We start from the raw sequence: 111439 nt of genomic DNA on the forward strand, positions 1-111439 counted from the left end.
CGGTGGCTCCTTTGAGGTCTGGGACGAGAATATGTCCGGCAAACTTGCCAGTTACGTGCCGGAGTTCAACCGGATGTGCATGTTCTCCACCTCCTCCGAGAGCTGGCATGGCAACCCCGAGCCGGTGAACCACCCCGATGGCGAGCCGCGCATGTCGATCGCGCTTTATTACTACACCGCCACTTGGGACAGCACCCGCAAGAGCCATACCACGCTGTTCAAACCGCGCCCCGGCTCAAAAGACCAGCGTGACCGTCAGGTGGCCCGCCGAGAACTACTGCAAGATCTGCTGCCTCCGGTGATCCACCGCAAATTGGCATGGCGTCTGGAAAAGCTGGGATTCTAAGTCGCCAGAACGACGACAGCCCAGCAAAGGCAACGCAGGGCGCGCGCCACAGCGCGCCATGCCGCCCTGAAACTATCCGCGTTTGAAATCCAGCACCCGGCTCTCGGTCACGATCATGTCGAGCGGCTGGTCGGTGGGCTCCAGCGGCAGGCCTTCGGCTTCTTGCGCATCAAAGGCAAAGCCGATCGCCAGCGTGGCGCGGCGGCTGCGCAAACGTTCCAGCGTGCGGTCGTAAAAACCGCCGCCATAGCCCAGACGATTGCCCGCCGCATCAAAGGCCACCAGCGGCACGATCAGGATTTCGGGGTCGAAATAATCGTCCACTTCCGGAACCTTGGCGCCAAAAGGTCCATCGCGCAGCGCGCCCTCGGGTTGCCAGCGGCTGAACTCCAGCGGCAGGCCCGCGCCCTGAATGACCGGCACGCCCACGGGGCCATGGGCTGCGGCCTCGGCCATGACGGCCACCGGGTCGATCTCGGTGCGGATCGCCATATATCCCGCCAGCGGCACGCCGCGATAGCCCGCAAGCACCTCGGCCAGATGGCCCGCCGCGCCGGGGCGTTGCGCCTCAAACGCGCCCTTGCGACGCACAAAAGCCGCCTTGCGCGCCGCGGCCTTGATCGCCGCCAACTCCTCTGCGTCGTGATCCGTCTCGCTCATGTCCTGCTCCTGCCGACCTGTTACAGCAGTATCGCACCCGCAAGGCCCAGGAAGGCGAAAAAGCCCACAACATCCGTCACCGTGGTCACAAATGCACCCGAGGCCAGCGCCGGGTCGACACCGATGCGGTCGAGAATAACCGGGATCACCGTGCCCGCGAGCCCCGCGACGACAAGGTTGATCACCATTGCGGCAGCGATCACCACCCCAAGCATGGGCGTGCCGAACCAGACCACCCCGATGATGCCCATCACCAGTGCAAAGATGGCGCCATTGATCAGCCCCACCAGCACCTCGCGCCGGATCACCCGCCAGACGTTTGATCCGGTCAGGTCGCGGGTTGCCAGCGCGCGCACGGCCACCGTCAGCGACTGGGTACCTGCGTTGCCGCCCATGGAGGCCACGATGGGCATGAGCACCGCCAGCGCCACAAACTGCGCGATCGTTGCCTCGAACTGCGCAATCACCAGTGAGGCAAAGATCGCGGTGACCAGATTGACCGCAAGCCAGGGAAAGCGTTGCTTGGTGGTCTCGGACACATTGTCCGAGAGGCTGCCCTCGCCAACACCGGCCAGACGCAGGATGTCTTCTTCGTGTTCCTCGTCCAGCACTGCCATCGCGTCGTCGATGGTGATGGCGCCGACTAGCCGCCCGTCCTCGTCCACCACCGGCGCGGAGATCAGGTGATACTGGTTAAAGGCATAGGCCACGTCTTCTTCGTCCTGCGCCGCCGGGATGACCTGAAAGGTCTCCTCCAGGATCTCGATCAGGGGCTTGGTGCGGCGCGAACTCATCAGCCGGCCCAGGGTCACCTGCCCGACCGGATGCATGCGCGGGTCCACGATCACCACGTGATAGAACTGCTCGGGCAGCTCTTCGGCCTCGCGCATATGGTCGATGGCCTGACCCACGGTCCAGTGTTCCGGCGCGGTCACCACCTCGCGCTGCATCAATCGCCCGGCGGAGTTTTCCGGATAGGCCAGCGATTGTTCGATCGCCACCCGGTCGCTGTCTTCGAGCGCGCCGAGGATGGCCACCTGCTGCGGCTCTTCCAGATCTTCGAGCAGGTCGACCACATCGTCACTGTCGAGGTCGCGCACCGCATCGGCCAGAACCTGCGGGTTCAGGGCGGCAATGACCTCCTCACGGATGGATTCATCCAGTTCCGACAGGATGTCGCCGTCGAACTCCTGGTCGTAGAGCCGGATCAGCCGGCCCCGGTCAAAGGCGTTGATCTGTTCCAGAAGGTCGGCGATGTCGGCCGGGTGCAGCGGCTCCATCAGCTCGACCAGCGCCTCCCGGTCATCCCGATCCAGGGCAAAGAGGATCTGCGCGACCCGCTTGCGATCCAGCTCGTAGGCGTCTTCGCCCGTGACCTCTGCGTCGGGGGTGTTCTCGCCAGTCGTCATCCGCAGCCCTCCGGTTTTTCCGACTTCCTGTCTAAAGGATGCCCGCGGGGGAAAACAACGGTGCGTCAGCAATTTACCCCTGCGCCACTGCGGCCTATCCTGTGTCTGCGTGATTTGACAACAGGTGTGATGCGGCGATGGAACAAGATCTGATAGTGCTGGGCCGGGTGCTCTCTTTTTCGGCGTCGCCCTTTGATGCGGCCGGGCCGGAGGCGGCGATCGACCAATACGAGGCGATCGGCCTGCGCGGCGGCAAGATCGTGGCGCTCGGAACCAAGGCGGCATTGGTCAAGGCGCTGCCGGAGGCGCAGATCATCGACCATGGCGACAAGCTGATCGTGCCGGGGTTTGTCGATGCCCATGTGCATTATCCGCAGACCGCGATCATCGCCAGTTGGGGCAAGCGGCTGATCGACTGGCTCAATACCTACACCTTCCCAGAGGAAATGCGGTTTGGCGATGCGGGCTATGCGGCAGAGATCGCGGCGCGCTATCTGGATCTGACCACCGCCTGCGGTACCACGACGGTGGCGAGCTACTGCACCATCCATCCCGAAAGCGTCGAGGCACTGTTTCAGGCGGCGCAGGCGCGCGGGCAACGCGTGGTTGCAGGCAAGACCTGCATGGACCGCAACGCCCCCGAGGGCCTGCGGGATACGCCGCAGAGCGCCCATGACGACAGCGCCGCGCTGATCCAGCGCTGGCACGGTGTCGACCGGATCACCTACGCCATCACGCCGCGGTTTTCACCCACCTCAACGCCAGAACAGCTCGACGCGCTCGGCGCGCTTTGGGCCGCGCACCCCACCTGCCTGATGCAAACCCATCTGAGCGAGCAACTCGACGAGATCGAATGGGTGCGCAGCCTGTACCCCGAGGCGCGCGACTATCTCGACACTTACGAACAATTTGGCCTTCTGGGCGAAGGCGCTCTCTTTGGCCACGCCATCCATCTGGAACCGCGCGAACGCGACCGGCTGCGCGAGGCGCGCGCAAGCCTCATTCATTGCCCCACCTCCAACACTTTCATCGGCTCCGGCCTTTTTGACATGCAGGGGCTGATACAAGAGGGGCAACGCATTGGCCTCGCGACCGACACCGGCGGCGGGTCGAGCTTTTCGATGCTGCGCACCATGGCCGCCGCCTATGAGGTCGCTCAACTGCGCGGCACGCCTTTGCATCCGGCGCAACTGCTGTGGCTGGCGACCCAGGGCTCTGCCACAGCGCTCGGACTTCAGGACATGGTGGGCAATCTCGCGGTGGGTATGGAGGCCGATCTGGTGGTGCTCGATCTTGCCTCAACCCCCGCCATTGCCCAGCGCGCCGATCGTGCGAATGACCTCTGGGAAGCGCTGTTCCCCACCCTGATGATGGGCGATGATCGCGCCATATCCGAGGTGCGCATCAACGGCCGCAAGGCGCACTGACAGCATCTCAAGGCAGCGCCTGCCAGCGCCGCCCCCCCTTCACGGGTTGCGACCGGATCGCCTAGTCGCCGTTCGCCAGAGCGCGGGTCATCGCGCCATGCCGTTGGATCACCGCCGACATGTCGAGCGTGGTAACCTGGCCCTGTGCTACCACCCGGCGCCCCTCGACGAACAGGTCGCGCACCTGGCGCGGCCCCGCCAGAACCAACGCTGCCGGATCCCAGCTGCCGCTGGAGGCAAGGCCGGAGACGTCCCAGACCGCCAGATCTGCGCGTTTGCCGACCGCAATACGCCCGCAATCCGGCCGCCCGAGCACATCCGCACCACCGCGGGTGGCGATCTCCAGTGCCTCATAGGCGGACATGGCATCCGCGCCATTGACGACCCGCTGCAGGAGCAACGCCTGACGTGCCTCATCCCAAAGGTTGGCCATGTCGTTGCTGGCAGAGCCATCGACCCCCAGCCCCACCTTGACGCCCGCATCCCGCATCTGGCGCACCGGCGCGATGCCGCTGCCAAGGCGGCAGTTGGAACACGGACAATGAGCCACGCCGGTGCGGGTTTTGGCAAAGAGATCAATCTCCTGCCCGTCCAGTTTCACGCAATGCGCGTGCCAGACATCATCGCCGGTCCAGCCCAGTTCCTCGGCGTATTGACCGGGGCGGCAGCCAAATTTCGCCTCGCTATAGGCGATGTCCTCGTCATTTTCCGCCAGATGGGTGTGCAGCATCACGCCCTTGTCGCGCGCCAGCACCGCCGCGTCGCGCATCAATTCCCGGCTGACCGAGAATGGCGAACAGGGTGCCAGCCCCACCCGGCACATGGAGCCTTCGCCGGGATCGTGGAACGCATCCACCACCCGGATCATATCCTCAAGGATGTCGGCTTCGCGCTCCACCAAGGCATCTGGCGGCAGGCCGCCGTCGCTTTCGCCAATGCTCATTGCGCCCCGGGTGGGATGAAACCGCAGACCCACCTCGGCGGCGGCATGGATGGTGTCGTCCAGCCGTCCACCGTTTGGAAACAGATAGAGATGATCCGAGGTCAGGCTGCATCCCGACAGCGCCAGCTCTGCCAGACCAAGCTGGGTGGAGATCTGCAAATGCTCCGGCCCCATGCGCGACCAGATCGGATAGAGGGTCTGCAACCACCCAAACAGCAGCGCATCCTGCCCACCCGGCACGGCGCGGGTGAGGTTCTGATAGAGGTGGTGATGGGTGTTGACGAGCCCCGGCGTCACCACGGTGCCACTGGCGTCCACGGTTGCCTCTGCGCCTTGCAGGTCGTGCCCGATCTCGGCGATCACGCCGTCCCGCACCCGGATGTCGGCGGATTTCAACACCCGCCGGTCATCATCCATGGTCAGCAGGGTTTCGGCGTTCTTGAGTAGAAAAGTTTCGGCGTTCTTGAGTAGAAAATCAGTCATGGCTTCACGCTCCAAAATCTGCCCGTTTCATAAGGTGGAGGTGAAGAGACGCCGACGGAATACGGGCAAAGGACTCGGCGCGGGTCCATTGCTAGCCCAGCGCCCGCATCCGGGGCAAGCCGGACAATCGGAAAAACTGTTTCTCCGCTTGCCATCAAGTGCCCAGGGCGGGCGCGGCTGTGATCAGGATTCCTGCAGGTGTGCCAGTGCCGCCGCGTGAATCTCCGGGTTTGCGGCGGCAAGCGCGCGGCCACCGTCATGGGCCGGGCCGCCCTCCCAATTGGTGACGATGCCGCCTGCGGCCTCGATCACGGCGATGGGGGCCTGGATGTCATAGGCGTTCAATCCGGCCTCGATCACCAGATCCACCGTCCCCGCCGCCAGCAGCGCATAGGCGTAGCAATCCATCCCGTAGCGGGTCAGCTTGACGTGGCGCGCGACGCGTTCGAACCCGGCGCGATCCGCAGCGGTGCCGACCTCCGGAAAGGTGGTGAACAGGATCGCATCCTCAAGCGCATTGGTCTTTCGGGTTTGCAACGGGAGCGTGCCATGGGGGCCGATCACCTGAGCATGCCCCCGGCAGCCCTCGAACCGCTCACCGATATAGGGCTGATCCATGACGCCCAGCATCGGACCGTTCGCATCCGACAGCGCAATCAGCACCCCCCAAGTGGGTGTACCGCTGATAAAGCCACGCGTGCCGTCGATCGGATCCAGCACCCAGGTCCGCCCGCTGGTCCCTGCGGTGGGCGCAAATTCTTCGCCCAGAATACTGTCCTCGGGGCGCAACTCGGCCAACACGGCGCGCATCGCCTCTTCGGCGGCGCGATCCGCCACCGTCACCGGATCAAAGCCTGCTTCGAGCTTGTTGTCCGCCGTGGTGGCCGTATTGCGGAAATGCGGCAGGATCGCCGCGCGTGCCGCATCGGCGAGGCGGCGCGCAACGTCCAGATCGGACAAGGTCGCGGAATTGGTCATGAAAACGGGCTCCGGTCATTGCAGGGCTGGTCCCCGTCGCGTGCCATGGCGCGTCAGGGCAATCAAGCCCAAAGCCGCAGACACGACATCGCCGCGCCCGGACCGCATGAAAAAAGGCCGCCCGAAGAGCGGCCTTTCAGATTACATCGACGTCAGCCTGGCTCTCAGGCGACGTCACTCAGCACGCGCGCCAGTTCGAACAGGCGGCGGCGCTGGTTCTCCGGAATGGCGTAGTAGGACCGCACCAGATCGAGGGCCTCCTTGTCGCCCATCAGATCCGCGGGTACGCGCGCCTTTTCGGCCACGGCCTTGTCCTCGTCCTGCAACCCTTCGAAGAAAAAGCTGACATTGACGTCGAGGGCATCGGAAATATCCCACAGCCGCGAAGCACTGACGCGGTTTGCACCGGTTTCGTACTTCTGGATCTGCTGAAACTTGATGCCAACCTTTTCCGCCAATTGCTGTTGCGTCATTCCGATCAACCAGCGGCGATGACGAATGCGTTTCCCCACATGTGTATCGACGGGATGTGCCATTTTGTTATTCTCCCAGTTACGGCATTCCAGAAGCCTGCCACGTTACATTACGACCATTTCCGGAACCACGTACCGATGGCGCATCAATTCGTCATCGGAGTTCATTTGTTTCGGGTCAGAAGTTCAGTATTGTGGAAAGTGTACGCCCTTCTTGGTTGAATTCAAGTAAAGCAGCACGCGCGCAACGGGCTCGCCCCTCAAACATATGATTTAATGCATCAAAAATTAGCGCGAAATACGGTAAGACGACGGCGAATGGCGTCTCCCCATAAATGGTGAGCCGTTTTTTGCCGGTTTACGAAGCAGCGTTTTGACCGAATCAATCAAGAGCGAATCAGTAAGGAAAAGAGGCATGCTATCCTTTCGTATAGGAAAACACGAGACCCCCGGTCAGCTGCAACAGGTCGAAATACCGGATCCTGAACAGGGGGAAATTCAGATTGAAATTCACGCCTGCGCCCTGAACTTTGCTGATCTCCTGATGACCGAGGGACGCTATCAGGACACGCCGCCGCTGCCCTTTACGCCGGGGCTGGAATGCGCCGGAATCATTACAAAACTCGGATCTGATATTTCGAATTTCGAAATTGGGGATCGCGTGGCGGTGTTTTGTAGCCAGGGCGGGCTGGCCGAATACGGGGTTTTTGACGCGGCCCGGGCGGTTCGCCTGCCGGATGCGGTCAGCTTTGACGATGCGGCCGCATCGCTGATCGCCTACGGCACCAGCCTGCTGGCGCTTCAGCACCAGGCGCGCCTGAAGGCCGGGGAAACCCTGCTGGTTACCGGGGCGGCTGGCGGCGTGGGGCTGACCGCGGTCGAGATCGGCAAGCGCCTTGGCGCGACCGTGATTGCGCAGGCCCGGGGCGCGTACAAACTGGCGGTGGCCAAGGCTGCCGGCGCAGATCACCTGATCGATGCCTCCGAGGACCTGCGGCAACGGGTCAAGGACCTGGGCGGGGCGGATGTGGTCTATGACGCGGTGGGCGGCGACACCTGGACGGCGGCGTTTCGGGCCACCAATCCGGGCGGGCGTCTGATCCCGATCGGGTTTGCCGGCGGCGAGGTGCCACAGATCCCGGCCAATCATCTGCTGGTCAAGAACCTGACCGTGATCGGCTTTTACCTCGGCGGATTGGTGAAGCTGCGCCCCGAGGTGGGGCAGGATACGTTCAGCACGCTGATGACCTGGCTGGCGGAGGGGCAGATCACCCCGCACATCAGCCACCGGCTGCCGTTGAGCGAAACCGCGCGGGGGCTGGAGTTGATCCGAACCCGCGCGGCCACCGGCAAGGTGGTCATACAACCCCGAGCTGCGCACCCGGGCTGACCATATCGGTGCCAACGGCACGCAGGCCCGGCTGCGACAGGCCGGAGAACCCCTGACGGATCAGACCGGCCAGGTGCTCGACATATTGGGCGCGCGCCCGGTCAGATCCATAGAGGTTGATGTGCTGGACCGGCAATGTGGGCAGGCTGCCGCCGTGGTCGATCACCTGCTGGTGCGCGGGCTGGGTGCCCTCCAGCAGCACGCCCACCGCCAGATCCGCACTGACGGTCGCCTCGACCGTGCGGTCGGACTCGCTGTCCACCGCCATTTCCCACGGGATGCCCGCATCATCGAGCGCCGCCGTCGCCAGGCTGCGGAAGATACAATTGCGGCAGAAGCCGATGCGCAGCGGTCGCTGACGCCAGGTCTGGCCGCTCAATGCCCCGATCCAGCGCAACGGCATCTGGTGGATGGTCTCCCCGCCCGCGCCCGCAGAACTCTCGGTGGTGACAATCAGGTCAAAGCGCCCCTGATCGAAGTCCATCTTCAGATCGCGCGTGTTGGAGGTGCAGAGATTCACCTTCACCCGCGGGAACTGCACATTAAAGCGCTGCATCACCATCGGGATCACCGGATGCACCACATCGTGCGGCACCCCCAGCGTCACCTCGCCCTCAAAGGCCTGATCGGTCAGGCGGGTGATGATCTCGTCATTGAGGCTCAGCATCTTGCGCGCAAATCCCAAGAGCTGCTCGCCGGCCGCGGTCAGGCCGATATTGCGCCCCGTGCGATCCAGCAGCTCCACGCCCAGCATCTCTTCGAGACGCTTGAGCTGCATCGACACTGCCGATTGCGTCAGATGCAGGAAAGATGCCGCGCGCGTGACACCGCCGGTGTCGGCGACCGCCACGAACGAGCGCAGCGTGGTGACGTCCAGATTTCTCATTATCACACTCCTTGATGGACACCTTCAAAATCATTCGTTTTGAGAATGACACATTCCTCCCATATAGATCAATACCAGTGATGTAACAACGACAACTCATCACAAAACAATCTATGGAGATCCGTCATGGCAAATAGTCTGTCCCAACACACCTGCCTGCCCCAGCGCCGGGCGTCCGTATTCTCAAGGCTGGGCGCGGCCCTGGCTCTGCGCCGGCAACGTCACAACCTGGCGCAACTCAGCGATGCGCAGCTCAAGGATATCGGCATTGATCGCACGCAGGCCGATACCGAAGCCCGGCGCAGCATGTGGGATGCCCCGGAACACTGGATGCGCTGAGCCCACCCACATGATCCGATACACACGTACAACAGCCGCCGGAACCGGCCCAACCGACACCCCCTGACCGGTTCCGGCAAAAAATCTATAATTGTGGCTTCGCTTTTGCCCTGATCCTGCCCGGAAACCCTTGAACCGGCGGGCACAAATGCCAATATTCAGGGCAACAGGCAGATCCGCGTCGCGGGTGTGCTCTGAGGGAGAATCTAGACGGAGACCATGATACATGGCACAGTTTGACAGCATTCGATCTGCTGCCGGTGCGCGCAGCGCCGAGATCGACGCCGGGCTTCGCGCCCATATGAACAAGGTCTACGGCACCATGTCCGTGGGCACACTCATCACATTCCTCGCCGCCTGGGCGATCGCGGGCCTCTCGGTCACCTCCGATCCGTCTGCGGCCGTCGCGCAGCTGAGCAGCGATACCTACCTGACCAACTTCGGCTACGCGATCTATGCGTCGCCGCTGAAGTGGGTGATCATGTTCGCCCCGCTGGCCTTTGTCTTCTTCGGCTTTGGCGCTGCGGTGAAGCGCCTCTCCGCCGCTGGCGTGCAGCTGGTGTTCTACGCATTTGCCGCGCTGATGGGCCTGTCGATCTCTTCGATCTTCGTGGCGTTCACCGGCGAGAGCATCGCGCAGGTGTTCCTGATCACCTCCATCGCCTTTGCGGGTCTGTCGCTGGTGGGCTACACCACCAAGAAAGACCTGTCCGGCATGGGTTCGTTCCTGATCATGGGCGTGATCGGCCTGATCGTGGCGTCGGTGGTGAACATCTTCCTGGCCTCCTCCGCGATGGCCTTTGCGATTTCCGTACTGGGCGTGCTGATCTTTGCCGGTCTGACCGCCTATGACACCCAGCGCATCAAGAACGACTACCTTGAGATGGTCCACGCCGGTGACCAGGATTGGCTGGCGAAATCGGCGATCATGGGCGCGTTGAGCCTCTATCTGGACTTCATCAACATGTTCATGTTCTTGCTCCAGCTGCTTGGGAACCGCGAATAACCGCACACTCCCAACTGACAGACAGCCGGGGCGGATCAGATCGATCCGCCCCTTTTCTTTTTCAGATCCGTGATTTGATTTCGACACGACCCAAGGATTGACCGATGAAGATTGAACCCATTGGCCCCGACCGGGCCGCATCTCTGGTGCCCCTGTTGCAGGATCTGCACGCGCTGCATGTCGCGCATCAGCCTGAACGCCACACCGCGCAGCCCTCAAGCGACCATCTGTGCAGCTGGCTTGAGGACTGGCTGGCACAGCCCGGCATACACGCCCTTGCGGCCGTCAGCCCGCAGGACGCCATCATGGGCTATCTGATCTATGAAGTGGAGGATCGTCCCGCCCTGCCCGTGCGCCCGGCAGAGCGGCGCGCAATGGTGCACCACATCACGGTCGCACCGGCCTTGCGCCGGATCGGTGTTGGCAAGGCGTTGATGACGCGCATGAAGCAGGACGCTCTTGAGAAAGGGGCCGATGTGATCGGTGTCACCTATGCGCCCTTCAACGCGGCCTCAGCGGCCCTGATGCGCCATTTCGGGCTGGAGCCGGTGATCACCATGGCCGAGTGGCGGGCGGAGCCCCACACCCGCGGCTGAGCCGGGCGGGCCTGCAGCTCCAAAGGTCGCCCCTAGTCACCCGGGCAGTGCCGGGGGGCGCCTCCCCCCCTTGGACGAGCAGGATCTCAGAGCGGCGCGACCGTGATCCGGGCTGGAGCTTCCAGATACATGACCGTATCCCGCTCTCCCGTGACCGCCGCCGCAGCAGGCAACAACACCACCAGTAGCGATAATCCAAACAGCTTGCGCATGACACTTACCCCTAAACGTCTCTCACACCACAGCCCCGGTTTGATGTTGAAATATGGCAAGACTGTGCACTGCGGGGGACCGCGTGACGCCATTCCCGGCGGATTTTAGAAAACTCCACGGGACCGCCAGCATCCGTCAGACAGCGCCTGATGCATCACCACCACCGGAAAACCGAGCCCCGGCGCCAGCTCCAGCTCGGTGCGGCCCTGTTCCACGAACCCAAGAGCCCGGTAGAATGGCACCGCCGGTAGGGTCGCATGACAGACCATATCCCGGACCGCAGCCGTGCGGGCAGAGGCAAGCGCGTGCGCCAGCACCGCCCGCCCCACGCCGCGACGCACGCTGTCATGGGCTGTCGCCACGTGACGGATATGGCCCTGACCTGCCCGGGACGGATCCGCAGTCCACCCACCGGCACCCAGGATACGGTTATCACGTTTGCAAATCGCCAGAAAATACGTCCCGCTTTGCAACAGTTCCGGCCTGGCCCGGATCAGCTTGGGCAGCGCAGCCGCCAGCACCGGCGACGGATAAGCCCCCTGCAGGAGCCTGGGGTAACTGTCCGCCAACAGGCGCTCCACCGCGGCGTGATCATCCGGTGTGGCCTCTCTGATCCGAAACATGGCATGCCCCTTTTCTGCGGAGGCGCGAAACCATTGGCCGATGGTGCGCGTGGCGGCCAGATAGCTGCCCCCGTCAAAGCAAAAGGGCCGCTGCAGATGCGCGACCCTTTTCAAATCAAGAGATCCTGATGAGATCCCGAAAGGCTTACTTGATTTTGCCTTCTTTGTACTCGACGTGCTTGCGCGCGACCGGGTCGTATTTACGAATGGTCATTTTCTCGGTCATGGTGCGCGCGTTTTTCTTGGTCACGTAGAAGTGGCCCGTGCCCGCGGTCGAGTTCAGGCGGATTTTGATGGTCGTCGGCTTCGCCATTGTGCTTCTCCTGCGTCCGAAAAGGCAGGGGGCCTCTCGGGTCTAATTCCTATATGAGCGTGCGCTTTTACCTTTGTGGTGGCGAGTGTCAATAGGATTCGCCCGGCTAAATTGCAGCTCTCGCTAAAATCGCGCCTCCGAAGGGACTTGCGATGATCCCGCCTGCCCGGCGAGGGTGTTTTGCGCAGAGAGCCTGTAAGCCGGATCTTGTTCCCCCTGCCCCGAAAGGCAGGGTTTGATGACCATTCTTCTGGGACGCCCGTTGCCGGACGCCTCTAGCTGCCAACCCGGCCTCTCTCGGGTGAAACATCCCTAGCGGCGGTCTCGGTTGCCCGACCCGACCCGCGCGGAGGCCCTATTTGGCATTGCTCCCGGTGGGGCTTGCCGTGCCACCCCTGTTGCCAGCGGTGCGGTGGGCTCTTACCCCACCGTTTCATCCTTACCCCGTCGCATCCTTTGGCGAACCTCCAGCGCGGCGAGGCGGTCTCATTTCTGTGGCGCTTTCCGTCAGGTTGCCCTGCCCGGGCGTTACCCGGCACCGTTGTTTCAGGGAGTCCGGACTTTCCTCGCGGGGGCTTGATGCCCCAACGCGGCCATCCGGCTCTCTGCGCGCGGCCTGCCTACGCCTGCGGGGGCGTTGCGTCAAGGTGGCACGGGTCTGAGGGGCGTTGCCCCTCTGCGCGGATGCGCATTCACCCCAGGATATTTGTGAGAAGGTGAAAATCAGTCCAGAAGCGGGATGAGATCGTCGCGGCACAGCGCCCCCTCCCCCCAGGGCCGATAGCGCAGACGCACGGCTTCCAGAAGCGTGGCATCGTCAACATCGGCGGTGAACCCGCAGGCCTGAGCCGCCTTGCGCAAGGTTTGCGGTGTGGCGGCGGTGGCGGCATGTGACCGGCTGGCGGGCCGCGCACATCCGCGGGTCGCAAGCCGCTGCCAGTCGAAGCGCGGCCCCGGATCCCATTTGCGCCCAGGCGCAAGGTCTGAATGGCCAATCACCCCTTCGGGCGCAATCTCCCAGCGCGTCATGATCTGCGGCAGCAGCGCCTCCAGCGTCCGCATTTGCGGTTCGGAAAACGGATGATCGCCGCGATTGTCCAGCTCAACTCCGATCGAGCGCGAATTGATGTCCTGCTGGCCCGCCCATTCGCCTGCGCCCGCGTGCCAGGCGCGCTGGTCTTCCGCGACCAGCTGCCAGAGCCTGCCATCGCCACCGATCAGATAATGGGCCGAGACCTCATATGCCGGATCACATAGTCGCGCGAGCGCCGCATCGGCGCTCTGCATGGCAGTGTAATGCAGCACGATCAGATGCGGCCGCAAACGATCACGCCGGGGCCCGAAATTCGGGCTCGGATGCCAGATTGGGGCCAGCGCAGCCATGTCGGGGGATCAGTTGCCCTGTGCACGCACAGCCGCGCGGAAGGGCGCCGGATCCCAGCCGCAGGCGTAGCCATCCCCATCCGGGTCCAGTGCCTTGCGGTCGCGCTTTGGCCCGCCCATCTCCAGGAAAGCTGCCTGTGCCAGATCGGCGGAGGCATATTGCGCGCAATTGCGCTGCGAGCGCGCCTGCATGTTGATGCCGGTGCGGCTGTAGATCCGCTGGCCGCGCGGGTTCGAGGTGGACAATGCGTAGCGCACGATATTTGGCGACAGATCGCGCGGACGCTCCGGCACCGCGGTGGGGGCCACCACCTCGTATTGGGCGCGCTGGCGGGCGATGCGCTCCGCATCGCTTTCGATGGTTTGCCGGGCCGCCACCGCCTCAAAACTGTTCTCGTCCGAAATCCCGGGATTGCCGACAAGCGACGGCGCCGGATTGGAGGGGCTCGCGTCCAGCGGTGCCTGGCCGGAGTTCTGCCCCGCAGCGGAAATCGCAGCCGCCGCCTCGCGGGCGATGTCATCGTTGGAGGCCGCCGCGCCCGATGGGCGCGGCTGTTGCCAATTGGCGTTATTGGCTGATGTTTCGTCAGACAGGCGTGCCGGTGGCACCAGCGGATCACCATTCAGCGTGCGCCCCGCCTCCACTTCGGGCGGCGCGTTAAAGGGGCTGGTCTCGTCCCCGACCCCGGCGGCGCTGTCGGGTACCTGCGGGCTACAGGCCGCGAGTGCAATCGCACTCACCGCCGCTAGGGTTGCCAGTACTCGCATGGGTGTCACCTGTCTGCTCTGTCTGTCGTTGCCGCCTGTCTTACCACCACTGCGCGGGCTTGGCCACAAAGCCGGCGGATTGCTCCAGCGCATAGGCGGTATTCAGAAGGTCCCCCTCTTCCCACGGCCGTCCGATCAGTTGCAGCCCCAGCGGCAGGCCCTGGGTGTCAACACCGGTTGGCACCGAAATCCCCGGCAGCCCGGCAAGGTTCACGGTGACGGTGAAGACGTCGTTGAGGTACATCTTAACCGGATCTTCGTCATTCATCTCGCCAAGGCCGAAGGCCGCGGAGGGCGTCGCCGGGGTCAGGATTGCGTCCACACCTGCGGCAAAGGCATCCTCGAAGTCCTTCTTGATCAGGGTGCGGACTTTGCGGGCGCGGTTGTAATAGGCATCGTAGAAGCCTGCCGACAGCACATAGGTGCCGACCATCACGCGGCGCTGCACTTCGGAGCCGAAGCCCTCGGCGCGGGTCTTCTCGTACATCTCAGTGATGCCGTCCCCCTGCGCGAGCGTCGCGCGGTGGCCGTAGCGCACGCCGTCGTAACGCGCGAGGTTCGAAGAGGCCTCAGCCGGGGCGATCACGTAATAGGCAGGCAGCGCGTATTTTGTGTGCGGCAGCGAGATATCAACAATCTCGGCGCCCGCAGCCTTGAGCATCGCCGCGCCCTCGTCCCAGAGCTTGGCAATCTCGGCGGGCATGCCGTCCATGCGGTATTCGCGCGGGATGCCGATTTTCTTGCCTTTGATGTCGCCGGTTAGCATCGCCTCGAAGTTCGGCACCGCGAGGTCCGCGGAGGTCGAATCCTTGGCGTCATGGCCGCACATGGCCTCGAGCATAATGGCCGCGTCGCGTACGTTCTTGGTCATCGGCCCGGCCTGATCCAGCGAGGAAGCAAAGGCCACGATGCCCCAGCGCGAGCAGCGCCCGTAGGTGGGCTTGATGCCGACGGTGCCGGTAAAGGCCGCAGGCTGGCGGATCGACCCACCGGTGTCGGTGCCGGTCGCCGCAAGGCACAGGTCTGCCGCCACGGCCGCAGCAGACCCACCAGAGGAGCCACCGGGCGTCAGCGGGGTTTCGTCCCCCCCGCGCCGCCATGGGCTGATGGCATTGCCATAGGCGGAGGTCTCGTTCGAGGAGCCCATGGCAAATTCGTCCATGTTCAGCTTGCCGAGCATGACCGCGCCTGCGTCCTGCAGTTTCTGCGAGACGGTGGATTCATATTCAGGCTTGAACCCCTTGAGGATGTTCGACGCCGCCTGGCTGTCGACGCCTTCGGTGCAGAAGAGGTCCTTCATGCCGATGGGCAGGCCACACATGGCGGGGGCATCGCCCTCGGCAAGACGCGCGTCCGCCGCCTTGGCACGTTCCAGCGCGATCTCGGGGGTCTTGTGCACAAACGCGTTGAGCGCATCTGCCCCGTCGATGGCCTTGAGGCAGGCCTCGGTTAGTTCCACAGAGGTGGTGTCACCCTTGCGCAGCAGATCGCGGGCCTCTGCAAGGCCCAGTTTGTTCAGGTCAGACATGTCTTACTCCACAACCTTGGGCACAGCAAAGAAGCCTTCGCGGGCATCCGGGGCATTGGCCAGCACCTTGTCCTGCTGGTTGCCGTCGGTGACCACATCCTCGCGGCGTTTCAGACGCTGCGGGGTGACGGAGGTCATCGGTTCGACGCCCTCGACATCCACTTCGTTCAGTTGCTCGATGAACCCGAGGATCGTGTTGAACTCCTCTGCCAGCGCAGGCAGAGCGTCCTCTTCGACCTTGATCCGGGCCAGTTTGGCCACTTTCGCGGCTGTGCTTTGGTCAATCGACATCAATAACCCTCATCTCGTCTTGTCCACGCGTTTACCGCTCGCGCCTGCGCGCCGCAAGCCTGCCTTGGGAATTCTCCGCCCGCGCGGTTCAAATCCCAGCTCCGACTGAGGTGTTTCGCATCGGGCTGTGCCCGATGCGACCCGCGCGCGGACAGCTATGCTGTCCGCGCGCGCTCGGCCCAACGGATCGCAAGGCCCCACAGGGGCATGAGAGCGGGCGGGAGCGCTGCCCCTGCGTCTGCGTTCAGGTCTGTCCGCGCTGGTGGCGGAGATAGACCTCGATCATCCAGCCGAGCATCGCCGCATTCAGCAGATGCCAGAGGAAATGTGTGCCGGACGGGAACGCGCCGCAGACCGGCAGATCCGTCGTTCGAAACACCAGGGACAGGATCAACAGTCCGGCTCCGACAAGGAACCCGCGTGATACAGCCGGCAAGCGCCGGCGCAACACGATGCCGTAAATCAGGATCAGCAGCGGCACCGGCGCGTAGCCTGCGGATCCTCCGATCCAGCTTACCTGCGCAAAGACGCTGCCCGCCAAGGCCGCATAGGGAAGAAACATCGCCGTCGCGCCGAACGCCCAGACAGGCCGCAAGCGCAGCACATCCCGGTGCACGGCAAACAGATAGGTCAGTATGAACAGGGCGATCGGCAGCACATCCGCAAGCGCGGCCCACGCCTGCGCAACGGTGTGAAACAGTCCGCTGCCGATCCCGATCGCCGCCATCAGCAAGCAGAGCACCCGCGCCATGACCCGCCCTTGTCCTGCACCTCCGGCGCGCTGCCACATGATCCCCGCAACGATCACAAAGGCCAGGTTGGTCACCGCATTCAGCGGCTCCGCCCAGAGGCCGGGGCCAAGGCGCTCACAATAGGCGTCAATCTCTTGCGTCAGATCCATGGATTTTTCCTGATCCCCTGATAGGGTCGCGATAAAGACACTCCAAACACCTCATATATAGACTGCGGGGAAACGCTCATGAAACTGATCTGGCTTGGTCATGGCGGCTTTCGTCTGGAAACGGGCGAGACCACCCTCCTCATCGACCCCTGGCTCACCGGCAATCCGATGCTGGAAGAAAGCCAGCACACCGCCGCCACCGAAGGGGCCACCCATATCCTGCTGACCCATGCGCATTTCGACCATGTGGCGGATGTACTCGGCCTTGCCAAGCATCTCTCGATTCCGATCATTGGCCAATATGACCTGATGGGCTTTTGGGGCGAAACCGAGGGCGTGGAAACCGTCGGCTTCAACAAGGGCGGCACGGTCGATGTGGGCGAGACCCGCGTGTCGATGGTGCCCGCGTCGCATTCCAACACGTTTTCCACCCGCGACGGGCTGCGCACTGCCGGCAGCGAAGTGGGCTATATGATCCGCGCCGAGGGACAGATGATCTATGTCTCGGGGGACACCGACATCATGGCCGACATGGACTGGATGGGCGACTACTACAGGCCCGATATCGGCATCCTGTCGGCTGGTGGTCATTTCACCATGGACATGAAGGCCGCCGCCTATGCCGCCAAGCGCTATTTTGCCTTCAAAACGGTCATTCCCTGCCACTATCGCACATTTCCATTGCTGGAACAGAGCGCACAGGACTTGATTGACGGGCTTCCCGGCGTCAACGTCATCGAGCCACAGGTAATGAAAGACATCGAGTTCTAATGCCCGCCAACGATTTTACCACCACCGAATACGCCCGCAGACTGGAAAAGACCCGCCGCGCCATGGCAGCAAAGGGCCTTAAAACACTGGTGATCTGCGATCCTTCCAACATGGCATGGCTCACCGGCTACGACGGCTGGAGCTTTTATGTCCCGCAAGCGGTGATTCTGCATGAGAACGGCATGCCGATGTGGTGGGGCCGCACCCAGGACAAGCCCGGCGCCGCGCTGACCACCTGGCTGGAGGCCGATCATCTCTTTGACTGGCCCGAAGAACACGTCCAGCATCCCGATCATCACCCGTTTGACTCGCTGGTGGATCTGCTGCGCGAATATGGCTGGACCGAGGCCATCGGCGTGGAAATGGACAACTACTATTACTCCGCCCGCAGCCATGAGATTCTGGAGACCGCCTTTGGCCGCGATGCCTTTGCGGATGCGACGGGCCTTGTGAACTGGCAACGCGCGGTCAAAAGCGAACAGGAACTGCAGCTGATGCAGGCAGCTGGCAAGCTCTCGGCGCATATGCACGGGGTGCTGCGGGCCGAGTTCAACGAAGGCATTGCCAAGAACGCGCTGGTTGCACGGGTGCAGGCCGCAGGCATTGAGGGTCTGCCGCTTCTGGCCGGGGATTATCCGGCGATCTCACCCATCGCGCCCTCGGGCATTGAGGCTTCCGCCTCGCATATCACCTGGAATGACCGCCCACTGGCCCCCGGCGAGGCGACCTATTTCGAGATCTCGGGCTGCGTGCGCCGCTATCATTGCCCGATCAGCCGCACGCTGTTCCTCGGCAGCCCGCCCGAGGACATCCGCCGCGGGGAAAAGGCAATCCTGCAAGCGATCGAAGATACATTCGCGGTCGCCAAGCCAGGTGTCACCTGCGAAGAGGTCGCCGCCTGCGTCTATGAGAGCTTTGGCCGCGCGGGATACATCAAGGGCAACCGCACCGGCTATCCGGTCGGCCTCAGCTACCCGCCGGATTGGGGCGAGCGCACGATGTCGCTGCGTCCAGGCGATACCACCAAGCTTGAAGAAAACATGACGTTCCACCTGATGCCGGGTCTGTGGACCCCGGACTGGGGCATGGCGATCACCGAGACATTTGTGGTGACCCCGAACGGCGGCGAAGCTCTGGTCGATGTGCCGCGCGAAATCGTGGTGAAGTAACCCGGCCCCTCAACCGGTCGGCTTCACTGGCAGGCGGGTGGCCTCCCGCCCGTCAGCACGGTTTATAAAAAACCACGCTTCCCGTTGGGCCAAGCGCCGCGCGCCCGAAGGGCGCGCGGCGCGGGTCGCTTTGGGCGAAGCCCAAAGCGAAATCCCTCGAACCCGACAGTCGTATAGTACCCCCTCATTTTTTGCGGGGGCTCAGTCGTAGATCCACGCGGCCATCTGCAGTTTCAGTCCAATGGTCACAGGCCAATCGTCAGAGGGGAACCAAAAACGCCCGGCGCGCCTCAGCCGCCAGCGGGCGACAGTAGCAGCCCTCGGCGTGATCGTTGACCAGCCCCATCGCCTGCATAAAGGCAAAACAGGTGGTTGGTCCGACGAATTTCCAGCCCCGTTTTTTCAACTCCTTCGACAGCGCGACTGACTCTGGGCAGGTGGAAACGGTCTGCGGCTCCGGGGGTGTTTTGACCTCGTAGCGCCAGAAGAATGCGGCCAGAGATCCCTCGCTGGCCTCCATCTCGACCGCGCGCGCGGCGTTGTTAATGACCGCCTCGATCTTGCCGCGATGACGAATGATGCCCGCGTCCTGCAACAATGCGGCGACTTTCTCCGGGCCATACCCCACCATCCTGTGATAGTCGAAGCCATCAAAAGCCGCGCGAAAGTTCTCGCGTTTTGACAGGATGGTGCGCCAACTGAGGCCGGACTGGAAACTCTCCAGACAGATCTTCTCAAACAGCCGCCGGTCGTCCCCCACCGGAAAGCCCCACTCCGCATCGTGGTAGGCATCAAACTCCGGTGCCGTGGCCGACCATGCACACCGCTGCCGGCCATCCGTGCTCGTGACAACACGGCTCATTCGGCCACCTTCAGGAACTCGAGCCGCGCATCGGTGCGCGCGGGCGTAAATCCGGTGATCTCAGCCGTGACAATGCCCTCCTGCACAAAAGGGTCTGCCGCCACCCGCGCCTCCAGGGCGTCGTGATCTTCGCCGAAAGCAAGGATCGCGCCCCCTGCTCCATCGTCCAAAGAACCCGCCGCAAGGAAAATCCCATCGGAAAACCCCTGCGCCAGCCATGCTTTATGCGCCTCCATAGCTTCTCCGGCACGGGTCTTCTCTTCGGTGAATTTTAAAAAGATCACAAACAAGGCGATCCTCCCTCGTGTTATGAATAATCTATGGGTTGCGCCGCGATTTGCTGTGCCACCCAATCCGTCATCTGCGCGACCTCCGCCTCGATCAGCGCCTCGTCGCCGAAGGCCTGCGCCAGCGCTGCGGCGCCCTGACTGCGGCCCATCAGATGCGTGGCAAGCGCCCTGGCGTCGCGCTCTACACCGGCGCTGCGAAATTGCACCGCGAGCCAGTCGATGAAGAGTGTGAACAGCTCCGCCGCGCGTGCTTGGGCGATGTGATCAAGCTTTGAAAGCTCGCTCACCAATGTGCCCACCGGGCAGCCCCATGACATGATCTTGGCGCGGTTGCGGATCAGGATGCGTATGAAACAGGTGATGCGTGCCAGCGGCGTGTCGCCCTCGGCCTCCCACGCGGTCAGCATCGCGGCTGTACGCGACAGGCGCAGGTCGATCACCGCATCAAGGATCTCGTCCTTTGTCTTGAAATGATAGTAGAAATTGCCGCGCGACAACCCCAGGGGTGCGGCAATATCGGCCAGCGAGGTGGCCTCATACCCGCGCTCATAAAACAGCACATCGGCCTGTTCGACGATCCGCTCTCTCGTGCTGGACATTGCCACTTCATCCTCGGCTAAGACTTAAATCAGGCGCGAATATGACCATTAGGTCACTTGTCCTAAAGCATCAGTAGGACAACTGACCTAATCCGGCAAGCCCTTTTCAGCCACCCTCAGCATTTGACGTAACAAGGCACGCTCTTTTGGGGCCTCCTGCCCGGACCAGAGCATTGAGAGCAACAGCTTGGCGATGGCCCATCTGAGCTGCTCCTGCGCGCCACATCTCGCCACACGCCCCCAAGTGATCGCGCGGTGCCGGATCACCTGCGCATCCGCTGCAAACGCGTGACACCCGCGCGGATGGCGAAACGCATTGGCCAGTTCATACGCCCGCGGCCCCGCCAATCCCTTGGCATCAAAAGCCCGCAGCCCGTGTGCCGTGTGAATGATGTTATCGTGATGGAGATCACCGTGCAGGGCGACACTCTCAACCGCGCCGCGCTGCATCTGATCCAGACAGGCCCACGCGATGCTTTGCGCCTCACGCGCCTCAGGGGCGGTAAAACAGGCATCCCGCAACGGCGCCATGATCGCGGCCACAGACAGCAGCCCGTCTGCGCAAACCTCTGCAGCAAACAACTGTGCTGCCACCTCGGTCAACCCGCGATCCGCAACCTCCGGGACCTGTGTACGCGCCAGTTCCCCAAGCGATGGCCCCTGAAGCCACTCCATCACCACCGCATCTGTTGACCGTGCAAACACCCGAACGGCCCCGGCGCCCTCGACTCGCTCCAGATAGGCCAGGCCGCTGGTTTCATTTCCCATGTGCCCGGCAGGATAGTATTTCAGCGCTGCCTGCGTGTCAGTTTTCTGCCGCACCCGCCAGACCTTGGCGCGCGCGGTTTCAGCGACCAGTTCCGGCGCACTCAGTCCAAAGCGGTGCAACAGGTTTGTGGGGGGCAGGCTCATCCGCGCCGTTTCGCAAAAAAGGCCCTCAACAACGCTTCTGACTGTGATGCAGAAAACCCGTCATAAACCTCAGGCACATGGTGCGCTTGCGGGTGGTCGAACACGCAGGCCCCGTGGGCCACGCCACCGGATTTCGGATCAGACGCGCCGTAGTACACCCGCGCGACGCGGGCGGCGGCAATGGCAGCGGCACACATGGCGCAGGGCTCCAGCGTCACATAGAGATCATGCCCCGTCAGCCGCTCACTGCCCAGTACCGCGCAGCCCGCGCGGATAACCAGCACCTCGGCATGGGCGGTGGGATCGTTGAGTTCACGCGTTCGGTTGCCTGCCCGCGCCACCACCTCGCCTGAGGGGCTGACCAGCACCGCACCCACCGGCACCTCACCGCGCGCAGCGGCGGCCTGCGCTTCCTCCAGCGCCTCCGCCATGAAGGATCGAAACTCCATGTGTGCCTTGCCCCTTTCTGTCGCCAAACCGCCCGCACTACCGGCCGCGCACCCCTGCAATGGATGCTTTCGCCGCTCTCGCGAATAGGCTATGGCAGCGCCATGAGCAAGAAAACCCCATCCTCCCCCTCCGCGCATCGCGCAGCCAAAGGCGCCCGGCCACAGGCGAAATCCTCAGCGACGCCGCGCGGTCCCAAAGCCCCGCAGGCAAGCGCAACAGGGGACGCGCGGCCCTCTGTGGAGGGCGACCGGATTGCCAAGGTGCTCTCGCGCGCCGGTGTGGCCTCGCGCCGTGAGGCGGAGCGGATGATTGCCGAGGGCCGCGTTGCGGTCAACGGCGCGGTGATCGACAGCCCGGCGCTTAATGTGATCGGCAGTGATCGCATCGTGGTGGATGGCAACCCCCTGCCCGAGGCCGAGGCCCCGCGCCTGTGGCTCTACTACAAACCCACAGGTCTGGTGACGACCAATTCGGACGAAAAAGGCCGCAGGACAATCTTTGACGAATTGCCCGAGGATCTGCCGCGGGTGATGACGGTCGGGCGTCTCGACCTCAATTCCGAAGGTCTGCTGCTGTTGACCAACGACGGCGGCGTCAAACGCCAGTTGGAGCTGCCCTCCACCGGCTGGCTGCGCCGCTACCGGGTGCGCATCAATGGCCGACCGCAGGACCATGAATTCGATGTGCTGCGCAAAGGCGTGGTGATCGACGGCGAACGTTTCCAGCCGATGACCGTCAGCCTTGATCGTCAGCAGGGTGCCAACGCATGGCTCACCATCGGGCTGCGCGAAGGCAAGAACCGCGAAATTCGCCGCGCCATGGAAGAGGTCGGATACCCGGTGAACCGGCTGCTGCGGATCTCTTACGGGCCTTTCCAGCTTGGCACGCTGAAGGAAGGCGAGGTCGAAGAGCTGCGCCCGCGCGTGGTGCGCGACCAGCTGGGTCTGGCCGCGCCCGAAGGCGACGGCGAAGCCAAGAAAAAACCCACCCGCCCCGGACGTGGCCCGCGCAATCCCGGCGGAACCCCCGGTGCACAACCGGCCGGCAAAGTGGCTGGCAAGGGCGCGGGCAAGGCATTTGCCGGCAAGACCTTCTCTGGCAAACCCGCCGGAGGCAAACCCGCAGGCGGCGCAGGCGCTAGCAAAGCCGGTGGCGCATCCGGCGGCAAATCAGCCCCCGGCCCGCGGCGATTTGGCAAAAAACCGCAGGGCTGAGCCCCCCGAAGCGGACTTCCCCCTAGCAGGCGCGCCTGCAATCCCCTAGGTTTCAACATGTTGGGGAAATCTTGGGGGCCAAAACGGTGCAAACCATCGCCTATGTCGCGTTGCTGATCCTGATGCTGGGCATCGGGACCGGTTGGATCGTCGGGGTCTGACGCATGGCACAGCGGTTTGGCGGCAAATTCAGCCCTTCAGCTCAGCACTCCACCCGCCCCGATGGGCGCCCCACAGGTAAGTCCCGCCTGATGGCTAGCGCACGGGTCAATCCCGTCGGCCTGCGTGCGAACCTGATGTTCGTGCCTGCGGCGATACTCATGCTGTTTTCACTGGGTGCTGGCGCATCCGGTCTGGTGATCGGCCTGATCGGGGCTGGCCTCTGGGCCGCAGCCGCTGTGATGCTGCGCGAAGGGCTTAAGGCGCAAGCCGCCTATGACGCGCGCAAGGTGGCGCGCCGCCCCGCCCTGCCCCGAAAGATCCTTGCCGGTCTGTTGTGCGGCCTCGGCGGCGCGGTGGGCGCATGGTCCAGCGAGCCGGGCGTGATCACCGCCGCACTTTATGGTGTGGCTTGCCTAGGGCTGCATCTGGCCGCCTTCGGCATTGATCCCCTCAGCGACAAGGGTGTCGAGGGCGTCGACGAATTTCAAAGCTCCCGCGTGGCGCGTGTGGTCGATGAGGCCGAAACCCATCTGGCGGCGATGAAAGACGCGGTGCTGCGCGCCAAGGATCGTCAGGTGGAGTTGCGCGTGGACCAGTTTCAGGCGGTGGCGCGCGATCTCTGCCGCACCGTCGAAGAAGACCCGCGCGATCTGACCGCCGCGCGCAAATATCTGACCGTCTATCTTCTTGGTGCACGCGACGCGACGGTCAAGTTTTCCGATATCTTTGCCCGCAGCGGCAATGTTGAGGCGCGCGCGGACTACCTCGCGCTGCTCGACGATCTGGAACAGAATTTCGCCGCCCGGAATGAAAAACTCCTGCTGGAGGACCGGGGCGATCTGAATATTGAAATTGATGTGTTGCGCGCCCGGCTGGAGCGCGAAGGCGTCCAGCTGGACCGCCCCTCTTAACCTGACAGAAAGGCCTGGCCCATGTCTGAGACCATTCAGAAAAAAGCAGTGGAAGCCGAAACGCTGGTGAAGGAGGTGACGGATGTCGCCCTGCCCGAGCCAAAAGGCGAGCTTGCCACGCTGGAAGCTGCAGACCCGGAGACCTCCACCGCGATCCGCAAGCGTATTGACGAGATCGACATGGGCGACACCAATTCGATCATCTCCTTCGGCTCTGCCGCGCAGGGCGAATTGCAGCAGATCAGCCAGGCGATGCTCACGGATGTGCGCAACAAGGATGTGGGCCCTGCCGGTGATTCCTTACGCGATATCGTCACCACCATCCGCGGCTTTTCGGTGTCGGAACTGGACGTGCGCCGCAAGCCGACCTTTTGGGAGCGCCTCTTGGGCCGCGCCGCGCCCTTTGCCAAGTTCACCGCCAAATACGAGAGCGTACAGGGCCAGATCGACAAGATCACCGACAGCCTCCTGGCGCATGAGCACACGCTGCTGAAAGACATCAAATCGCTTGATGTTCTCTATGAAAAGACGCTGGATTTCTACGACGAGCTTGCCCTCTATATCGCGGCCGGTGAAGCCAAGCTGGCCGAGTTGGACGCCACCGAGATCCCCGCGCTGGAGGCCGCAGTTCAGGCTGCTCCAGAGGATGATCAGGTCATCAAGGCGCAAGAGCTGCGCGATCTGCGCGCCGCCCGTGACGATCTGGAACGCCGCGTGCATGACCTGAAGCTCACCCGTCAGGTCACCATGCAGTCCCTGCCCTCCATTCGTCTGGTGCAGGAAAACGACAAATCGCTGGTCACCAAGATCAATTCGACGTTGGTGAACACCGTGCCGCTCTGGGAAACCCAGCTGGCGCAGGCGGTGACCATCCAACGTTCAGCCGAGGCAGCGCATGCGGTGCGCGATGCCAACAACCTCACCAATGAGCTGCTGACCGCCAATGCCGCCAACCTGCGCGAGAGCAACAAGGTCATCCGCGAGGAAATGGAGCGCGGCGTCTTTGATATCGAGGCGGTCAAACAGGCCAATGCCGACCTGATCGGGACCATCGAGGAAAGCCTGCAAATCGCCGACGAGGGCAAACGCAAGCGCGCCGAAGCCGAAACCGAGTTGAAAAAGATGGAAACCGAGCTGCGCGACACATTGGCGGCGGCCAAGTCCCGCAAGGACGGGGTCGGCGACAATGCTGGCACCGCCGTGCCCAAGTGAGCCTGACCGCGTGAACCTTCGCGACAATACCAGCACCGGAGCGCGGCCATTGGGCGCGCTCCTTGCCTTGAGCGCCGCTCTGGCACTTGGCGGCTGTCTGGCGCTTGCGCCCGGCCCCAAGGACACGCCGCGCCCGACCCCGCGCCCGGTTACGCCGGTCTATACCCCATCGGTGGAGGCGCAGACGCTCACCAAATACTATGCCGATCTGGAACAGGACCTGCTCACGCGCGGGCTCTTGCGTACGGATGGCGGCGGGCCGGAAACGCCCTACGATGCCGAAGATCTGGCGGAACGCTTTGAAACCCTTGCGTTTTACGATGAGTACGCCAGCGTATCTGACGGCGGCGCCGGGGGCATGGGACGCTGGGAACAGCCCGTGCAGCTGGTGCCGGTCTTTGGCCCCTCGGTGACCAAAGCGCAGGCCGAGAAAGACCGCGCCACCCTCACCGCCTATGCTGCGCGACTGGCCCGGATCACCGGTCATCCGGTCACGGTCGGCACCAGCGGCAACTTCACCGTGATCTTTGCCGGCATAGACGATGCCGATTTTGTCGAGGATAAGGTGCGCCGCCTGCTGCCCAACCTGTCCCCGGGTGACCTTGCGCTGTTTGCGACCCCGCCGCGCAAGTTCTATTGCCTCGTTTCTGCCGGGGGGCCACAGCGTGATCCGCTGAATTATGCCCGCGGCGTGGCGCTGATCCGGGCCGAACAGCCCGACCTGATGCGCGAGAGCTGTATCCACGAGGAAATCGCTCAGGGCCTTGGCCTGCGCAACGACAGCCCGAAGGCACGGCCCTCGATCTTTAACGACGACGATGAGTTTGCCCGCCTGACCAGCCATGACGAGAAACTGTTGCAGATGCTCTATGACCGCCGGTTGCGTGTCGGCATGAGCGCGGCGGAGGCCCGTCCCATCGTTCAGCGCATCGCACGAGAAGTCATGGGAGGCCCAGGGACCTGACATGGATCACGCTTTTGGCCACTTGCCCGCCGTGGCGACAACCGGCGTGCGCGCCTATATACTGAGGACGCAGCCGGGCCGGGGTATGAACACGCAGCCGGGCGTTCGGGACTGTTGTCGTTGCATGGGATCTGCCCCATCGCGTTTTGGAACACAGAGGAGCCACGCCATGGCGACATCATCGGGCATGCTGCGGAGAGACCGGCACCCGCCGCAAGCCCGTCACGCCGGCTGGGTCTCCGCTGCGCAACATCCCTCCGCCCTCTCAGCCATCCGCACACCAACCTCCGCAAACCAAAGAAGGTCAGCTCATGGGTATTTTTGACTTCCTCAAAGGCGAATTCATCGACGTCATCCATTGGACCGATGACACCCGCGACACCATGGTCATGCGGTTCGAGCGCGAAGGCCACGCGATCAAATACGGTGCCAAGCTGACGGTCCGCGAAGGTCAGGCGGCGGTGTTTGTGCATGAAGGCCAGCTGGCGGATGTGTTTACGCCCGGGCTTTATATGCTCGAAACCAACAACATGCCGGTGATGACAACGCTGCAGCACTGGGACCACGGTTTCCAGTCGCCGTTCAAATCCGAGATCTACTTTGTCGCGACGACGCGGTTCAATGACCTCAAATGGGGGACCAAGAACCCGATCATGTGCCGCGACCCGGAGTTCGGCCCGGTGCGCCTGCGCGCCTTTGGCACCTATTCGGTGCGGGTGGTGGACCCGGCGCGGTTCCTGACCGAGATTGTCGGCACCGATGGTGAGTTCACCATGGACGAGATCTCTTACCAGATCCGCAATATCATCGTGCAGGAGTTCTCTCGCGCGATTGCAAGCTCCGGCATTCCGGTGCTTGATATGGCCGCCAACACCGCCGATCTGGGCAAGCTGGTTGCGGCAGAGATCGGCCCCGTTGTGGCAGAATACGGCCTCGCGATCCCCGAGCTTTATGTTGAGAATATCTCACTGCCGCCAGCGGTGGAGCAGGCGATGGACAAGCGCACCCAGATGGGCATCATCGGCGATCTGGGCCGCTATACGCAGTTCAAGGCCGCCGAAGCGATGGAAGCCGCCGCCAAAACCCCCAACAGTGGCATGGGCGCCGGTCTCGGCATGGGGATGGGCATGGCGATGGCACAGCAGATGGGACAAACCTTGCACCAGGCGCAGTCCCCGGCGGCAGCGGGTCAGACCTCCGGTCCCTGGGGCGCACGGCCCGCACCCGCTGCCTCGCAAGCGCCTGCGCAGGCCGCACCGATGGCCCCGCCGCCACCGCCGGTGGAACATGTCTGGCACATTGCAGAAAACGGTCAGACCTCTGGTCCCTACTCCAAGGCGCGTATGGGACGCATGGCCCAAGAAGGCCAGCTGACCCGCGACACCCATGTCTGGACACCGGGTCAGGACGGCTGGATGCGCGCAGGCGACGTGACAGAGCTGGCACAGCTCTTCACCATCCTGCCCCCACCTCCGCCGCCGCCACCACCTGCGGGCAGCTAAACCTCGCGCTACAAGGCCCGAAGGTCGGGCGCGCGGGCGCCCGGCCTCTCTGATCTGCGCCCCACCCCGTGACCAAACCTGTGTTCAAAGAGCCCGCTTGACGTGACCCAGACACCGCCGCCCCCGCCCGCAATGGACGCAGCCCCGCAACAGGCAGAGGAAACCCATCGTTTTCCCTGCGAGCAATGCGGCGCGGACTACCGCTTTGCCCCCGCCGAGGGCGCGCTGATCTGCGATCACTGCGGTCACCAGAAAGACCTGGTTGAAAGCCCATGGGGCGGAAGCGCGCTGAAGGAACTCGATTTCCTCGAGGCCCTGCGCGAACAGCTTCCCGCTGCCGAGATGGAAGTGACGCGCGTCTCCTCCTGCCCCAATTGCGCCGCGCAGGTGGAGTTCGACCCCTCGGTGCATGCGCTGGAGTGCCCCTTCTGCGCGACCCCGGTGGTGGCGGACACCGGCGAGAATCGCCATATCAAACCCAAGGGCGTGCTGCCCTTTCAGTTTGACGAACGCGCCGCGCATCAGGCGATGGAGGACTGGCTCGGCGGGCTGTGGTTCGCGCCCAACGGCCTCAAGGACTATGCCCGCAAAGGGCGCAAGATGGATGGGATCTATGTCCCCTACTGGACCTATGACGCCCAGACCCGCAGCCAATACACCGGCCAGCGCGGCACGGAATATACCGTCAACCGCACCGTGATGGTCGATGGCAAACCGCAGGTGCGCACCGAAATCCGCGTGCGCTGGTCCAATGTGCGCGGGCGCGTGCAGCGGTTCTTTGACGACGTGTTGGTGCTGGCTTCCAAGAGCCTGCCGCGCAAATATACCGAAGGGCTGGAGCCCTGGGATCTGTCGCAGCTTGCCCCCTATCAGCCCAAGTATCTGGCCGGGTTCCGGGCCGAAGCCTATACAGTCGACCTTGAGGCAGGCTTTGCCGATGCGCGCCAGAAAATGGACCGGGTCATCGAACGCGACATCAAATTCGACATCGGCGGCGACCGCCAGCGGATCAGTTCGGTCGATACCGACGTCAGCGCGGTGACCTTCAAACATGTGCTGCTGCCGGTCTGGATGGCGGCCTACAAATACCGTGGCCAAAGCTATCGCTTTGTGGTCAATGGCCAGTCCGGCCGCGTGCAGGGCGAACGCCCCTATTCCGCGTGGAAGATCGCAGGCGCCGTGGTGCTCGGCCTGATCGTCGCGGCGGGTGTGGCCTATCTCGCATCGCAAAGCTGACCCCCAGACGACCCGGCCGGCACAGGGCCCACAACTGGACACATCCGCTCCGCACCTGTCTCGGGCGCGCGCCTCGTCATGTCCGCTGCGAATCCGACAGCATCCCCGAGGGTGAGTGCCGAGCTTCGGATCATGATCGGAATGCAGACATAAGTATCTGAATTAATTATATATTTTCGACACCACCGCTCTCAACCGACGCCGACATGGCTTATTTCCGACACCTGCTTGCGTTTTCACGACCTCGACGGCATGTTGCGCCAAACCCCGGGAGAGATCGGACATTGCCCAACAGCACCTTGAGCGCGCCAGATCGGACCGCCCCTTTACCCTGGCAGACGGTTCACAACCGCCGCCGTGAGGGCCATGGTAAAGACGGGGGGCGTGGGCGATGACCGCAGGCAATGCACGATCCGCGCGCCGACAGCCGCAGAAGGCGGTCCTATCGGCGCCACACCGGACGAGAATCGCGACGGCCACGCCAGCAGCGGCCTGTGTCGGGCGCGGTCATCGGACATCACGCCACGATGCGGGGACAGGCCCGCAGGAAGGAGCCCCATGCGCGCCCTCTTGCAACGTGTGAGCGCGGCCAGCGTCACCGTCGACTCGGCCATCACTGGCGAGATCGTATCCGGCCTTCTGGTGCTGGTCTGCGCGATGCAGGGCGACGGCGAGGCCGAGGCCGCACAGCTTGCGCATAAAATTTCACGCCTGCGGATCTTTCGTGATGAGGCAGGCAAGATGAACCGCTCGGTGGTCGATGTCGGCGGTGCGGTACTGGTGGTCAGCCAGTTCACCCTTGCCGCCGACACCCGCAGCGGCACACGACCCGGTTTTTCCAAAGCCGCGTCACCAACAGAAGGAGAACGGCTCTATCATTGTTTTTGCGAGAACATCCGGGCGTCAGGAGTGCCCGTGGAGACCGGCAAATTCGGAGCAGACATGAAAGTTTCACTTGTGAATGACGGTCCTGTTACAGTTTGGCTGGACACCGAGGATCGTCCCAGCAAGACGAAGTGACCGGGCCCCGGCCCGTCCACGCCGGATTTAGACGCGTTACCAGGTTCAAAGCTGGCCTGCGGCATGTGTGATCACAAAGCCTGCGCGAAATTTCTGGCAATATTTCTTGCCCCACTGCGCCAAATCGGCAAATCTTGATTCACCATTCAAGAAATCGGGGCTCACCCGAAACCTCGACAGGGAGACGACGAATGAACAATCATCTGAAACACCTCGCACGGGAAGCCGCGCTTGGCCGCATGGGCCGCCGTGAATTCCTCGGCCGCGCTGCCGCGCTGGGTGTCACCGCACTGGGGGCCAACACGCTGCTGGCCTCTGCCGTGAAGGCCGCCGGCCCGCAACAGGGCGGCACCATCAAGGTCGGTCTGCAAGGCGGCTCCACCACCGACAGCATGGATCCGGCGCTGGCGACCAACCAGGTTGCGCTGTCCGTGATCCGTCTGTGGGGGGAACCGCTGGTGGAACTGGGCGAAGACGGCGGTCTCGAAGGTATGGTCGCCGAGAGCTTCGAAGCCTCTGCCGACGCCAAGACCTGGACCTTCAAGATCCGCTCCGGCATCACCTTCTCCAACGGCCAGCCGGTCACCGCCGAAGACGTGGTGGCAACCATGGAGCGCCACTCCGGCGAGGACACCAAGTCCGGCGCGCTTGGCATCATGCGCTCCATCACCAATGTGAAGGCCGATGGCGACACGGTGGTGTTCGAACTGGACAACCCCAACGCCGACCTGCCCTATCTGCTGACCGACTACCACCTGGTGATCCAGCCCAAAGGTGGCATGGATGATCCCACGGCAGCGATCGGCACCGGCCCCTACGTGATGAAGTCCGTGGACATGGGCGTGCGCTTTGTGGCCGAAAAGAACCCGAACTACTGGGGCGATCTCGGCAATGCGGGCACCATCGAATATGTGGTCATCAACGACAACACCGCCCGCGTCGCAGCCTTGCAGGCCGGTCAGGTGGACATGATCGACCGGGTGCCGCCGCGCACCGCGAAACTGGTCGACCGTGCCCCCAATATCACCGTGCATTCCACCGCGGGTCCGGGTCACTACGTGTTCATCGCCCATTGCAACACCGACCCCTTTGCCAACAACGACGTCCGTCTGGCGCTGAAGTACGGCATCAACCGTCAGGAAATGGTCGACAAGATCCTGAACGGCTTTGGCTCGGTGGGCAACGACACCCCGATCAACGCCTCCTACCCGCTGTTCACCCAGCTGGAGCAGCGTGAGTACGATCCCGACAAGGCCAAGTTCCACATGGAAAAATCGGGCTATGACGGCTCGATCCTGCTGCGTACCTCGGACAACTCCTTCCCCGGGGCACCGGATGCGGCGGCGCTGTTCCAGCAATCGCTGGCGGCTGCGGGCATCACCCTCGACATCAAGCGCGAGCCCAACGACGGCTACTGGTCCGAGGTCTGGAACAAGCAGCCGTTCTGCACCTCCTACTGGGGCGGGCGTCCGACCCAGGACCAGATGTTCACCACCGCCTACCTCTCGACGGCGGACTGGAACGACACCCGGTTCAACAACGAGCAGTTCGACCAGATGCTGATCGCCGCCCGCGGCGAACTGGACGAGGCCAAGCGCACCCAGATGTATGCGGACATGTCCACCATGGTGCGCAATGAAGGCGGCCTGATCTGCCCGATGTTCAACGACTTTGTCGACGCGACATCCGACCGGATCGACGGCTGGAAAGACGGCGTCAAAGGCCATGCGCTGATGAACGCCTATGCCCCGCTGAAGATGTGGGTCAAAGCCTGATATGAATCCGGTTGTAAAACTTCTGGCTCAGCGCATTGCGCTGAGCCTCCTCCTGCTGTTGATGATCTCGGTGCTGATCTTTGCCGGTACCATGATCCTGCCGGGAGATGTGGCCCAATCCATCCTTGGACAATCCGCAACCCCCGAGGCGCTGGCCAATCTGCGCGCCGAGCTGGGACTGAATGATCCGCCTGTCACCCGCTACTTCCAATGGCTGTTCGGCGCCATTCAGGGTGATCTGGGCACGGCGCTGACCTCCGGGCAGGACATTACCTCTGCTATCAGCTCGCGCCTGTCGAACACGCTGTTTCTTGCCTTCTGGGCGGCGGTCATCGCCGTGCCGCTGGCGATTTTCCTCGGCCTTCTGGCGGTGCGCTACAAGGACCGCTGGCCCGACAAGCTGATCTCCGCCGTGACCTTGGCGTCGATCTCGATCCCCGAATTCCTGATCGGCTACGTCCTGATGTATCTGATCGCCGTAAAACTGCGCTGGTTCCCCTCTGTTGCGATGATCAACGACGGCATGAACCTGTGGCAGAAGCTCAATTCCATCGCCCTGCCTGTTGCGGTGCTGACGCTTGTGGTGCTTGCCCACATGATGCGGATGACCCGTGCAGCGATCCTCAACGTGATGCAGTCCGCCTATATCGAGACCGCTGAACTGAAAGGGCTTTCGACCTTCAAGGTGATCTGGCGCCATGCCTTTCCGAATTCGGTTGCCCCGATCGTGAACGTGGTGATGCTGAACCTTGCCTATCTGGTCGTCGGTGTCGTGGTGATCGAAGTGGTCTTCGTCTATCCCGGCATGGGGCAATATCTGGTGGATCACGTGTCCAAACGCGACGTTCCGGTGGTGCAGGCCTGCGGCCTGATCTTTGCCGCCGTCTATATCGGCCTCAACATGATTGCCGATATCGTCTCGATCCTGTCGAACCCGCGTCTGAGGCACCCGAAATGAAGAATATCCCCGTATCCGCTCTGATCGGGCTGTTTTTCACGGCCCTCTATTTCCTCGGCGCGATCTTTGCGCCGCTCCTGGCCCCCTATGGCATGGCCGAAGTGGTCGGCGACGTCTGGGAGCCTTCCAGCGCCGACTACCTGCTGGGCACCGACAATATCGGGCGTGATCTGTTGTCGCGCATGATCTACGGCGGTCGCACCACCATCTTTATCGCCACCGTGGCGACGATCATCTCCTTCACCACCGGCTCCGTCCTCGGCATCTTTGCCGCGGTGGCGGGCGGCTGGGTGGACCAGATGCTGTCGCGCTTTGTCGATCTCATCATGTCGATCCCGACGCTGATCTTTGCCCTTGTGGTGCTGTCGGTGACGCCCGTGACCGTACCGATGCTGATCCTGGTGATGGGGCTTTTGGATTCCACCCGCGTGTTCCGTCTGGCCCGCGCCGTTGCCGTCGATATCGAGGTGATGGACTATGTGGAGGCGGCCCGCTTGCGCGGCGAGAAAACCGCCTGGATCATCTTCCGCGAGATCCTGCCCAACGCGCTGTCGCCGCTGGTGGCAGAGATGGGTCTGCGCTTCATCTTCATGGTGCTCTTTGTCTCCACCCTGTCCTTCCTTGGTCTGGGCGTGCAGCCTCCTGAGGCAGACTGGGGCGGCATCGTGAAAGAAAACAAGGACGGTATCGTCTACGGCGTCCCCGCCGCCCTGATCCCCGCCTTCGCCATCGCAACGCTTGCGATCTCGGTGAACCTGGTGGCGGACTGGATCCTGAACCGTACCACATCGCTGAAAGGAGGCCGGGGATGAGCGAACCACTCCTGAAGGTCCGCGACCTGAAAATCGGCGCCACGGTTTATCCGCCGGGCGACAAACCCCATGACATCGAGATCGTGCATGGCGTCAGCTTTGATCTGATGCCGGGCAAGGTGCTGGGTCTGATCGGCGAATCCGGCGCGGGCAAATCCACCATTGGTCTGTCGTCCATGGCCTATGGCCGCGGCGGCGTGAAGATCACCGGCGGCGAGGTCTGGGTCAACGGACGCGATATCCTCAAGTCCAAACTGGGCGATATCCGCAAGCTGCGCGGCAGCGAGGTGACCTATGTGTCGCAATCGGCGGCCGCCTCCTTCAACCCGGCCAAGACCATCATGGAACAGGTGGTCGAGGCCTCGGTCGAGCAGGGAAAATTCTCCCGCAAGAATGCCGAGGCCCGTGCGCGGGCGCTGTTTGACAAGCTGGGCCTGCCCGATCCGGACAATATCGGCAGCCGCTATCCACACCAGGTCTCCGGCGGCCAGTTGCAGCGCTGCATGACGGCGCTGGCGCTGTGCCCGGAACCGGATCTGGTGGTCTTTGACGAGCCGACAACGGCGCTGGATGTGACCACGCAGATCGACGTTCTGATGGCGATCAAGGAAGCGATCCGCGACACCGGTGTGGCGGCGCTTTATATCACCCACGATCTCGCGGTGGTGGCGCAGGTGTCGGATGACATCATGGTGCTGCGCCATGGCGAAACCGTGGAATATGGCGACGTCAACCAGATCATCAACGAACCGCAGGAAGAGTACACCCAGGCGCTGGTGTCGGTGCGCTCCATCGACCACGAGGAAAAGGCCCCGACCGAAGAACCGGTGCTGTCGGTGCGCAATATCACCGCGCGCTACAAGGGCACCAAGTTCGATGTGCTGCACAACGTGAACGTCGATCTCTATCCCGGTCAGACACTTGCCGTGGTCGGCGAGTCCGGCTCGGGCAAATCGACGCTGGCGCGGGTCATCACCGGTCTGCTGCCACCGCGCGAAGGCGAGATCTACTTTGCCGGGCGCACGCTCACGCCGGACTTCAACCACCGCAGCCGCGAGGATCTGCGTGAGTTGCAGATGATCTACCAGATGGCGGATGTGGCGATGAACCCGCGCCAGACCGTGGGCACCATCATCGGCCGGCCGCTGGAGTTCTACTTCGGCCTCAAGGGGGCGGAGAAGAAAAAGCGGATCGTGGAGCTTCTGGACGAGATCGAACTCGGCGAGAAATTCATCGACCGCTACCCGGCAGAGCTGTCGGGCGGGCAGAAACAGCGTGTCTGCATCGCGCGGGCGCTGGCGGCCAAGCCCAAGATGATCATCTGCGACGAGGTCACCTCGGCGCTGGACCCCCTGGTCGCGGACGGCATCCTGAAACTGTTGCTGAACCTGCAAAAGATCGAGGATGTGGCCTATCTCTTCATCACCCACGATCTGGCGACGGTGCGCGCGATTTCGGACAACATCGCGGTGATGTATAAGGGGAAGGTGCAGCGCTACGGCGGCAAAACGCAGGTGCTGACCCCGCCCTTTGATGACTACACCGACCTCCTGCTCAGCTCCGTGCCGGAGATGAAGCTGGGCTGGCTGGAAGAGGTCATCGCCAACCGCAAGATGGAGAGCGCGGGCAACTGATGCCCGCCTCCTGCCAACCGGCAGCGTCCGCTCGATGCGGGCGCAAGACAACAGAAGCCCTGTTCGGCCGCAAGGCCGGACAGCGCCCGACCCTCCCCCCAGGGAGGGCGCTTCACGCCCACCCTAGGCTCGGGCGCTGTCCTGAGCACCAACAGACCACCCCCAGCCCAGCCCAGGACCTCTCCCATGGACCGCAAACTTCTGCTCATCATTCTTGATGGCGTGCCCTACCGCAATTTCCGTCGCCTGTTTGGCAACCTCGAAGGCTGGGTCGCCTCTGGCGAGGCCCGCGTCTGGAAACACCGCGCGGTGCTGCCCTCGATCTCGGCCAGTTGCTATGCCTCGATCCACACCGGGGTCAGCCCGCAGGAACACGGCTGCACCGGCAACGGCAATGTCTTTCGCCTGAAGGAGGACGACGTGTTTTCACAAGTGCGCAAAGGCGGCGGCACCACGGGTGCTGTGGCGCATAGCTTCTGGTCGGAGTTCTTCAACCGCTCCCCCTTCGATTATGTGCGCGACATCGAATATGACGAACCAGAAAGCGCCACCATCAACCATGGCCGTTTTCATTCGATGACGGGCTATGGTCATGACAACCAGATGACGCCCTCGGATGTGGATCTCTTTGCCACGCTCACCAACCTTTGTGGTCGCTTTGATCTCGATTACGGCATGCTGCACACCTGCACGCTGGACAGCATGGGGCACCGGTTCTTTCACGAAAGCGCCGAGATGGACAAAGCCTGCTTTGTCATGGACGAGATGCTCGCGCCCTTCATCCCGCGCTGGCGCGCCATGGGCTATGAGGTGATCGTGACCGCAGATCACGGCCAGGACGACCGCGGCCACCACGGCGGACGCCATCCGCTGCAACAGGAAACCGCGCTTTATTACTTTGGCGATGCCGAAGGCCCGGCTGAGGATGACGTGATCGACCAGCTGCAACTGGCCCCCAGCATTCTGTCCCGCCTCGGCGCGCCGGTCGCCGATACGATGAAGGCCACGCCCTTTCTGCGCTGACAGCCCTAGCGGCGCCTGCCCCCCCTCGTGGCCGCCACACGGATGGCCACGATCTCGGCCCAGCTGAGCGGCGTCGGCGAATGGGCAAAGAGCAGCAGATCAAACGCCATCGCCCAGACAAGCCCGGAATAATCCAGCGCGGCTGCCAAAGACCGCGATGCCCCGCAGAAAACCCGCTTGAGACGCCGCAGGAGAGGTCGCAGTCCTCGTCGCTGCGCTCAACCTACCGGTACCCGGTGGGCCTATTCGTCGTAGGGCCAGATTTCCTGCCCCAGCCCCTCGATCGCCAGAACGATCCGTTCGAAACTGTCCCGGGCTCGGCCCACGCTGTGACGGGCGCGCAGGTAGCCATGCACCAGCCCGGCCTCGTTGATCCACTCCGCCTGACCGCCCGCCTTGCGAATGGCATCGCGGTAGGCGCCACAATCGTCGCGCAGAGGATCGCAGTCCGCAGAGAACATCACCGTGGGCGGCAGGCCGGAAAAGTCGCGATCCTGGAGCGGCGCATAGGTCGGATCGCCCGCCGGTTCGGTGCCACCAGACCGCACACCCGCATAGAAATTGACATCTTCAAGCGTCAACATCGGCGCCTGCGCATGTTCGCGATAGGACGGCAGGCTGTGATCGCCGCCAAGGCCCGGATAGATCAGCACCTGTCCCAGCACCACATCGAGCCGACCACGCGCATGATGCGCCACGCAAGCGCTCAGCATGCCGCCGGCACTGTCGCCCGCCAGCACCACGCCGCCCTCGTCATAGGTTTCCGCAATCCATTCCAGCACCGTCCAGGCATCGTCGAACTGCGCCGGGTGCTGGTTTTCGGGGGCAAGCCGGTAGTCCACGGACACCACGCGATAGCCGGTCTGTTCACAGATTTCGGCACAGACATCATCGTGGCTGTTGAGATCGCCGACAACAAAGCCTCCGCCATGGCAGTACATGACGGTGCGGGTGGGGTCACCGGCCTGATAGATACGCACCGAGACCGTGCGGACCGTCCGCTCGGTGACTTCCACAACCTCCGCCCGGGGTTTGCGGAACGCCGCCGCCATCTTGTTGTAGACCTCGCGCTGTTCGTCGATGCCGAGGGCCACGGAATCCTCCGGATAGTGGCGGCCCGTCTCCCGGATGAAGGTCCAGGTTTCCTCGTCAATCAGCTTTTCGTAGTCCATGTCCTCACCGTGGCTGGTGTCGCGTCCCAGAAAGCCTAGGACCGCAGCCCCAGGATGAAAATGGCAAAATGAAAAAAGCACGCCGGACGCGGCGTGCTTTTCTCTGTCACAGCGCCATGCGGCGCGCAGGCGGCACCCTATGCCTCGGCCTGCTCCCACGGGCGGGTGAAGGCGCCCAGCACATTGCCGACATCCTCCGACGCGCATCCGTTCAAGCTGACCTGTGCGACCAGACCGCGTTTCTTGTCGTCGAGGACCGAACTGACCCGGGCAGGCAGGCCTGCGGCCTCCAACGCGCCATCGTAGATGCGAATGATCGCATGCCGCCGCAAGTCCGGCTTGAACACTTTGCCCACCGCGGTTTTTGGCAATTCCGGCAGGATTGTCAGGTGCTTGGGGATCGCGGCCCGTTCATGGATGTGACGCTTGCAATAGGCCAGCAACTCGTCCTCGGTCACCGTGGCACCGTCCACCAGCTCGACAAAGGCGCAGGGCAATTCACCCGAATGGGCATCGGGCTGGCCAATGGCGCCGGCAAAGGCCACCGCGTCATGGCCCAGCAGCGCCTCTTCGATCTCTGCCGGGTCGATATTGTGACCGCCGCGAATGATCAGATCCTTGGCGCGGCCAGTGATCCAGAGGTAGCCGTCGCTGTCCACCCGCCCCAGATCGCCGGTGCGCAGGTATTTCTCCTGATAGTAGAGGTCCACGTTCTTGTCGGCCTCGGTATAGGTGTGGCCGGGGAACACGCCGGGCGTATAGACGCAGATCTCGCCGATCTCGTCGCAGCCACATTCCGTCAGCCCGTCCGGCGTGCCCTTCACGATCTTCACATCGGAATAGGGGAAGGGAATGCCGATCGATCCGACCTTCTTCTCCCCCTCCACCGGGTTGCAGGACACAAGACAGGTCGCCTCGGTCAGGCCATAGCCCTCCACCAGCGTGACTCCGGTGGCCTTTTCAAAACGGCGGAACAGCTCCAGCGGCAAGGGAGCAGAGCCGGAAAACGCGGTCTTGATGGTGGAGACATCCGCATCCACCGGGCGCTGCATCTTGGCCGAGATCGCCGTGGGGACCGTGATGATAAAGGTGATCTTCCAGCGTTCGCAGAGCTTCCAGAAGTTGTCGAACACCCCCTCGCCGCGATAGCCCTGCGGGGTCGGGAACACCACATGCGCACCAGATGCAACAGCGGCCATGACGATCACATGGCAGGCAAAGACATGGAACAGCGGCAGCGGACACATGATGTTGTCCTCTTCGGTGAAGAGGAGCGTGTGACCGAGCCAGCCGTTGTAGATCATCCCCTGATAGGTGTGCTGCGCCACCTTGGGCATGCCGGTGGTGCCGCCGGTGTGGAAATAGCAGGCCACCCGGTCGCCGTCGCTGTCGGGAAAGGTCAGCTCGGTCGGTTGCTTGGCCATTTCCTTGCGAAAACACTTGTAGTCCGCATGGGCATGCGCCTTGTTCACCTTGGGCCGGATCAGCGGCACGATCCAGGATTTCGGCGGCGTCAGATAGCGGTTGAGATCGACCTCTAGGACGGTCTTGACGCTGGGGGCATGGGCCACCGCCTCGGCCACCTTCTGCGGCACGTCGGTCTTGGGAAAGCCCTTGAGCGTCACCACCACCTTGGCGCCGGTTTCACGCAGGATGGACGCGATCTGCTCGGGTTCAAGCAGCGGGTTGATCGGGTTGACGATCCCCGCCACGGCGCCGCCGAGCATGGTAATCAGCGTCTCGTTGGCGTTGGGCAGCACGTAGGCGACCACGTCCTTTTCCCCGATGCCGAGGGACCGGAACAGGTTTGCAGCCTGGGTGGTCTTGTCCTTCAGCTCGCGCCAGGTCAGCGTTTCCGCCTTGTCGGTCGGGCCGGACAGGATCTGATAGCTCACCGCCTTGTTGTTCGGGAAATTCCCCGCCGTGCGTGACAGGAGCCCATAGAGCGTTTTGGGCACATCCCGGTCCGCCCATGCGCATTCCTGTTCGATCGCCGCGACATCCGCGGTCGTTGCAAAAGCCATGTTTCTCCTCCCCTAGCCCGTTCCTCGGATCTTGATTGTTCCTCACCGGATACGATGATTGCAATTGCATCAGCGTGCAAGCGACACGGGCGGTTCACGTAAAGGAAGCTCATTTGTGACGCTGCGCCATTTGCCGCCCAAACAGGTCAGGACACCGCCCTGCCCTGCCCGCACATGGACCTGCGCAGGACGTCAGGCGACCGCGGCCCCATCGGTGAATTGCAGGCGCGCCAGACGCGCATAGAGCCCGCCTTCGGCGACAAGACTGTCGTGGCTGCCAACGGCGACGATACGGCCCTGATCCATCACCACGATCCGATCGGCCTGTTTGACGGTCGCCAGCCGGTGGGCCACCACGATGGTGGTGCGATCCCGGCTCAGATCCTCAAACGCGGCCTGCACCAGACGTTCACTCTCCGCATCGAGCGCCGAAGTCGCCTCATCCAGCAACAGCACCGGCGCGTCGCGCAGGATGGCGCGGGCAATGGCAATGCGCTGCTTCTGCCCGCCCGACAGCATCACGCCGCGCTCGCCCACATAGGCATCATACCCTTCGGGCAGCTTCATGATGAAGTCATGCGCGGCGGCGGCCTGTGCGGCGGCCTCGACCTCGGCATCGGTGGCATCCGGGCGCCCAAAGCGGATATTGTCACGCGCCGTGGCGGCAAAGATCACCGGATCCTGCGGCACCATCGCCACATGGCGGCGGAAGTCCTGACGCGACAGGGCGTTCAGCGGCACCCCGTCCAGCCGGACCTCGCCGGATTGCGGGTCATAAAACCGCTGGATCATCTGGATGATCGTGGTCTTGCCCGCCCCGGACGGGCCGACAAAGGCCACGGTTTCGCCGGGATGAATGGTCAGATCGACGCGGTCCAGCGCCGAGACATCCGGCCGCGACGGATAGGTGAAGGACACGTTGTCGAACCGCAATTCGCCGCGCACCGGCTCTGGCAGGGTCTGTGCCGACATCGGGTCGGTGACGCTGTCCTCGGCCTGCAACAGCTCGACCAGCCGCTCGGTGGCCCCCGCCGCCCGTTGCAACTCGCTCCAGATCTCGGACAGGGCCGCAACCGAACCAGCCACCATCACCGCATAGATCACGAACTGCACCAATGCGCCTTCGGACATGTCGCCAAAGCGCACGTCGTTGGCACCGATCCACAGCACCCCGACAACACCGGCAAAGACCAGAAAGATCACGATCACCGTGAGCCAGGCGCGCGTCTGGATGCGGCGGCGCGAGACGTCATATGCGGTTTCGGTCATTTCTGCAAAATGCTGACGGCTGAGATCCTCGTGGGTGAAGGCCTGAACGGTCTGCACCGCCCCCAGCGCCTCGCCCGCATTGCCCGAGGAGGCGGCGATCCAGTCCTGGTTCTCCTTGGAAATCGCCCGCAGGCGGCGGCCCAGAAACAGGATCGGTACAATCACCGCCGGTACGATCAGCAACACCAGCGCCGTCAGCTTGGCCGATGTCAGCAGCATCAGCACCAGCCCGCCCGCAAAGATCAGGAGGTTGCGCAGCGCGACAGAGGCCGAAGAGCCCAGCACCGACTGAATCAGCGTGGTGTCGGTGGTGATCCGGCTCAGCACCTCGCCGGTCATGATTCGCTCGAAAAAGGCCGGGCTCATGCCGATGATGCGGTCGAACACCGCCTTGCGGATGTCCGCCACCACCCGTTCGCCCAGTTTGGTCACCAGCGCGTAGCGCAGCCCGGTGCCAAAGGCCAGCAGCGCCGCCATCACCATCGCCGCGGTGAAATACTGGTTCAACAACGCCGCATCCGTGATCCGGAAATTGTCGACCACCCGGCGCACCGCCAGCGGCAGGGACAAAGACACACCCGCGGTCAGCGTCAGCGCCGCCAGCGCCGCAAGGATCATCCCCCGATAGGGCCGCATGAAGGGCCAGAGCGCCTTCAGAACGCCAATCCGGCGAGAGCTCTCGCGATCTTCGTTGCCGCCTGAGGTTTGCACCGCACGTCGTGCCATGAGGGCTCCTTTGCTCGCCAATCTTCGTCTGGCGCGCACAGCGCCCGTCCCGCCCCGTGTCATGGCCCCGCGCCACTGGCAGGTCAAGGCTGCATTGGCCGCCAAACTGGGTAGTATCGCCGCAGTTGCGTAATACAAGCAGTTGAAGCAACAGGTCTTTTTATCGGCTGGGAAAGTTTTGGAGCGGGTAGCGGGAATCGAACCCGCACCTTAAGCTTGGAAGGCTCTTATGATACCATTTCACCATACCCGCTTCGTATCGTGTGATGTATGTGAAGGTTTTTTTGCCGTCAACCACATATCCGGTATTTTTCCCGCCGGACCCGCGTCGCCTCCCGGATTTTCGCGATCTCTCTTCGGCAGATCAGACCCGCCCCCTTTTCCACATTACACAGAGCCCCTAGTGTCAGGAGGTCTCTGCCCCTTCACAGCCCCGAGCCCCTCATGCCGCATCTCCCCCGCGTTGCCATCCTGACCTCTCATGGCCAGCCGTCTGCGCCCCCTCCCCCCGAGATCCATCTCGCCGCGGTGGCAGCAGCCGTGAACGACCAGCTGCCCGATTGGGATGTCCGGTCTGCAACCCTGTCGTCCAAGGGGTTTCTGGAGGCCGCCATGTGTGAGGATGCGGTGATCTATCCCTTTTTCATGGCGCGGGGATGGTTCACCGGCAAGGTCTTGCCCCGGCGCCTGACCGGGTGGCGATACCGGATCGCCGCGCCGTTTGGCCTTGACCCGGCGCTGCCGGCGCTCACGGTCACCGCCATCCGGGATGCGGTTGCATCGCGGGACTGGGCGCTCGACGATACCGAGATCCTTCTGGCTGCACATGGCTCTGCACGCGGTCCCAAGGCAGCCGAGGCCGCCGAGTCCTTTGCTGCGACACTGCGCGCCGACCTGCCCGGGCTGAACCTGCGCACCGGCTTTGTCGAGGAGACACCGTTCATCGCGGACGCGGCCCGATCCCTTGGTCCCCGCGCCCTATGCCTGCCCTTCTTTGCCCAATCCGGCGCCCATGTGCGCGAAGACATCCCCGAAGCGTTGGCCCAGGCCGGGTTTCAGGGCGCCACCCTGCCCGTTCTCGGCGCACTGCCCGGCGTCCCCGAGCTGATCGCCAAGGCCATCCTCCGGACGCATCACCAAAGCGCGACGGCGCAGAGTTAGCCCTCTTTCAGCGCCCCAATTGATCTCGCCTGGCGTATCGCTTGCCAGCGCCTCGGTGGACGGAACAGCCGGAACGCGCAGAGCATTCACTGGGCTCCGTGTCCCCGTCCCGCAGTGCCTCAAACCAGGCATCCAGAAGTCGCAAGAATTTCGTGAGAGATCGTCGTTTTGCCCCTTGCGAACCCCTCAGAACACAAATAGACAGTGTGGCACGCTAAGTGGCAGGACACCACCCGCCACTGTTAAGCGATTGATAAGGCGAGTTGGCGGAGTGGTGACGCAGCGGATTGCAAATCCGTGTACACCGGTTCGATTCCGGTACTCGCCTCCAATATCTAGCAAATTCCGGCTCTCAACTCTCTGCTCAACATTCGCTTTTTGGCCTCGTGCCGTTCGTCTTGCGTCGTGGTACACGCAGCCCCTTCCGCATGTTTCTGCGCCAATCAGCGGGCGGTGATAAGCCTCTCAGTGGTGGCGACATCGGACACACCACGGCGCGCGACGAAACCTGTGCCCCCAGCAGGGCAGTGAACGCGATGTCACCGAAACCAACGGCAGAACGACAGGGTCCTGTAACAACCGCTCATGCGGTGGAGGAAAAGTTTCCCTTGGGTTTGTGACCGCGTATGGCAGGGCCATGTCCTCTCGGCTGCGAGATGGCTGCTGGGCGCCGGGTGGCCTAACTGCTGGCGCGGGACATGTTTCACAAGCTGAAGCGCGATCCGGTCCGCGGCGGACCAGATCACATGATGTTTCCGGATTTGTTGCCCGCCCCCGTGCCGGCAGCGCGAGCGTCAGGGGCGCGCTCGACAATCAGGCCTTCTGCGTCGCTTCGCCTTCTGCGCGCACGGCCGAGAGCGACTGGTTGGGCGTCAGAGCCTCCGGATCAACGACAATCTCGATCATGTAGCCTCCCCTGGCAGTCCGGGCACGTTCCAGCGCGGCCGAGAAATCGCTGGTGGACAAGACCCGTTCGCCTGCGATGCCGAAGGAGGCCGCATAGGCCACAAAATCCGGGTTCACCAGCTTGGTCGCCATCACCTTGCCGGGGTGGTGACGCTCCTGGTGCATCCGGATGGTGCCATACATGCCGTTGTTCACCACAACGAAGATCACATCCGCGCCGTGCTGAACGGCGGTGGCAAGCTCCTGCGAGGTCATCATGAAACAGCCGTCACCGGCCATGGCAACCACCGTGCGATCAGGATGCTGAAGCTTGGCCGCCACGGCCGCAGGCACCCCATACCCCATGGAGCCGCTGGTGGGGGCAAGCTGGGTCCGATAGGCGCGATGCTGGTGAAACCGGTGCAGCCAGACCGTGTAGTTCCCCGCCCCGTTGGTAAAGATCGTGTCCTGCGGCAGCGTCTCGCTCATGTGGCGCACCACATGGCCCATGTTCACATCCCCGGGCACCTCGGTCGGGGTCTGGAAGGCAAGGTAATCCGCCCTCTGGTCCTGAAGCCAGTCCGCCCAGACATACGGCCCATCGGGGACGGTAATGGCCTCGGCGGCGTCAAAGAACAGCTCCGGGTCGGATTGGATCGCGAGATCCGCCTGATAGACCTGCCCCAGCTCCTCGGCGCCCGGATGCACATGCACAAATGTCATCTGTGGATGCGGGATATCGATCAGCTCGTAGCCCTGGGTTGTCATCTCGCCAAGACGCGGCCCGACCGCGATCAGAAGATCAACATCTTCACGCAAGCGTTTGCGAAGATTGGGAATCGGCGCGATGCCGACAGGACCGACATAGTTGTCGTGCCCGTTGTCCACATAGTCCTGACTGCGGAACGATGTGGTCACCGGCAGCCCGATCCGTTCAGCAAATGCCAGCGCCTTTTGCGCACAGCGGTCGCTCCAGCCGGGGCCACCCACCATCAGCATCGGCCGTTCGGCGCGCGCGATCATCGCCTGCAGGGTCTCCACATCGCCAGCGGTCGGCGCCGGGCGTGCCGGCTGGGTCGCCCGCAGGTCCGCGACCGCAACCTCATCGGTGAGCATGTCCTCGGGCAACGCCAGCACCACTGGCCCGGGGCGCCCCGACAGCGCCGTTTTCCATGCCCGCGCCATATACTCCGGAATACGGGCGGCATCATCGATCTGCGCCACCCATTTCGCCATCTGGCCGAACATGCGGCGATAGTCGATCTCCTGAAAGGCCTCCCGGTCGACCATCTCGCGCCCCACCTGCCCGATCAGCAGGATCATCGGGGTGGAATCCTGAAACGCGGTGTGCACGCCGTTCGACGCGTTGGTCGCCCCCGGCCCCCGCGTCACGGCGCAGATGCCCGGCTTGCCTGTCAGCTTGCCATAGGCGTCGGCCATATTAGAGGCACCGGATTCGTGCCGGCAGGTGACGACGTTTATCGCCTCCTGATGGGCGTGAAGCCCGTCGAGCAACTCCAGGTAACTTTCTCCGGGTACACAATAAATCGTGTCTGCCCCTAGAATGCGCAACTGATCCGCAAGAATTCTGCCCCCGCTGCGGCGCGGCGGTGTGGTGGATGGTGCTGATACGCTGGACATCTGTTGGTCTTCCTCTCCTGATCGCCGGGATCATATCCATTGCAAAGGCTGCGCCTAGACCCAGTGAGGGGGAATTCGGCAGATTTACGAGCAAGCTGTCAAATTGACGCCAGCCGGGTGGCCGCGCCGACAAAGCCACCGTCAAAGGCTGTGGAAAACGCCAGCCAAAACTGTGGATAAATTCGGGATTTCCGCTTCAGCTCAAGTGGTTTTGCCCAGGTCATCATGTGGGTATCCTCCCCCGCTCGCATGTTCCGCGGGCACCGATCACGCTACTCGATTGCCGGTCCCTCCAGGCCCCCGTCGCGTTGATCAAGCGCACACGCTGCACAGCCAGATCTCGTCTTTCATCGCCGGATAGGCATTTGAGCCAGAAACAGCAGAAATGTTGATTAAAGACAATTATAGAAAAAATTTCTGGAATATTTTGCGAGAAACATCGGACAAGGACAACGCATTCTAGGGCCGCCGACGTCGCAATCCCCGCCAATGCACTCCAATGCAGCCGTGGCCAGGATAGATCGCGCGCCCGCTGCGCGCGATCAACGCTGTCATGCCCCCAGACAATTTGAGCGGTTAAAGTCCTCGTAGATATTGCATCACTGCCGGGCGCACGGTCTGATCGCCCCGATGGCGCGCGTCAGAGATGATCTTGCGCAACTCGCCCAGATCCACCCGCATCAGCAGCGATTTGACCGGACCGATGGAGGCCGGGCGCATCGACAGGGTGCGGATGCCCATGGCCGCAAGACAGACCGCCTCGATCGGGCGCCCCGCATCCTCGCCGCAGAAACTCAGCGGCGTGCCGGAAATGTCGCAGCGCTCCACGATGCGCTCGATAAAGCTCAGGAAGCTCACATTCAGCGTATCATAGCGTTTGCGCACCCGTTCATTCTCACGATCCGCCGCAAAGAAAAACTGTTTCAGGTCGTTGCCGCCGATCGACAGGAAATCCACTTCCTCAAAGAACTTGAGCGGCGCAAAACCAAGCGAGGGCGTCTCCAGCATCGCCCCGACCTCCAGACTGGAGGGCAGGATGTGTCCCAGACGTTTTTCGCGTTCGATGGTTTTGTTCACCTCTTCTCGTGCCAGCCGGTACTCCTCGAACTGGGCGACGAAGGGAAACATGACCGTCAGCGGGCCGCCATTGGCCGCCCGGATCAACGCCTGCAGCTGCATCCGCATTACGCCGGGTTTATCAAGCCCCACGCGGATCGCCCGCCAGCCAAGCGCCGGATTGGGTTCATCCTGCGGCTTCATGTACGGCAGCACCTTGTCGGAGCCGATATCGAGCGTGCGAAACACCACACGTTTGCCATGCGCGGCTTCCAGAACCCGCTGGTAGAGCGCCACCAGCTCGGACCGCTTGGGCATCTTGTTGCGGACCAGAAACTGCAATTCGGTCCGGAACAGGCCAACGCCTTCTGCACCGGAGTTGTCCAGCGACGGAAGATCCGCCATCAGACCGGCATTCATCACCAGGTTTATTCTTTGACCATCGGACGTTATGGCAGGTTTGTCACGTATCGACGCGTAGCGCTCCTGGGCCTGTGCCTGCATCGCGATCTTGTCGCGAAAGGCGCTGACGACGGGATCATCGGGGCGCAGATGCACCACGCCCTGATCACCATCGACCAGCACATGATCACCGTTCAGGCCCTCTGTCGTGATCCGCGCGGCGCGCACCACCAGCGGAATCGCCAGCGCCCGCGCCACAATCGCCGCATGCGAGCCCACGGAGCCTTCCTCAAGGACGATCCCCTTGAGCTTGCGGCCATATTCCAGCAGCTCGGCCGGTCCGATATTGCGGGCCACCAGAATGGGGTTCTCCGGCAACTCGGCGCCAGTGTCCTTGCCCTGCCCGGTCAGAATGCGCAGCAAACGGTTGGAGAGATCATCCAGATCGCTCAGACGTTCGCGCAAATAGGCATCCTGCACCTGCGCCATACGGCCACGGGCGAGGGATTGCTCTTTTTCCACCGCGGCTTCGGCGCTGAGGCCACGCGCAATGTCTTCTTCCATGCGCCGCATCCAGCCCTTGGAATTGGCAAACATCCGATAGGTTTCCAGAACCTGCGCCTGCTCCTTGTCCGCGCCGGAAACCTGAAGCATCTTGTCAACGCCCACGCGCAGCTCGTCCACGGCTTCTTGCAGACGCTCCAGTTCGCGGTGCGGATCATCGGCAATCGGGTTGGTGACCACCACGCGGGGTTCGTGCAGCCAGATGTTGCCCTCGGCCGCCCCCTCCTGGGCGGTGATCCCTTTCAGGATCACGGACTGCTGATGCAGCGGCGACATCGCCGAGCCCTCGCCCACAAAGGCACCCAGTTCGGTCATCTCGGCAATGACCATGGCCACCACCTCAAGCGCATAAACCGCGTCGGAGGAATATTCACGGGTCTCCTTGGACTGCACCACCAGGACGCCCATCATCTCGCCCAGGCGCTGGATCGGAATCCCGAGGAAGGAGGAAAACCGCTCTTCCCCGGTCTCGGGCATGTAGCGGAAGCCGCGCGCGCTGGGGGCATCAGGGGTGTTGATGACCTTGCCAGTGCGGGCCACGCGGCCCACCAGCCCCTCGCCCACACGCATGCGGGTCTGGTGGACGGATTCGCGGTTCAGACCTTCGGTGGCGCAGAGCTCCAGCGTTTCTTCGTCGCGAAACAGATAGATGGAGCACACTTCGGTGCCCATGCTGTCGGCAATCAGCTGAGTGATCTTATCAAGGCGGGCTTGCCCGGCATCATCTCCTGCCATGGCCTCGCGCAGACGACCCAGAAGCTTTCTGCTCTCGGATTCCGTGTTCTCAACCATGTTCGCCCTTTCCCGGGTTTTTCATTTGACGCCACGGATGCCCTGTCACCCACCCGTTCACGATCCGGCGTTCCGAATAACAGATGACGCTCATGCGCATCAACTCTCTTCGCACCGGACGCGAGGTCACAGGCAATGTGTCGGCTGGCCGGGGCGCTGGCAAGAGGTTTTGAAGCAAATACCCTTCTGCGCAGCCCCCCTTCTGGCAGCATGGATGCCGCCCCGACCGGCTTGCCTGCCGCACGCGGGATGAATTCGAACGCGCAAAAACAAACGCGCCGGAGGAGACCTCCGGCGCGCATTCAATCAACGGCAACGCGTATCAGCTTGCTTTGTCGAGCTCGAACGCATCATGCAAGGCCTGCACCGCGAGCTCCATGTATTTGCGATCCACCAGCACGGAGATCTTGATCTCCGACGTGGTGATCACCTTGATGTTGATGCCCTCATCCGACAGCACCTTGAACATCTTGGCGGCAACGCCGGACTGGGATCGCATGCCGATCCCGACGACGGAAATCTTCGCCACGCCGGTATCCGCCACCAGCTCCGCATAGTTCAGCTCGCCCTTGTCCTTGAAGGCGTTGAGCGCAACCTCGGCGCGCTGCACCTGATCGGTGGGGCAGGAAAAGGTCATGTCGGTGCGCCCATCTTCAGAGATGTTCTGCACGATCATATCGACGTTCACGCCCGCATCAGAGAGGCAGCCAAAGATGGTCGCCGCAATGCCGGGACGATCCGCGACCGAAAGACAGGTCAGCTTGGCCTCGTCGCGAGAGTAGGCAACGCCGTTAACAACATTGGATTCCATGATTTCCTCCTCGTCGCAGACCAGCGTGCCGGCCTCGTCGGATTGTTCTTCAAAGCTGGAGAGCACACGCAGCTTGACCTTGTAGCGCATGGCCAGTTCCACAGAGCGGGTTTGCAGCACTTTTGCGCCCAAGGATGCCAGTTCCAGCATTTCCTCAAAGGCGATCTTGTCGAGCTTGCGCGCCTTTTCACAGATGCGCGGATCGGTGGTGTAGACGCCGTCCACATCGGTATAGATGTCGCAGCGCTCGGCCCCAAAGGCCGCCGCAAAGGCAACCGCCGTGGTATCGGACCCACCGCGCCCCAGCGTGGTGATACGGCCCTCGGGCGAAATCCCCTGAAAGCCAGCGACCACGGCCACCTTCATCCCCTCGCCGAACTTGGCGTTGATATTGTCGGTGCCGATGTCCTCGATCCGGGCCTGACTATGGGCGGAGTTGGTCTTGAGCGGCACTTGCCAGCCCTGCCAGCTGCGCGCGGGCACGTCCATTTCCTGAAGCGTCAGCGCCATCAGCCCGGCGGTCACGTTCTCGCCAGAGGACACGACCGCATCATATTCACGCGCATCATACAGCGGCGAGGTCTCGCCCACCCAGCCGACCAACTCGTTGGTCTTGCCGGACATGGCAGAGACGATGACGATCACGTCATAGCCCTTGGCGACTTCGACGCCGACACGTTTGGCGGCGCGGCGAATGCGATCCGGATTGGCGACGGATGTGCCGCCGAATTTCATCACAAGTAGGGGCATGAGGTGTGGTTTCCCTCCGCTTGCGGGGTTAAGGGTTCGCGCGTTCTTAGGCGAGCAACCAGCCAAGGGCAAGACGGACCTGCCCTTTATTTCAAGGCCAAGGGCGTTTTGCGCAAGCATCAGCCCCAAGCGGGACTAGCTGCGCCAGAAACGAACCGTCAGGATGGCATAAACCGCCATCAGCTCCAGCCGCCCGATCAGCATGGCAATGGCCAGGATCCACTTGGCAGTGTCGTTGAGGGGCGCAAAATTGCCTGCAGGCCCGATTATATCGCCCAGACCCGGGCCGATATTGGCCACAGCGGTTGCCGCACCGGAAATGGCGGTGATGAAATCCAGCCCCGTCAGCGCCAGCGCCCAGGCCACGATGCCCAGCGTGATGACAAAGAACATGAAGAAGGAGATCACCGAGCTCAGCACATCCGGCGTCACCGGCCGCCCCTCGTAGCGGGGCACAAACACCCCGTTGGGCGAGCGGATCCGCTGCACCTGCACCCGGATCGAGGCAAAGAGCAGCTGGTAGCGGAAGATCTTCACCGAACAGGCCGTCGAGCCCGCACAGCCCCCGATCAGGCCGATGAAAAAGAAGATCATGATCAGAAACGCACCCCATTGCATGTAGTCCACGCTGGCATAGCCGGTGCCTGACATGATGGAGATGATATTGAACAAGGCCTCGCGCACGGCTTGCTCGGGATGATGCGGGAAGATAGTCACAAGAACCGCGGCCGAAACCAGGACCAATACGGCAATGGTGGCCAGGAAGGTCTGGATCTGACTGTCCCGGAACAGTGGCGTCATCTGGCCATTCACCATCTGCACATAGCGCACGAACGGCAGCGCCGCCGCCACCATGAAGAACGAGGCCGCATATTCCGCCGGGCCAGAGAACGTCCCGAAGGATGCATCGTAGTTGGAAAACCCGCCGGTGGACGTGGTTGTCATCGCATGCACCAGCGCATCGAACGGCCCCATCCCCAACACGGTATAGACCAGCGCACAGACCATGGTCAGCACCAGATAGATGACCGAGATCTGCTTGGCGATCTCCTGCGCGCGCGGCAGGATTTTCCCCATGGTGTCAAAGGCTTCGGACTTGAAGATCTGCATGCCGCCGACCCGCAGCTCGGGCAGGAACACCATGGCCACCACAATGATGCCGATGCCTCCCAGCCATTGCAGGATTCCGCGCCACAGCAACAGCCCGCGCGGCAAATCGTCCAGACCGGAGATCACGGTGGAGCCGGTGGTGGTCAGCCCCGACATCGCCTCAAAGAACGCATCGGTGAAACTCAGCTCCGTCGCGCCCAGCATCAACGGGATTGCCCCAAAGAACGGCAGCGCGACCCACACCAGCGTGGTCAGCAGGAAGGTCTGGCGGATCGACAGCCCCCGCCCGATGCCATTGGCGCAAGTCAGGGCCAGGCACCCCCCCGCCAACAGGCAGATCACGGCGCTTTCCAAAAACACCGGCCACTCCCCGTTGCCATCATAGAGGTCAAGGAGAAGTGGAAAGACCATCATCCCGCCCAGAATGGTAACGAGCAGGCCGATGACATATCCGATGGGGCGCAGATCCAACATGAGGCGCAGCGTTGGCAACCCCTGCTCAGACTGTCAAGACAAAGCGATCACGACTCGCGCTTTGTCCCATCTTTGCCGGTTTTCGGCCCCGGCATCTCCGGCGGAGTCGAGGGCGAACGCGGACGCCGGCGCGGCGCAGCTTTGCTCTGCTCCGAGGTCGCGGGGCGTGCCTCCTGAACCGGCTGAGCGGTGTTTGTTTTTGCCGGCGCAGTGGCTTGCGGGCCTGTCGATTTGGTCGCAGGTTTTGCCGCCTCCGGTGTGCCTGCGCTGACGCTTGCCGCTTGCGCAGGACGTGCAGGTTCCGAGGTTTTGGCGGGCGATGCGGCCTTGCGCGCCGGTGTCGCTTGTGTCGCCGGTGTCGCCTGTTCCGTCGGGGTCTTGGCGGGTGCTTTCTGAACCGCTGCCTTGGCGGGGGAGGGTTTAGGCGCTGCCTTTCGCGTGGCGGGCTTGCGGGCTGCCGGCTTGCGCGGGGCTGTGGTTGTCTTGGCCGCGGCGATGGCCTGCGCACCCGCGGCCCCTTCAGCCGCAGCAGCAGGGCCATGCATCCCGCTGATCCACTCCTGTTGCGCCTTCAGCATTGCCTGCGCCATATGCAACTGGTGCTGCGGCGCCTCGGCCGCCCATGTCGCCATGGCGCGCATCATCTTTACCTGCCGCCCCAAGGCATAGCCTGCCCAAGCCTGCGGCGTTGTGGGAATGTCTTTGAAACCTTCAAACCGGATCATGTGAGCTCCTCAAGGTCGGTCATTGTCGCATTCAAACAGGCCAGGCGCCCGCTTGACTGACGCAAGCGCCCCCTCACGACTCACGCTAACATGATTTTCCTTCGCAACAGCAGCAAAAATGCCGCAATGCGGCAAAAACCGGCACCCGACCTCCGATAAAGGGGCCTTGTCTTCATCTTTTTATAAATATCTCGGGGAGCGCGAGGGGCAGCGCCCCTCGCATTGATCGCGTCAACCGCGATGGATCAGGGTCGAAAACAGCTGCGGGTCAAGGCTTGGTGCGGCGAACATCGTCCCCTGTGTCAGCACCGAGACCGCATCATGGCTGTGCAGGCTTTCCTGATGGCTCGCCACCACCCGGAAATCGCCCACGCGCGCATCGCTTTGCAGCGCCTCACAGAACAGCCGTGCGGCATCTTCGACAAAGATCGGATTGGCCGCATTCAGCTCCGCAAAGGCCTGCTCATCCTCGCGTTTGACCATCACCTGCGTCTCGGTCGGCACTGCGCGGCGGCAATGGTCGATCAGGTCCTCGAACCACAGACAGCCGCTATCCTGTTCCATTTGCACGGAAATCCGCGCAACCGAGCGCTGCGAATGTGGTGTCGCCAACTGCCCGCGTGCCTGACGCGCATGTTCCGAAAGCTCGAGCGAACAGGGACAGGTGGAGGAGTACACGTAATCCAGATGCACGATGCGGTGACGTTGCCCGGCGATCTGCACCAGCTCCAGCGCCACGTCGTAATACTGATAGCCCGACAGACCCGAACGCAGGCTCTCCACCTTCACCGGAAAGGAAAACCGCATCTGAAGCCGCGCATCGCCGCTGTCGAGATCACTGAGGTAATCCTCAAGTGCCGCCTCCATCACATCAAAGGAGAACACCTTTTCCGCATGTTTGTAGAAGCTGCGCATGATGCGGGACATGTTGATGCCCTTTTTCTCGGCATCAAGGCTCACGGTGCCGGTCACACTGGTTTCCAGCGTCAGATCGCCGTTGTCGCGGGTATGAAAGCGGATCGGCAGGCGGAAATTTGAAATACCGACGTGCTGAATCTGCTCTTTTGCGCCCCGGATCAGGCTGGACGGGCCGTTTTGCAGATCCGGCAGCGTGGCGCGGTAGGTCTCGGATGCGTCAAATTCTTCCGGGTACTGGCGCTTCAGGTCAGGATAGTTCTGCACTTCCCGGCCCGGCAACAGCCGCGCGATGGCAGGGTCCAGCTGCGCCACTTCGGTCTCGCTGGCACCACCGGCCCAGCGCCGCAGCACGGCCAGTGCCTCCTCGGCCTCCGACCGATCCGGCGTGTCGTTCACATCACGAGAATGGATATTCATAAACCCGTACTCCTGTCCCAGCAGCAAAGCGCCTGCCCGCAATTATCTAGGGTAGTACGGCAGGAAACACAAAACAGATCACCTAAAAACGCCACTAAAGGTCTCTGATCTGACCTTTTGCACCGTGCTTTCCCGCCCCGAGATGGGTCCGCAGCAGAGCGCTCAGGTTCTGCTGCGGCAGGTTTAAGGCAAGTCAGCTGATCGCCGCAAGCGCCTGATTTACATCCCCGATCAGGTCGTCCGCATCCTCAAGCCCGACGGAGAACCGCACCAGCCCGTCGGTGATCCCAAGTTCGGCGCGCTGATCTTCGGACAGGCGCTGGTGGGTGGTGGTGGCCGGATGGGTGGCGATGGATTTCGCATCGCCCAGATTGTTGGAAATCACCGGGATCGTCAGCGCATTGAGAAAGGCAAAGGCCGCGTCCTTGCCGCCCTTGATATCCAGTGACAGCACCGTGCCGCCCTTGCCGCCCAATTGCCGCTGCACCAGATCGTTCTGCGCATGGGTCTTCAGACCCGGATAGATGGTGCGCGCCAGGGCCGGATGGCCGTCCAGCGCCTCGGCGATCTGCAACGCGCTTGCGGCCTGTGCATTGACCCGCAGGTCAATGGTTTCCAGTCCTTTGACGAACATCCAGGCATGAAACGGGCTGAGCGAGCCGCCGGTGTGTTTCATGTAAGGCTCCAGCGTGCCGCGGATGTAATCCTTGCTGCCCAGCACCACGCCCCCCAGCGCGCGCCCCTGCCCGTCGATATGTTTGGTGGCCGAATAAACCACCACATCCGCGCCCTGTTCGATGGCGTTGGAAAACACCGGCGTGGAGAACACATTGTCGACCACGACTGTGGCGCCGACCGCATGGGCAATTTCGGCGACGCCTTTGATGTCGATCACCTCAAGCGTCGGGTTCGACATGCTCTCAAAGAACACCGCCTTGGTATCCGCGCGCACGGCCGCACGCCATGCGTCCAGATCGGTGCCATCAACAAATGTCACCTCAACCCCATAGCGGGTCAGGATGCTCTCCAGAATATAAAGACAGGACCCAAACAGCGCTTTGGCGGACACTACGTGATCGCCCGCCTTCAGGATCGAGGTCAGCGCGCCATTGACCGCGGCCATGCCGGATGCGGTGGCAAAAGCGTCCTCCGCCCCTTCGAGCAGCGCAATACGTTCCTCAAACATCGCCACGGTGGGATTGCCATAGCGGGCATAGATAAACTCATCCGGGCCGGTCTCGATAAACCGCGCCTCTGCCTGCTCTGCACTGTCGTAGACAAACCCCTGGGTCAGGAAAATCGCCTCGCTGACCTCGTTATACTGGCTGCGCCGGGTGCCGCCGTGAACCAGTTTGGTGCGTTTGTTCCAGGTCTCAGTCATCGTATCGCCTCCGCCGGTCACCGCCGCTCTCTTGCGGGCCGCGCATAAAAAAACTCCCGTTCGGCCAAGCGAAAGGGAGTCCCGTCGTCCTGACCTCTTTAGCGGCTTTTTTACGTGGCCCGCAATCCGGTAAACAAATCGCCACGATGCAACGGCGCGCAGATCCTGCGCAGCGTTGCGGCATGTGGTACTCCCGAGCGTCCCTGACGTCAAGTCCAGCCTTTTTGCAAACGGTCACGGCAATCTTCTTTCCACCGTCGGCCTATTCCAAGACAAGACGCACTGCCTGCATGGGCTGAATGCTTCAACCAGCTGCTCAATAGGGTCCGCCCAACGCCAAGCGTCCCGGCAGGCGCTCGTCCAGATCGACCGGGTCCGCCGCGACGTGGTATGTGACCTCTTGGCCGCAGCTCATAGCCGTCACCTCATCGTTACCCAGCCGTCACCTTCCCGTCACCGCAAGCCGCTACCGGATAGGAAAAATCATGGCTTTGGGGGCCTGTGATGGCAGTGATCCGTATTAATGCAGTGGGTGAGACGCCGGTGCTTCATGCCCGGCTCAGGTCGTTTGACGATGGTATCGCGCGATTGGCAGATGTGCCGGGGCCGGTGGTGATCATGGTGCATGGCTATAAATACCAGCCCGGCAATCCAAACCACTGCCCGCATCGCCACATCCTGTCGCTTGATCCACAGCATATGCCGTGGCGCGCACCGTCTTGGCCACGTCAGCTCGGCTTTGGCCTTGGCCGCAGGGACGAGGGGCTCGCGGTGGCGTTTGGCTGGGACGCCAGAGGGACGCTGGCCTCGGCGCAGGCACGCGCCTTGGCGGCAGGACGGGCCTTGGCACAGGTGGTGCGCAGCCTGCACGCACAAGCCCCCGCCCGAGACATCCATATCATCGGGCATTCTCTGGGGTCCGAGGTGGCACTGGAGGCCGTTCACTGGCTGCCTGCCGGTGCCGTGGGACGGGTGATCTCCTTGACCGGCGCCAGCTATCAGAGCCGAGCGGCCACGGCGCTGGCGACACCGGCCGGACGCCGGGCAGAGTTTTTCAACGTCACCAGCCGTGAAAACGATGCGTTTGATTTTATGTTTGAGACCCTGACCCGGTCGCCCGAACGCGGCGATCGCGCCATTGGTCAGGGGTTTGAGGCGACAAATGCGGTAACCCTGCAGCTTGATTGCCTCGATACGCTGGAGCATCTGGCGCAGATGGGTCATTCCATCGGCCTGCCGGAGCGTCGGGTGTGCCACTGGTCGTCCTACATGCGCCCCGGCGCGCTGCGTCTGTACAAGCGGCTCTTGCGTCAGCCGGAGCGCACGCCACTGCCCTTGATGCAGCAACTCCTGCCAGAGGTGCCCGCACGGCGCTGGTCACGTCTGCTGAGCCTGCGCCCGCAGCCAAGCCCGATGCCGATCTGGCAGCGGATCTGACCCTCCCCAGACTCGCTTCTGTTCATGCAAAGTCGGGCGTCCTCCCGCCCCTTTCCGCGACAGCCAAAGGCTGCACCAAAAGCGTTGGGCCGGGCGTGAGCCGCGCCTGAAAGGCGCGGCTCACGCCCCCCGGCGATGCGCAAAGCGCAGCGCAAACCCTCAAACCGGGTCGTGTTTCAGCTGAAATCAAGCGCCGCGTCTGCGCTCACTCAGCCTCACTTTCCTCTTCGATACCGTAGGTCTGAAACAGTTTCGCCTGCGTCATGAAGAACAGGAACATCGCAGCCGTGAGGCCAAAGGTCTTGAAATAAACCCAGGTCTCGGTGCTCATCATCCGCCAGATGACCTCATTGGCCACCGCCAGCCCAAAGAAGAACGCACAGAGGCGGCGGGTGAGGATCATCCACCCCTCGTCCTGAAGCGGCATCATTTCCTCCATGACCACCCGCAGGTAGCTCTGCCCCCGCAACAGCCCCACGCCCAACATGCCGCCAAACAGCAGGTAGATCATCGTCGGCTTCATCTTGAAGAACCGCTCGTCGTTGAACCAGACCGACAGCCCGCCAAACACCACGATCAGCACCAGCGTCATCACCTGCATCTTCGACAGCTTGCCGGTCAGCTTCCACAGGATCAGCGTCGACAGCACCATCAGCGGCACAAAGCCGGCGGTCACGACGATGAACCCCTCATAAGAGGTGCCGCCGATCTCAAACACCTGATCCTTGAGCCGCAGATAGGCGACGAAGAACAGCACCACCGGGCCGAACTCCAGCAGGTTTTTCACCAAGGGGCTGATCTTGCGCGCCTCACCGGTGGATGCATCGCTTGTCTGTTCGCTCATAGATGGCCTCTCATGTCCCAGTTCATTCCTGTCAGATGGCACCCTCAGCCCCCCATTTCAACAATCACCGCACCGGCCGCAATCAGCGCCATCAGCGCGATGCGGCGGGGGCCGACGGTTTCCTTCAGCACCAGCCAGCCGATGATTGCCGCAAAGACCGTCGATGTCTCGCGCAGGACCGCCGCCTCGCCCACCTTGTCAAGCCGGGTGGCCAGCATCACCGACCCGAAGGAGGCAAAGGCGACCAGCCCACCGAAGAACCCGCGCACCATCAACGGGCCCACCGTGGGCCGCTCCGCGCCCATCCGATGCCAGCGCCAATAGGCATAGATCGGCATGGTGATCCCATCGATCATGAAGAACCACGCCAGAAAGGTGAAAGGATCGGCAGTCGCCCGAATGCCATAGGCGTCGTAGGTCGTGTAAAGCGCCACAAACAGCCCTGTCGCCACCGCAAGCAGCAGCGCAATCCCAAGGGTTTCACGCGCCGTCACAAGAAAGATGAAGTTATAAACCGCAAGGCCAAAGATCCCCGCGAGCAGCACGCCCACACCAAGCCACTGCACCAGCGTGAAGGTCTCGCCAAACAGCCAATAGGCCCCGATCACCGCAAACAGCGGCCCGGTGCCTCGGACCACCGGGTAGACCACCGTGTAGGCGCCTTTGGTATAGGCCATCGCCTGCAACACTTTGTAGATCACGTGGATTACCCAAACGCCGAGGAAAATCAGCCACATATGCGGCTCCGGCCAGGGCACCACAAACAGCGCAAACGGTGCCGCCATCACCGCATAAGAGGCATCAATCGCCCCGCGCGACAGCCATGGATCATGCCGTCCCTTTTGCAGCGCGCCAAAGACCGCATGCAAAAAGGCCGCCGACACCGCCAGGATCAGTGCCGCTTGATGGCCTGCCTCGGTGCCTTCCAGGGAAATCAGCCAGTCGCTCAGCATATGCGGTCCTTTTCAATACAAGGTCTCAAATGATGGAATGAAGAAAATCGGGAACCCTGCCGCACTGCGCACGTTGACTGTTCATCGCAGACAATCGGGGCAGCATGTTCGACACCGCCATCCAGCAGATCACCAGCGAATTCACCAGCACCTTTTCCGTTGTGCCCGCGCCGGTGGCGCTGGCCCGGCTGCTCGCGGCCAGTGCATTGGCGGCGCTGGTGGGTTTGGAGCGGGAGATGCTCGACAAACCCGCAGGGCTCAGAACCCATATTCTGGTCGCCGTCGCGGCCTGCCTCTTTGTGGTGCTGGGGCGCGAGATTGCCGCGCTGGATTTTGGCGCGGAGGCCCAGCGCAACGATCCCCTGCGCATGATCGAGGCGGTGACTGCCGGGGTGGCCTTTCTTGCAGCGGGCCTGATCTTCACCGCCGGGGACCGGGTGCGCAATGTCACCACCGGGGCCTCGCTCTGGCTTGCAGGCGCGATCGGTTTGGGCTGCGGGGCGGGTCAGATGCCGCTGGCGGCGATGGCCACGGCCATTGTCCTCACGGTGCTGTTTGCGCTGCGCCATGTGGAGAGATGGATGACCCGGCATTGAGCTCCGATCCTCAGGTCCCGTTTTCAAGCCCCGTCTTCAAACCCCGTCTTCGAGCCCAGTGAGCGCGGCGGCGAACTCCTCGGGGTCAAAGGGTGCGAGATCGTCAATTTGCTCGCCCACGCCAATGGCATGGATCGGCAGGCCGAATTTATCCGCAAGCGCCACCAGAACGCCGCCCTTGGCGGTGCCGTCGAGTTTGGTCATCACCAGCCCCGACACATCCGCGAGTTGGCGGAAGGTTTCCACCTGCGACAGCGCGTTTTGCCCGGTGGTGGCATCCAGCACCAGGAGGGTGTTGTGCGGGGCTTCGGGATCTTTCTTGCGAATGACCCGCACGATCTTTGCCAGCTCTTCCATCAGGTCGGCGCGGTTTTGCAGACGCCCGGCGGTGTCGATCATCAAGAGATCCGCACCATCGGCCTCGGCCTTGGTCATCGCGTCAAAGGCAAGGCTCGCGGGATCTGATCCTTCGGGCGCGGTCAGCACCGGTACACCGGCGCGGTCGCCCCAGACTTGCAGCTGCTCCACGGCGGCGGCGCGGAATGTATCACCTGCCGCAATCACCACGGTTTTCCCTGCCGCGCGGAACTGGCTGGCGAGCTTGCCGATGGTGGTGGTCTTGCCAGAACCATTGACGCCGACCACCAGCACCACCTGCGGTTTGGACGGATAAAGCGGCATCGGACGTGCCACAGGTTCCATCACGCGGGCGATTTCCTGCGCCAGAAGCTCTCGGATCTCGCGGCCCGACACCCGGCGGCCCATGCGGCCTTCGGCGATATTGGCGGTCACCCGCAGTGCTGTATCGACCCCCATATCGGAGGCAATCAGCATCTCCTCAAGGCTTTCCAGCATATCGTCATCCAGCACCCGACGCGGCTCGGACGCTTTGCCGCGCCCCATGAGCCGACCCAATAGGCCCGGTCTGGATGCCTCCGCCTGCGGTGCAGGGGCGGGCGGAACGATGGGGGCAGGTGCAGCGGTGGACGCCCCTGCCGCCGGTGTGTCGGCGGGGCCTGCATCGGCCGGAGCTGGTGTCGTCTCTGCCGGAGGCTGCGTCTCTTGAACAGGCGCGGGGTCCGGGGTGGTCTCCGCTGCGGGGTCCGGGGTCACGGCCCCCTCTTCCACAATCGCATCCACCTCCTTGCCGAGGCGGGATGAGGATTTCAGCAACCGTTCCTTGAGCTTTGAAAAAAGCGCCATCTGGGTCTCCGCAGGGTCGTTTGACCTTCACCTAATGCGCTTTGACGCGGGATGCAAAGCGCAATGAGATGTTTCACAAGAGAAGCACCGCGAAAAACAGGGCCTGCGCGCCCCAGTAGAGCACCCAGACCGTTGGTGCGGTCAGGCGGCGTGCGCGGTGCGCGGGCGGCAAGACAAAGGTCTCCACCGCCAGAACCATATCGGACAGCATGAACATCACCGCCGCGCCCCAGATCAGCGGCTGGGGCAAGGTGAACCCCGCCAGCGCCATCGCAACGATCACTGGCACATACAAAAGCACCGCCACACGCATCTCGCCCGCATGACGCGCCAGCATCCGCGCCATCCCGATGGCGATCAGAAACAGCAACAATACGGCCCAGAGCATGGGCGCAGTTGCCAGCCGCTCAGGATCTGACCCCGGCAGCGACAGAAACAGCCAGACATAGGCCAGATGCCCAGCGGCGAAACTGGTAACGCCTGCCAGAAACGCGCGCTCGCCCGGGCGCGACAGGGCCAGATCGCCCAAGGCACAAAACCCCAGCGCCACGGCGAGGGGCGGCATCTTGAGGGCAGCCATCAGCGCCAGGATGAGAACCGCACCGGTTTTTAAGGCAGATCGCCCCCAGCTTTCTCGGGCATGTACCAGGCGGAGATATCCCAGAGCAGAGACCCCTGCTCCGAAAAGCCCAAACATGTCTGCGGTCATATACTGCCTCCCCTGCGATCTGACGGCAGGTTGCGCCGGGCGTTGTGGAAGGTCAAAACTGACCTTGCGCCACCTTGCCACGCAGTGCCCTCTTGGCCGGGCGCTGAAACTGCGCCATGGTGAGGACATGTTTGTTTCACCCTCACGGATCGCAGTTGCCCTCGCATTGGGCATGTCCCTCAGCTCTGGCGCTCCGCTGAGCGCGGCCGATACCGAGCGTTTTGACAGCTACACACAAGGCCGCACCATTCATTTTGACTGGCAAGGCCAACCCTATGGGGCGGAACGCTACCTGCCGGGGCAGCGCGTGATCTGGTCCTTTCTCGATGGGCGCTGCATCGAGGGCGAATGGTATATGCAGGCGGGCGATATCTGCTTTATCTATGAGGATCGCCCCGATGCGCAGTGCTGGAGCTATCAGATCGACGACACCGGCCTGAGCGTCACTATTGAACGCGACACTGGTCCGGCGCTGACGCTGACCGAACAAAAACGCCCCCGTGACGAGATGGTCTGCCTCGGCCCTGAGGTCGGGGTCTGAGGCCCGGAGGTCGGGGTCTGAGGCCCGGAGGTCGGGGTCTGAGGCCCTGAGGGATGCGAGGCTCTGCCTCGCGCTCCGGGATATTTTGAGTTAGAAGAGATGGGGCGTCAGAAGAGCGAGCCCTGCTCTCCCGGTGTTTTGGGCGGCTTGGGCGCGGCTGGTTTGGGTGCGGTTTTCTTTGGTGTTGCTGCGCTGGCGCCGATCTCCACGATGCCATCCGCAAATTCGATGGAGAGCGCTGCAGCCGTGCGCGCGTCGGCCGTATTGGTGATCAGCGCATCCCCGTCACGCACCACCGCATAGCCACGGCTGAGGGTGGCCTTGTAGCTGAGGATTTCAAGCTGGCGCGCAGTTGCCGACAGGCGATCCGCGTGGCGCTCAATCCGGCTGGTTTGCGCGGCATTGAGGCGCTTGCTGATCCGGTCGAGCGCGTCGCGTTTGCGCGCCGTGTCCTGCTGGATCGGGCGAAGCGTGAGGCGTGACGACAGGTTCTTCAGACGGTCCTTGCGTGCCTCAACAAGGCTGCGCAGGGTGGCGGGCCGCAGAGAGGCTGCGCGCTCGCTGAGCGTAAGTTTGCGCCGCTGCACGCCCGAAATCAGCGCATTGGGCAGACGGTCTGACACCCGATCAAGCCGCTGGCGCGGGGTTTCCAGCAGCGTATCCGGGCGCGGCAATGCGCGAGCCACATCGCCCAGCCGCTGGCGGCGCAGCTGCACCGCGCGGCTAGTGGCATTGGCCATTCGCGCGCCCTGGTTTTCGACCCATCCCAAGAGTTCAAGCCGCACCGGAACCGCATGTTCCGCCGCCGCCGTTGGCGTGGGCGCGCGCAGATCAGAGACATAGTCAATCAGCGTCGTGTCCGTCTCGTGCCCGACGGCAGAGATCAGCGGGATCTGACTGGCGGCAACCGCACGGGCGACGATTTCCTCGTTAAAGCCCCACAGATCCTCGATCGAGCCGCCCCCACGGGCCACGATAATCAGGTCAGGCCGGGGTAAGGCACCGCCGGGGCTGAGGCTATTGAAGCCTTCGATGGCGCGGGCCACCTCGGGCGCGCAATTGCTGCCCTGAACCGCCACGGGCCAGACCAGCACCTTGCGCGGAAACCGGTCCCGCAGCCGATGCAGAATGTCGCGGATCACCGCTCCCGAAGGCGAGGTCACCACCCCGATGATCTGCGGCAGATACGGCAGCGGTTTCTTGCGCTCCGGTGCAAACAGCCCCTCAGACGCCAACTGCGCCTTGCGTTTTTCCAAGAGCGCCATCAACGCGCCCTGCCCCGCAACCGCGACCTCGTCGACGTTCATATTGTATTTGGATTGCCCGCCAAAGGCGGTGAGGCGCCCGGTGACAACTACCTCCAGCCCTTCTTCGGGCACCACGGAGAGGCCCGAAATCTGACCTTTCCACGTGGTGCAGGCCAGCACCGAGCGGTCATCCTTGATGTCGTAGTAAAGATGCCCGGAGCGTGCCTTGAACACCCGCCCGACCTCGCCGCGCACCCGGACGCGGCCAAAGCTGCCTTCGAGTGTTTTCTTAATCTCGCCGGAGATCTCGGAGACAGAAAACTCTGGTGCGTTCTGGCCCGGAGAGGGATCATCAAGGAGGTCGGACATGGGAATTTCAGGCTCCGGTTTGATCTGTGATTGGATCTGGCTGCTCTGACACCTGCCACCGGAGGCAAACCCCGGCAAGGGCGTTCTTGTTTATACGTCGCACACAGCATAGAACGCGCATCAACCAAGGCCAAGCAGATCGGAGAATGGCTCATGAATATCCTCATCCTCGGCAGCGGCGGGCGGGAACATGCACTTGCCTGGGCGGTGATGCAGAACCCGAAATGCGACCGGCTTATCGTGGCGCCGGGCAATGCGGGCATCGCCAAGATCGCGGACTGCGCCAGCCTCAACGCCGAGGACGGCGGCGAGGTTGTGACCTTTGCCGAGGAAAACGCCATTGATTTTGTGATCGTGGGACCTGAGGCCCCGCTGGCCGCTGGTGTCGCGGACCGCCTGCGCGATGCGGGTATTCTGGTCTTTGGCCCCTCTGAGGCCGCCGCCCGGCTGGAGGCTTCCAAGAGCTTTACCAAAGAGATTTGCGACGCAGCGAATGCTCCTACGGCGGGGTATGGCCATTTCACCGATGCCGAGGCCGCCAAGGCGCATGTCCGCGCAAATGGCGCGCCGATTGTGGTCAAGGCCGATGGTCTGGCCGCAGGCAAAGGCGTGATCGTGGCGATGGACGAGCAGACCGCGCTGGATGCCATCGACGATATGTTCGGCGGTGCCTTTGGTGGGGCGGGCGCAGAGGTTGTCATCGAGGAATTCATGGAGGGCGAAGAGGCGTCGCTCTTTGTGCTCTGTGATGGCGAGGAGATCCTGTCCATCGGCACCGCACAGGACCACAAGCGCGTCGGCGAAGGCGACACCGGCCTCAATACCGGCGGCATGGGGGCCTATTCACCCGCCCCAATCCTGAATGCCGAGGTTGAGGCCAAAGCCATGGAAGAGATCGTCAAACCCACCATGCGGGTGATGGCCGAGCGCGGCATGCCCTATCAGGGCGTGCTTTACGCGGGTCTGATGATCAAAGACGGTCAGCCGCGTCTGGTGGAATATAACGTCCGCTTTGGTGATCCCGAATGTCAGGTGCTGATGATGCGCCTTGGCGCGCAGGCGCTGGATCTGATGCAGGCCGCAGCCGAGGGCCGTCTTGCGGACGCTCGCGTCAACTGGGCGGAGGACCATGCGATCACCGTGGTGATGGCCGCCAATGGCTATCCCGGCGACTACCAGAAGGGCAGCGAGATCAAAGGCCTCGCCGCTCTGCCCGAGGACAGCATGAACATGGTGTTTCACGCAGGCACCAAGGCCGAGGGCGACAAGATCCTCGCCAATGGTGGTCGGGTGCTCAATGTGACGGCACGCGGCGATAGTCTCACGGAGGCCCGCGACCGCGCCTATGCGATGGTGGATCAGATCGACTGGCCCGAGGGCTTTGTGCGGCGCGACATCGGCTGGCGCGCGCTCTGATCCGGCCATGACTGTCGCGCCGGTTCAGATCCCCCCGGACAGCCCGCACGTGCAGGAGGTTCTGGACCTGATCCGGCGCAGCTTTGCCTATATGGACGGGCGAATTGATCCGCCCTCCTCCATGCACCACCTCACGTTGGACGCGCTTGCCGCACAAGCCGAGGCAGGCGAGGTCTGGGCAATCGGTACGCCGGTGGTCGCCTCAGTGGTGCTGACACCGCGCGCCGATGTGCTGTATCTCGGCAAGCTCGCCGTTTCCGAGGATCAGCGCGGTCAGGGGCTGGCACGCCATCTGATCGAACATGCCGTGAGGCGCGCGCGGGCCTTGGGCCTCAGTGCGGTGGACTTGCAGACGCGGGTCGAACTGGTCGAGAACCACGCAGCCTTTGCCCGACTGGGGTTCAGGCAGGTGGCGACCACGGCGCATGCCGGGTTTGATCGTCCCACCTCCCTGACGATGCGCCGCACGGTCTGAGCCACGCCGGGTCGCAGTCCGGACCTGATCCGGCGCGCGGCGACGCGTGCATCGGCGCGGGATCTGCTTTGCTGGCGACATCCCAAGGAGACCTGCCATGATCGTTCGTCACAAACCCGGCTTTCTGGAACTGCTGGTGGCCACACACGGGTCGGTGCTGCCACGCATCCTGCCCCGCATCGCGGCGCTGACGGCCATGGCCGCGCTGCTGGTCTGGCTCGACGGCAGCCTCTTGGCCCTGCCCCACACCAATGCCGCGCCCTTTGCGGTCTTTGGCGTGGCGCTGTCGCTGTTCCTCGGCTTTCGCAACAACGCCGCCTACGATCGCTGGTGGGAAGGGCGCCGCCTCTGGGGGCAACTGGTGGCCGACATGCGGGCGCTGGGACGCGAGGTGGTGATGTTCCAGCCGGACGGCCATAAGCGCCGCCCCCTGCGACTGGCGTCTGACGGCGCTATGATCTCGCGGGCCGGTGATGCAGAAATCATCCTGCGGCCAAACGGTGACATTGATATGAACGGCGCCAAAATCACTCTAAAAGGGGATACGACATGGTTGAATTGATAGCATTTTCTGTTGGAGTGTTGATGCTGGTTTCGTCTGCGCATGCAGATGAAAAGCAATCTGGATTTGATGGTGAGGCCTACCTATGTGATGGCACACAAACACATCTGGCGAGTTATATCGATGTGATCGTATTCAATGAATTTATGAAGGATGTGCGCTTTAGCACGGTTGCGCCTGACGTGAGCAACTGTGCAAGCGGTCGCTGGCGGGCTCTGAACTTGATTTCCGAAGCCAGCGAACCTGAAGTTGGCTCCATGAGGACTGCATTTGTGTTTTCTTGGGTTAGTAGATCTCGCGAGATGCAAAGCTTTGAGGCACGGTACGCCAACGATGCCGAGATGTTGCTGCAATTGGCTTTGGCCTGCGAAACTGCAGCTTCAGGGCGTGGCGTCTGCATGCGCGAAACTCTCGAAACTATGCCAGAAGCGTTTTTTGCGGATAGTCCGGTATTTTGCTCGCTTGTCGAAGAAACCGAACGAGTACCGGAAGCATTTGGTCCCGCCCCTGCAATCGCTATAAGGCGTGAACTACCGTTTTTGTGCAGTACGTTTCTAGGAGCGGAAGGTCAAAACCAGGACGCTTGGTGGCAGAGCGTAGACAGTTCCTTGTTCCCAGAAACGCTACAGGAGTGAGAGGAAGACATGGGCATTGAAGATGGTCTAGCAGGCTGCTGATGAAGCTGCTGCACGGAACGGTTTCCCTCTATACGGGTGCTAGGTGGGTCCGGATCGTGCTGAGGCAACCCTGGCGGCGGCTTCGCTGATCAGGCAGCAATCAGTTTCGGCAGCCTCGCCAGATTGCAGACGGCCATTGTCAGCGTGAAGCGGGCGCGCACCCGCTCGATCTCGCGGTACAGGGTCTGTGCCATGCCACCGACTGTGTTGGCCCAACCGAAAGGCTATTCGGTCCTCTTCCTGCGGCGCTGTGAACGTATCGCCGCGACGCCCCTGCCGTTTGTCTACACGCTGCTGGTGTTCCGCACGACCTACCTCTATTGCCTGCTGTTCCCCTTTGCCCTGCTGGAGGGCGCGGGCTGGATGACACCGCTGTTTGTGGCCATCGTCGCCTATGTCTTCTTTGGCTTGGCCGAAGTGACCGAGGAACTGTCCAACCCCTTTGGCGAAACCGTGAACGGCCTGCCGCTGGATGCCATGTGCCGCACCATCGAGATCTCGCTGCTGACACAGTTGGGCAAGGAGGCTCCGGCGCCACTAAAACCGGTCGGCTACTACCTGAGCTAGGGCAGCTGGCAGTCCAGCGCGGGACCAAGCCGGCTCCGCGCATCAAACGGGCCGAGATCACGGCGGCTGATGCTGCCATCCGAGCTGAGGCGCGAGGCGATGATGCGGGACCAGTCGGCGTCGACCGTCACGATCTCCACCCCCTGCCCGCAGTCGCGCAGGCCGGAGGTGATGACATCCTCACCGATCAGATGGTTCGTCAGGCCGGGCGCGGCGGCGACCTCCACCAGCTTGCCATAGTGAAACCGCCAGATGCGCAGGGTCTTGGCCAGATGAGGCCGGTCGATATAGGCCACCTCGATATGGCCGTCGCCATCCAGATCCGCAGCGCCGACAGGCGCCAGCCAGCGGTTTGTCTGGCCGATATGCGGCGTGGCGGCGATCTTGTCGCCCGTGCTGTTGTAGACCGCCAGCTGCGCGCCCTGCGCCACATCCGTCTCGACCACCACAACCTCGGGCATCCCGTCGCCGGTGATGTCCCAGAGGCGCGGTGCAAGATCCTCAAAGACATGATCCACCGGCAGGTCGATCTCAAAGACATCTCGCCGCACACCTGCCGTGGATTGCTCAGCGTCGCCATCCTGTTGCACATGAATGCGTAGCTGGCTGTAATCGACGTCATCCCCCAGAACCGCGTGGCCATAGCGGGTCGTGGGCGCATCAAACTCCGCCCCCGTGGCCCGCCAGGCTTCCTGCGCGTTCAGCAGGGTCGCCGTCCCCGCCACCCCCAGGCACAACGCCTGCGCGGCGCGGCGGATGACCGGGGGCCTGATGCGTGTCATAAGACGCCGCGCCCGGCCCGCCGCGCGCATCAGATCTGCTTTTCGGGCATATGCACAACCAGACCATCCAGCGCGTCCGACACCTTGAGCTGGCAGGTCAGGCGCGAGCGGGCCGGATCTGGCTCAAAGGCAAAATCCAGCATGTCCTCTTCCATATCGTCCTTCGCGGGCAGTTTCTCCACCCAATCCGGTGCGATATAGACGTGACAGGTGGAACAGGCACAGGCACCACCGCAATCCGCCTCGATCCCCGGAATATTGTTGTCCCGCGCACCTTCCATCACGGTCAGCCCGTTGGCGACGTCGACCACATGTTCGGTCCCGTTGTGCTCGATGTAGGTGATTTTTGCCATGATCCGTCTTCCCTTTTTCGGTACTCGCCCCCGTGTGTAGCGAGCGTGCCTGCACCGTTCCAGCCCCATTTGCGACATCCCTCGCGTCGCTTGCCTTTTCACGACACGTGTTCCCGATTTACCCCGCACAGCGCCGGAAGAGCGGGACCGGCATCGACCGAGGCCGTGCCTCACGATCCGCTCCCGGCACGCGCGGCGGGCCCGAACCCTCCGGCCCCGGGTCCGCAAACTCCGATCTTCCTTCGGCAGAACAGTGCTATAGCCGGGATACGGCCTTTTCCCGCGCCCGGGTTTTAGGCTAGCATCAGCGACGCCACCGGGGGCAACCGTGGATCCCGGTTGCTGCCCACCTCAAGGACCCCGTCAAAGCGTATGCCCGCCCCTTTGCCTCCGCCCGCTGCCCAGAGCGTCACGCTGCAAGCGCCCCCGTGCAGGGCAGCCATACCGGACCGTCATCGCCCGGCCTGCGGCGCGCGTGGCATTGCAGTGCTCCTCCTTCTGACATTGAACGCCTGTGTCGCCGCTGCCCCCTTCGAAGGTGTCGGTCGCTCCGCGCCCCCGGGCGCCCCCGCTGGCACCTGCTGGGACAGCGTGATCATTCCGGCGCGAATCGAGACCGTGACCGAGCAGGTCCTGGTCTCACCCGAAGTGACATCGCCTGACGGCACCGTACTTGCCCCGGCCACCTTCTCCAGTCACAGCCGCCAGCAGATCACCCGGCCGCGCGAGGAAACCTATTTCGAGACCCCCTGCCCCGAGGTGATGACCCCGGAATATATTGCATCGCTGCAACGGGCACTGGCCGCGCGCGACCTCTACAGCGGCCTGATCACGGCCACGCTCAACGCCGAAACCCGCGCCGCCATCCGCAGCTATCAGGCGGGGTTTGGCATCGACAGCGACACCTTGTCGCTGCGGGCGGCCCGCAGCCTTGGCCTCAGCGCCGTCGATCTGCCCGGGTCGACATAGGACCGGCGCCACGGCCCAGCTGGGACCGCAAACATTCCATATCCCACGTGCAAGCTTGCACCAGAGCCCTTGGCCCCCTAGAACACAAAAACGGAGAGATCCTCCCCCTGCACTGACAGCCCGCCCGGAGAGCGCCCCATGGCCATTGCCCCCCTGCCCGCATCCAGCTTCCTGTTTGGAGCCTCGGATCGGCTGCGGGCCATGCTCGACAGCCAGGCCACCGATGTGCACCTCAAGACCGGCGACGTGCTGTTCGAACGGGGCGATGAGGGCGATGCCCTCTATGCGATCATTTCTGGCGCGTTGGAGATCTCGACCCTCTCCGCGTCCGGACGCAAACTCTCGCTCGATATGATGCGCCCCGGTGCGATCTTTGGCGAGATTGCGATGTTTGATCCCGGCGAGCGCACAGCCACTGCCACCGCTGCCGAACCCAGCCACCTGCGCCGCCTGCGACACCGCGATGTGCTCGCGCAGCTGACAAAGCACCCGGAGCTTGCAGGAGATATGCTGAAACTCGCCGGGCAACGCATGCGCTGGATGAACACGCAGCTCAACGAACAAGTGTTCCTGCCGATGCCGGTGCGGCTGGCGCGCAAGCTCCTCTATCTCACACCCGCAGATGGCAACGGCCACCTGAGCCTGTCGCAGTCGGAGCTGGCGGAATTTGTCGGCGCCACCCGCGAAGCGGTGTCCAAGACCCTGTCAAACTGGCGCAAGGCGGGACTGATCGAAATCAGCCGCGGCGGGTTGCAACTGAAAGACCGCGGCGGCCTCGCGGTTCTTGCCGATCCCGAGGGGATCTGAGGGCGCCTTACCCGCTTACCAGATCGCCGGATCATCGAGCGCCGCGACACAGGTGCACCGCCCCTTGAGTGGCGGCAACGCAGGCTCTTGGAGCGGCTGACCGATCCATCCGACCGGTTGGCTCAGCGGCAAGGGGGCGGCGGCGGTGTCCTCGTCCAGGGGCTCAAACCCAACCTTGCCGTAAAAGGCTGGATCACCATAGGTGATGGCGACATCAACGCCTTCCTTGGAAAGTGCGCTCAAGGCCTCTTTCAACAAGGCCTGCCCCACCCCTTGTTTCTGTCGCTCGGTCGCGACGGCCATAGGGGACAGAATAAACACCGATCGCGCATCCTCTGAATACGTCAGCCGAGAAAAGATCGCTGCCGCAATGAGAGCCTCACCTTCGGCCTGCGTAAAAACAAAAAGATCCTCACGCGGAGTGGTGTTTAGCAACCGCTCCACCAGCGCAGCAATCAAGCGCCCCTCGTCGGCGCCCTCCGAAGCCGCAAATGTCTGCGCAAAGAGCGATTTAATCTGCTCTTCTCGACCGTCGATCTGTGCTGAGAACTCCACTCTATCCCCCACGCCTTTGCTTTCGCGTACCGTGAACCGTTCGTCCGTCGCCGCTCATCTGTCAAGCCTCCCCCCTTTTCCGAAGCGCAGCTGACCACGGAAGACTTGGCGCACCTTCGGTTCGGATACCAGGCGTCATGTGACGCAGCCTTGGGAAAAGATGCAGAAAAAAACTGAGCGTGCAGCCACAAAAATCCCGCGAATGTAACCTGTTTCACAGTCCGCCCTCGTAGCCTCTGCCATAAGGGCCTCAAGGCGGTCATTCTCCTATCCATCCCAATGGCCGTCCGTCCCATCTTGAGCCATGTGTCCGCCCGACACATGGCTCTTTTGGTTTCAAAGACGCCCACCTACAAAACAAAACGGCCGACCCGATGGGGCCGGCCGCTGAGGAAGTAGGTGCCTGCCCCGGCCAGGGGGCTGAGGCGTGCTACTCGTCGAGGTTCAGCGCCACGAAACGTGGCTCTCCGGCGCGACGCACCATCAGGAAGATGGACTTGCGCCCCGCATCCTCGGCCGCCTCGATTTGCGCTTCAAGATCCGAGATGGAGGCCACCTTGTTCTGACCTGCCTCGGTGATCACGTCACCGGCGCGCAGACCTTTTTCCCATGCGCCCGAGGTCTCATCCACTGACAGGATCACCAGACCGGTGGTGCCGGCATCCAGGTTCAGATCCTCGCGCATGTCGTCGCGGACTACGCCGACCGTCAGGCCGAGCAGCTCTTTTTCACCCTCATCCGGTACAGCTTCGCCAGAGCCGGTGGTGGCATTGTTGCCAACCGCATCTTCGCGACGGCCAAGCGTCACGCGCAGGGTCTCGGTCTTGCCGTCGCGGAACACCACGACGCGCACGGTCTTGCCAACCTCGGTATCGCCCACACGGCGCACCAGGTCGCGGGTGTCTTCCACCTCGAAACCGTCGAAGCTGGTGATGACATCCCGCGCCAGAAGACCTGCGTCCTTGGCGGGGCCGTCGGGCACATCGGTGATCAGGACGCCGTTGTCGTTCTCAAGGCCGATGGCCTCGGCCAGGTCATCGGTCACGTCCTGAATGCGCACACCAAGCCAGCCACGGCGGGTTTCGCCAAATTCCTTCAACTGGCTGACCACTTTGGTCACCACGTTGGACGCCATGGAGAACCCGATCCCGATGGAGCCCCCGTTCGGCGACAGGATCGCGGTGTTCACGCCGACCACTTCGCCATCCATGTTGAACAGCGGACCACCGGAGTTGCCGCGGTTGATGGCGGCGTCGGTCTGGATGTAGTCGTCATACGACCCCGACAGCGCCCGGTTGCGCGCCGAGACGATCCCGGCCGAGAGCGAAAAGCCCTGCCCCAGCGGGTTGCCCATCGCAACCACCCAGTCGCCGACGCGGGCGGTGTCGCTGTTGCCGAATTTGACAAACTTCAGCGGCATCGGCGCATCCACTTTCAGCAGCGCGATATCGGTGTTGGGGTCGGTGCCAACAACGGTCGCTGGCAGCAAATCTGCGGGCTGTCCGTCACCGGGGAAGAACTCGATCTCGATCTCGTCGGCCCCCTCGATCACGTGGTTGTTGGTGACGATATAGCCATCCTCGGAAATCACAAAACCGGACCCCAGCGCCGAAGAGCGGCGCGGACGATTGCCGCCACCATTGCGGTCCTGGAATTCGCGGAAGAAATCCTCAAACGGGGAGCCTTCGGGCACGATCCCCTGCGGGCCGGTGCGCCCTTCGACCACGGTCGAAGTGGTGATGTTCACGACAGCCGGGCTGACTTTCTCTGCCAGCGGTGCGAGGCTCTCGGGGCGGGCAGCCGCCGACAGCGACTGCATGACCAGAAGCGCGGTCCCGAGGACCGCGATCCAGAACAGGCGCCAGCCGCTCTGCATCCCGTCATGGACGCGCGCGCGGCTCAGGGCCTTGGGTGAGGTGATTGGATGCACGGACATACTCCTTCGAATTGGCCTGTCAACTCTGTCTCCGCCCGCCCCCGCACATAAGGGGAAAGGGCGCACCCGTGCCTCAGGCGCAGCATCAAGCAGGGACAAGGTGCTGCGCGTTGGGGTGGGAAATTCATGCCACCCAATGTAGCCACTCCGCGCGCAGTCGCAATGGGGCGCACAGTCACCTCAATTCGACGTGAAGGGTGGTGAAGGCTTCGCGACCGCGGCCAGAGCGCAACAGGTGGGCGGTGGGTGATCTGGCCCCGCAGCCGAGCACTGATTATTCCGGGGGAGACGCGCAACAGAAGTCCCGCACCAGCGGGTAAAGAACGAGAGAACCGTTTTGCCCTGCTTACCTTGGGCGTCGGAGGTGTGGGACTTTTGAGACATTCGCGCACTTATCGTCGGGCTTTTGTCTGAGATGTAGCATCGGCTCGACCGTTCAGCCGGGAAGCCCGTCGACACTGTCTATGGCGGCCAGATCGTTGTCCCAGCTCGCGCGGCTGGAACAACAGATATGCGCGTTCGGTCGCATGTCGAACTGGCTGTCAAGTGATCCGGCCGGCACCACAAGCAATCCAATCTCCGGCTGGGGACCTGGCAGCGCGGAACCGCAATGGGAGCAAAAGCTCTTCACATGGCGTGACCCGGACAGCTGGAACGTCTTGACGTGTTCTTCGCCTGAACCCCAGGTGATTTTGGCAGTGGACGAAAACAGATTTGCCGAATGGGCTGAACCGCTGTCCTTACGGCAGCGGGCGCAGTGACACAGGAAAAAGCTCTCGAACTCTCCCGATATGCAAAATTTTACTGCGCCACAGAGGCATTGTCCGGTGGTCAGGTTATTGTCCATTCGCACTCCTTTCGACAAGCAAACCTCGTGCAGCCAGTCGAACGCATTTCTATTTCCGCTTGTATCCACGTGTTGGATCAAGGTCAAAATGGGCTCAAAGCCGACTATGGCGGCAAAACGCAGTTTCTCTGATCGTGATCACATGGGGAAATAGGCCACGATCCTGATCGCAGCCACAGTGGCCTGCGCAAATAGCCGCGACACAATGAAAAAGGCCACCTCAAAGGGTGGCCTTTTCGGGTCTGTTCGTTGCCGGAATTACTCTGCCGCGTTCGCGCCTTCGGAGGACTTCAGGTAGTTGAAGAACTCGTTATCGGGCGACAGCACCAGCGAGGAGTTCCCGCCCTGCAGCGAGCGCGCATAGGCGGTCAGGCTGCGGTAGAATTCAAAGAACTCCGGGTCCGCACCGTAAGCTTCGGCAAAGATGTTGTTGCGCTCGGCATCCGCTTCACCGCGGATAACCTCGGCTTCGCGCTCGGCCTCGGAGACCAGCTCGACCTCGGTCCGGTCCGCCTGCGCACGCACGCGCTGTGCGGCTTCTTCACCGCGGGCGATCTCGTCCGCAGCTTCGCGTTCGCGCTCGGCCCGCATCCGGGCAAAGGTCGCCTCGAGGTTGGCCTGCGGCAGGTCGGTGCGCTTCAGACGCACGTCGATCACCTCAAGACCCAGCGCCTGCGCCTGGGCGATCGCCCCGTTGCGGATCCGCAGCATCAATGCGGCCCGGTCCGACGACAGGATGTCGTTGGAGCTGACGGTACCCAGAACCTCGCGGGTCTGGTCGCGCATGATGTTGTCGAGACGGCTTTCGGCGGCGCCGATGTTGCCAACACCCACCGCCTCGCGGAAGCGACGCACATCGGTGATGCGATAGCGGGCAAAGGCGTCGACCACCAGACGGCGGTCATCAAGCGGGGTGACTTCGAGCGGCCCGACCTCAAGGCTGAGGATCCGGTCGTCGTATTTCACCACATCGTCGACAAAGGGCAGCTTGAACGCCAGGCCCGGGTCTTCCTGCACGTTGACGACACGGCCAAACCGCATCACCAGCGCCTTTTCACGTTCGTCCACGATGAAGAAGGCCGACAGTGCACTCACGCCAAGAATGCCGAGAACAACCAGAAGAATGATAGAGCGGTTCATCAGTTATTCCCTCCCGAGCGACGGATTTCATTGAGCGGCAGATAGGGCACGACACCCTGAGCATTCTGGCCACCGGCGTTGTCGTCGAGGATGATCTTGTCGACGCGGCTCAGCACGTCTTCCATGGTCTCCAGATAGAGACGCTTGCGCGTAACCTCCGGCGCCTTCTCGTATTCTGCAAGCACGGCGCTGAAGCGCGACGCCTCACCCTGCGCCTGGTTCACCACCTGCGCGCGATAGGCTTCGGCTTCTTCCAGCGTCTGGGCCGCCTGCCCCCGGGCGGAGGCCAGCTTGCGGTTGGCATAGGCGTCAGCCTGTTTTTCCAGACGGTCACGTTCCTGACCGGCAGACTGAACCTCGCGGAAGGCGTCCTTGACCGGCTCCGGCGGGTCGGCCCCGTCAAAGTTGATCCGGACGATATTCACGCCCGCGTCGTAGCTGTCCAGCGTCGCCTGGATCAGTTCTTCGAGGCGCTGCGAAATGATACCACGGTCGCGGTTCAGGATCGGCGCCAGTTGCGACTGGGCGATGATCTCGCGCATCGCAGATTCCGACACCGCCTGGATGGTCGCCTTGGGATCACGCAGGTTGAACAGATACTTGTCGGGTTCGTTGATGTTCCAGACCACCTGGAAATCGACGTCGATGATGTTCTCATCCCCCGTCAGCATCAGCCCGGCATCAGAACCGCGGGCGCCTGCACCGATGCTCTCGGTCTGTTCGACACTGACCGGGACCACCTCATAGGTGACCACGGGCCAGGGCGCGAAGTTCAGGCCCGGATTGCCGACAGAAGAGAATTCGCCGAGAAACAGCTCGACGGATTTTTCCTCGGTCTTCACGGTGTAGAAGCTGTTGTAGCCCCACAGGAAAACCGCGGCGACCGCGCCGATCATGATGCCGGCCTTGGAAAACAGCGGGCTGCCGCCAGAGCCGCCACCGCGTGGCCCCTGACCGCCGCCTGAACCACCGCGCCCGCCCATGAGCACGCGCAGCTGTTCCTGACCCTTCTTTACCAGCTCGTCGATCTCGGGGATCTGGTTATCCTCGGGACGGCGACCACCGCCGCCTCCGCCACCACCATTGTTTCCCCGGTTGCCTCCGCCGCCGGAGGAACCGCCGCCCCCCCAGGGGCCACCACTGTTCCCAGCCATAAGTCTCCTATCCATCTCTCCCCGCCGAACTGGCGGATATTGCCCTCTAACCTGTGCGCGCGGCGCGGAAATTCAAGCTCCCGCCCGCCACTCAGGCTTACCGGTCGCCTCAGACCGTCCGTACCGGGGTTTTCAGCGTTACCAATTCTTCCGACATGGTCGGGTGAACTGCAACAGTACGATCAAAATCTTCTTTGGTTGCCCCCATTTTTACGGCAATCCCGGCCAGCTGGATCATCTCGCCCGCACCGGGTGCGACAATATGACAACCCAGCACCTTGCGGCTGGCCTGGCTGACCACAAGCTTCATCAGCACCTTTTGCGCACGTCCGGCAAAGCTCTGCTGCATCGGCTTGAAGGAGGTCGAATAGATCTCGACCGTTTCCTGTTTGGCGGCGTCTTCCTCGCTGAGGCCAACTGTGCCCATTTCCGGCTGCGTAAAGATCGCGGTCGGGATCAGGTCGTGATCGGGGCTCGTGGGATTGCCGTTGAACACGGTTTCCACAAAGGCCATGCCCTCACGGATCGCCACCGGCGTCAGGTTCACCCGGTCGGTGACATCGCCGATCGCATAGACCGAGGGCACGCCGGTCTGGCTGTAGTGATCCACCTTGATCTCGCCGCCCTTGCCACGCGCGATACCCAGTTCTTCCAGTCCGAGGTTGTCGGCATTGGGTTTGCGACCAGTGGCAAACATCACCTGATCGAACAGGGTCACATCGCCATTGGTGGCGGTCACGCGGATCTTGTCGCCCTCGCGGCGCATCTCGGCCACGTTGTTGCCAAGCTGCAGATCGATCCCCGACTGGATCATCTCCTCAGCCACCAAACCGCGCGCCTCATTGTCAAAGCCGCGCAGGATCTGCTCGCCTCGATAATATTGCGTGGTTTTGACGCCGAGCCCGTTCATGATGCCCGCAAATTCGGAGGCGATATAACCGCCGCCCACGATCAGGATGCTCTCGGGGAGCTTGTCCAGATGGAACATCTCGTTCGAGGTGATCGCAAGTTCCGAGCCCGGAAATTCCGGCACCCACGGGCGGCCACCGGTGGCAATCAGGATGTGCTTTGCGGTTTTTGTGGTGCCATCCGAGAGCGCAACCGTGTGGGCATCCGCCAGTTTCGCACGCGCATCAAAGCTCTCCACGCCGGAGTTTTTCAACAGGTTGCGATAGATCCCTTCCAACCGGTCCAGCTCCGCATTGAGCTTGCCCTTGAAGTGGTCCCAGCTGAACCCCTTGTTTTCCAGATCCCAGCCGTAGGCACGGCCATCCTCGACCATGCCGGAATACTCGGAGGCAAAGACCATCAGCTTTTTCGGCACGCAGCCCCGGATGACGCAGGTGCCGCCATAGCGGTCCTCTTCGGCGAGCGCCACCGATGCCCCGCCGGCCGCTGCAACACGCGCCGCGCGCACCCCGCCGGAGCCACCTCCGATGACAAATAGATCGTAGTCAAAGCTCATACTCGTCGCCCTTCTTATGACTTGCGCGAGGTATCCCACAGCGCGCGGTGAATTGCCAGACTCGCAAGTGGGGGTGCAAGGCGGCATTTCAAGCACATACGGGCGTTCTTGTCGCGAAACCGTGAAAGAGGCGTGAACGCGCGCCCGCCTGCTATGTCCCCCTGCGCCACTCTGGCCAATAGCGATCCAGAGCCGCCTGCGCCCGTGCGACCTCAGGGTCGGCAGGGATTGAACACTTCGGTTCAAGGGACGGAATTTTGAACGTCAGATCGTAGCGCGCCCCCAGCGGCACCTGTGCCCGAACACGTAGCCGCGCATAGCCGGTGAGCACACTCTTTGGGATATACGCGACAGACACGACATCCGCCCAGCGCAGCGCGTTGATTGTCCCTTTCTTCCTCCCGTAATGTATGCCCCAGGCGTTCACCCGCAAAAAACGATCGTCCCGCATGGTATGAATACTCACCGCCAAGACCGCCACAACGCTGCAGGCTTTCCAGATATCACGCAGGTATTCAGGTCCGGAGAACCGCGCCAGGATACTCTCGGGCAGAAGGAAGGTCACAACCGGCGGAGATGTGAGCACCAAAAGCAGCGTGGCCCAATAGGGGAGCCGATCCCTCACCGGGACATCTGCGGTGGGTGATCCATCGTGCCGATCAGGCTTCGCAGAAAACATCGGCATCAAATCCACATTGCAAACAGTATCAATTCAATAAGCACCCACCTGCGAGTTTTCCCATCACCCTGTCAAGGCGCATAGCTGACATGCAACGCCACAGCGGGGCTTGAAAATTTCCCGCCGCTCTCCCAGATTGCGGCTCGTTGGGGACGACCCCGCCAATGGCGCAGCCACGCAGGCCACGCCGTTGCCTATCCCTCGGGACGACCCGACTGCAAAGTATGAGGTTGCCCATGCGCTCCCCACTTGATCGTATCCGTCACGCCCTGAGTTTCGAGATCATCGCGCTGCTGTTGGTTATACCGCTTGGCGCATTGGTGTTTCACTTTCCGATGCACGATATCGGTGCGGTTGGCGTCGTCAGTGCCACCCTCGCCACCCTGTGGAACCTGATCTACAATTACGGCTTTGACGCGCTGTTGCAGCACTGGCGCGGCACCACGCTAAAGACCCCCAAAATCCGCGTCCTGCATGCGGTTCTATTCGAGGGCGGGCTGCTCATTGTGCTGATGCCCTTCATCGCGTGGTATCTGCAGATCTCGCTCTGGCAGGCCTTTGTGATGGATGTGTCTTTTGCGCTGTTTTATATGATCTACGCCTATGGCTTTAACTGGGCCTATGATCGGTTGTTCCCATTGCCGGAATGGCAAAATGCGGCGCAAAGCCACTGACCCAATGACGCCTCGACCTATGCCTCCCGGCATCTGGGTTGGATAGGCTCAGAACATCTCATACAAAAGCCGCCCCAAACAGGGCGGCTGTCGCGAATCCACTTTCAGTGGGGGTTACTCCCCCAAATCCGCAAACAGATTGTCCGTCTCGACAAAATCAATCCGGTCGGTCTCGATGGTGCCTTCATTGATGTCGCGCACCTCGACCTTACCGTCACCATAGCCGATCACCACCGTGTCGCAGATGTCGATGAACAGCCCGTTCTCAACAACTCCCGGTATCTGATTGAGAACCAACGCCAATTGCCGCGGGTTGCCAATGCGGTTGAGGTGCAGATCAAGGATATGGTTGCCTTCATCGGTCACATAGGGGCTGGCCCCATTCATCCGAAGCGTCGAGCTGCGCCCCATCACATCCATCGAGATCAGCGTTTCCTCGACCAGCGCCTGCGAGGTCTGCCAGCCAAACGGGATCACCTCGATGGGCAGCGGAAACGCCCCGAGCATTTCGACCTCCTTGGCCTTATCGGCAATCACCACCATCTGATCGGACGCGGTGGCGACGATCTTTTCCTGCAACAGCGCCCCGCCGCCGCCTTTGATGAGGTTCAGATCACCGTCGAACTCATCCGCACCATCGATGGTCAGATCGAGCCAACGCGCCTCGTCGAGGGTAATCACCTCGATCCCCACGTCGCGCGCCAGTTCCGCCGTGCGGGCAGAGGTGGGCACGCCGGTGATCTTCAACCCGTCCTCGCGCACCATCTCACCCAGACAGCGCACCAGCCATGCGGCGGTTGACCCGGTACCAAGCCCGACCCGCATCCCGTCCTCGACCATTTCGGCCGCCCGTTTTGCCGCGACAAACTTGGCCTTGTCTATGGGGGATAGCTCTCCGGTCATAGGGCATGGACCTCCGCATCTGTAGTGGTGTTGCGGGCCATGGATCACCCAGCGCCGCCCGCCCCTTATAGGCGGTTTGTGTGGCCCGCGCGAGGGGCGATCTGCGCGCGCCGCGCCTGCCGACAGGCAGGCGCGGCGCTCGTCGCTTCGGGGCACCCGAAGCGAAACACCTCATCTCCGCCCCGAAAGGAACAGTGATGTGGTCGATCACAACTGATTGGTTGCAAAGCGGCGTCAAAATCATAGGTTACACCAGCGCGTTTCCTATCGGAAACGTCGGTTTCAATCGCTCACTTCACCCCGCACGGACCTAAGATCTCTGCATGACCACACCGCTTCGCCTTCACTATGCGCCCGACAATGCCTCGCTCATCGTGCGACTGGCGCTGGAAGAGCTTGGCCTGCCCTATGAGACAATCCTGGTGAACCGCAGCCGACAGGCCCAGCGCGCACCGGAGTATCTACGCCTCAACCCCAATGGCACCATCCCGGTTCTGGAAACGCCGGATGGAGCGCTGTTTGAAACCGCGGCCATCCTGCTGTGGCTCTCGGATCAGGCGGCACGTCTCGCCCCCGCACCCGGATCTGCCGAACGCGGGCGCTTTTTGACATGGCTGTTTTGGTGCTCGAACACCTTGCACGTCGATTTGCGCCAGTATTTCTACCCGGAGAAATATATCGGCTCCGATCCGTCGCATCACGCGCAGCTGCGTCAGATGCTCCGTCAGCGCTTGCAGGATCACTTGCGCATGGTTGACGCCGCGCTGGCAGGGACGCCGGCCCTCACCGGCAAAGACCAGCCGACGCTCCTTGACCTGTACCTGCCCTGTCTGTTGCGGTGGACCAAGCTCTACGCAGAGACCGCGCAAACCCCATGGTTTGAGCTCTCCGCCTACCCCGCGCTTTCTGAGATGTGTCGCCGGGCCGAGGCGCGCAACAGCACAAAGGCCGCACAAATCGCCGAAGGGCTCGGACCGACGCCCTTCACCGCCCCAACATTCGCCATCCCTCCAGAAGGATCAGCCACCTAAATGTTCCTCTCCGTTTTTGACATGTTCAAGGTCGGCATCGGCCCGTCCTCCTCGCACACCATGGGCCCGATGGTGGCCGCCGCGCGCTTTCTTGACATGATGCGCGCCTCGCCGTTTGAGTTTCGCGGCCTGCGCGCCTCGCTGCATGGCTCGCTTGCCTTTACGGGCGTCGGTCACGCCACGGACCGCGCCACCATCCTCGGGCTCGCGGGTTTTCTGCCCGACACCTATGATAACGACAAAGCCGAAGACACGCTTGCAGCCATCAATGCCACCAAGACCATCGTGCTTGATGATCTTGGCACCCTGCAGTTTGATCCCAAAGCGGATATGATCTTTGATTATGATCACGCGCTGCCCGGCCACGCCAATGGCATGGTGCTGATGGCGACCGACGCGCAGGGGGATGTCACGCTGCGGCAGGTGTATTACTCGGTCGGCGGGGGCTTTGTGCTCACGGAGGAGGAACTGGCCCAGGGCAAGGCCACGGATGAGGGCGCCCCGATCCCCTACCCGTTCAAATCCGCCGTCGAGATGCTGGAGATGGCCAAAACCTCCCGCCTCACGATCGCCCAGATGAAACGCGCCAACGAGGTCTCGCGCGGCTGCGAGGAAAGCCTCGCCAAGGGCACCCAGCGCCTGTGGCAGGTGATGAACGATTGCATCAACCGCGGGCTGGAACGCGACGGCATCCTGCCCGGTGGCCTGAGCGTGCGTCGCCGCGCCAAGGGCATCTATGATTCCCTGATGGCCGAGCGTGGCATGAACCTGACCGCGCCGCACACCATCAACGACTGGATGAGCGTCTACGCCATGGCCGTGAACGAGGAAAACGCCGCCGGGGGTCAGGTGGTGACCGCCCCCACCAATGGCGCGGCGGGTGTGCTGCCTGCGGTGCTGCGCTACTACCTCGATCATGTCCCCGGCGCGTCGGAAAAACACATCGAGGATTTCCTGCTGACCGCCGCCGCCATCGGCGGGCTGGTCAAATACAATGCCTCGATTTCCGGCGCTGAGGCAGGCTGTCAGGCCGAGGTCGGATCGGCCTCCGCCATGGCGGCGGCAGGGCTCTGTGCGGTGATGGGCGGCACGCCGGAACAGGTGGAAAACGCGGCTGAAATTGCGCTGGAACACCACCTCGGCATGACCTGCGATCCGGTCAAAGGTCTGGTGCAGGTACCCTGCATCGAGCGCAACGGCCTTGGCGCGATCAAGGCGGTTTCTGCGGCGTCCCTGGCGCTGCGCGGCGACGGTCAGCATTTTGTGCCGCTGGATGCGGTGATTGAGACCATGCGCCAGACCGGGGCCGACATGCATGAAAAATACAAGGAAACCTCGCTCGGTGGCCTTGCAGTGAACGTGCCCAACTGCTGAACCCGCAAACAGGCGCGCCATCCGTCCGGCGGGTGGCGCAGCCCCTTTGCTGGCGTTCACTCAGCCAATGCCCGCGCCGATCTCATCCGCCAGCCGCAACAGCGGCTGCTGGGATTGCTGCGCATAGGCCATCACCCACGCCCCTTGCAGGCGGATATGCAGCGCATAGGCCGCCGCATCCGGATCTGTTCGATTGAGCCGCCGCGCCTCGCGCGCCAGACCCTCCGTCCAGCTGGCATAGACCTCCTGCACCGCTTCTTGCAGCAAAGGCGTGTCCGAGGCCGCCTGCAACACGCTCAGCACCGGGCAGGCCTCGATGTGGTCGACCTGCCCCAATGTGGCCGCCAGATCCCGGCAGGCCGCCTGCGCGCCCTCTTCGAACGTCTCTGCCCCTTCAAAGGACCGCTGCACCAACGCCTCGATCCAAGCCCCTGCCCAGCGCGTGGCCGCCGCCGCCAATTCGGGTTTGCCGCCGGGAAAGTGATAATAAAGCGACCCTTTGGGCAGACCGGCCTCGGTCAGGATCTCGGTCAGCCCCACCCCGGAATAGCCCTTCCTGCGAAAGAGCCGTGAGGCGGTCTTGATCAGTGTAATGCGGGTGTCTGGCGCGGTCATAAAAAAGGAATAGCCTCATTGGACCGATTGGTCTACATATGTGATTAGACCGACTGGTCTACACGCAGTCGGACTACACACAGTCAGAGGTGATCTCCCATGTCCCCCACGCCCGAAACGATTTCCTTTGGCCCCAGCAGCAACCCTCTTGTGGGCCAGTGGTATCCGGCGCAGGGGCAAATGCAGGCGGCCATGGTTCTGCATGGGGCAACCGGCGTGCCGCAGCGGTTTTACCGCCATTTCGCGGCATGGGCCGCAGAGCGGGGCATTGGCACCCTGACCTATGACTACCGGGATTTTGGCGACTCGCTGCGCGGCCCGATCCGCAACAGCCCCGCCTCCATGGCGGATTGGGCGGTTGCCGATCAGGACGCAGCACAACGCAAATTGGCCGAGCTTGCCCCCACCGGGCCGCTTTGGGTGCTTGGGCATTCGTTGGGCGGGTTGGGCGTTGCGTTTCACACTTATCCCGCGCGGGTCTCACGCATCATCACGCTGGGGTCCGGGATGACACATCACTGGGATCACCCCTGGAGCTACCTGCCCAAGGTTCTGGCGTTCTGGTTCCTGCTTGGCCCGCTTGCAACGGCGGCGACGGGATATCTGCCGGGACGGCGGCTCGGGCTTGGCGCGGATCTGCCTGCCGGGGTCTACTGGCAATGGCGCCGCTGGTGCACACGGCGGGATTTCTTTGCCAGCGACATTGGCCGATCTCTGCCAAACCCCGATTTCGACGCACCCAATCCGCCACTGGATCTGTGCGTGGCGACGGATGATGTCGTCGTGCCCCCCGTCGCGGTTCAGCGGTATGCGGCGCATTTTGCGCCCAGCCGCACCCAATTGCGCATGTTTGATCCCGGCACCTATGGGTTGAAGCACCTGGGCCATGTGAGCTTTCTCGGTTCAGGTCTCGGTGCGGGCAACGAGGCCGCCTGGGACGACCTCCTGCTGCAGCAGACCGCGCAGGTCGACGCAGCGCCGATCCGGCAGGCGTTATAGCGTCTGTGGCCCACAACTCCTGAACATATTCACCACTTGCCAAGCTCCGCCGCCGCCCCTAGCGTCGCCGGATGAGCCAAACAACACCTGCCACGCCTGACACAATGGACCGCCCGCTACTGGGCATTGCCCTGATGCTGGGCTTTTGCGCCGTCATTCCATTGGGCGATGCGGTGGCAAAGATTCTGTCAACGCGCATTCCGGTGGGGCAGATCGTCTTTGTCCGCTTTGCAGCACAGGGGATCATCCTCGCACCGGTGGCGCTGATGCTGGGGATCTCTTTGCGCCTGCCTGCACGCATCATGCCCATCGTGCTGCTGCGCACGGTGCTACAGATGGCGGGCATCACCGCCATGTTCATGGCGCTGCGGTTCTTGCCGCTTGCGGATGCGGTGGCGATCGCCTTTGTGATGCCCTTTATCATGTTGCTCTTGGGCAAATACATCCTCAAAGAAGAGGTGGGCCTGCGCCGGCTCGCCGCCTGCGTCGTCGGCTTCTGCGGCACGCTTCTGGTGATCCAGCCCAGCTTTGCCGAAGTCGGCCTCAATGCCTGCTGGCCGCTGGCCGTTGCGCTGATCTTCTCTCTCTTCATGATGGTCACCCGCCGCATCGCGCGGGAAACCGATCCGATCGCCATCCAGGCGGTCTCTGGCGGTATTGCCTGCGGTCTGATGGCTGTGCTGTTTCTGCTTGGTCGCGTGTTCGAGGTGGCGGAGCTGGACATCACCCTGCCCGCCCGGCCTGAGATCAATCTGCTGCTGCTCGCAGGCGTGCTTGGTACCATCGCACACCTCATGATGACCTGGTCGCTGCGCTATGCGCCAACCAGCACGCTGGCTTCCATGCAATATCTCGAAATTCCGATGGCGGTCCTGGTGGGATGGCTGTTCTTTGCCGAGTTGCCAAACGCCATGGCCGCCTGCGGCATCCTTCTGACCATGGCGGCGGGGCTTTATGCGGTGATGCGGGAAAGAAAGGTCAGCCGAGAGGCGCGTCTCAGTGCCGCGCAGCAGGCGCAATCGCCGCCAGCCGCTACCGGGTTGCCGGCATCGCCGGAATAACCGCCCCGAGAGAGCCCCGCGGCAGGATCGCAAGCAAGCCCGGCCCATCGGCCTCGATCCGTACCGGTCCGGTGGCACGGTTCGACGTGCCGATCCGTGTCATCGGCGACAGCTGCAATCCGTCCAGCGACCATTCCAGCCCGACAGACCGTGCCGTGACCGGTGCCAGCGGGAACAGCGACACCACATCCCCCGCCGTCAGCGCCATATCCAGAGGCGCCGTGATATGCAGGACGATCTCATGAGCCCCGATCAGAATGCATCGTGCCGCATGCGGTTGCGTCAGAACATGCAGCGCTGCCAGTTGATGATCGACGCGCGCCCCCAGGAACCCGACCGCCAGCACCAGCGGCGCGCTGACCGCGCGCAGGGCCTTGTCGAAATCCGTGGTCTCCTGCTCCGCGACAAGATGCAGTAGACTGTCGGAGAGGGCCGCCCGGGCGGCCTCAGAGACCGAGTCGAAATCTCCGATCACCGCGCTAGGCTTATATCCAAGTGCAAGTGCGGTGTCCGCGCCCCCATCCGCGGCGACGAGCACCGGCGCCAGCGCAAGGGCCGCCTCCAGGTCAGCCGCCGTGACCTCCCCGCCGCCGATCAGGGTCACCGGGGCAGCCTGATGAACAATCACCTCTGTCATGCGGGTATCTCTCGCAGAAATGGAAACAAGCCACAATCTAAACACAAAATTATACGAACAATTGCTAGGATTCGGGCCGAATTTGACCCGAGCATGAATAGGGTGGACGATGCGACTTTGCTGAGGACGAACCGACCGATGGTACAGAATAACAAAGTATTGACCGTTTCCTACGGAACGTTTTCATGCACGCTCGAAGGGTTCGAGGACTCATTCGACACCATGAAGGCGATTGCCGAGTATTTTCGCGACCTCGCCGCAGACGACCGCTATTTCGGGGCGGAACCACCGCAGCCGGACGCAGATATGCTGGCCCGGATTGCCCAACGGGAAATTGCCCGCCAGGTCGAAGCCCGCAGCAGCGAAGGCGGCATCCACCTGCGTGCCGCAACGGCCGAAACCACCGCATCCGCGCTGTCGCCTGCGGTGGACACGCCTGCGCCTGCCGCGCCCAGTGCGCCAGAGGAAACCGCCGCTGATCCGGAAACCCCGTCGCGTCCGCTCATTGCAACGTCTGGATCGGTCGAGGAGACCGCGCCCGCACAGGATCATACCGCTGCGGAAGACGATACAGCTGATCTGTCCGCCGACACGGTTGCGGAGACAGCAGCGGAGGATCACCCCGATGCGACCTCGGATTCGGACGCATTTCTGTGGGGCGTGAATACCACGCTCACGGCCTCCGATGACGACGACGAAGATCAGGACGCGGAGATGAGCGCCTCGCAGCGTCGTGACGAGGACACCGTCCCCGCCCATGACAGCATCGCCGCTAAACTGCAGCGCATTCGTGCCGTGGTGGCCAAGGCGCCGGCAGAAGAAGAAGATTTCACCGAAGACGAGCACGCAGAGAGCCTTCAGGCGGATCAGCACAACGAGCTGGAGCATGTGCTCTCTCATGTGGAACCCTCTGACGAGACGTCCGAGGGGCAGGCACGGGACGTAGCAGCGGACCCCGACCTGGACCTGGACGCCTTCACCGAGGAGGAGGAATCCGTCAGCGATGTCCTCGACCGTCTGAACCTGACCGGTTCGGATCTGGATGAGGATGCCGATGAGGACCCGACCCAGCCGGCCGCCTCTGATGCCGATAAGGAACCGGCTAAACCGGCTGCCGCGCCCCCTGCACAATCGGATGCAGCGGAGCAAGCGGCACCGTCCGAGGCGGCCGACGCCCCTGCGGCCGACACCCCGTCCGCGCAGCCCGCGCCCGGCCCGGTCACGCCACGCCGCCCGGCGCGCGGACGTGTGATCCGCGTCAAACGCGCGCAGGTGGATGCAAACCTGATCGATTCCACCGCAGAGGACCTCTCGGACGCGCCGGCGCCCGCCGCAGCTGCCCCGGCTGAAACACCGTCGCGACCTGCCGCCCCCGCCGCAAGCAGCCTTTCGGATGACGATGAAGCGGAGCTGATGGCGGAACTCGCCGCCGTCGAAGCGGAACTGGTCGCCTCCTCCGGCGACGAGACCGACGCAAATGCGGCGCACGAGGATGACGACGCAGATGATCCGCGGTCTGGTGATGCGCAGGCAGCGTCGGAGTCCCCGGCCTCCCCCGCACGCCCCGCGCGCGACATTCTCACCGCAAGTGACCGATCGCCGGACGGTGATGTGTCACGGCTGATGGCAGCGGCCGATGATCGCCTGAGCCATGAGGACGCCACGACATCGCGGGAAACCTACAATCAGCTGCGTGCAGCGGTTGCAGCCGCGCAAGCCGATAGTGACGGATCGGACGACGCCCGCCGCGAGGCGCGCACGCAAGCGTTCCGCGCCGATCTGGCCAGTGTCGTGCGCCCGTCCCGCGGTGGCACCGGCGCGGACGGCCGCCCTCAGGAGAGCGCGCGCCCTGCGCCGCTGAAACTGGTGGCGGAACAACGCATCGATGCCGCCTCCGCCCCGGAGCAGCCCGCCACCGACGCCACCCGCCCCGCAGAGCGCAAACCGACGGCCGCAGCCGCCCCTGTCCGCCCGCGTCGCGTCTCCAGCGCGCTGCTGCAGGCCGATGACGAGGACACACCGCCCCGTACCGAAGACAGCGCCTTTGCCACCTTCGCGGCAGAGAAGGGCGCTGTGGAACTACATGAACTGCTGGAAGCCGCAGCCTCCTACATGAGCTTTGTCGAGGGCCGCGAGAGCTTCTCGCGCCCGCAGCTGATCAACAAGGTGCGCATGCTCGATGGTCAGGACGACTTCAACCGCGAGGACAGCCTGCGCTCCTTCGGTCAGCTTTTGCGCGAGGGCAAGCTGAAGAAGGCCTCGAACGGGCGGTTCTCCGTGTCGTCGCAAATCGGCTTTCGTCCAGGAGATCGCGCTGCCGGTTGAGCAAGCCTGATCCAGATGCAAGACACCCGAAACACCGCCCAACCCGGGCGGTGTTTTTGTATCTGCGGAACGGTCTCGCGTGCCGCGCTTTCTTCTCGATCAAACGGTGCGACGTACAAGTGGAGTCAATATCCCCTGACGGGAGAAAGCTGTTTCGCTTCGGGCAAAGCCCGAAGCGACCGGCGCCGCGCTCCCCTGCGGGGAGCGCGGCGCCGGGCCCAACTGGGCGATGGGTCCTGCAGGGGGCACGGAGCGCGGGCGGGAGCTCCCCGCCCTCACATCATGTGCGCCGATACGGAGCGGTGTTACTTTGGATGTTCGTCGTGGAGCGCGTCGGGGTCTTCCTTGCCGACACCTTTGAAGACGAACTTGAACGGCAGAACCCAGGCCACGCCCAGCGCGACATAAACCAGCAGTTCCAGCCAGAGCGGCGGACGATCCAGCAGATTGAGGATCGTCACCGCCAGCACGATATAGACCGGCATCCCCACAAGCAGGATCACCAGCGCCCAGATCCTCCGGGCGCGATAGCTGAGACCATCCTTTGCCATCAGTCAGCGAAGGGATCGGTCACCAGAATGGTGTCGTCCCGCTCCGGGCTGGTGGACAGCAACGCGACCGGGCATTGGATCAGCTCTTCAACCCGGCGCACATATTTGATCGCGTTGGCGGGCAGATCCGCCCAGCTGCGCGCGCCCTCGGTGGATTCGCTCCAGCCGTCCATCTCTTCGTAGATCGGCGTGCAGCGCGCCTGCTGATCGGCGGCGGTCGGCAGATAATCCAGACGGGTGCCGTCCAGATCATAGCCCACACAGATCTTCAGCGTCTCAAACCCGTCCAGAACGTCAAGCTTGGTCAGCGAAATCCCGTTAATGCCGGAGGTTGCGCAGGTCTGGCGCACGAGACAGGCATCAAACCAGCCACAGCGGCGCTGACGGCCGGTGGTGGTGCCAAACTCATGCCCCCGGGTGCCCAGACGCTCGCCATCCGCATCCGGTGTGCCGTCCGCGCCCAGCAGTTCGGTCGGGAACGGACCTTCGCCAACGCGGGTGGTATAGGCTTTGACGATGCCCAGCACATAGTCGATGGAATTGGGGCCAATGCCAACACCGGTCGCCGCCTGACCGGCGATTACATTCGACGAGGTCACAAAGGGATAGGTGCCAAAGTCAATGTCCAGAAGCGCGCCCTGAGCGCCCTCAAAGAGGATACGTTTGCCGGCTTTGCGCTTCTCGTTCATCACCTTCCAGACCGGCGCGGCGAAGGGCAGAATCTCGCCCGCGATCTCTTTCAGCAAGTCGACCAGTGCGTCACGGTCGATCGGCTCCACGCCGAGGCCCTTGCGCAGCGGGTCATGGTGCTGCAGCGCCCGGTCCACACGCGCCTCGAGCGTCGCATGATCGGCCAGATCGGCCACGCGAATGGCGCGGCGGCCCACCTTATCCTCATAGGCCGGGCCGATGCCGCGACCGGTGGTGCCGATCTTGGTGCCCTTGGAGGCCGCCTCTTCGCGGGCGCGGTCCAATTCACCGTGGAAGGGCATGATCAGCGGCGTGTTTTCCGCGATCATCAGCGTCTCCGGCGTGATGTCCACACCCTGGGCGCGCACGGTCTCGATCTCTTTGATCAGGTGCCACGGGTCGAGCACGACGCCATTGCCGATGACAGAGAGCTTGCCACCGCGCACCACGCCCGAGGGCAGCGCGTGCAGCTTGTAGACCTTCTTGTCGATGACCAGCGTGTGACCGGCATTGTGACCGCCCTGAAAACGCGCGATCACATCGGCGCGTTCGCTGAGCCAGTCAACGATCTTGCCCTTCCCTTCATCGCCCCACTGGGCGCCGACTACCACGACATTGGCCATCTCAGGTCCTTTGCATGCTGGTTGAAACCGACGCCCCGTATAGCGAGGCAGCGCGGGCGAGGAAACCGGAATCTCGTCGCAGCGCCGTTACAAAGCCCCGTCCACATCGCCATCCGCCCCCGAAACGCCTTCAAGGACCTCGGGACGGGTCCTCAAGATGCACGGGTTCGCCATGCGGCGTCTGCACATAGGCCTGCTCCCAGGCGCGTTTCATGTCGGTGAGGTCCTCCACCCCGGCGAGACCCTGCTCAAGCATCACGTGCTCCAGCGTATCCAGCCAGACGGCAAAGTAATCGTCGCCGCCATTCAGGGCCTGCGACAGTCCCGCCTGCCGCAGCGCCGAGGAAAACCGCGCCACCCAGTCCGGCCAGGTGAACAGACCGCGCTCGTTGAGGTGCACGACAAGGGCAAAGACCTGCGCGTGCCAGGGGCTGTCAAACACGGGGTCCGGACGGTGCGAGGGGGCTGCCATGGTCAGGCGGGCTCCAGATAGCTTTGCCAGAGATCAAGGACCACCTCATCGCGCGGATGTTCGGCATGCGGCCAGAGGCTCTGCGCGGCAAAAGACACGGCATAGAGCGGCTCCGGGGCCTCGCCGCGGTCGTGGGCGTTGCTGTCGGGAAAGACATGGCTGCCATGCAGGCGCAGAACCTGCCCCTCGGCGGAGCCGGCATAGGCCGGAAGACGGGTATGCCCGCCGTTTACGAGGGTATTGGCCGGGCGCCGGGTGCGCACCCTGTCGCCGGGTCTGAACTGCGCGGCAACCTGGCTGTCGCGCACAGCGGGTCCCCCCGCGGCCAGAACCTGCGCGACCGCCTCCGGGTGCAGGCAGCGCGCCGCCAGCGGATGCTGGGGCAGCGCCGGGGTTTCCTCAGTGGCGAAAGGCTGGGCGAGATCTTCTTCGCGCAGGACACCCTGTTCCACGAGGAGATTGGCCAGCGCCGCCATCCATTTCTCGTAGTAGGACAACCGGGTGTAATCCGCCGCACTCAACCGCTCACGCGCGTGGCGCGACCCGTCGATGTTCCATTGCCCCAGCGCACCGCAGGCCAACGTGACCGCCAGCGCCCGGGCATGCCAGTCCGTGGAAAACACCGGTGCGTCCTCGGCCTCGGGCGTGATCCGGCCCTCGCCGAAACGTCCGCCCATGTCATGCACTCGAGTCATTCAGCCCCCTCCTGCCCCGCCACGCCCCCTGTATCCGGCCGACGCGCCAGGGCTGTTCCGATCATCGAATCGCGGCTGACCAATCGCATCAGCTGATCCTCGCTCCAGTCGTCGGTGCCTGCGGGGCGCATGGGCAAGACCAGATAGCGGACCTCGGCCGTGGAATCCCACACCCGGACAGCGGTGCCCTCTGGCAGCGTCACGCCAAACTCAGACAGAACTTTGCGCGGCTCTCGCACCGCGCGGGCCCGATAGGCATCGGATTTGTACCACCCCGGCGGAATCCCCAGCAGCGGCCACGGGTAGCAACTGCACAGGGTGCACACGACCATATTGTGCCGCTCGGGCGTGTTTTCGACCACAACCACATGTTCGCCCTGACGTCCGTTGAATCCCATCTGCGTCAGGACGGGATCGGCGTCTTCCAGCAAGGCGGTCCGAAACGCCGCATCGGCCCAGGCGCGGGCCACCACGCGCGCGCCGTTCTGCGGACCGATCCTGTTTTCATAGGTATCGATGATTTCATCCAGCGCCGCCGGGTCGATCAGCCCCTTGCGAGTCAGAATCGTTTCCAGCGCCTTGACCCGCAGGGACGGATCGGAGGGCAAATGCGAATGCGGCGGCTGTTGCCGGTCGGAGGTATCATGCGGCATGCCCCGAGAGTGCCTGCCCCACCCGCCCCTGTCCAGCCTGAGCGACCGCTGCGGCACCGTAATCCGGCCCAACGGCGGAACCGGCTGGAACTCGCCCCTTGCCCCGACCGGCAATCTTCCCTATGAACCGCCCGATACTCAGCCAACAGCCGCAGGGTCCTATGGAAAACGTCGTTCTCATCATCCATCTTCTTCTGGCGCTCGGCCTCATTGCCGTTGTTCTTCTGCAACGGTCGGAGGGCGGTGGCCTTGGCATGGGTGGCGGTGGTGGCGGTGGCGCCATGACCGGCCGCGCGGCAGCAACGGCGCTGAGCAAGATCACCTGGGTGCTCGCGATCGCGTTTATCGCCACGTCGATCACCCTGACCGTGCTCGCAGCACAGAAATCCGCAGGCAGCTCGATCACCGACAGCCTGAGCGCACCGGCCGATGGTGAGGCACCTACCGCACCCGCCACGCCGCTGGGCAACGACCTGTTGCCACCCAGCCAGGGTGAAAACGCGCCGCTGGTGCCAAGCGCCGACTGACATACAAAACCTAGACAGACTTAAGGGAACCGTAACAGCATCTTGCGGTTCCCTTGCGCATGCTTTGCGAATCTGATAACTGTTAAGTCCCGTGATGCTGCGGTTTTTGAGGCGTGAACTTCGCGCTTGAATCACCGCCGGGCAGCAAGAGATGCGGGGTCTTCCCCGGATCACGACTGAACCGATTTGGACCTGACACGATCTCACGGGGGCAGCCGAAAACATGGCGCGTTTCATCTTTATTACTGGCGGTGTCGTCTCTTCTCTGGGCAAGGGACTGGCCTCTGCTGCGCTGGGTGCGCTGCTGCAAGCGCGGGGCTATTCCGTCCGCCTGCGCAAACTCGACCCCTATCTGAACGTCGATCCGGGCACCATGAGCCCGTTTGAACACGGAGAGGTCTTTGTGACCGACGACGGGGCCGAAACCGACCTCGATCTGGGCCATTACGAGCGGTTCACCGGCGTACCAGCCCGCAAGACCGACTCGATCTCCTCCGGGCGGATCTACACCAACGTGCTGGAGAAGGAGCGCCGCGGCGACTACCTCGGCAAGACCATTCAGGTGATTCCGCATGTCACCAACGAGATCAAGGACTTCATCTCCATCGGTGAGGATGAGGTCGATTTCATGCTCTGCGAGATTGGCGGCACCGTGGGCGACATCGAAGGGCTGCCTTTCTTTGAGGCCATCCGTCAGTTCAGCCAGGATAAGCCGCGCGGTCAGTGTATCTTTATGCACCTGACGCTGCTGCCCTACATCAAGGCCTCTGGCGAGCTAAAGACTAAACCGACCCAGCACTCCGTGAAGGAACTGCGCTCCATCGGTCTGGCCCCCGATATTCTGGTCTGCCGTTCCGAGGGGCCGATCCCGGTGAAGGAACGCGAAAAGCTGGCGTTGTTCTGCAACGTGCGTGCCGACAGCGTGATTGCGGCGCAGGATCTGAAATCCATCTACGAGGCGCCGCTGGCCTATCACCGCGAAGGCCTCGATCAGGCGGTTCTGGACGCCTTTGGCATCGCCCCTGCCCCGCGCCCGACGCTGGACACCTGGGAAGACGTGGCCGACCGCATCTACAACCCCGAAGGTGAGGTCAAAGTCGCCATCGTGGGCAAATACACCCAGCTTGAGGACGCCTATAAATCCATCGCCGAGGCGCTCACCCATGGTGGCATGGCGAACCGGGTGAAGGTGCGTATCGAGTGGGTCGACGCAGAGCTCTTCGACAAGGAAGACGCAACGCCATACCTGCAGGGCTTCCATGCGATCCTCGTGCCCGGCGGCTTTGGCGAGCGCGGCACCGAAGGCAAGATCAAGGCGGCGCAATATGCCCGCGAGCACAAGGTGCCCTACCTCGGCATCTGTCTCGGCATGCAGATGGCCGTGATCGAGGCCGCCCGTAACGTGGCCGGTATCGAGGAAGCAGGCTCGGAAGAATTCGACCATGAAGCGGGTAAAAAGCGTTTTGAACCCGTGGTTTATCACCTCAAGGAATGGGTGCAGGGCAACCACAAGGTGAGCCGCAGCGCCGATGACGACAAAGGGGGCACCATGCGTCTGGGTGCCTATGACGCGTCCCTCTCCGATGGGTCCAAAGTGGCCGAGGTCTATGGCTCCACCTCCATCGAGGAACGCCACCGTCACCGCTATGAGGTCGACATCAAATACCGCGAAAAACTCGAGGCCTGCGGTCTGAAGTTCACTGGCATGAGCCCGGATGGCCGCCTGCCCGAGATCGTTGAATGGAGCGATCATCCTTGGTTCATCGGCGTGCAGTTCCACCCGGAACTCAAATCGAAGCCCTTCGATCCGCACCCGCTGTTCAAGGATTTCGTCCGCGCAGCCAAGGAAACCTCGCGTCTGGTCTGATACCTGCGCAACGTCACGATAACGGAACAAAGGGCATCTCTATCGGGGTGCCCTTTTTGCATGCGCTCCTTTTTCATGTGCACTTGGCAGCGCGATGAGCTGCTGCCACACTCCGAACGTACCGGAGGAGAAGACATGCAAACATGTTTGGGGCGCATCCTCATCTATACAAAACGCATCAATGATATGGTGGCGTTTTACTCCGCCCTTTTTGGCTACACCCGCCACGACCTCCCCGGCGACCGGATCGTCGAACTGCGCCCCCCTGCCGCCGGTGCAGCCCTGATCTTGCATCCCGCCGCCCGCAGTCAGAAAATCGGTCAATCCAGCGTAAAACTGGTCTTTGACGTCGAGGATGTGGCCGGGTTTTGCGCCGCTGCCTCAAAGGCCGGCTTTGCCTTTGGCAGCCTCCACCAGGCGGACGGCTACCACTTTGCCAATCGCAAGGACCCGGACGGCAATTCGGTCTCTGTATCAAGCCGTATTTTTGCGCCCGACAGGTGAGCCCCGTTAGCAATTTGGAAGCCCCCATCTCGTATGGTCCTGAGTCGAAGTGACGACCCAAGCGCGGCCGAGAATGGCCGCTGGAGACAGCGATGCCAGAAACAGGCACCATAACGAGCAAGGAACCCCGAGAGGAGTTCCCGGTGATCGGAACCGACGAGGTTCCCGCGGTCTTTTTCGACGGCGACAAGCTGCTCTTATGCTACGAGGTGGCGCCCATTGCAGGCGGCGGGCTCGCCATTCTGGAGTTTGACGATGTGCTGGATTTCCGCGTTGATCCCATGAATGTGGATGAACTTTCGGACTCGCCCTACCCGGTCTCAGCATGGAATATCACCGAAATCTGCGGCAGCGAAAAAGCCGCCCGCTGGGCCGCGATGGATGCCCGCTACTGGAGCCTGTCTTTCACCGACATGACCCTCACGGTGCTGTTTGACACCGTGCGTCTGGCCGGGCGCAGCCGCGAAAAATGCCTGCCGCACACGGCGCTGAAACACTTCATCGGGTCCTCCCTTGCGGCGTGATGCTGCGTGGTCCGTGCCTGCACATCCGCCGGCTGAACCCCATGATGCGCGCCCTGCTACGCGCCAAGTGTTTTTTCGCTGAAACGGCAGGGCGTTAGCGCAACCAACGCAAAGCATTTGTTGTCTCTGTCTCGGCCCCCGGTATAGAAGTGGCAGCAACAGTATCCGTGCATTTCCCAAGGAGGCCGCGCGTCATGGCGACAGACCCCGCAACCCATCAGCAACAGTTTGACCGCATTGCAACTGGCAAGGGCTTCATCGCCGCGCTGGACCAGTCCGGCGGCTCCACACCCAAGGCGCTGGCGCTTTATGGCGTGATGGAAGACGCCTATTCCAATGACGAGGAAATGTTTGCGGAAATCCAGAAGATGCGCGCTCGCATCATCACCGCACCGGATTTCAACAGCGACAAGATCCTCGGCGCGATCCTGTTTGAAAAGACCATGGACAATGCCATCGACGGCACGCCCGTCCCCACCTACCTCTGGGAAAAATGCGGCGTTGTACCCTTCCTGAAGGTCGACAAGGGTCTTGCGGATGAAGCAGACGGCGTCCAGTTGATGAAGCCGATGCCCGATCTCGACGCGCTGTTGGAACGCGCGGTTGCGGCTGGCATTTTTGGCACCAAGATGCGCTCCGTCGTCAAAGAAGCCAACGAGGTCGGCATCAAATCCGTGGTGGCGCAGCAGTTCGAGGTTGGCCTGCAGATCGCCCGCGCCGGTCTGGTTCCGATCATCGAACCCGAGGTGGACATCAACTCCGCCACCAAATCCGAGGCCGAAGCCCTGCTGAAGGCCGAGATCGCAGCACAGCTTGACGCCCTGCCCGAGGGCACCAAGGTCGCGCTCAAACTCACCATTCCTGATGAGGCAGGTCTGTATGACAGCCTCGCGGATCACTCCGCCGTGGTGCGTGTGGTGGCGCTGTCTGGTGGCTACACCACCGATGATGCCTGCGCGCGCCTGTCGCAAAACAGCAAGATGATCGCCTCGTTCTCGCGCGCCCTGACCGAGGGGTTGAACGTGGCGATGTCGGATGCGGACTACAACGCCGCCCTTGGCTCCAACATCGACAAGATCTACAAAGCCTCGCTCTGAGACACGACGTGTTCAGACCGTTGCTTGAAACAGAAACGGCCGCAGCACCCGCTGCGGCCTTTTTTGCTTTTACATCATAGGTTAGCCCGCGCGGCGGAAGGCTGCGTCCTGCCCGCCCTCAGCACCGACGCTCTGCGTGCCTGCGTCCAGTTGGAACACGGACACCAGCCCCGAGAGGGTCGATGCCTCATTGCGCATCTCCATCAGGGCGGCCGTGCTTTGTTCGACCATGGCCGCGTTCTGCTGGGTCACGCTATCAAGCTGCGACACGCCGATGTTGATCTCGCCAAAGGCCGTGGATTGCTGATCTGCCGAGCTTGCCACCTGCTCGGTCAGCTCCGCCGCTTCGTTGATCTGGCTCACGATGCTCTCCAGCACGTCCCCCGCGTTGCCCACGAGTTCGACACCGCTTTCCACATGCTTGCTGCTGATGGCGATCAGCTCTTTGATTTCGCCAGCAGAATCCGCCGTGCGTTGAGCAAGATTGCGCACCTCGGAGGCCACCACGGCAAATCCGCGCCCGCTCTCGCCGGCGCGGGCGGCCTCCACGCCCGCGTTCAGCGCCAACAGGTTGGTCTGAAAGGAGATGTCGTCGATCACCGAGATGATTTTGGAAATCTGGGCCGAGGAGTCGGCAATCTCGTTCATTTTCTCAACCGCATTGCGCACCACCACGCTGCCCTCTTCGGCGCGCTGGCGGGTGGTGCCGACGGTGAGGCTTGTTTTCTGCGTGGCCTCCGCCGACGAGCGCATGCTGGCGCTGATCTCTTCCACCGCGGCCGCTGTTTCCTCCAGCGTGGCTGCCTGGGATTCGGTACGTTGTGACAGATCCTGGGAGGCTTGCGAGACCTCCAGCGCACCGCTGTCCAATTGTTGTGCCGAGCTGCGAATGCCCGCGATCACCTGCCGCAGGGCCCCGAGCGCCGCATTGAAGCTCTCTCTGATCCCATTGAACTGTTCCGGAAAATCGCTGTCCTGCGGAGACGGGATGTCATGGCTCAGATCCTGAGCCGCCAACGCCTCGATCGCCTCGGTCATATAGCGGAACCCTCGGTTCTGCTCTTCCTGAACGGCCTCTGCATGGGCATCAAAAATCAACTGGATATCCAGCGCCATCGCGCGGGACAGGATGCCCAGCAACTGATGCGTTTCCTTGGCGGGGCGCAGGAACCGCCGCGCCCCCTGTTTCAGGACCAGCGCCTGAATATGGGCGGTCGCATGGGCATAGCCCGCATTGAAGAAGGAGAACGGCAGCCCGATCCGGGTGTGAACGCGGCCGATGTTCTGTGCCGAGGCCAGATACTCGGCACTGAAATCACCGGAAAACAGGCGCGACCAGTGTTTCAGCTGTTCCGCCTTTGCGCGCTCCATCATGGCATCACTTTTGAAGAAGGCGGCCATTTCCGGTTCGCGCCCAACCCGGTCGTAAAAATGAGCCAGGACCTCGGGCAACAGCGCCATCACCATCGGCGCCGCGCGTTGCAGACGGGTCCCGTTTTCCCCGTCAAGATCGTAAGTCGCCAACAGCGCGTTTATGTCAATCGTCACAGGACTACTCCTCCGCATTCCCTAAAAAGCAGCGAGCGCCGTGAGTGTATCGTAAAAATGAGCGCCGCAAGACCCGGAGAGGATTATGGAGGATTTGCGAACGAATGCTGAATGTTGAAAAGTTTATGGTTTACGCGTGTAAAACACTGAATTTTCATTGCTTCAGCTGTCGCACCGCACGGATATGACGCCATCACGTGGCGGCAGACACACATACATCTGACAGTCACGTTTTTTGCATGATTCGGTTGGTGATGTCAGCGATGCGGTCTCAGAACGCCGATGTCAAATCCAGCGTGGGCCCCAAAATGGCCTATTCCACGCGAATTTCAGACAATCACCGGTGAGAGAGGTCGGGGGCAAATCATGCGCCGCGCCGCTGTGTGATCGGCGCGGTGGCGATATGGGCGTGTTTACGCGCGACAAGCCCGGGCGATCTCTTCGGCACTCAGCTGGTAACGATTTGCAAACCGTTTCCGCGCCGCCACCAGCCTCGGGTCGTCCGGTGTCATGCCAAGGGTGCGGATAAACTCGACCCGTTGCTGGTTCTTCAGCGCCTCGCGGTCGATGGCCGTGCCCATCGCGCGGTCGATCACCTCACCGCCGGGCGAGACGTGGAACCATTTGGAGAAATCGCGGAAATGGTGCTGGTTGTGAAGCTGGGTCACATGCCGCTCCACCCGTGTTTTGGACACTGTCAGATGCGCGGTCATGTGAAACCATTCATACCCCAGAAAGGTCGCAACCCCGCCCACCAGCACAATCGCCGCCGCAAGCGTCAGCGCATGCAGCGGCAGGACCAGCCACACCAGCCCGTAGATCAGCGCAAAATTCACCGCCAGCATCGGCAGCGCCACCCAGATCGGCGCAAAGAACAGCCGGTGATTGGTCGGAAAATCATGGTGGCCGTAATGCGCCTGATAGAGCAGATCAAAGGCCCACTGTCGGCGCGGCGGTTTCAGGTGAAAGATATACCGGTGCAGCCCGTATTCATTGAGCATCTGCAAGCCGACCCCCAGCACCACAAAGCCCCATTGCCATGTCGCCCCCTGCATCAGCAGGATCGCCACACCCAGCGCCACCGCCGCCAGCATCACCGGCACCGACGGGTGCGACAGCAAGAGTTTCAACCGCATCATGTCCGCTCCTCCCCGAATGGACCTGCCCAGCCTGCGCGCCCCGGCGGCGCTACTTAAAGACCGGCGGGCGTTTTTGCATGTTCGCCATCACCACTTCCATCTGTTCGGGCTTGCCGATCAGTGCCGCCTGTTCTTCGCTTTCGCGCAACAGCACCTCTGCGGCATGGGCACCGCTTTCGGCATAGGCGATCAGGCGCTTGGCGGCGCGGATGGCATTGGGGCCCTTGCCTGCGATCTCTGCCGCAAGCGCCTGCGCGCGGGCCAACGGATCATCCGCGATCTCGGTGACCAGCCCCCAGCGCTCGGCCTGCTCGGCCTCCACCGGCGTTGCCGTATAGGTCAGCACGCGCAGCACGTCCGAACGTACCAGCTGCGGCAGGAGCGCCATGCCCCCCATATCCGGGATCAGGCCCCATTCCATTTCCATCACCGCGAGCTTTGCATCCGGGGCCGCAATGCGCATATCCGCCCCCAGCGCAATCTGAAGCCCTGCGCCAAAGGTTGCCCCCTGCAAGGCCGCAATCACCGGAATATCCAAGGCGCGCCACATCATGGCGACGGCCTGAAAATCATTGGCGTCCCCCTCGGTGCGATCCATAATCCAGCCGGAGTCCTGCATCTGCCCCATCGCGGCAAAGCTCATCACATCAAGGCCCGCGCAGAAACTCTTGCCCTCGCCCGACAAAACCACCGCCCGCGCGTCCGAGGCCGCAACCTCCTTGGCCGCTTGGATCACCGCCGCCAGCATATGTTTGTCGACCGCGTTCATCTTGTCGGCGCGGGTCAGGGTGACATGGGCCACATGGTCGCGGATCTCGACGGATACACGCGCGTTTTCCTCAGCCATCACGGGCTCCTCCTCTGGTCGTCTCGCGTGCCGTCGCTGTGGCACCCTCGTTGGTTGCACTCAGCTTGCCGCGCTTCGCCCGCGCTTTCCAGCCTGACGCCGGGGCACCGGATCACGGCTGGCCCCTTGCCCGGCCGCGTCCGCCCGGCTAGGTCTTGACGCATGACAGACAGCCGCCAAACCCCGCTCGCCCAGTCCCTGCCCGCTTCGGTCCCTTTTGTGGGGCCCGAAACCCATGAACGCCAGCGCGGCGCGCCCTTTGTGGCGCGGCTCGGCGCCAATGAGAATCTCTTTGGCCCCTCGCCCAAGGCCGTCGCTGCCATGCAGGCCTCGGCGGCAGAGATCTGGAAATACGGCGACGCCGAGAGCTATGAGCTGCGTCAGGCGCTTTCTGATCTGCACGGCGTTGCCCCTGATCACATCATGGTTGGTGAGGGGATCGACGGGCTTCTGGGCAATCTGGTGCGGCTTTATGTGGGCGCTGGGGATGCGGTGGTGACCTCGCTTGGGGCCTATCCCACGTTCAACTACCATGTGGCAGGGTTTGGCGGCGTGCTGCACACCGTCCCCTACAAGGACGACCACGAGGACATCGCCGCATTGATGGCCAAGGCCCATGAGGTCAACGCCAAGATCGTCTACCTCGCCAACCCCGACAACCCGATGGGCAGCTGGCATCGCGGCGCGGATATCGTCGCCGCTTTGGATGATCTGCCCGAGGGCAGCCTCTTGCTGCTGGATGAGGCCTACGTGGAATGCGCCCCCGCAGGCCCCGCCGCACCGGTGGATGTGACCGACCCGCGCGTGATCCGCATGCGCACCCTCTCAAAGGCCTATGGCATGGCAGGCGCGCGCGTCGGCTATGCAATGGGCGCGGTTGAGGTGATTTCCGCCTTTCACAAGGTGCGCAATCATTTTGGCATGAACCGTTGTGCCCAGATTGGCGCCACCGAGGCAATCAAGGATCAGGACTGGCTGGCCCATGTGCAGGCAGAGATTGCCACCGCCCGTGATGAGATTTCCCGCATTGCGCGCGACAATGACCTGACGCCGCTGCCCTCTGCCACCAATTTCGTCGCGATCGACTGTGGCCACGACGGAGATTTTGCCAAGGCGGTCTTGGAGGCGCTGGTGGCGCGCGACATCTTTGTGCGCATGCCCTTTGCAGCACCGCAAAACCGCTGCATCCGCGTCAGCTGCGGCCCCGAGGCCGAGCGCGCCGCCTTTGCCGCGGCGCTGCCTCTCGCGCTGGAAGAGGCGCGCGGCAAACGCGGCTGACCCAGCGGCGCGGTCGCGCATAGCGCAAGCGAACCGGTAAAACCTCCCGTCGGTGCGGGCGCTTTACCCGGGGTTTACCCCTTTAGGGCTAGGCTGCTCGGACAGTGCCTGCCTGGAGGGGTAATCATGAAACACCAAGATATGCACCATGACAGCACGGATCTTCTGTCCACCACGCTCAGTTTTCTGGCCGTGAACCTGCTGTGGATCTTCATTGCGCTCTGGCTTCTTTATGGAATGGTGCCGGTGCTGTTGCTGGCGGTTGCGATGAACCACATGATCAACCGGCTTGAGGTGCGCATGATCCGTGCCGAGCAACGCGCCGACACCCGAGGCACGCATTCCCTCAACCGGCGCATCTGACCCCGCGAGAGGCGGACCTAAGCGGCCCGCCCCGCCATGTGATCTCAGCCTGCCTGTGATCCGGCGAGCACCTGAGCCGCCGCCTCCAGCGCGCCAGAGCCATGCGGGATATCCAGCGCACTCAGACCCGTTTCGATGCCGCCCAACAGCCCCATAATCATATGGCCGTTGACGTGCCCCATATGGCCGAGACGGAAAAACCCGTGCCACTCCGCGCTATCGGGCGGCGCCATCCCAAGCCCGATGCCCAGCGTCAGGCCAAGGTTCTCCTCCAGCCACATCCGCAGATCCGTGGCCCGTGGTGAGGGCAGCCTGAGCGCCGTCACCGCATGGGAGCGCAGCGCAGGATCTGCCACATTCATCGCCAGCGCGCCGCCTTCGCTCCAGCGGTCGCAGGCCGCCCAGATCGCCCGCGCCAAGGTCTCATGACGATCCCAGATCTGCTCGATCCCCTCTGCGTGGATCAAATCCAATGCCGCGCGCAGACCATATAGATGATGCGTCGGCGCGGTGCCGCCAAAGAACTGATAGAAATATTCCGGGTTGGCGCGCGGCGACCAATCCCAGTAGCGGCTGACCCGAGGCAGACGCGCGCGGGCCTCTGCGGCCTTGTCGTTAAAGAACACAAACGACATCCCCGCAGGCACCATCAGCCCCTTCTGGCTGCCGGTGACCATCACATCAACGCCCCAGGCGTCCATCTCGAACCGGTCGCACCCGAGTGAGGCAATGCAATCGGCCATCAACAACGCCGGGTGGTTCGCCGCGTCCAGCGCCCCGCGCAAGCCCTTGATATCATTTCGGATCGACGTGGAGGTATCGGTATGAACACCCAGCACCGCCTTGATCTCATGCGCCGTATCTGCGGCCAGCCGCTCCGCCACGCGCGCCAGATCAAAGGCGGCCTGCATGCCGAAATCCATCACCTCGATCTGCAAGCCAATCGCTTCGGCCATCTCGCTCCAGCCATAGGCAAACCGCCCGGAGGCCGGCACCAGAACCTTGTCGCCCTCCTGCAAGGTGTTTGACAGCGCCGCCTCCCACGCGCCGTGGCCGTTGGCGATATAGATCGCCACATGATGCTCGGTGCGGACCACTTTGCGCAGATCGGGGGGCAGCGTGTCGGTCATCTCGACCAATTCACCGGCGTAGATATTGGGAGAGGCGCGATGCATCGCCTGCAACACCTGGTCCGGCATCACCGAAGGCCCCGGGATCGCCAGATAGGACCGACCGGAGGAGAGTTTCACAGAATCGCGCATATTCAAATGTCCTGCTGGGGGCTGGTACGGACCTGTACTGAAGCCAGGCCGTGCCGCTTTATTGCAAACTGGCCGCAGCCTAGCGCGGCTTTCTGCGAGGTCAATCGCGGTCTTGCCACTGCGATGCCCCGTACCGGCAGGTGGCTTGCACCCTGATCCTGAGCTGCTTAAATGGCGGGGCTTGTCGCAAAATTTGCGATCAGTCCAAAACCAGAGGCAGGTGGCGACAGCACCTGGCACATCGGGCATATCGAGCAGGGAAACGTCTGGAATGAGCACTCAATACATGTCCTCGCGCGAATTGCTGCGTTGGCTCTGGCGCGGATACCTGCGCCACCACGTTGGCCTGCTTGCCATTGCCGTGTTCTTCATGCTGCTCGAAGGGGCCTCTGTCGGGGGGCTCAGCTACATGATGCAGCCGATGTTCGACCTGGTCTTTGTGGATGGCAGCGAGAATGCCCTTGTCTGGGTCAGTATCGCCTTTTTCTGCATCTTTCTGCTGCGCGGGTTCAGCTCGGTGACGCAGAAGGTGATCCTCGCGACGATTAACCAGCGGTCCGAGGCGCATATGCGCACCGATATGCTGGACCGGCTGATCCATCAGGACGCCAGTTTCCACCAGAACCACCCGCCCGGTTTTCTGATCCAACGGGTGCAATCAGATGTGGCGGCGATCAACCAGGTCTGGCAGGCGATCATCACCGGGTCGGGGCGTGACGTGGCCCAGTTGATTGCCGTACTGGGGGTTGCCATCAGCGTCGATTGGCGCTGGACGCTGATCATGCTGATCGGCGTGCCGCTGCTGGTGCTGCCGCTGTCGATCGTGCAGCGCTACGTGCGCAAAAAAGCCAGCATGGCCCGTGACCTTGGCGCGGTGCAGGCCACCCGTCTTGACGAGGTGTTCCACGGCATCGTCCCGATCAAGCTGAACCGGCTGGAAGACTATCAAAGCGGCCGCTACCGCACCGCGACCGCCGCCTTTGTCCGCGCTCAGATCAAAGCCGCGCTCGGCGCGTCCTCCACCACCGGCATGGTTGATATGATGGCCGGGCTTGGGGTGATGTGTGTGATCCTGTTTGGCGGGCGCGAGATCATTGATGGCGACAAGACCGTCGGCGAGTTCATGAGCTTTTTCACTGCCATTGGCCTCGCCTTTGACCCGATGCGCCGCCTCGCCGCCATTATGGGCATCTGGCAGGGGGCCGCCGCCGCGATGGAGCGCATCAAAGAGCTGATGGATGCCCCGATCACGCTGGTGTCGCCGGAAGAGCCCAAACCTGCGCCCAAGGGCCTGCCTGAAATTCGCCTCGACAATGTGAACCTCTATTATGGCGAGGCGCATATCCTGCGCGATCTGTCACTGGTAGCCGAGGCCGGCAAGACCACCGCATTGGTGGGCGCATCGGGGGCGGGGAAATCCACGATTTTCAACATCCTGACACGTCTGGTTGATCCGCAGGATGGCTCTGTCACGCTTGACGGAACCGAGGTGCGCGATCTCGATCTTGGCGATCTGCGGGATCTGTTCTCCGTGGTGACGCAGGATGCGCTGCTGTTTGATGAAACGCTCAAGGAAAACATCCTGCTGGGGCGCACCGACGTCAGTGACGAACGCCTCTCAGAGGTGCTGGACGCCGCCCATGTTTCGGATTTCCTGCACAAACTGCCGGATGGGCTGGAAACCCGGGTCGGACCGCGTGGTTCTGCGCTGTCGGGCGGGCAGCGCCAACGTGTGGTGATTGCACGCGCATTGCTGCGCGACACACCGCTGCTGCTCTTGGATGAGGCGACATCGGCGCTCGATGCCCAGTCCGAGAAAGTGGTGCAAAAGGCGCTGGAGAAGCTCTCTGGCGGGCGCACCACGATCGTGATCGCACACCGACTTTCGACCATTCGCTCGGCCGACAAGATCGTGGTGATGGAACGCGGCCGCGTCATGGACGAGGGCCGACACGAGGATCTGCTCGCACGGGGCGGCATCTATGCCGATCTCTATCGCCTGCAATTCCAGGACGGTAAAACGGTGATCGATACCGATGGGGTCACCGCACAGCTGTCCCGCAACGCCAATCGCAACGAGGGAGAGCGTGCAGGCCTGCTGCGCCGATTTGCCCGTCGTCTGTTCGGCTGACCCACGGCGAGCCAGACCCGCTTGAACTCCGGCGCGTTCGGGGTCACATCTTTTGCAGACCGCGCAAACAGCCCAATGGGAGACGTACATGGCCGACCGCCGCATCTTTCGCCTGCATGGACCGGACACGCACAGCTTCTTGCAAGGATTGGTCACCAGTGACGTTGACCGCCTCTCCGAAGGGCTGGTTTATACGGCGATCCTGACCCCCCAGGGCAAATACCTCGCGGATTTCTTTCTCGTCCCCGAAGGCGAGGCGGTGCTGCTGGATGTGGCCGATGATCTGGCAGATGATCTTCTGAAGCGGCTCAAGATGTACAAGCTGCGCGCCAATGTCACCATAGACGAGACCGAGCTGAAGGTGCAGCGCGGCACTGGGGAGGCCCCCGAAGGCGCCCTGACGGACCCGCGCCACCCGGCCCTCGGCTGGCGTCTTTATGGCGATGCCACGGGCGATGACGGCAGCGACTGGGATGCAATCCGGGTGGCGCATGTGATCCCTGAAACCGGCATTGAACTGACGCCCGACAGCTATATCCTTGAAGTGGGCTTTGAACGCCTCAACGGCGTTGATTTCCGCAAGGGATGCTATGTCGGCCAGGAGGTCACCGCCCGTATGAAACACAAGACCGAGCTGCGCAAAGGTCTGGCACAGGTTGAGATCGACGGCGTAGTTCCGGTGGGCGCGCAGATCACCGCAGCGGGCAAACCGGTGGGTCAGGTCCTGACCCAATCCGGCGGCAAGGCGATTGCCTATCTGCGCTTTGATCGTGCCAAGGGCGCGCTGGAGGCCGAGGGCACTGTGCTGCGCTGGCCGGAGGCCCCCGCAGACTGAGGCAATTGTTTACCCCTTGGCCGTTACCCTTGCGCGCACTGGCTGTCGACGCGCAAGACTGGCGCGCGTTCAGACCCGCGAATAGGTTCGCGCACCGGGCCAGGAACAGGGCCGGGCAGACAACATGGGACATGGGATGACACGCCGCGCTGGCAGGATGTGAAAAACGCGCTGCTGTGGATGCAAGCGGCCTCTCATTTGGAGCTGCGCGCCTTGGACGCCTGTCGCGCCAGCACCCAGACCGATGTGGCCTCGATGACCGGGGTCACCGCCGCCTGTGGCAAGATGATGGACCGCTGCGGCCATTCCATGGAGATCCCGCGCTGATCCAGATCCGGGGGCGCTCCCGCCCGTCTCGGGCGCATTGAAATGCCCCCTCCCCCGTTGGGCCCGGCGCCGCTGCGCGGCGCGGACCTGCCCCTCAGTGCGCAGAAAAAAGCCCCGGCCCCGCAGGATGCAGGACCGAGGCTTTGCAATAGAACTCCGCGCGGTTCAGGCGCGTTCGGAATATTCCATGGTCTCGGTGTTGACGACGATCATCTCGTCCTGGCCCACAAAGGGCGGCACCATGACCTTGACGCCGTTATCAAGGATTGCCGGCTTGAAGGAGTTCGCAGCCGTCTGGCCTTTGACCACTGGCTCGGTCTCGACAATCTTGCAGGTCACTTTCTGCGGCACGGTCGCGTTCAGCGCCTCGGAGTCGTAGAACTCCACCACGATGGTCATACCGTCCTGCAGGAACGGGCGGCGATCGCCCAACAGCTCTGCCGGCAGTTCGATCTGCTCGTAGGTTTCGGTGTCCATGAACACCAGCATCCCGTCTGTCTCATAGAGGAACTGCTGGTCCTTTTGCTCCAGACGCACACGCTCGACCTTGTCGGCAGACCGGAACCGCTCGTTCAGTTTGGAGCCGTTGCGCAGGTTGCGCAGCTCGACCTGAGCAAACGCGCCGCCCTTGCCCGGTTTCACGTGATCGACTTTGACCGCAGCCCAGAGGCCGCCGTTATGCTCCAGAACGTTGCCGGGGCGGATTTCATTGCCGTTGATCTTGGGCATGGAAAACTCTTTCAGGTGGTTGATGACAGCTTGGACACCCCTATATCCGGCAGGTGGAAGGCTGACAAGATGACGATATGTCGTGTTTCAGGGCAGGCGTGACCGCGAAATAGGCATGCACATGATGCATAAAAGATATGCATCTTTGGGGTACCCGAATCGTCACAATTCCGCCATAAGGAGCGTCACGCCGAAAATGCAATAGCAAGAACAACAAAGGAAACGAGATGCGAGATTTCGTTGACGGCACCGCATACAATAACGAACAGGGCAACCGGGCACGCAAACTGTTTGCGGCGGTTGTGCTGGCTGCGCTGGATGATGCCATTGCCGACGACAAGAAATACGGCAACGGTCCCGAGCAGATCGCCCGCTGGGCACGATCGCGCGATGGGCGCGAAGTATTGACCTGCGCAGGTATCGACCCCAACGAACGTGTGGTCGAAGGCCTGATGGAATTCGTTGGTCGCGGTGTACGGACCTCTGTCGCGCTGTCGCGCGAAGAGAGTGAACGTCGAAACGCAGCGCAGGCCGAAGCGGCCTGAACGCTGGAATAAGCTGCCATGCTTGAACGAAAAGCGCGTCCCTGGGGGGCGCGTTTTTCTTTTTGGGGATTTGCTTTTGCAGACGCCCTGCGCCAACAGCACTGACAGAACTCCCCGTGCCAACCTGCGCGATTGACCTTTGGCCTCTGGCATTGCAACCCTCGCCACAGATGGACAGCAAAAAGACACCCAAATGACCACCAAGGCCCTCATGATCCAAGGCACCGGCAGCAATGTCGGGAAATCCATGCTGGTGGCGGGGTTGGCGCGCGCCTTGCGCCTGCGCGGGCTCTCAGTTGCGCCGTTCAAGCCGCAGAATATGTCCAACAACGCCGCCGTGACCGCTGACGGGGGTGAGATTGGCCGGGCGCAGGCACTACAGGCCCGCGCGGCGGGACTCGCGCCACATACAGATATGAACCCGGTGCTCTTGAAGCCTGAAACCGACACGGGCGCACAGGTGATCGTGCAAGGCAAACGGCGCGGCACCCGCGCGGCGGGGTCGTTTATGCGCGACAAGGCGGGCCTGCTGGAGGCCGCACTGGAGAGCTTTCACCGCCTCGCCGCCCAGCATGACATTATCCTCATTGAGGGCGCAGGCTCCCCAGCAGAAACCAATCTGCGCCAGGGGGACATCGCCAATATGGGCTTTGCCGAGGCCGCAGGCGTGCCGGTGGTGTTGGTGGGTGATATTCACCGTGGCGGCGTGATCGCGCAGATCGTCGGCACCCATACGGTGCTGGAGCCAAACGACCGCGCCCGTATCAAAGCCTTCGCGGTCAATCGCTTTCGCGGCGACCTCAGCCTCTTTGATGGCGGGCGCGATGACATTGCGCGCTGGACCGGCTGGCCCTCGGTGGGCGTGGTGCCGTGGTTTTGGGATGCGTGGAAACTGCCGGCCGAGGATATGATGGACATCACCTCACACGCGGGCGGAGCCTGCAAAGTGGTGGTGCCGCAACTGGAGCGGATGGCGAATTTCGACGACCTCGACCCGCTCGCCGCTGAGCCCTCCGTCACCGTTGAGATCATCCCCCCCGGCCGCGCCCTGCCCGGCGATGCGGATCTGGTGCTGATCCCTGGCTCCAAATCCACCATCGGTGATCTGGCGTACCTGCGCGCACAGGGCTGGGACATCGACATCCTCGCCCATCACCGGCGCGGCGGCCATGTGCTGGGGCTGTGCGGCGGCTACCAGATGCTCGGCCAGACCATCGACGACCCCGACGGCGTCGATGGGCAGCCGGGCAAGGTCGCGGGGCTGGGCCTCTTGGATGTGCATACGGTGATGGCGGGCGACAAACGCGTCACCCTGAGCGACGCGCGCACGCTTGCGGGCGATCTGCCCGTGTCTGGCTATGAAATCCACATGGGCCGCACCACCGGTCCAGATTGCGCCCGCGCCTGGCTGACGCTGGAGGGGCGCGCGGAGGGTGCAACCTCCGCAGATGGCCGCGTGCGCGGCTCCTACCTGCACGGGCTGTTCACCTCGGATGCGTTTCGCGCCCGCTTCTTGGCTGACCTAGGCCACCAGTCCGACATTGGCTATGACGCAGGTGTGGAAGCCACACTGGATGCGCTGGCCGCCCATCTGGAGCGCTACATGGATATCGACCACCTGCTGGACCTCGCGGAACCGATCCCCGCCCGCGCGCTCTAAGCACCCTGCCTGCGTTTACCACTGCGTCTGCACCAAGGCGCGCCCGCAGCGGGCGCCAGCCCGCTGCCCGGCCCAACCAGACGGCGGGTTTTCGCAGAAAACATGATGGATGGGCGGGAGCGCCCCCGGCCCCGCACTCCGTCAGCGTCCTGATGCCCGGCGACAAGCAGCCAGGCAAGGTGCCTCAGAGCAACTCTTGTGACGCCAGGGCGCGCTGGATCTCGCGGCGCACCAGTTTGCGCACGTTGCGGGTGATCCGCTCCCCCAACGCTCCCTGCAGCTCTTCGCGCACGATATCGGACACAAGCTCACGCAGGCTTTCCTCGTCGAGAAACTCTTCGCTTGCCGACACCGCCGCCATTGCGGTTTCCTCGGCGGCATCCTGCGTCAGCCTGCGCGCGGTATCTTCGGTGGCCTCGCGGCTGGAAGAGAACGACGGGCGCGCAGGGGCTGCGTCCAGGTGATCTTCCCACTGAATGGTTTCCACCGACGGGCCGCTTGCGGGCACGGCCTCAATCTCATCCTCGTTCAGGTCCGGCACAGGCACGCCGTTGCGGCTGGCGGGCGCCTCTCCGGCGCCCTGCCCCGCGGTTTCGAGTTCGGCAATCCGGCGGACCACTGCGGCCACCCGGGCGCTCTGCTCGCGCGGCGGCTGGGAGGTGACGCTGTCCAGTGCCGGGGCGCTGGTTTCGCTGCGCAACGCCTGCTCGCTCACCACGTCAAACAACTTGGCGTTCGGGTCGCGCCACGGTGCCTGCTCCGGTTCGGATTCAGCGTCCGGTTCCGGAGCGATCTCCTCTGCCGACGGATCTGTCACCGCATCGATCGCGCCACCGGCGTCACGCGCTTCCGCAGGCGCGGCCTGCGTCTCGCGCAGCTCCGCGTGATGGGTCATGTGCAACGAAGCTGTTGTGCCGTTCGGAGTGCCGAGATCCGCCGCCTCATCGTCCTCCACGGCCACAAAAGGCGCTTCTTCGGCGTATTCCGCAGCCTCTGCGCCGCTCTCCTCCGCCTGACGATCCGAGGCCCCATCCGCATTCGGTCCGGCCGACAGCTGATCGGCCAGCACCCGGGACACATTGCCAGGCGCTTCATGCGCCTTTGCCCCGTCGGGCGTGCGCTCGGCCTCGGGCGCGGCATGGGTCTCGGGCGCGGCATGTTTGGGTTCGGGATCGGGAGAAACAGTGTCGGCGCGGCTGATTTCATCGTCCGGCACCCGCAGGGCGGGTGTCAGAACCAGACGTGTTGCAGGCCGGCTTGCAGGCTCCGCCGGCCCGGTTGCAACTGCCGCAGCGGCGGACTCACCGCCGGAACCGCCCTCGTTCCGCCCGGTTTCGCGAACCAGACGGCGGATGGAGGACAGGACATCTTCGATTTCAGCGTGCGTAACGGGTTCAGACATTTTTGTTGGCCAAGCTCACCTCTTGAGACAAGTCTAGCCAGCTTGCCCGCATCACACAACAGCAACCTCGGATTCTCAGTTCTTTCTCAGAGCCTTGAGCACGCGATCCAGATCCTGCCCCCGCTTGGTCACAAAGGCCGGCGCAGATCGCACCTGATTGTGATAGATCTCGGGATCATAGCGCTCCACCGCGAGGTTGAGGTTCTCCGCCGTCAGCAACCCCTGGGCCTGAAGGAGGTCATATGCGGCCAGAGCCTGGGTGGCCCGGGCTTGCAGACGTGCGGTCTGCGCATCCAGAAGCTCCTGCTCGGCCTGCAAGACATCCAGCGTTGTCCGCGACCCCAGTGTTGCCTCCTCGCGAATCCCGTCAAAGGCGACCTGCGCCGCCCGCACCCGCTCGGTCGAGGACACCAGGCTGGCCGCTGCGGTCTCAAACGAGGTATAGGCGCTGGCGGCGTTCGACGTGATGCTGCGCTGCGTCGACAACAGCGCGCCGCGCTCCGCATCCAGCCGCGCCAGATCCGCCCGACGGGCCGATGCCAGCGCGCCGCCGGCATAGATGGTCTGCGACAACGACAGCCCCAAGTCAAAATTGTCAGAGCTGTTGTCGGTGCTGTGCAACTCGCCATGCGAGGCGGTGGCGCTGAAGTTGAGGCTCGGCCCCATGTCGCGCAGAGAGCTGTCCGCCGTCAGCTGAGCCGCCTTCACCGCGTGCTGCTGCGACCGCAGGCTGGGGTGATTGCGCAGCGCCAGCGCTTGGGCCGCGTCCAGGCTGTTCGCCCGACGCGGCAGCGGTGGGTAGGTGGAGACGGTGCCCGGGGCACGTCCCACGACCTCCTCGTATGTGGCTCGCGCGGTCAGCAAAGCGCCCCGGGCGTCGGTCAGATTGGCGCGCGCCTCGGCGACCTGGCTTTCCGCCAGTGCCACATCCGTGCGGGTCACCTCGCCGACCTCGAACCGATCATTGGCGGCGCGCAATTCTTCCTGCAACAGGCGCAGGTTGTTGCGGCGCAGCGCGACGATATCCTGTTGCGTCAACACGTTGACATAGGCCTGCACCGCCGCGAACAGCACCTGCTGCTCCACATCCACCAGGGTCTGGCGCGTGGCCAGAACCGTTTCCTGTGCGGCGGCGGTGTCCAGACGGGTTGCGCCATTGTCAAACAACAGCCAGTTGAGGCTGACACTGACGGACGCGCCGGTGCTGTGGCTCGACCGCGCGCCCGCGGCGCCAAGCCCGGTGCGGTTGTAATCCCGTGCGATGTTCAGAGCGGTGGAAATCACCGGACGCAAGCCCGATACCGATGCGGCAACGCCTTCGTCCGCAACGCGCAGCAATGCACGGTTCTGTTCCAGCAAGCCGCTGCTGGTATAGGCGCCGATCATTGCATCGGTGAGATTGTCCGCACGCGCCTGCGGCACCAAGGCCGCAGCCGTTGCAACGGCGCTGACAGAGACCAGAGCCCTGACCCGCCGTATGTTGAAAAATCCTCGCATCCTGTCGCCTCGATCCGCTTGTTGGGGGCTACCCCGTTACACTCGATTTGCGCCCGACTTACGCAGGCGTCAGTTTACCAGAAACATAGGCGAGGCTCACCACAAGTTGAAGAGGCGCAACATGAATTTCCGGCGATCGTGTCAAGATCGAGACAGACGGCGGAGGATCAGAGCGCGAACTCCGGCGCCTTGGCAAAGCCGGGCAGTACCGGCGCGCCAGCGTTGAATTCGAACCGCCAGGAGACGCGATCATCGCTTTTGTAGCCGATTTTGACCTCGCCCAGGGCCCCATCCATGAACAGGGCCGCAATACGCCCGCCATCCTTGAGCTGCGCCAGGATCTCCGCGGGCAGCACCTCGATACCGCCCTGGATCAGGATCACATCGTAGGGGCCATGCTCTGCGGCACCTGCGGCAAGCGTGCCCTCATGCACGATGGCATTGTCGGCATTGCTCTCGCTCAACAGGTCCTGCGCCTCGGATGCCAGCTGCTCGTCTTCTTCGACGCCGATCACCATCTGCGCCAGACGGGCCACAACCGCGGTCGAGTATCCCAATCCACAGCCGACATCGAGCACCAGTTCATCCTCGCACACATCCAGCGCGTCCAGCATCTTGGCCAGGGTGCGCGGCTCCGGCACCACGCGCTGCGCGCCCAGCGGCACGTTCTGATCCGCATAGGCGACCTCGGTCTGGGCGTCCGGCACGAAGGTCTCGCGCGGGACAGCCAGCATGGCTTCGATGATCGGGTATTTGGTCACGTCCGACGGGCGGATCTGCGTGTCCACCATCATGCGGCGGAGTGCGGAGAAATCTGTCATCTGCAAAACTCATGTGGTCAGCCGGTTGCTGGTCTTCTGCCACATTGCCGGCGTCGCGGCAACGGTCCCTTTTTCCGCATCGCAAGGATCGCCCCCTGCCCGGCCCTCGCCATTCCCTATCTGGACGCAGTCCGCAACGGCACCGGCATGGCGCGACCGCTCCCGGACACCATCCCGGTCATTTGACGCGACGCCGCCCCAACAGATGTCGGCGCCCTCTCTCCGTCCGGCCAGACGTGC

The 111439-nt window shown here is 62.9% G+C and carries 109 protein-coding genes, 2 tRNA genes, 1 other RNA gene, 2 pseudogenes and 1 riboswitch (1 of these 115 only partly in view); of the genes and pseudogenes, 50 read left to right on the top strand and 64 right to left on the bottom strand.

The annotated features are described in order from the left end of the window. A protein-coding gene (locus MHM88_RS06530) for a 2OG-Fe(II) oxygenase (protein WP_239361540.1) crosses the window boundary here: on the top strand, positions 1 to 346 show its 3' end. Its footprint begins 494 nt before the window's first position; only the last 346 of its 840 coding nucleotides appear in the window; its start codon lies beyond the left edge, outside the window; the stop codon is at positions 344 to 346. A 72-nt stretch (positions 347 to 418) separates the two neighbouring features. Here MHM88_RS06530 and MHM88_RS06535 read toward each other — a convergent pair whose 3' ends face one another. After that, a complete protein-coding gene (locus tag MHM88_RS06535) occupies positions 419 to 1006 on the bottom strand; it encodes a 5-formyltetrahydrofolate cyclo-ligase (protein WP_239361541.1) in 588 nt (195 codons plus the stop codon). A 20-nt stretch (positions 1007 to 1026) separates the two neighbouring features. After that, positions 1027 to 2415: a magnesium transporter gene (gene mgtE / locus MHM88_RS06540; RefSeq protein ID WP_239361546.1), complete on the bottom strand. Its 1389-nt coding sequence runs from the start codon at positions 2413 to 2415 to the stop codon at positions 1027 to 1029. A 137-nt stretch (positions 2416 to 2552) separates the two neighbouring features. Between mgtE and guaD the strand changes: the two genes are divergently transcribed. After that, positions 2553 to 3842: a guanine deaminase gene (gene guaD / locus MHM88_RS06545; RefSeq protein WP_239361550.1), complete on the top strand. Its 1290-nt coding sequence runs from the start codon at positions 2553 to 2555 to the stop codon at positions 3840 to 3842. 61 nt (positions 3843 to 3903) lie between these two features. Here the strand turns inward: guaD and MHM88_RS06550 are convergent, their stop codons facing one another. From MHM88_RS06550 to MHM88_RS06560, 3 genes are all read right to left on the bottom strand, one after another. Beyond that, positions 3904 to 5268 (bottom strand): 8-oxoguanine deaminase, encoded by a 1365-nt coding sequence (locus tag MHM88_RS06550; protein ID WP_239361551.1) that lies wholly within the window; start codon positions 5266 to 5268, stop codon positions 3904 to 3906. 183 nt (positions 5269 to 5451) lie between these two features. Then, positions 5452 to 6246, bottom strand: coding sequence for a histidinol-phosphatase (gene hisN / locus MHM88_RS06555; RefSeq protein ID WP_239361553.1), 795 nt, complete (start codon positions 6244 to 6246; stop codon positions 5452 to 5454). A 164-nt stretch (positions 6247 to 6410) separates the two neighbouring features. Beyond that, complete coding sequence (locus MHM88_RS06560; protein ID WP_239321038.1) at positions 6411 to 6782, bottom strand: helix-turn-helix domain-containing protein; 372 nt, start codon at positions 6780 to 6782, stop codon at positions 6411 to 6413. 352 nt (positions 6783 to 7134) lie between these two features. Here MHM88_RS06560 and MHM88_RS06565 point away from each other — a divergent pair, with 352 nt between their 5' ends. Continuing rightward, positions 7135 to 8109: an NADPH:quinone oxidoreductase family protein gene (locus tag MHM88_RS06565; protein WP_239361555.1), complete on the top strand. Its 975-nt coding sequence runs from the start codon at positions 7135 to 7137 to the stop codon at positions 8107 to 8109. Here MHM88_RS06565 and MHM88_RS06570 read toward each other — a convergent pair. Then, positions 8078 to 8995 (bottom strand): LysR family transcriptional regulator, encoded by a 918-nt coding sequence (locus MHM88_RS06570; RefSeq protein ID WP_239321032.1) that lies wholly within the window; start codon positions 8993 to 8995, stop codon positions 8078 to 8080. The two genes, MHM88_RS06565 and MHM88_RS06570, sit on opposite strands and share 32 nt — an antisense overlap. A gap of 126 nt (positions 8996 to 9121) precedes the next feature. On the opposite strand from MHM88_RS06570, the gene MHM88_RS06575 reads away from it, so the two are divergent. From MHM88_RS06575 to MHM88_RS06585, 3 genes are all read left to right on the top strand, one after another. Continuing rightward, complete coding sequence (locus MHM88_RS06575) at positions 9122 to 9334, top strand: DUF1127 domain-containing protein (RefSeq protein WP_239361556.1); 213 nt, start codon at positions 9122 to 9124, stop codon at positions 9332 to 9334. Positions 9335 to 9560: 226 nt separating this feature from the next. After that, positions 9561 to 10340: a Bax inhibitor-1/YccA family protein gene (locus tag MHM88_RS06580; RefSeq protein WP_239361557.1), complete on the top strand. Its 780-nt coding sequence runs from the start codon at positions 9561 to 9563 to the stop codon at positions 10338 to 10340. 104 nt (positions 10341 to 10444) lie between these two features. Then, positions 10445 to 10936, top strand: a complete 492-nt coding sequence (locus MHM88_RS06585; RefSeq protein ID WP_239361558.1) for a GNAT family N-acetyltransferase — start codon at positions 10445 to 10447, stop codon at positions 10934 to 10936. A gap of 86 nt (positions 10937 to 11022) precedes the next feature. Here MHM88_RS06585 and MHM88_RS23100 read toward each other — a convergent pair whose 3' ends face one another. The 9 genes from MHM88_RS23100 to MHM88_RS06625 form a co-directional block, all read right to left on the bottom strand. Continuing rightward, on the bottom strand, positions 11023 to 11148 hold the full coding sequence (locus tag MHM88_RS23100) for a hypothetical protein (protein ID WP_255734522.1): 126 nt from the start codon (positions 11146 to 11148) through the stop codon (positions 11023 to 11025). A 105-nt stretch (positions 11149 to 11253) separates the two neighbouring features. Next, a complete protein-coding gene (locus MHM88_RS06590; RefSeq protein WP_239361562.1) occupies positions 11254 to 11772 on the bottom strand; it encodes a GNAT family N-acetyltransferase in 519 nt (172 codons plus the stop codon). Between the two features lie 145 nt (positions 11773 to 11917). Continuing rightward, positions 11918 to 12085, bottom strand: coding sequence for a 50S ribosomal protein L33 (gene rpmG / locus MHM88_RS06595; protein WP_010441901.1), 168 nt, complete (start codon positions 12083 to 12085; stop codon positions 11918 to 11920). Between the two features lie 180 nt (positions 12086 to 12265). After that, positions 12266 to 12694: RNase P RNA component class A (gene rnpB, locus MHM88_RS06600), an RNA gene on the bottom strand. Between the two features lie 114 nt (positions 12695 to 12808). Continuing rightward, on the bottom strand, positions 12809 to 13468 hold the full coding sequence (locus MHM88_RS06605) for an N-acetylmuramoyl-L-alanine amidase (RefSeq protein ID WP_239361566.1): 660 nt from the start codon (positions 13466 to 13468) through the stop codon (positions 12809 to 12811). Positions 13469 to 13477: 9 nt separating this feature from the next. Next, on the bottom strand, positions 13478 to 14236 hold the full coding sequence (locus MHM88_RS06610; protein WP_239321015.1) for a hypothetical protein: 759 nt from the start codon (positions 14234 to 14236) through the stop codon (positions 13478 to 13480). 40 nt (positions 14237 to 14276) lie between these two features. Beyond that, complete coding sequence (gene gatA / locus MHM88_RS06615) at positions 14277 to 15764, bottom strand: Asp-tRNA(Asn)/Glu-tRNA(Gln) amidotransferase subunit GatA (RefSeq protein WP_239361568.1); 1488 nt, start codon at positions 15762 to 15764, stop codon at positions 14277 to 14279. Between the two features lie 3 nt (positions 15765 to 15767). Beyond that, a complete protein-coding gene (gene gatC, locus MHM88_RS06620) occupies positions 15768 to 16055 on the bottom strand; it encodes an Asp-tRNA(Asn)/Glu-tRNA(Gln) amidotransferase subunit GatC (protein WP_005679979.1) in 288 nt (95 codons plus the stop codon). Between the two features lie 244 nt (positions 16056 to 16299). Continuing rightward, positions 16300 to 16956 carry a ceramidase domain-containing protein gene (locus MHM88_RS06625; RefSeq protein WP_239361569.1) on the bottom strand — a complete coding sequence of 219 codons (657 nt, stop codon included), beginning with the start codon at positions 16954 to 16956 and terminating at the stop codon, positions 16300 to 16302. 78 nt (positions 16957 to 17034) lie between these two features. Here MHM88_RS06625 and MHM88_RS06630 point away from each other — a divergent pair, with 78 nt between their 5' ends. Continuing rightward, positions 17035 to 17727, top strand: a complete 693-nt coding sequence (locus MHM88_RS06630) for a metal-dependent hydrolase (RefSeq protein ID WP_239361571.1) — start codon at positions 17035 to 17037, stop codon at positions 17725 to 17727. Next, entirely contained in the window at positions 17727 to 18896 is a 1170-nt protein-coding gene (locus MHM88_RS06635) for a M24 family metallopeptidase (RefSeq protein ID WP_239321000.1), read from the top strand. The genes MHM88_RS06630 and MHM88_RS06635 overlap by 1 nt, the downstream gene beginning before the upstream one ends. Before the next feature lie 259 nt (positions 18897 to 19155). Here the strand turns inward: MHM88_RS06635 and MHM88_RS06640 are convergent, their stop codons facing one another. The 5 genes from MHM88_RS06640 to MHM88_RS06660 all read right to left on the bottom strand — a co-directional run bounded on the left by MHM88_RS06640 (position 19156) and on the right by MHM88_RS06660 (position 22008). Further along, a complete protein-coding gene (locus MHM88_RS06640; RefSeq protein ID WP_239361572.1) occupies positions 19156 to 19758 on the bottom strand; it encodes a DNA-3-methyladenine glycosylase I in 603 nt (200 codons plus the stop codon). Then, on the bottom strand, positions 19755 to 20042 hold the full coding sequence (locus tag MHM88_RS06645) for a YciI family protein (RefSeq protein ID WP_239362524.1): 288 nt from the start codon (positions 20040 to 20042) through the stop codon (positions 19755 to 19757). The genes MHM88_RS06640 and MHM88_RS06645 overlap by 4 nt, the downstream gene beginning before the upstream one ends. A gap of 23 nt (positions 20043 to 20065) precedes the next feature. Then, positions 20066 to 20647: a TetR/AcrR family transcriptional regulator gene (locus MHM88_RS06650; protein ID WP_239361574.1), complete on the bottom strand. Its 582-nt coding sequence runs from the start codon at positions 20645 to 20647 to the stop codon at positions 20066 to 20068. An 87-nt stretch (positions 20648 to 20734) separates the two neighbouring features. Beyond that, positions 20735 to 21559, bottom strand: a complete 825-nt coding sequence (locus MHM88_RS06655; protein ID WP_239361582.1) for an aminoglycoside phosphotransferase family protein — start codon at positions 21557 to 21559, stop codon at positions 20735 to 20737. Continuing rightward, entirely contained in the window at positions 21556 to 22008 is a 453-nt protein-coding gene (locus tag MHM88_RS06660) for a nucleoside deaminase (RefSeq protein ID WP_239361584.1), read from the bottom strand. Before MHM88_RS06660 ends, MHM88_RS06655 begins: the two co-directional genes overlap by 4 nt. Before the next feature lie 63 nt (positions 22009 to 22071). Between MHM88_RS06660 and MHM88_RS06665 the strand changes: the two genes are divergently transcribed. From MHM88_RS06665 to MHM88_RS06720, 12 genes are all read left to right on the top strand, one after another. Continuing rightward, complete coding sequence (locus MHM88_RS06665; RefSeq protein ID WP_370687462.1) at positions 22072 to 23223, top strand: pseudouridine synthase; 1152 nt, start codon at positions 22072 to 22074, stop codon at positions 23221 to 23223. A gap of 164 nt (positions 23224 to 23387) precedes the next feature. Beyond that, positions 23388 to 24296, top strand: coding sequence for a 5-bromo-4-chloroindolyl phosphate hydrolysis family protein (locus MHM88_RS06670; RefSeq protein ID WP_239361588.1), 909 nt, complete (start codon positions 23388 to 23390; stop codon positions 24294 to 24296). A gap of 21 nt (positions 24297 to 24317) precedes the next feature. Then, a complete protein-coding gene (locus tag MHM88_RS06675; protein WP_239361590.1) occupies positions 24318 to 25508 on the top strand; it encodes a toxic anion resistance protein in 1191 nt (396 codons plus the stop codon). A 10-nt stretch (positions 25509 to 25518) separates the two neighbouring features. After that, entirely contained in the window at positions 25519 to 26472 is a 954-nt protein-coding gene (locus MHM88_RS06680) for a DUF2927 domain-containing protein (protein WP_239361593.1), read from the top strand. 311 nt (positions 26473 to 26783) lie between these two features. Beyond that, a complete protein-coding gene (locus tag MHM88_RS06685; RefSeq protein WP_239361595.1) occupies positions 26784 to 27974 on the top strand; it encodes an SPFH domain-containing protein in 1191 nt (396 codons plus the stop codon). A 132-nt stretch (positions 27975 to 28106) separates the two neighbouring features. Next, a complete protein-coding gene (locus tag MHM88_RS06690; protein WP_239362526.1) occupies positions 28107 to 29210 on the top strand; it encodes a TFIIB-type zinc finger domain-containing protein in 1104 nt (367 codons plus the stop codon). 558 nt (positions 29211 to 29768) lie between these two features. Next, positions 29769 to 30230 (top strand): D-aminoacyl-tRNA deacylase, encoded by a 462-nt coding sequence (gene dtd, locus MHM88_RS06695; RefSeq protein ID WP_239361602.1) that lies wholly within the window; start codon positions 29769 to 29771, stop codon positions 30228 to 30230. Positions 30231 to 30421: 191 nt separating this feature from the next. Further along, positions 30422 to 32005 (top strand): ABC transporter substrate-binding protein, encoded by a 1584-nt coding sequence (locus tag MHM88_RS06700; RefSeq protein WP_239361604.1) that lies wholly within the window; start codon positions 30422 to 30424, stop codon positions 32003 to 32005. A gap of 1 nt (position 32006) precedes the next feature. Next, positions 32007 to 32963 carry an ABC transporter permease gene (locus MHM88_RS06705; RefSeq protein ID WP_239320968.1) on the top strand — a complete coding sequence of 319 codons (957 nt, stop codon included), beginning with the start codon at positions 32007 to 32009 and terminating at the stop codon, positions 32961 to 32963. After that, on the top strand, positions 32960 to 33775 hold the full coding sequence (locus MHM88_RS06710) for an ABC transporter permease (RefSeq protein WP_239320965.1): 816 nt from the start codon (positions 32960 to 32962) through the stop codon (positions 33773 to 33775). Before MHM88_RS06705 ends, MHM88_RS06710 begins: the two co-directional genes overlap by 4 nt. After that, complete coding sequence (locus MHM88_RS06715; RefSeq protein WP_239361605.1) at positions 33772 to 35409, top strand: ABC transporter ATP-binding protein; 1638 nt, start codon at positions 33772 to 33774, stop codon at positions 35407 to 35409. The genes MHM88_RS06710 and MHM88_RS06715 overlap by 4 nt, the downstream gene beginning before the upstream one ends. A gap of 186 nt (positions 35410 to 35595) precedes the next feature. Beyond that, positions 35596 to 36432, top strand: a complete 837-nt coding sequence (locus tag MHM88_RS06720) for an alkaline phosphatase family protein (protein WP_239361609.1) — start codon at positions 35596 to 35598, stop codon at positions 36430 to 36432. Positions 36433 to 36437: 5 nt separating this feature from the next. Here MHM88_RS06720 and MHM88_RS06725 read toward each other — a convergent pair whose 3' ends face one another. From MHM88_RS06725 to MHM88_RS06745, 5 genes are all read right to left on the bottom strand, one after another. Further along, a complete protein-coding gene (locus tag MHM88_RS06725; protein ID WP_239361610.1) occupies positions 36438 to 36581 on the bottom strand; it encodes a hypothetical protein in 144 nt (47 codons plus the stop codon). Positions 36582 to 36674: 93 nt separating this feature from the next. Next, positions 36675 to 37604, bottom strand: a complete 930-nt coding sequence (locus tag MHM88_RS06730) for an alpha/beta hydrolase (protein WP_239361612.1) — start codon at positions 37602 to 37604, stop codon at positions 36675 to 36677. 137 nt (positions 37605 to 37741) lie between these two features. Further along, the gene (locus MHM88_RS06735) at positions 37742 to 39628 is read right to left on the bottom strand and encodes an acyl-CoA synthetase (RefSeq protein WP_239361614.1); all 1887 of its coding nucleotides are present in this window, start codon (positions 39626 to 39628) and stop codon (positions 37742 to 37744) included. 192 nt (positions 39629 to 39820) lie between these two features. After that, entirely contained in the window at positions 39821 to 41623 is a 1803-nt protein-coding gene (locus MHM88_RS06740; protein ID WP_239361618.1) for an ABC transporter transmembrane domain-containing protein, read from the bottom strand. A gap of 179 nt (positions 41624 to 41802) precedes the next feature. Then, a tRNA-Gly gene (locus MHM88_RS06745) sits at positions 41803 to 41876 on the bottom strand. Between the two features lie 191 nt (positions 41877 to 42067). Between MHM88_RS06745 and MHM88_RS06750 the strand changes: the two genes are divergently transcribed. Continuing rightward, positions 42068 to 42784 carry a CbiX/SirB N-terminal domain-containing protein gene (locus tag MHM88_RS06750; protein ID WP_239361620.1) on the top strand — a complete coding sequence of 239 codons (717 nt, stop codon included), beginning with the start codon at positions 42068 to 42070 and terminating at the stop codon, positions 42782 to 42784. A 257-nt stretch (positions 42785 to 43041) separates the two neighbouring features. Further along, a tRNA-Cys gene (locus MHM88_RS06755) sits at positions 43042 to 43115 on the top strand. 482 nt (positions 43116 to 43597) lie between these two features. Here the strand turns inward: MHM88_RS06755 and MHM88_RS06760 are convergent. From MHM88_RS06760 to metZ, 8 genes are all read right to left on the bottom strand, one after another. After that, on the bottom strand, positions 43598 to 45310 hold the full coding sequence (locus MHM88_RS06760; protein WP_239361622.1) for a thiamine pyrophosphate-binding protein: 1713 nt from the start codon (positions 45308 to 45310) through the stop codon (positions 43598 to 43600). 98 nt (positions 45311 to 45408) lie between these two features. Next, a complete protein-coding gene (locus tag MHM88_RS23105; RefSeq protein WP_255734525.1) occupies positions 45409 to 45537 on the bottom strand; it encodes a hypothetical protein in 129 nt (42 codons plus the stop codon). Positions 45538 to 45886: 349 nt separating this feature from the next. Beyond that, complete coding sequence (ptsP, locus tag MHM88_RS06765) at positions 45887 to 48124, bottom strand: phosphoenolpyruvate--protein phosphotransferase (protein ID WP_239320903.1); 2238 nt, start codon at positions 48122 to 48124, stop codon at positions 45887 to 45889. Positions 48125 to 48446: 322 nt separating this feature from the next. Beyond that, positions 48447 to 49685: an aspartate kinase gene (locus MHM88_RS06770; protein WP_239361624.1), complete on the bottom strand. Its 1239-nt coding sequence runs from the start codon at positions 49683 to 49685 to the stop codon at positions 48447 to 48449. A gap of 135 nt (positions 49686 to 49820) precedes the next feature. Beyond that, positions 49821 to 51269 carry a TrkH family potassium uptake protein gene (locus tag MHM88_RS06775; RefSeq protein ID WP_239361626.1) on the bottom strand — a complete coding sequence of 483 codons (1449 nt, stop codon included), beginning with the start codon at positions 51267 to 51269 and terminating at the stop codon, positions 49821 to 49823. A 47-nt stretch (positions 51270 to 51316) separates the two neighbouring features. Continuing rightward, positions 51317 to 51994 carry a hypothetical protein gene (locus MHM88_RS06780; RefSeq protein WP_239361628.1) on the bottom strand — a complete coding sequence of 226 codons (678 nt, stop codon included), beginning with the start codon at positions 51992 to 51994 and terminating at the stop codon, positions 51317 to 51319. Positions 51995 to 52225: 231 nt separating this feature from the next. Then, positions 52226 to 53329 (bottom strand): GTP cyclohydrolase FolE2, encoded by a 1104-nt coding sequence (gene folE2 / locus MHM88_RS06785; protein WP_239361632.1) that lies wholly within the window; start codon positions 53327 to 53329, stop codon positions 52226 to 52228. 193 nt (positions 53330 to 53522) lie between these two features. Beyond that, positions 53523 to 54710 carry an O-succinylhomoserine sulfhydrylase gene (metZ, locus tag MHM88_RS06790; protein ID WP_239361635.1) on the bottom strand — a complete coding sequence of 396 codons (1188 nt, stop codon included), beginning with the start codon at positions 54708 to 54710 and terminating at the stop codon, positions 53523 to 53525. A gap of 77 nt (positions 54711 to 54787) precedes the next feature. Then, a riboswitch (SAM riboswitch) is annotated at positions 54788 to 54865 on the bottom strand. Positions 54866 to 55214: 349 nt separating this feature from the next. Here metZ and MHM88_RS06795 point away from each other — a divergent pair. Further along, on the top strand, positions 55215 to 56147 hold the full coding sequence (locus MHM88_RS06795; protein ID WP_239361636.1) for an alpha/beta hydrolase: 933 nt from the start codon (positions 55215 to 55217) through the stop codon (positions 56145 to 56147). A gap of 205 nt (positions 56148 to 56352) precedes the next feature. On the opposite strand, the gene MHM88_RS06800 is transcribed toward MHM88_RS06795, so the two are convergent. Together MHM88_RS06800 and MHM88_RS06805 are read right to left on the bottom strand one after the other, a co-directional pair. Continuing rightward, the gene (locus MHM88_RS06800; RefSeq protein ID WP_239361637.1) at positions 56353 to 56991 is read right to left on the bottom strand and encodes an inner membrane-spanning protein YciB; all 639 of its coding nucleotides are present in this window, start codon (positions 56989 to 56991) and stop codon (positions 56353 to 56355) included. 44 nt (positions 56992 to 57035) lie between these two features. Continuing rightward, entirely contained in the window at positions 57036 to 57941 is a 906-nt protein-coding gene (locus tag MHM88_RS06805; protein WP_239362528.1) for a DMT family transporter, read from the bottom strand. Positions 57942 to 58048: 107 nt separating this feature from the next. On the opposite strand from MHM88_RS06805, the gene MHM88_RS06810 reads away from it, so the two are divergent. Next, positions 58049 to 58540, top strand: coding sequence for an MgtC/SapB family protein (locus tag MHM88_RS06810; RefSeq protein ID WP_239361638.1), 492 nt, complete (start codon positions 58049 to 58051; stop codon positions 58538 to 58540). Positions 58541 to 58576: 36 nt separating this feature from the next. Here the strand turns inward: MHM88_RS06810 and ftsY are convergent, their stop codons facing one another. Together ftsY and MHM88_RS06820 are read right to left on the bottom strand one after the other, a co-directional pair. After that, positions 58577 to 59743, bottom strand: a complete 1167-nt coding sequence (gene ftsY / locus MHM88_RS06815) for a signal recognition particle-docking protein FtsY (protein ID WP_239361639.1) — start codon at positions 59741 to 59743, stop codon at positions 58577 to 58579. A 73-nt stretch (positions 59744 to 59816) separates the two neighbouring features. Further along, the gene (locus tag MHM88_RS06820; RefSeq protein ID WP_239361641.1) at positions 59817 to 60452 is read right to left on the bottom strand and encodes a lysoplasmalogenase; all 636 of its coding nucleotides are present in this window, start codon (positions 60450 to 60452) and stop codon (positions 59817 to 59819) included. A 127-nt stretch (positions 60453 to 60579) separates the two neighbouring features. Between MHM88_RS06820 and MHM88_RS06825 the strand changes: the two genes are divergently transcribed. After that, positions 60580 to 60993 (top strand): hypothetical protein, encoded by a 414-nt coding sequence (locus tag MHM88_RS06825; RefSeq protein WP_239361643.1) that lies wholly within the window; start codon positions 60580 to 60582, stop codon positions 60991 to 60993. A gap of 107 nt (positions 60994 to 61100) precedes the next feature. Here MHM88_RS06825 and xseA read toward each other — a convergent pair whose 3' ends face one another. Continuing rightward, positions 61101 to 62609, bottom strand: a complete 1509-nt coding sequence (xseA, locus tag MHM88_RS06830) for an exodeoxyribonuclease VII large subunit (RefSeq protein ID WP_239361645.1) — start codon at positions 62607 to 62609, stop codon at positions 61101 to 61103. A 153-nt stretch (positions 62610 to 62762) separates the two neighbouring features. Between xseA and purD the strand changes: the two genes are divergently transcribed. From purD to MHM88_RS06850, 4 genes are all read left to right on the top strand, one after another. Then, a complete protein-coding gene (gene purD / locus MHM88_RS06835) occupies positions 62763 to 64025 on the top strand; it encodes a phosphoribosylamine--glycine ligase (RefSeq protein WP_239361647.1) in 1263 nt (420 codons plus the stop codon). A gap of 7 nt (positions 64026 to 64032) precedes the next feature. After that, positions 64033 to 64500: an N-acetyltransferase gene (locus MHM88_RS06840; RefSeq protein WP_239361649.1), complete on the top strand. Its 468-nt coding sequence runs from the start codon at positions 64033 to 64035 to the stop codon at positions 64498 to 64500. Positions 64501 to 64597: 97 nt separating this feature from the next. After that, positions 64598 to 65062 carry a bestrophin family protein gene (locus MHM88_RS06845; protein WP_239361651.1) on the top strand — a complete coding sequence of 155 codons (465 nt, stop codon included), beginning with the start codon at positions 64598 to 64600 and terminating at the stop codon, positions 65060 to 65062. Then, positions 65050 to 65697 (top strand): hypothetical protein, encoded by a 648-nt coding sequence (locus tag MHM88_RS06850; protein WP_239361652.1) that lies wholly within the window; start codon positions 65050 to 65052, stop codon positions 65695 to 65697. Before MHM88_RS06845 ends, MHM88_RS06850 begins: the two co-directional genes overlap by 13 nt. A gap of 131 nt (positions 65698 to 65828) precedes the next feature. Here the strand turns inward: MHM88_RS06850 and MHM88_RS06855 are convergent. After that, a pseudogene (locus MHM88_RS06855) lies at positions 65829 to 65993 on the bottom strand (transposase); the annotation flags it as partial. Here MHM88_RS06855 and MHM88_RS06860 point away from each other — a divergent pair. Beyond that, a pseudogene (locus MHM88_RS06860) lies at positions 65989 to 66306 on the top strand (bestrophin family ion channel); the annotation flags it as partial. The pseudogenes MHM88_RS06855 and MHM88_RS06860 overlap by 5 nt on opposite strands. Here MHM88_RS06860 and MHM88_RS06865 read toward each other — a convergent pair. Together MHM88_RS06865 and MHM88_RS06870 are read right to left on the bottom strand one after the other, a co-directional pair. Continuing rightward, on the bottom strand, positions 66303 to 67088 hold the full coding sequence (locus MHM88_RS06865; protein WP_370687463.1) for an FG-GAP repeat domain-containing protein: 786 nt from the start codon (positions 67086 to 67088) through the stop codon (positions 66303 to 66305). The pseudogene MHM88_RS06860 and the gene MHM88_RS06865 overlap by 4 nt on opposite strands. A 29-nt stretch (positions 67089 to 67117) precedes the next feature. Further along, positions 67118 to 67441 (bottom strand): 2Fe-2S iron-sulfur cluster-binding protein, encoded by a 324-nt coding sequence (locus tag MHM88_RS06870; RefSeq protein ID WP_239320859.1) that lies wholly within the window; start codon positions 67439 to 67441, stop codon positions 67118 to 67120. Between the two features lie 486 nt (positions 67442 to 67927). Between MHM88_RS06870 and MHM88_RS06875 the strand changes: the two genes are divergently transcribed. Both MHM88_RS06875 and MHM88_RS06880 read left to right on the top strand, forming a co-directional pair. Then, complete coding sequence (locus MHM88_RS06875; protein ID WP_239361654.1) at positions 67928 to 68410, top strand: peptidoglycan-binding domain-containing protein; 483 nt, start codon at positions 67928 to 67930, stop codon at positions 68408 to 68410. Positions 68411 to 68548: 138 nt separating this feature from the next. Further along, the gene (locus MHM88_RS06880) at positions 68549 to 69217 is read left to right on the top strand and encodes a Crp/Fnr family transcriptional regulator (RefSeq protein WP_239361655.1); all 669 of its coding nucleotides are present in this window, start codon (positions 68549 to 68551) and stop codon (positions 69215 to 69217) included. Positions 69218 to 69232: 15 nt separating this feature from the next. On the opposite strand, the gene MHM88_RS06885 is transcribed toward MHM88_RS06880, so the two are convergent. The 7 genes from MHM88_RS06885 to MHM88_RS06915 form a co-directional block, all read right to left on the bottom strand. Beyond that, entirely contained in the window at positions 69233 to 69772 is a 540-nt protein-coding gene (locus MHM88_RS06885) for a GNAT family N-acetyltransferase (RefSeq protein ID WP_239361657.1), read from the bottom strand. A gap of 430 nt (positions 69773 to 70202) precedes the next feature. Beyond that, the gene (locus MHM88_RS06890; protein ID WP_370687464.1) at positions 70203 to 71708 is read right to left on the bottom strand and encodes a Do family serine endopeptidase; all 1506 of its coding nucleotides are present in this window, start codon (positions 71706 to 71708) and stop codon (positions 70203 to 70205) included. A gap of 436 nt (positions 71709 to 72144) precedes the next feature. Beyond that, positions 72145 to 72555 (bottom strand): GFA family protein, encoded by a 411-nt coding sequence (locus MHM88_RS06895; protein WP_239361659.1) that lies wholly within the window; start codon positions 72553 to 72555, stop codon positions 72145 to 72147. A gap of 258 nt (positions 72556 to 72813) precedes the next feature. Continuing rightward, on the bottom strand, positions 72814 to 73695 hold the full coding sequence (gene hflC / locus MHM88_RS06900) for a protease modulator HflC (protein ID WP_239361661.1): 882 nt from the start codon (positions 73693 to 73695) through the stop codon (positions 72814 to 72816). After that, positions 73695 to 74849 (bottom strand): FtsH protease activity modulator HflK, encoded by a 1155-nt coding sequence (gene hflK, locus MHM88_RS06905; RefSeq protein ID WP_239320843.1) that lies wholly within the window; start codon positions 74847 to 74849, stop codon positions 73695 to 73697. Before hflK ends, hflC begins: the two co-directional genes overlap by 1 nt. Positions 74850 to 74958: 109 nt before the next feature. Further along, entirely contained in the window at positions 74959 to 76314 is a 1356-nt protein-coding gene (gene gor / locus MHM88_RS06910; RefSeq protein ID WP_239361663.1) for a glutathione-disulfide reductase, read from the bottom strand. A gap of 151 nt (positions 76315 to 76465) precedes the next feature. Then, positions 76466 to 76993, bottom strand: coding sequence for a hypothetical protein (locus MHM88_RS06915; RefSeq protein WP_239361664.1), 528 nt, complete (start codon positions 76991 to 76993; stop codon positions 76466 to 76468). A gap of 236 nt (positions 76994 to 77229) precedes the next feature. On the opposite strand from MHM88_RS06915, the gene MHM88_RS06920 reads away from it, so the two are divergent. Further along, entirely contained in the window at positions 77230 to 77667 is a 438-nt protein-coding gene (locus tag MHM88_RS06920; RefSeq protein WP_239361672.1) for a PACE efflux transporter, read from the top strand. Positions 77668 to 77781: 114 nt separating this feature from the next. Here MHM88_RS06920 and rpiA read toward each other — a convergent pair whose 3' ends face one another. Next, positions 77782 to 78570 (bottom strand): ribose-5-phosphate isomerase RpiA, encoded by a 789-nt coding sequence (rpiA, locus tag MHM88_RS06925; protein WP_239361674.1) that lies wholly within the window; start codon positions 78568 to 78570, stop codon positions 77782 to 77784. Between the two features lie 323 nt (positions 78571 to 78893). On the opposite strand from rpiA, the gene MHM88_RS06930 reads away from it, so the two are divergent. Together MHM88_RS06930 and MHM88_RS06935 are read left to right on the top strand one after the other, a co-directional pair. Beyond that, complete coding sequence (locus MHM88_RS06930; protein WP_239361676.1) at positions 78894 to 79601, top strand: glutathione S-transferase family protein; 708 nt, start codon at positions 78894 to 78896, stop codon at positions 79599 to 79601. After that, a complete protein-coding gene (locus MHM88_RS06935; protein WP_239361679.1) occupies positions 79602 to 80975 on the top strand; it encodes an L-serine ammonia-lyase in 1374 nt (457 codons plus the stop codon). A gap of 60 nt (positions 80976 to 81035) precedes the next feature. On the opposite strand, the gene MHM88_RS06940 is transcribed toward MHM88_RS06935, so the two are convergent. Next, positions 81036 to 81590, bottom strand: a complete 555-nt coding sequence (locus MHM88_RS06940) for a TetR/AcrR family transcriptional regulator (protein WP_239361681.1) — start codon at positions 81588 to 81590, stop codon at positions 81036 to 81038. Positions 81591 to 81689: 99 nt separating this feature from the next. Here MHM88_RS06940 and MHM88_RS06945 point away from each other — a divergent pair, with 99 nt between their 5' ends. Both MHM88_RS06945 and MHM88_RS06950 read left to right on the top strand, forming a co-directional pair. Next, positions 81690 to 82589, top strand: coding sequence for an alpha/beta fold hydrolase (locus MHM88_RS06945; RefSeq protein ID WP_239361683.1), 900 nt, complete (start codon positions 81690 to 81692; stop codon positions 82587 to 82589). A gap of 71 nt (positions 82590 to 82660) precedes the next feature. Further along, positions 82661 to 83650, top strand: a complete 990-nt coding sequence (locus MHM88_RS06950; RefSeq protein WP_239361685.1) for a DMT family transporter — start codon at positions 82661 to 82663, stop codon at positions 83648 to 83650. Here MHM88_RS06950 and MHM88_RS06955 read toward each other — a convergent pair. Then, positions 83622 to 84287, bottom strand: a complete 666-nt coding sequence (locus MHM88_RS06955) for a thiamine diphosphokinase (protein ID WP_239361688.1) — start codon at positions 84285 to 84287, stop codon at positions 83622 to 83624. The genes MHM88_RS06950 and MHM88_RS06955 overlap by 29 nt on opposite strands. A 138-nt stretch (positions 84288 to 84425) precedes the next feature. Here MHM88_RS06955 and MHM88_RS06960 point away from each other — a divergent pair, with 138 nt between their 5' ends. After that, the gene (locus MHM88_RS06960; RefSeq protein ID WP_239361689.1) at positions 84426 to 86612 is read left to right on the top strand and encodes a chemotaxis protein CheA; all 2187 of its coding nucleotides are present in this window, start codon (positions 84426 to 84428) and stop codon (positions 86610 to 86612) included. 305 nt (positions 86613 to 86917) lie between these two features. Here MHM88_RS06960 and MHM88_RS06965 read toward each other — a convergent pair whose 3' ends face one another. The 5 genes from MHM88_RS06965 to nthA all read right to left on the bottom strand — a co-directional run bounded on the left by MHM88_RS06965 (position 86918) and on the right by nthA (position 90296). Beyond that, positions 86918 to 87163, bottom strand: coding sequence for a DUF2842 domain-containing protein (locus MHM88_RS06965; protein WP_239320815.1), 246 nt, complete (start codon positions 87161 to 87163; stop codon positions 86918 to 86920). Further along, positions 87163 to 88476 (bottom strand): adenylosuccinate synthase, encoded by a 1314-nt coding sequence (locus tag MHM88_RS06970; RefSeq protein ID WP_239361692.1) that lies wholly within the window; start codon positions 88474 to 88476, stop codon positions 87163 to 87165. Before MHM88_RS06970 ends, MHM88_RS06965 begins: the two co-directional genes overlap by 1 nt. 130 nt (positions 88477 to 88606) lie before the next feature. Then, entirely contained in the window at positions 88607 to 88948 is a 342-nt protein-coding gene (locus MHM88_RS06975; RefSeq protein ID WP_239361693.1) for a nitrile hydratase accessory protein, read from the bottom strand. A gap of 2 nt (positions 88949 to 88950) precedes the next feature. Beyond that, positions 88951 to 89643, bottom strand: a complete 693-nt coding sequence (nthB, locus tag MHM88_RS06980; RefSeq protein WP_239361695.1) for a nitrile hydratase subunit beta — start codon at positions 89641 to 89643, stop codon at positions 88951 to 88953. Further along, positions 89640 to 90296: a nitrile hydratase subunit alpha gene (gene nthA / locus MHM88_RS06985; RefSeq protein WP_239361696.1), complete on the bottom strand. Its 657-nt coding sequence runs from the start codon at positions 90294 to 90296 to the stop codon at positions 89640 to 89642. Before nthA ends, nthB begins: the two co-directional genes overlap by 4 nt. A 161-nt stretch (positions 90297 to 90457) precedes the next feature. Between nthA and secG the strand changes: the two genes are divergently transcribed. The 5 genes from secG to MHM88_RS07010 all read left to right on the top strand — a co-directional run bounded on the left by secG (position 90458) and on the right by MHM88_RS07010 (position 94815). After that, entirely contained in the window at positions 90458 to 90823 is a 366-nt protein-coding gene (gene secG / locus MHM88_RS06990) for a preprotein translocase subunit SecG (protein ID WP_239361699.1), read from the top strand. 223 nt (positions 90824 to 91046) lie between these two features. Beyond that, entirely contained in the window at positions 91047 to 92690 is a 1644-nt protein-coding gene (locus tag MHM88_RS06995) for a CTP synthase (RefSeq protein ID WP_005620851.1), read from the top strand. A gap of 135 nt (positions 92691 to 92825) precedes the next feature. Beyond that, a complete protein-coding gene (locus MHM88_RS07000) occupies positions 92826 to 93194 on the top strand; it encodes a VOC family protein (protein ID WP_239361701.1) in 369 nt (122 codons plus the stop codon). A 92-nt stretch (positions 93195 to 93286) separates the two neighbouring features. Then, positions 93287 to 93718 carry a hypothetical protein gene (locus tag MHM88_RS07005; protein WP_239320796.1) on the top strand — a complete coding sequence of 144 codons (432 nt, stop codon included), beginning with the start codon at positions 93287 to 93289 and terminating at the stop codon, positions 93716 to 93718. A 194-nt stretch (positions 93719 to 93912) separates the two neighbouring features. Beyond that, positions 93913 to 94815, top strand: a complete 903-nt coding sequence (locus tag MHM88_RS07010; protein WP_239361710.1) for a fructose bisphosphate aldolase — start codon at positions 93913 to 93915, stop codon at positions 94813 to 94815. Positions 94816 to 94896: 81 nt separating this feature from the next. On the opposite strand, the gene MHM88_RS07015 is transcribed toward MHM88_RS07010, so the two are convergent. The 3 genes from MHM88_RS07015 to MHM88_RS07025 all read right to left on the bottom strand — a co-directional run bounded on the left by MHM88_RS07015 (position 94897) and on the right by MHM88_RS07025 (position 98349). Beyond that, positions 94897 to 96363: a globin-coupled sensor protein gene (locus MHM88_RS07015; RefSeq protein ID WP_239361712.1), complete on the bottom strand. Its 1467-nt coding sequence runs from the start codon at positions 96361 to 96363 to the stop codon at positions 94897 to 94899. A gap of 413 nt (positions 96364 to 96776) precedes the next feature. Then, entirely contained in the window at positions 96777 to 97502 is a 726-nt protein-coding gene (locus MHM88_RS07020; RefSeq protein WP_239361720.1) for a sterol desaturase family protein, read from the bottom strand. Positions 97503 to 97551: 49 nt separating this feature from the next. Next, positions 97552 to 98349 (bottom strand): crotonase/enoyl-CoA hydratase family protein, encoded by a 798-nt coding sequence (locus MHM88_RS07025; RefSeq protein ID WP_239361722.1) that lies wholly within the window; start codon positions 98347 to 98349, stop codon positions 97552 to 97554. A 162-nt stretch (positions 98350 to 98511) separates the two neighbouring features. Here MHM88_RS07025 and MHM88_RS07030 point away from each other — a divergent pair, with 162 nt between their 5' ends. After that, positions 98512 to 99627: a pyridoxal phosphate-dependent aminotransferase gene (locus tag MHM88_RS07030; RefSeq protein WP_239361731.1), complete on the top strand. Its 1116-nt coding sequence runs from the start codon at positions 98512 to 98514 to the stop codon at positions 99625 to 99627. A gap of 126 nt (positions 99628 to 99753) precedes the next feature. Beyond that, entirely contained in the window at positions 99754 to 99990 is a 237-nt protein-coding gene (locus tag MHM88_RS07035; protein WP_239361733.1) for a hypothetical protein, read from the top strand. Between the two features lie 44 nt (positions 99991 to 100034). On the opposite strand, the gene MHM88_RS07040 is transcribed toward MHM88_RS07035, so the two are convergent. Further along, positions 100035 to 101252, bottom strand: coding sequence for an alanine--glyoxylate aminotransferase family protein (locus MHM88_RS07040; RefSeq protein WP_239361735.1), 1218 nt, complete (start codon positions 101250 to 101252; stop codon positions 100035 to 100037). A 271-nt stretch (positions 101253 to 101523) separates the two neighbouring features. Here MHM88_RS07040 and MHM88_RS07045 point away from each other — a divergent pair, with 271 nt between their 5' ends. The 3 genes from MHM88_RS07045 to MHM88_RS07055 all read left to right on the top strand — a co-directional run bounded on the left by MHM88_RS07045 (position 101524) and on the right by MHM88_RS07055 (position 104545). Next, positions 101524 to 103383, top strand: a complete 1860-nt coding sequence (locus tag MHM88_RS07045; RefSeq protein ID WP_239361737.1) for an ABC transporter ATP-binding protein — start codon at positions 101524 to 101526, stop codon at positions 103381 to 103383. Between the two features lie 88 nt (positions 103384 to 103471). Further along, positions 103472 to 104218, top strand: coding sequence for a folate-binding protein YgfZ (locus MHM88_RS07050; protein WP_239361739.1), 747 nt, complete (start codon positions 103472 to 103474; stop codon positions 104216 to 104218). A gap of 159 nt (positions 104219 to 104377) precedes the next feature. After that, positions 104378 to 104545 (top strand): hypothetical protein, encoded by a 168-nt coding sequence (locus tag MHM88_RS07055; protein WP_239361741.1) that lies wholly within the window; start codon positions 104378 to 104380, stop codon positions 104543 to 104545. Positions 104546 to 104710: 165 nt separating this feature from the next. Here the strand turns inward: MHM88_RS07055 and efp are convergent, their stop codons facing one another. After that, positions 104711 to 105274, bottom strand: a complete 564-nt coding sequence (gene efp, locus MHM88_RS07060; protein ID WP_239320765.1) for an elongation factor P — start codon at positions 105272 to 105274, stop codon at positions 104711 to 104713. A gap of 227 nt (positions 105275 to 105501) precedes the next feature. Here efp and MHM88_RS07065 point away from each other — a divergent pair, with 227 nt between their 5' ends. Together MHM88_RS07065 and MHM88_RS07070 are read left to right on the top strand one after the other, a co-directional pair. Then, on the top strand, positions 105502 to 105819 hold the full coding sequence (locus tag MHM88_RS07065; protein WP_011539313.1) for a DUF6280 family protein: 318 nt from the start codon (positions 105502 to 105504) through the stop codon (positions 105817 to 105819). Positions 105820 to 106012: 193 nt separating this feature from the next. Next, the gene (locus tag MHM88_RS07070; protein ID WP_239361743.1) at positions 106013 to 107479 is read left to right on the top strand and encodes a cobyric acid synthase; all 1467 of its coding nucleotides are present in this window, start codon (positions 106013 to 106015) and stop codon (positions 107477 to 107479) included. Positions 107480 to 107663: 184 nt separating this feature from the next. Here the strand turns inward: MHM88_RS07070 and MHM88_RS07075 are convergent, their stop codons facing one another. From MHM88_RS07075 to MHM88_RS07085, 3 genes are all read right to left on the bottom strand, one after another. Continuing rightward, the gene (locus MHM88_RS07075) at positions 107664 to 108881 is read right to left on the bottom strand and encodes a hypothetical protein (protein WP_239361745.1); all 1218 of its coding nucleotides are present in this window, start codon (positions 108879 to 108881) and stop codon (positions 107664 to 107666) included. A gap of 75 nt (positions 108882 to 108956) precedes the next feature. Further along, a complete protein-coding gene (locus MHM88_RS07080) occupies positions 108957 to 110378 on the bottom strand; it encodes a TolC family outer membrane protein (protein ID WP_239320756.1) in 1422 nt (473 codons plus the stop codon). Between the two features lie 167 nt (positions 110379 to 110545). Then, complete coding sequence (locus MHM88_RS07085; RefSeq protein ID WP_239361747.1) at positions 110546 to 111199, bottom strand: protein-L-isoaspartate O-methyltransferase; 654 nt, start codon at positions 111197 to 111199, stop codon at positions 110546 to 110548. Positions 111200 to 111439: the final 240 nt, after the last annotated feature.

Source organism: Epibacterium sp. MM17-32, assembly GCF_022348205.1.
Lineage (GTDB): Bacteria > Pseudomonadota > Alphaproteobacteria > Rhodobacterales > Rhodobacteraceae > Epibacterium.

What these genes read in the sequence shown, in the direction of transcription:
- MHM88_RS06535 (WP_239361541.1), bottom strand. Translation starts at nt 1,006, where the DNA reads ATGAGCGAGACGGATCACGACGCAGAGGAGTTGGCGGCGATCAAGGCC.
- mgtE (WP_239361546.1), bottom strand. Translation starts at nt 2,415, where the DNA reads ATGACGACTGGCGAGAACACCCCCGACGCAGAGGTCACGGGCGAAGAC.
- guaD (WP_239361550.1), top strand. Translation starts at nt 2,553, where the DNA reads ATGGAACAAGATCTGATAGTGCTGGGCCGGGTGCTCTCTTTTTCGGCG.
- MHM88_RS06550 (WP_239361551.1), bottom strand. Translation starts at nt 5,268, where the DNA reads ATGACTGATTTTCTACTCAAGAACGCCGAAACTTTTCTACTCAAGAAC.
- hisN (WP_239361553.1), bottom strand. Translation starts at nt 6,246, where the DNA reads ATGACCAATTCCGCGACCTTGTCCGATCTGGACGTTGCGCGCCGCCTC.
- MHM88_RS06560 (WP_239321038.1), bottom strand. Translation starts at nt 6,782, where the DNA reads ATGGCACATCCCGTCGATACACATGTGGGGAAACGCATTCGTCATCGC.
- MHM88_RS06565 (WP_239361555.1), top strand. Translation starts at nt 7,135, where the DNA reads ATGCTATCCTTTCGTATAGGAAAACACGAGACCCCCGGTCAGCTGCAA.
- MHM88_RS06570 (WP_239321032.1), bottom strand. Translation starts at nt 8,995, where the DNA reads ATGAGAAATCTGGACGTCACCACGCTGCGCTCGTTCGTGGCGGTCGCC.
- MHM88_RS06575 (WP_239361556.1), top strand. Translation starts at nt 9,122, where the DNA reads ATGGCAAATAGTCTGTCCCAACACACCTGCCTGCCCCAGCGCCGGGCG.
- MHM88_RS06580 (WP_239361557.1), top strand. Translation starts at nt 9,561, where the DNA reads ATGGCACAGTTTGACAGCATTCGATCTGCTGCCGGTGCGCGCAGCGCC.
- MHM88_RS06585 (WP_239361558.1), top strand. Translation starts at nt 10,445, where the DNA reads ATGAAGATTGAACCCATTGGCCCCGACCGGGCCGCATCTCTGGTGCCC.
- MHM88_RS23100 (WP_255734522.1), bottom strand. Translation starts at nt 11,148, where the DNA reads ATGCGCAAGCTGTTTGGATTATCGCTACTGGTGGTGTTGTTGCCTGCT.
- MHM88_RS06590 (WP_239361562.1), bottom strand. Translation starts at nt 11,772, where the DNA reads ATGTTTCGGATCAGAGAGGCCACACCGGATGATCACGCCGCGGTGGAG.
- rpmG (WP_010441901.1), bottom strand. Translation starts at nt 12,085, where the DNA reads ATGGCGAAGCCGACGACCATCAAAATCCGCCTGAACTCGACCGCGGGC.
- MHM88_RS06605 (WP_239361566.1), bottom strand. Translation starts at nt 13,468, where the DNA reads ATGGCTGCGCTGGCCCCAATCTGGCATCCGAGCCCGAATTTCGGGCCC.
- MHM88_RS06610 (WP_239321015.1), bottom strand. Translation starts at nt 14,236, where the DNA reads ATGCGAGTACTGGCAACCCTAGCGGCGGTGAGTGCGATTGCACTCGCG.
- gatA (WP_239361568.1), bottom strand. Translation starts at nt 15,764, where the DNA reads ATGTCTGACCTGAACAAACTGGGCCTTGCAGAGGCCCGCGATCTGCTG.
- gatC (WP_005679979.1), bottom strand. Translation starts at nt 16,055, where the DNA reads ATGTCGATTGACCAAAGCACAGCCGCGAAAGTGGCCAAACTGGCCCGG.
- MHM88_RS06625 (WP_239361569.1), bottom strand. Translation starts at nt 16,956, where the DNA reads ATGGATCTGACGCAAGAGATTGACGCCTATTGTGAGCGCCTTGGCCCC.
- MHM88_RS06630 (WP_239361571.1), top strand. Translation starts at nt 17,035, where the DNA reads ATGAAACTGATCTGGCTTGGTCATGGCGGCTTTCGTCTGGAAACGGGC.
- MHM88_RS06635 (WP_239321000.1), top strand. Translation starts at nt 17,727, where the DNA reads ATGCCCGCCAACGATTTTACCACCACCGAATACGCCCGCAGACTGGAA.
- MHM88_RS06640 (WP_239361572.1), bottom strand. Translation starts at nt 19,758, where the DNA reads ATGAGCCGTGTTGTCACGAGCACGGATGGCCGGCAGCGGTGTGCATGG.
- MHM88_RS06650 (WP_239361574.1), bottom strand. Translation starts at nt 20,647, where the DNA reads ATGTCCAGCACGAGAGAGCGGATCGTCGAACAGGCCGATGTGCTGTTT.
- MHM88_RS06655 (WP_239361582.1), bottom strand. Translation starts at nt 21,559, where the DNA reads ATGAGCCTGCCCCCCACAAACCTGTTGCACCGCTTTGGACTGAGTGCG.
- MHM88_RS06660 (WP_239361584.1), bottom strand. Translation starts at nt 22,008, where the DNA reads ATGGAGTTTCGATCCTTCATGGCGGAGGCGCTGGAGGAAGCGCAGGCC.
- MHM88_RS06665 (WP_370687462.1), top strand. Translation starts at nt 22,072, where the DNA reads ATGCTTTCGCCGCTCTCGCGAATAGGCTATGGCAGCGCCATGAGCAAG.
- MHM88_RS06670 (WP_239361588.1), top strand. Translation starts at nt 23,388, where the DNA reads ATGGCACAGCGGTTTGGCGGCAAATTCAGCCCTTCAGCTCAGCACTCC.
- MHM88_RS06675 (WP_239361590.1), top strand. Translation starts at nt 24,318, where the DNA reads ATGTCTGAGACCATTCAGAAAAAAGCAGTGGAAGCCGAAACGCTGGTG.
- MHM88_RS06685 (WP_239361595.1), top strand. Translation starts at nt 26,784, where the DNA reads ATGGGTATTTTTGACTTCCTCAAAGGCGAATTCATCGACGTCATCCAT.
- MHM88_RS06690 (WP_239362526.1), top strand. Translation starts at nt 28,107, where the DNA reads ATGGACGCAGCCCCGCAACAGGCAGAGGAAACCCATCGTTTTCCCTGC.
- dtd (WP_239361602.1), top strand. Translation starts at nt 29,769, where the DNA reads ATGCGCGCCCTCTTGCAACGTGTGAGCGCGGCCAGCGTCACCGTCGAC.
- MHM88_RS06700 (WP_239361604.1), top strand. Translation starts at nt 30,422, where the DNA reads ATGAACAATCATCTGAAACACCTCGCACGGGAAGCCGCGCTTGGCCGC.
- MHM88_RS06705 (WP_239320968.1), top strand. Translation starts at nt 32,007, where the DNA reads ATGAATCCGGTTGTAAAACTTCTGGCTCAGCGCATTGCGCTGAGCCTC.
- MHM88_RS06710 (WP_239320965.1), top strand. Translation starts at nt 32,960, where the DNA reads ATGAAGAATATCCCCGTATCCGCTCTGATCGGGCTGTTTTTCACGGCC.
- MHM88_RS06715 (WP_239361605.1), top strand. Translation starts at nt 33,772, where the DNA reads ATGAGCGAACCACTCCTGAAGGTCCGCGACCTGAAAATCGGCGCCACG.
- MHM88_RS06720 (WP_239361609.1), top strand. Translation starts at nt 35,596, where the DNA reads ATGGACCGCAAACTTCTGCTCATCATTCTTGATGGCGTGCCCTACCGC.
- MHM88_RS06730 (WP_239361612.1), bottom strand. Translation starts at nt 37,604, where the DNA reads ATGGACTACGAAAAGCTGATTGACGAGGAAACCTGGACCTTCATCCGG.
- MHM88_RS06735 (WP_239361614.1), bottom strand. Translation starts at nt 39,628, where the DNA reads ATGGCTTTTGCAACGACCGCGGATGTCGCGGCGATCGAACAGGAATGC.
- MHM88_RS06740 (WP_239361618.1), bottom strand. Translation starts at nt 41,623, where the DNA reads ATGGCACGACGTGCGGTGCAAACCTCAGGCGGCAACGAAGATCGCGAG.
- MHM88_RS06750 (WP_239361620.1), top strand. Translation starts at nt 42,068, where the DNA reads ATGCCGCATCTCCCCCGCGTTGCCATCCTGACCTCTCATGGCCAGCCG.
- MHM88_RS06760 (WP_239361622.1), bottom strand. Translation starts at nt 45,310, where the DNA reads ATGTCCAGCGTATCAGCACCATCCACCACACCGCCGCGCCGCAGCGGG.
- MHM88_RS23105 (WP_255734525.1), bottom strand. Translation starts at nt 45,537, where the DNA reads ATGATGACCTGGGCAAAACCACTTGAGCTGAAGCGGAAATCCCGAATT.
- ptsP (WP_239320903.1), bottom strand. Translation starts at nt 48,124, where the DNA reads ATGGTTGAGAACACGGAATCCGAGAGCAGAAAGCTTCTGGGTCGTCTG.
- MHM88_RS06770 (WP_239361624.1), bottom strand. Translation starts at nt 49,685, where the DNA reads ATGCCCCTACTTGTGATGAAATTCGGCGGCACATCCGTCGCCAATCCG.
- MHM88_RS06775 (WP_239361626.1), bottom strand. Translation starts at nt 51,269, where the DNA reads ATGTTGGATCTGCGCCCCATCGGATATGTCATCGGCCTGCTCGTTACC.
- MHM88_RS06780 (WP_239361628.1), bottom strand. Translation starts at nt 51,994, where the DNA reads ATGATCCGGTTTGAAGGTTTCAAAGACATTCCCACAACGCCGCAGGCT.
- folE2 (WP_239361632.1), bottom strand. Translation starts at nt 53,329, where the DNA reads ATGAATATCCATTCTCGTGATGTGAACGACACGCCGGATCGGTCGGAG.
- metZ (WP_239361635.1), bottom strand. Translation starts at nt 54,710, where the DNA reads ATGACTGAGACCTGGAACAAACGCACCAAACTGGTTCACGGCGGCACC.
- MHM88_RS06795 (WP_239361636.1), top strand. Translation starts at nt 55,215, where the DNA reads ATGGCAGTGATCCGTATTAATGCAGTGGGTGAGACGCCGGTGCTTCAT.
- MHM88_RS06800 (WP_239361637.1), bottom strand. Translation starts at nt 56,991, where the DNA reads ATGAGCGAACAGACAAGCGATGCATCCACCGGTGAGGCGCGCAAGATC.
- MHM88_RS06810 (WP_239361638.1), top strand. Translation starts at nt 58,049, where the DNA reads ATGTTCGACACCGCCATCCAGCAGATCACCAGCGAATTCACCAGCACC.
- ftsY (WP_239361639.1), bottom strand. Translation starts at nt 59,743, where the DNA reads ATGGCGCTTTTTTCAAAGCTCAAGGAACGGTTGCTGAAATCCTCATCC.
- MHM88_RS06820 (WP_239361641.1), bottom strand. Translation starts at nt 60,452, where the DNA reads ATGACCGCAGACATGTTTGGGCTTTTCGGAGCAGGGGTCTCTGCTCTG.
- MHM88_RS06825 (WP_239361643.1), top strand. Translation starts at nt 60,580, where the DNA reads ATGTTTGTTTCACCCTCACGGATCGCAGTTGCCCTCGCATTGGGCATG.
- xseA (WP_239361645.1), bottom strand. Translation starts at nt 62,609, where the DNA reads ATGTCCGACCTCCTTGATGATCCCTCTCCGGGCCAGAACGCACCAGAG.
- purD (WP_239361647.1), top strand. Translation starts at nt 62,763, where the DNA reads ATGAATATCCTCATCCTCGGCAGCGGCGGGCGGGAACATGCACTTGCC.
- MHM88_RS06840 (WP_239361649.1), top strand. Translation starts at nt 64,033, where the DNA reads ATGACTGTCGCGCCGGTTCAGATCCCCCCGGACAGCCCGCACGTGCAG.
- MHM88_RS06845 (WP_239361651.1), top strand. Translation starts at nt 64,598, where the DNA reads ATGATCGTTCGTCACAAACCCGGCTTTCTGGAACTGCTGGTGGCCACA.
- MHM88_RS06850 (WP_239361652.1), top strand. Translation starts at nt 65,050, where the DNA reads ATGGTTGAATTGATAGCATTTTCTGTTGGAGTGTTGATGCTGGTTTCG.
- MHM88_RS06865 (WP_370687463.1), bottom strand. Translation starts at nt 67,088, where the DNA reads ATGACACGCATCAGGCCCCCGGTCATCCGCCGCGCCGCGCAGGCGTTG.
- MHM88_RS06870 (WP_239320859.1), bottom strand. Translation starts at nt 67,441, where the DNA reads ATGGCAAAAATCACCTACATCGAGCACAACGGGACCGAACATGTGGTC.
- MHM88_RS06880 (WP_239361655.1), top strand. Translation starts at nt 68,549, where the DNA reads ATGGCCATTGCCCCCCTGCCCGCATCCAGCTTCCTGTTTGGAGCCTCG.
- MHM88_RS06890 (WP_370687464.1), bottom strand. Translation starts at nt 71,708, where the DNA reads ATGTCCGTGCATCCAATCACCTCACCCAAGGCCCTGAGCCGCGCGCGC.
- MHM88_RS06895 (WP_239361659.1), bottom strand. Translation starts at nt 72,555, where the DNA reads ATGGACAATAACCTGACCACCGGACAATGCCTCTGTGGCGCAGTAAAA.
- hflC (WP_239361661.1), bottom strand. Translation starts at nt 73,695, where the DNA reads ATGAACCGCTCTATCATTCTTCTGGTTGTTCTCGGCATTCTTGGCGTG.
- hflK (WP_239320843.1), bottom strand. Translation starts at nt 74,849, where the DNA reads ATGGCTGGGAACAGTGGTGGCCCCTGGGGGGGCGGCGGTTCCTCCGGC.
- gor (WP_239361663.1), bottom strand. Translation starts at nt 76,314, where the DNA reads ATGAGCTTTGACTACGATCTATTTGTCATCGGAGGTGGCTCCGGCGGG.
- MHM88_RS06915 (WP_239361664.1), bottom strand. Translation starts at nt 76,993, where the DNA reads ATGTTTTCTGCGAAGCCTGATCGGCACGATGGATCACCCACCGCAGAT.
- MHM88_RS06920 (WP_239361672.1), top strand. Translation starts at nt 77,230, where the DNA reads ATGCGCTCCCCACTTGATCGTATCCGTCACGCCCTGAGTTTCGAGATC.
- rpiA (WP_239361674.1), bottom strand. Translation starts at nt 78,570, where the DNA reads ATGACCGGAGAGCTATCCCCCATAGACAAGGCCAAGTTTGTCGCGGCA.
- MHM88_RS06930 (WP_239361676.1), top strand. Translation starts at nt 78,894, where the DNA reads ATGACCACACCGCTTCGCCTTCACTATGCGCCCGACAATGCCTCGCTC.
- MHM88_RS06935 (WP_239361679.1), top strand. Translation starts at nt 79,602, where the DNA reads ATGTTCCTCTCCGTTTTTGACATGTTCAAGGTCGGCATCGGCCCGTCC.
- MHM88_RS06940 (WP_239361681.1), bottom strand. Translation starts at nt 81,590, where the DNA reads ATGACCGCGCCAGACACCCGCATTACACTGATCAAGACCGCCTCACGG.
- MHM88_RS06945 (WP_239361683.1), top strand. Translation starts at nt 81,690, where the DNA reads ATGTCCCCCACGCCCGAAACGATTTCCTTTGGCCCCAGCAGCAACCCT.
- MHM88_RS06950 (WP_239361685.1), top strand. Translation starts at nt 82,661, where the DNA reads ATGAGCCAAACAACACCTGCCACGCCTGACACAATGGACCGCCCGCTA.
- MHM88_RS06955 (WP_239361688.1), bottom strand. Translation starts at nt 84,287, where the DNA reads ATGACAGAGGTGATTGTTCATCAGGCTGCCCCGGTGACCCTGATCGGC.
- MHM88_RS06960 (WP_239361689.1), top strand. Translation starts at nt 84,426, where the DNA reads ATGGTACAGAATAACAAAGTATTGACCGTTTCCTACGGAACGTTTTCA.
- MHM88_RS06965 (WP_239320815.1), bottom strand. Translation starts at nt 87,163, where the DNA reads ATGGCAAAGGATGGTCTCAGCTATCGCGCCCGGAGGATCTGGGCGCTG.
- MHM88_RS06970 (WP_239361692.1), bottom strand. Translation starts at nt 88,476, where the DNA reads ATGGCCAATGTCGTGGTAGTCGGCGCCCAGTGGGGCGATGAAGGGAAG.
- MHM88_RS06975 (WP_239361693.1), bottom strand. Translation starts at nt 88,948, where the DNA reads ATGGCAGCCCCCTCGCACCGTCCGGACCCCGTGTTTGACAGCCCCTGG.
- nthB (WP_239361695.1), bottom strand. Translation starts at nt 89,643, where the DNA reads ATGACTCGAGTGCATGACATGGGCGGACGTTTCGGCGAGGGCCGGATC.
- nthA (WP_239361696.1), bottom strand. Translation starts at nt 90,296, where the DNA reads ATGCCGCATGATACCTCCGACCGGCAACAGCCGCCGCATTCGCATTTG.
- secG (WP_239361699.1), top strand. Translation starts at nt 90,458, where the DNA reads ATGGAAAACGTCGTTCTCATCATCCATCTTCTTCTGGCGCTCGGCCTC.
- MHM88_RS06995 (WP_005620851.1), top strand. Translation starts at nt 91,047, where the DNA reads ATGGCGCGTTTCATCTTTATTACTGGCGGTGTCGTCTCTTCTCTGGGC.
- MHM88_RS07000 (WP_239361701.1), top strand. Translation starts at nt 92,826, where the DNA reads ATGCAAACATGTTTGGGGCGCATCCTCATCTATACAAAACGCATCAAT.
- MHM88_RS07005 (WP_239320796.1), top strand. Translation starts at nt 93,287, where the DNA reads ATGCCAGAAACAGGCACCATAACGAGCAAGGAACCCCGAGAGGAGTTC.
- MHM88_RS07010 (WP_239361710.1), top strand. Translation starts at nt 93,913, where the DNA reads ATGGCGACAGACCCCGCAACCCATCAGCAACAGTTTGACCGCATTGCA.
- MHM88_RS07020 (WP_239361720.1), bottom strand. Translation starts at nt 97,502, where the DNA reads ATGATGCGGTTGAAACTCTTGCTGTCGCACCCGTCGGTGCCGGTGATG.
- MHM88_RS07025 (WP_239361722.1), bottom strand. Translation starts at nt 98,349, where the DNA reads ATGGCTGAGGAAAACGCGCGTGTATCCGTCGAGATCCGCGACCATGTG.
- MHM88_RS07030 (WP_239361731.1), top strand. Translation starts at nt 98,512, where the DNA reads ATGACAGACAGCCGCCAAACCCCGCTCGCCCAGTCCCTGCCCGCTTCG.
- MHM88_RS07035 (WP_239361733.1), top strand. Translation starts at nt 99,754, where the DNA reads ATGAAACACCAAGATATGCACCATGACAGCACGGATCTTCTGTCCACC.
- MHM88_RS07040 (WP_239361735.1), bottom strand. Translation starts at nt 101,252, where the DNA reads ATGCGCGATTCTGTGAAACTCTCCTCCGGTCGGTCCTATCTGGCGATC.
- MHM88_RS07045 (WP_239361737.1), top strand. Translation starts at nt 101,524, where the DNA reads ATGAGCACTCAATACATGTCCTCGCGCGAATTGCTGCGTTGGCTCTGG.
- MHM88_RS07050 (WP_239361739.1), top strand. Translation starts at nt 103,472, where the DNA reads ATGGCCGACCGCCGCATCTTTCGCCTGCATGGACCGGACACGCACAGC.
- efp (WP_239320765.1), bottom strand. Translation starts at nt 105,274, where the DNA reads ATGCCCAAGATCAACGGCAATGAAATCCGCCCCGGCAACGTTCTGGAG.
- MHM88_RS07065 (WP_011539313.1), top strand. Translation starts at nt 105,502, where the DNA reads ATGCGAGATTTCGTTGACGGCACCGCATACAATAACGAACAGGGCAAC.
- MHM88_RS07070 (WP_239361743.1), top strand. Translation starts at nt 106,013, where the DNA reads ATGACCACCAAGGCCCTCATGATCCAAGGCACCGGCAGCAATGTCGGG.
- MHM88_RS07075 (WP_239361745.1), bottom strand. Translation starts at nt 108,881, where the DNA reads ATGTCTGAACCCGTTACGCACGCTGAAATCGAAGATGTCCTGTCCTCC.
- MHM88_RS07080 (WP_239320756.1), bottom strand. Translation starts at nt 110,378, where the DNA reads ATGCGAGGATTTTTCAACATACGGCGGGTCAGGGCTCTGGTCTCTGTC.
- MHM88_RS07085 (WP_239361747.1), bottom strand. Translation starts at nt 111,199, where the DNA reads ATGACAGATTTCTCCGCACTCCGCCGCATGATGGTGGACACGCAGATC.